121 protein-coding genes, 3 pseudogenes and 1 other annotated feature (2 of these 125 running past the window's edge) are annotated in these 115,343 nt (G+C 42.0%); of the genes and pseudogenes, 71 read left to right on the forward strand and 53 right to left on the reverse strand.

The window, feature by feature from the left end; genetic code table 11:
* Positions 1-140 carry the 5' portion of a hypothetical protein gene (locus H0913_RS06005; protein WP_165906914.1) on the reverse strand. Its footprint begins 22 nt before the window's first position, so only the first 140 of its 162 coding nucleotides appear in the window; the start codon lies at positions 138-140; its stop codon lies off the left edge, out of view.
* Positions 141-380: 240 nt separating this feature from the next.
* On the opposite strand from H0913_RS06005, the gene dinG reads away from it, so the two are divergent.
* Positions 381-2,492 carry an ATP-dependent DNA helicase DinG gene (gene dinG, locus H0913_RS06010; RefSeq protein WP_181478158.1) on the forward strand — a complete coding sequence of 704 codons (2,112 nt, stop codon included), beginning with the start codon at positions 381-383 and terminating at the stop codon, positions 2,490-2,492.
* Between the two features lie 66 nt (positions 2,493-2,558).
* Here dinG and dps read toward each other — a convergent pair whose 3' ends face one another.
* Both dps and rhtA read right to left on the reverse strand, forming a co-directional pair.
* A complete protein-coding gene (gene dps, locus H0913_RS06015) occupies positions 2,559-3,062 on the reverse strand; it encodes a DNA starvation/stationary phase protection protein Dps (RefSeq protein WP_154604366.1) in 504 nt (167 codons plus the stop codon).
* Positions 3,063-3,355: 293 nt separating this feature from the next.
* On the reverse strand, positions 3,356-4,243 hold the full coding sequence (gene rhtA, locus H0913_RS06020) for a threonine/homoserine exporter RhtA (RefSeq protein ID WP_154604365.1): 888 nt from the start codon (positions 4,241-4,243) through the stop codon (positions 3,356-3,358).
* A gap of 301 nt (positions 4,244-4,544) precedes the next feature.
* On the opposite strand from rhtA, the gene H0913_RS06025 reads away from it, so the two are divergent.
* Both H0913_RS06025 and H0913_RS06030 read left to right on the forward strand, forming a co-directional pair.
* Positions 4,545-5,123 (forward strand): TIGR00730 family Rossman fold protein, encoded by a 579-nt coding sequence (locus tag H0913_RS06025; RefSeq protein ID WP_154604364.1) that lies wholly within the window; start codon positions 4,545-4,547, stop codon positions 5,121-5,123.
* A 180-nt stretch (positions 5,124-5,303) separates the two neighbouring features.
* Positions 5,304-6,902: an ABC-F family ATPase gene (locus H0913_RS06030; protein ID WP_108479408.1), complete on the forward strand. Its 1,599-nt coding sequence runs from the start codon at positions 5,304-5,306 to the stop codon at positions 6,900-6,902.
* A gap of 90 nt (positions 6,903-6,992) precedes the next feature.
* On the opposite strand, the gene H0913_RS06035 is transcribed toward H0913_RS06030, so the two are convergent.
* From H0913_RS06035 to moeA, 3 genes are all read right to left on the reverse strand, one after another.
* Entirely contained in the window at positions 6,993-7,328 is a 336-nt protein-coding gene (locus H0913_RS06035) for a zinc ribbon domain-containing protein YjdM (RefSeq protein ID WP_006662278.1), read from the reverse strand.
* 204 nt (positions 7,329-7,532) lie between these two features.
* Positions 7,533-8,255: a molybdopterin-synthase adenylyltransferase MoeB gene (moeB, locus tag H0913_RS06040; RefSeq protein ID WP_154639013.1), complete on the reverse strand. Its 723-nt coding sequence runs from the start codon at positions 8,253-8,255 to the stop codon at positions 7,533-7,535.
* Positions 8,256-8,283: 28 nt separating this feature from the next.
* Positions 8,284-9,525 carry a molybdopterin molybdotransferase MoeA gene (gene moeA, locus H0913_RS06045; RefSeq protein ID WP_181478162.1) on the reverse strand — a complete coding sequence of 414 codons (1,242 nt, stop codon included), beginning with the start codon at positions 9,523-9,525 and terminating at the stop codon, positions 8,284-8,286.
* A 426-nt stretch (positions 9,526-9,951) separates the two neighbouring features.
* Here moeA and folE point away from each other — a divergent pair, with 426 nt between their 5' ends.
* Both folE and yeiB read left to right on the forward strand, forming a co-directional pair.
* Positions 9,952-10,611: a GTP cyclohydrolase I FolE gene (gene folE, locus H0913_RS06050; protein WP_036949713.1), complete on the forward strand. Its 660-nt coding sequence runs from the start codon at positions 9,952-9,954 to the stop codon at positions 10,609-10,611.
* Between the two features lie 3 nt (positions 10,612-10,614).
* Complete coding sequence (gene yeiB, locus H0913_RS06055) at positions 10,615-11,796, forward strand: DUF418 domain-containing protein YeiB (RefSeq protein ID WP_181478164.1); 1,182 nt, start codon at positions 10,615-10,617, stop codon at positions 11,794-11,796.
* Here yeiB and sanA read toward each other — a convergent pair.
* From sanA to H0913_RS06070, 4 genes and pseudogenes are all read right to left on the reverse strand, one after another.
* The gene (sanA, locus tag H0913_RS06060) at positions 11,793-12,497 is read right to left on the reverse strand and encodes an outer membrane permeability protein SanA (RefSeq protein ID WP_036949704.1); all 705 of its coding nucleotides are present in this window, start codon (positions 12,495-12,497) and stop codon (positions 11,793-11,795) included. The genes yeiB and sanA overlap by 4 nt on opposite strands.
* A 202-nt stretch (positions 12,498-12,699) precedes the next feature.
* Positions 12,700-13,818: a hypothetical protein gene (locus H0913_RS18975; RefSeq protein ID WP_420720242.1), complete on the reverse strand. Its 1,119-nt coding sequence runs from the start codon at positions 13,816-13,818 to the stop codon at positions 12,700-12,702.
* Positions 13,819-13,842: 24 nt separating this feature from the next.
* Positions 13,843-14,733 (reverse strand): annotated as a pseudogene (locus H0913_RS18635) (rhomboid family intramembrane serine protease); the annotation flags it as partial.
* A 168-nt stretch (positions 14,734-14,901) separates the two neighbouring features.
* Complete coding sequence (locus H0913_RS06070; RefSeq protein ID WP_154604360.1) at positions 14,902-16,599, reverse strand: NAD-dependent malic enzyme; 1,698 nt, start codon at positions 16,597-16,599, stop codon at positions 14,902-14,904.
* A gap of 429 nt (positions 16,600-17,028) precedes the next feature.
* Here H0913_RS06070 and H0913_RS06075 point away from each other — a divergent pair, with 429 nt between their 5' ends.
* Positions 17,029-17,625, forward strand: coding sequence for a hypothetical protein (locus tag H0913_RS06075; protein ID WP_154604359.1), 597 nt, complete (start codon positions 17,029-17,031; stop codon positions 17,623-17,625).
* Positions 17,626-17,652: 27 nt separating this feature from the next.
* Entirely contained in the window at positions 17,653-18,345 is a 693-nt protein-coding gene (locus tag H0913_RS06080) for a hypothetical protein (protein ID WP_181478173.1), read from the forward strand.
* A gap of 308 nt (positions 18,346-18,653) precedes the next feature.
* On the opposite strand, the gene cdd is transcribed toward H0913_RS06080, so the two are convergent.
* The 4 genes from cdd to metG form a co-directional block, all read right to left on the reverse strand.
* On the reverse strand, positions 18,654-19,550 hold the full coding sequence (gene cdd, locus H0913_RS06085; protein ID WP_154638984.1) for a cytidine deaminase: 897 nt from the start codon (positions 19,548-19,550) through the stop codon (positions 18,654-18,656).
* Between the two features lie 179 nt (positions 19,551-19,729).
* Positions 19,730-20,425, reverse strand: a complete 696-nt coding sequence (locus H0913_RS06090; protein ID WP_036949690.1) for a CidB/LrgB family autolysis modulator — start codon at positions 20,423-20,425, stop codon at positions 19,730-19,732.
* The gene (locus tag H0913_RS06095; protein WP_154638983.1) at positions 20,425-20,892 is read right to left on the reverse strand and encodes a CidA/LrgA family protein; all 468 of its coding nucleotides are present in this window, start codon (positions 20,890-20,892) and stop codon (positions 20,425-20,427) included. The genes H0913_RS06090 and H0913_RS06095 overlap by 1 nt, the downstream gene beginning before the upstream one ends.
* Positions 20,893-21,060: 168 nt before the next feature.
* Positions 21,061-23,088 (reverse strand): methionine--tRNA ligase, encoded by a 2,028-nt coding sequence (gene metG / locus H0913_RS06100; RefSeq protein WP_181478174.1) that lies wholly within the window; start codon positions 23,086-23,088, stop codon positions 21,061-21,063.
* A gap of 238 nt (positions 23,089-23,326) precedes the next feature.
* Here metG and apbC point away from each other — a divergent pair, with 238 nt between their 5' ends.
* From apbC to asmA, 6 genes are all read left to right on the forward strand, one after another.
* A complete protein-coding gene (gene apbC / locus H0913_RS06105; RefSeq protein WP_006662269.1) occupies positions 23,327-24,439 on the forward strand; it encodes an iron-sulfur cluster carrier protein ApbC in 1,113 nt (370 codons plus the stop codon).
* Between the two features lie 218 nt (positions 24,440-24,657).
* Positions 24,658-25,218 (forward strand): LemA family protein, encoded by a 561-nt coding sequence (locus H0913_RS06110; RefSeq protein WP_006660137.1) that lies wholly within the window; start codon positions 24,658-24,660, stop codon positions 25,216-25,218.
* Positions 25,219-25,247: 29 nt separating this feature from the next.
* A complete protein-coding gene (htpX, locus tag H0913_RS06115) occupies positions 25,248-26,204 on the forward strand; it encodes a zinc metalloprotease HtpX (protein ID WP_154604354.1) in 957 nt (318 codons plus the stop codon).
* 171 nt (positions 26,205-26,375) lie between these two features.
* The gene (gene udk, locus H0913_RS06120; protein WP_154604353.1) at positions 26,376-27,020 is read left to right on the forward strand and encodes a uridine kinase; all 645 of its coding nucleotides are present in this window, start codon (positions 26,376-26,378) and stop codon (positions 27,018-27,020) included.
* A 66-nt stretch (positions 27,021-27,086) separates the two neighbouring features.
* Positions 27,087-27,668, forward strand: coding sequence for a dCTP deaminase (gene dcd, locus H0913_RS06125; RefSeq protein ID WP_036949679.1), 582 nt, complete (start codon positions 27,087-27,089; stop codon positions 27,666-27,668).
* Between the two features lie 112 nt (positions 27,669-27,780).
* Complete coding sequence (gene asmA, locus H0913_RS06130; protein WP_181478176.1) at positions 27,781-29,643, forward strand: outer membrane assembly protein AsmA; 1,863 nt, start codon at positions 27,781-27,783, stop codon at positions 29,641-29,643.
* Positions 29,644-29,713: 70 nt separating this feature from the next.
* On the opposite strand, the gene H0913_RS06135 is transcribed toward asmA, so the two are convergent.
* Together H0913_RS06135 and H0913_RS06140 are read right to left on the reverse strand one after the other, a co-directional pair.
* Positions 29,714-30,340 carry a hypothetical protein gene (locus tag H0913_RS06135; RefSeq protein WP_154604350.1) on the reverse strand — a complete coding sequence of 209 codons (627 nt, stop codon included), beginning with the start codon at positions 30,338-30,340 and terminating at the stop codon, positions 29,714-29,716.
* 244 nt (positions 30,341-30,584) lie between these two features.
* Positions 30,585-32,168, reverse strand: coding sequence for a TerC family protein (locus H0913_RS06140; RefSeq protein WP_154604349.1), 1,584 nt, complete (start codon positions 32,166-32,168; stop codon positions 30,585-30,587).
* 242 nt (positions 32,169-32,410) lie between these two features.
* Between H0913_RS06140 and gndA the strand changes: the two genes are divergently transcribed.
* The 5 genes from gndA (at position 32,411) to H0913_RS06165 (ending at position 38,034) form a co-directional block, all read left to right on the forward strand.
* Positions 32,411-33,817, forward strand: coding sequence for an NADP-dependent phosphogluconate dehydrogenase (gene gndA / locus H0913_RS06145; RefSeq protein ID WP_108478980.1), 1,407 nt, complete (start codon positions 32,411-32,413; stop codon positions 33,815-33,817).
* Between the two features lie 173 nt (positions 33,818-33,990).
* Positions 33,991-35,367, forward strand: a complete 1,377-nt coding sequence (locus H0913_RS06150; protein WP_181478179.1) for a DKNYY domain-containing protein — start codon at positions 33,991-33,993, stop codon at positions 35,365-35,367.
* An 87-nt stretch (positions 35,368-35,454) separates the two neighbouring features.
* Positions 35,455-36,648: a multidrug effflux MFS transporter gene (locus tag H0913_RS06155; protein ID WP_181478181.1), complete on the forward strand. Its 1,194-nt coding sequence runs from the start codon at positions 35,455-35,457 to the stop codon at positions 36,646-36,648.
* A gap of 128 nt (positions 36,649-36,776) precedes the next feature.
* Positions 36,777-37,412 (forward strand): CatB-related O-acetyltransferase, encoded by a 636-nt coding sequence (locus tag H0913_RS06160; protein WP_154638978.1) that lies wholly within the window; start codon positions 36,777-36,779, stop codon positions 37,410-37,412.
* A gap of 199 nt (positions 37,413-37,611) precedes the next feature.
* Entirely contained in the window at positions 37,612-38,034 is a 423-nt protein-coding gene (locus H0913_RS06165; protein ID WP_154604345.1) for an FxLYD domain-containing protein, read from the forward strand.
* Positions 38,035-38,089: 55 nt separating this feature from the next.
* On the opposite strand, the gene H0913_RS06170 is transcribed toward H0913_RS06165, so the two are convergent.
* From H0913_RS06170 to hisG, 9 genes are all read right to left on the reverse strand, one after another.
* Complete coding sequence (locus H0913_RS06170; protein WP_232368848.1) at positions 38,090-38,518, reverse strand: YbaK/prolyl-tRNA synthetase associated domain-containing protein; 429 nt, start codon at positions 38,516-38,518, stop codon at positions 38,090-38,092.
* Positions 38,519-38,706: 188 nt separating this feature from the next.
* A complete protein-coding gene (gene hisIE, locus H0913_RS06175; RefSeq protein ID WP_154604343.1) occupies positions 38,707-39,318 on the reverse strand; it encodes a bifunctional phosphoribosyl-AMP cyclohydrolase/phosphoribosyl-ATP diphosphatase HisIE in 612 nt (203 codons plus the stop codon).
* Positions 39,312-40,088, reverse strand: coding sequence for an imidazole glycerol phosphate synthase subunit HisF (gene hisF / locus H0913_RS06180; protein WP_154604342.1), 777 nt, complete (start codon positions 40,086-40,088; stop codon positions 39,312-39,314). The genes hisIE and hisF overlap by 7 nt, the downstream gene beginning before the upstream one ends.
* Positions 40,070-40,807 carry a 1-(5-phosphoribosyl)-5-[(5-phosphoribosylamino)methylideneamino]imidazole-4-carboxamide isomerase gene (gene hisA, locus H0913_RS06185; RefSeq protein WP_181478184.1) on the reverse strand — a complete coding sequence of 246 codons (738 nt, stop codon included), beginning with the start codon at positions 40,805-40,807 and terminating at the stop codon, positions 40,070-40,072. Before hisA ends, hisF begins: the two co-directional genes overlap by 19 nt.
* Before the next feature lie 5 nt (positions 40,808-40,812).
* The gene (hisH, locus tag H0913_RS06190; RefSeq protein ID WP_154604340.1) at positions 40,813-41,406 is read right to left on the reverse strand and encodes an imidazole glycerol phosphate synthase subunit HisH; all 594 of its coding nucleotides are present in this window, start codon (positions 41,404-41,406) and stop codon (positions 40,813-40,815) included.
* Entirely contained in the window at positions 41,406-42,473 is a 1,068-nt protein-coding gene (gene hisB, locus H0913_RS06195) for a bifunctional histidinol-phosphatase/imidazoleglycerol-phosphate dehydratase HisB (protein ID WP_181478185.1), read from the reverse strand. The genes hisH and hisB overlap by 1 nt, the downstream gene beginning before the upstream one ends.
* A 13-nt stretch (positions 42,474-42,486) precedes the next feature.
* Positions 42,487-43,557 carry a histidinol-phosphate transaminase gene (gene hisC, locus H0913_RS06200; protein ID WP_181478186.1) on the reverse strand — a complete coding sequence of 357 codons (1,071 nt, stop codon included), beginning with the start codon at positions 43,555-43,557 and terminating at the stop codon, positions 42,487-42,489.
* Positions 43,558-43,560: 3 nt separating this feature from the next.
* Positions 43,561-44,877, reverse strand: coding sequence for a histidinol dehydrogenase (hisD, locus tag H0913_RS06205; RefSeq protein ID WP_154638975.1), 1,317 nt, complete (start codon positions 44,875-44,877; stop codon positions 43,561-43,563).
* 6 nt (positions 44,878-44,883) lie between these two features.
* Positions 44,884-45,783 (reverse strand): ATP phosphoribosyltransferase, encoded by a 900-nt coding sequence (hisG, locus tag H0913_RS06210; protein WP_036952018.1) that lies wholly within the window; start codon positions 45,781-45,783, stop codon positions 44,884-44,886.
* A gap of 40 nt (positions 45,784-45,823) precedes the next feature.
* Positions 45,824-45,951: a sequence feature (His leader region), on the reverse strand.
* Positions 45,952-46,203: 252 nt separating this feature from the next.
* On the opposite strand from hisG, the gene H0913_RS06215 reads away from it, so the two are divergent.
* A complete protein-coding gene (locus H0913_RS06215; protein WP_154638974.1) occupies positions 46,204-47,028 on the forward strand; it encodes an SDR family oxidoreductase in 825 nt (274 codons plus the stop codon).
* Between the two features lie 41 nt (positions 47,029-47,069).
* Here H0913_RS06215 and H0913_RS06220 read toward each other — a convergent pair whose 3' ends face one another.
* Entirely contained in the window at positions 47,070-47,693 is a 624-nt protein-coding gene (locus H0913_RS06220; protein WP_154604335.1) for a glutathione S-transferase family protein, read from the reverse strand.
* Between the two features lie 277 nt (positions 47,694-47,970).
* Between H0913_RS06220 and H0913_RS06225 the strand changes: the two genes are divergently transcribed.
* Both H0913_RS06225 and H0913_RS06230 read left to right on the forward strand, forming a co-directional pair.
* Positions 47,971-49,176, forward strand: a complete 1,206-nt coding sequence (locus tag H0913_RS06225; protein WP_181478187.1) for a serine hydrolase — start codon at positions 47,971-47,973, stop codon at positions 49,174-49,176.
* Between the two features lie 245 nt (positions 49,177-49,421).
* A complete protein-coding gene (locus H0913_RS06230) occupies positions 49,422-51,020 on the forward strand; it encodes a hypothetical protein (protein WP_181478189.1) in 1,599 nt (532 codons plus the stop codon).
* 107 nt (positions 51,021-51,127) lie between these two features.
* Here H0913_RS06230 and H0913_RS06235 read toward each other — a convergent pair whose 3' ends face one another.
* The 4 genes from H0913_RS06235 to H0913_RS06250 form a co-directional block, all read right to left on the reverse strand.
* Positions 51,128-52,495: an L-serine ammonia-lyase gene (locus H0913_RS06235; protein WP_154604332.1), complete on the reverse strand. Its 1,368-nt coding sequence runs from the start codon at positions 52,493-52,495 to the stop codon at positions 51,128-51,130.
* A 154-nt stretch (positions 52,496-52,649) separates the two neighbouring features.
* Positions 52,650-53,966 (reverse strand): serine/threonine transporter, encoded by a 1,317-nt coding sequence (locus H0913_RS06240; RefSeq protein WP_154604331.1) that lies wholly within the window; start codon positions 53,964-53,966, stop codon positions 52,650-52,652.
* A gap of 904 nt (positions 53,967-54,870) precedes the next feature.
* Positions 54,871-55,479, reverse strand: coding sequence for an undecaprenyl-diphosphate phosphatase (ybjG, locus tag H0913_RS06245; protein WP_181478191.1), 609 nt, complete (start codon positions 55,477-55,479; stop codon positions 54,871-54,873).
* A gap of 418 nt (positions 55,480-55,897) precedes the next feature.
* A complete protein-coding gene (locus H0913_RS06250) occupies positions 55,898-56,161 on the reverse strand; it encodes a GrxA family glutaredoxin (RefSeq protein ID WP_006657693.1) in 264 nt (87 codons plus the stop codon).
* A 192-nt stretch (positions 56,162-56,353) separates the two neighbouring features.
* On the opposite strand from H0913_RS06250, the gene H0913_RS06255 reads away from it, so the two are divergent.
* The 3 genes from H0913_RS06255 to rlmC all read left to right on the forward strand — a co-directional run bounded on the left by H0913_RS06255 (position 56,354) and on the right by rlmC (position 58,519).
* Entirely contained in the window at positions 56,354-56,710 is a 357-nt protein-coding gene (locus H0913_RS06255; RefSeq protein WP_154604330.1) for a YbjC family protein, read from the forward strand.
* A 155-nt stretch (positions 56,711-56,865) separates the two neighbouring features.
* Positions 56,866-57,384: a YbjN domain-containing protein gene (locus tag H0913_RS06260; protein WP_181478193.1), complete on the forward strand. Its 519-nt coding sequence runs from the start codon at positions 56,866-56,868 to the stop codon at positions 57,382-57,384.
* Positions 57,385-57,391: 7 nt separating this feature from the next.
* A complete protein-coding gene (gene rlmC / locus H0913_RS06265; RefSeq protein ID WP_181478195.1) occupies positions 57,392-58,519 on the forward strand; it encodes a 23S rRNA (uracil(747)-C(5))-methyltransferase RlmC in 1,128 nt (375 codons plus the stop codon).
* A 24-nt stretch (positions 58,520-58,543) separates the two neighbouring features.
* Here the strand turns inward: rlmC and H0913_RS06270 are convergent, their stop codons facing one another.
* From H0913_RS06270 to H0913_RS06300, 7 genes are all read right to left on the reverse strand, one after another.
* Positions 58,544-59,944: a hypothetical protein gene (locus H0913_RS06270; protein WP_181478197.1), complete on the reverse strand. Its 1,401-nt coding sequence runs from the start codon at positions 59,942-59,944 to the stop codon at positions 58,544-58,546.
* 195 nt (positions 59,945-60,139) lie between these two features.
* Entirely contained in the window at positions 60,140-60,808 is a 669-nt protein-coding gene (gene artM / locus H0913_RS06275; RefSeq protein WP_036951879.1) for an arginine ABC transporter permease ArtM, read from the reverse strand.
* Positions 60,805-61,545, reverse strand: coding sequence for an arginine ABC transporter permease ArtQ (gene artQ / locus H0913_RS06280; RefSeq protein ID WP_036951876.1), 741 nt, complete (start codon positions 61,543-61,545; stop codon positions 60,805-60,807). Before artQ ends, artM begins: the two co-directional genes overlap by 4 nt.
* Positions 61,546-61,557: 12 nt before the next feature.
* Positions 61,558-62,301, reverse strand: coding sequence for an arginine ABC transporter substrate-binding protein (gene artJ / locus H0913_RS06285; protein ID WP_132494435.1), 744 nt, complete (start codon positions 62,299-62,301; stop codon positions 61,558-61,560).
* A 36-nt stretch (positions 62,302-62,337) separates the two neighbouring features.
* On the reverse strand, positions 62,338-63,066 hold the full coding sequence (gene artP, locus H0913_RS06290) for an arginine ABC transporter ATP-binding protein ArtP (protein WP_154604327.1): 729 nt from the start codon (positions 63,064-63,066) through the stop codon (positions 62,338-62,340).
* A gap of 99 nt (positions 63,067-63,165) precedes the next feature.
* The gene (locus H0913_RS06295; protein WP_154604326.1) at positions 63,166-64,647 is read right to left on the reverse strand and encodes a DUF2867 domain-containing protein; all 1,482 of its coding nucleotides are present in this window, start codon (positions 64,645-64,647) and stop codon (positions 63,166-63,168) included.
* A 51-nt stretch (positions 64,648-64,698) separates the two neighbouring features.
* Complete coding sequence (locus tag H0913_RS06300; RefSeq protein ID WP_036951864.1) at positions 64,699-65,598, reverse strand: lysine exporter LysO family protein; 900 nt, start codon at positions 65,596-65,598, stop codon at positions 64,699-64,701.
* Positions 65,599-66,026: 428 nt separating this feature from the next.
* Between H0913_RS06300 and H0913_RS06305 the strand changes: the two genes are divergently transcribed.
* From H0913_RS06305 to H0913_RS06335, 7 genes are all read left to right on the forward strand, one after another.
* The gene (locus H0913_RS06305) at positions 66,027-67,691 is read left to right on the forward strand and encodes an ATP-dependent nuclease (RefSeq protein ID WP_154604325.1); all 1,665 of its coding nucleotides are present in this window, start codon (positions 66,027-66,029) and stop codon (positions 67,689-67,691) included.
* Positions 67,692-67,799: 108 nt separating this feature from the next.
* Positions 67,800-68,909, forward strand: a complete 1,110-nt coding sequence (gene macA, locus H0913_RS06310) for a macrolide transporter subunit MacA (protein WP_154604324.1) — start codon at positions 67,800-67,802, stop codon at positions 68,907-68,909.
* Between the two features lie 2 nt (positions 68,910-68,911).
* Positions 68,912-70,855: a macrolide ABC transporter ATP-binding protein/permease MacB gene (macB, locus tag H0913_RS06315; RefSeq protein WP_154604453.1), complete on the forward strand. Its 1,944-nt coding sequence runs from the start codon at positions 68,912-68,914 to the stop codon at positions 70,853-70,855.
* Between the two features lie 462 nt (positions 70,856-71,317).
* Positions 71,318-72,664 (forward strand): purine-cytosine permease family protein, encoded by a 1,347-nt coding sequence (locus tag H0913_RS06320; protein ID WP_181478198.1) that lies wholly within the window; start codon positions 71,318-71,320, stop codon positions 72,662-72,664.
* A gap of 10 nt (positions 72,665-72,674) precedes the next feature.
* Complete coding sequence (locus tag H0913_RS06325; protein ID WP_154604322.1) at positions 72,675-73,508, forward strand: nitrilase-related carbon-nitrogen hydrolase; 834 nt, start codon at positions 72,675-72,677, stop codon at positions 73,506-73,508.
* Complete coding sequence (locus H0913_RS06330; protein ID WP_181478199.1) at positions 73,505-74,251, forward strand: IclR family transcriptional regulator; 747 nt, start codon at positions 73,505-73,507, stop codon at positions 74,249-74,251. The genes H0913_RS06325 and H0913_RS06330 overlap by 4 nt, the downstream gene beginning before the upstream one ends.
* A gap of 222 nt (positions 74,252-74,473) precedes the next feature.
* Entirely contained in the window at positions 74,474-75,406 is a 933-nt protein-coding gene (locus H0913_RS06335) for a DUF1177 domain-containing protein (RefSeq protein ID WP_154604320.1), read from the forward strand.
* 122 nt (positions 75,407-75,528) lie between these two features.
* Here H0913_RS06335 and cspD read toward each other — a convergent pair whose 3' ends face one another.
* The 12 genes from cspD to H0913_RS06395 form a co-directional block, all read right to left on the reverse strand.
* Entirely contained in the window at positions 75,529-75,762 is a 234-nt protein-coding gene (gene cspD / locus H0913_RS06340; protein ID WP_154604319.1) for a cold shock domain-containing protein CspD, read from the reverse strand.
* A 290-nt stretch (positions 75,763-76,052) separates the two neighbouring features.
* Positions 76,053-77,186 (reverse strand): phage integrase Arm DNA-binding domain-containing protein, encoded by a 1,134-nt coding sequence (locus H0913_RS06345; protein WP_181478200.1) that lies wholly within the window; start codon positions 77,184-77,186, stop codon positions 76,053-76,055.
* Positions 77,176-77,412 (reverse strand): hypothetical protein, encoded by a 237-nt coding sequence (locus tag H0913_RS06350; protein ID WP_006662242.1) that lies wholly within the window; start codon positions 77,410-77,412, stop codon positions 77,176-77,178. The genes H0913_RS06345 and H0913_RS06350 overlap by 11 nt, the downstream gene beginning before the upstream one ends.
* A 35-nt stretch (positions 77,413-77,447) precedes the next feature.
* A complete protein-coding gene (locus H0913_RS06355) occupies positions 77,448-78,017 on the reverse strand; it encodes a 3'-5' exonuclease (protein WP_181478201.1) in 570 nt (189 codons plus the stop codon).
* Positions 78,007-78,573 (reverse strand): hypothetical protein, encoded by a 567-nt coding sequence (locus H0913_RS06360; protein WP_181478202.1) that lies wholly within the window; start codon positions 78,571-78,573, stop codon positions 78,007-78,009. Before H0913_RS06360 ends, H0913_RS06355 begins: the two co-directional genes overlap by 11 nt.
* Before the next feature lie 2 nt (positions 78,574-78,575).
* Positions 78,576-79,229, reverse strand: coding sequence for a hypothetical protein (locus H0913_RS06365; protein ID WP_181478203.1), 654 nt, complete (start codon positions 79,227-79,229; stop codon positions 78,576-78,578).
* Between the two features lie 9 nt (positions 79,230-79,238).
* Positions 79,239-79,955, reverse strand: a complete 717-nt coding sequence (locus H0913_RS06370; protein ID WP_181478205.1) for a hypothetical protein — start codon at positions 79,953-79,955, stop codon at positions 79,239-79,241.
* A 2-nt stretch (positions 79,956-79,957) separates the two neighbouring features.
* A complete protein-coding gene (locus tag H0913_RS06375) occupies positions 79,958-80,440 on the reverse strand; it encodes a hypothetical protein (protein WP_051420213.1) in 483 nt (160 codons plus the stop codon).
* A gap of 82 nt (positions 80,441-80,522) precedes the next feature.
* A complete protein-coding gene (rdgC, locus tag H0913_RS06380) occupies positions 80,523-81,425 on the reverse strand; it encodes a recombination-associated protein RdgC (protein ID WP_181478207.1) in 903 nt (300 codons plus the stop codon).
* Between the two features lie 154 nt (positions 81,426-81,579).
* Positions 81,580-81,765 (reverse strand): carbon storage regulator CsrA, encoded by a 186-nt coding sequence (gene csrA / locus H0913_RS06385; RefSeq protein WP_006657722.1) that lies wholly within the window; start codon positions 81,763-81,765, stop codon positions 81,580-81,582.
* 25 nt (positions 81,766-81,790) lie between these two features.
* Positions 81,791-82,012 (reverse strand): hypothetical protein, encoded by a 222-nt coding sequence (locus tag H0913_RS06390; protein WP_181478209.1) that lies wholly within the window; start codon positions 82,010-82,012, stop codon positions 81,791-81,793.
* Positions 82,013-82,115: 103 nt separating this feature from the next.
* Positions 82,116-82,778, reverse strand: a complete 663-nt coding sequence (locus H0913_RS06395; protein WP_230084989.1) for a LexA family protein — start codon at positions 82,776-82,778, stop codon at positions 82,116-82,118.
* A gap of 95 nt (positions 82,779-82,873) precedes the next feature.
* On the opposite strand from H0913_RS06395, the gene H0913_RS06400 reads away from it, so the two are divergent.
* The 14 genes and pseudogenes from H0913_RS06400 (at position 82,874) to H0913_RS06465 (ending at position 89,693) form a co-directional block, all read left to right on the forward strand.
* Positions 82,874-83,068 carry a Cro/CI family transcriptional regulator gene (locus H0913_RS06400; protein ID WP_154630807.1) on the forward strand — a complete coding sequence of 65 codons (195 nt, stop codon included), beginning with the start codon at positions 82,874-82,876 and terminating at the stop codon, positions 83,066-83,068.
* A 37-nt stretch (positions 83,069-83,105) separates the two neighbouring features.
* On the forward strand, positions 83,106-83,564 hold the full coding sequence (locus H0913_RS06405; RefSeq protein WP_108478958.1) for a YmfL family putative regulatory protein: 459 nt from the start codon (positions 83,106-83,108) through the stop codon (positions 83,562-83,564).
* Positions 83,565-83,646: 82 nt separating this feature from the next.
* Positions 83,647-83,814 (forward strand): hypothetical protein, encoded by a 168-nt coding sequence (locus H0913_RS18865; protein WP_179897968.1) that lies wholly within the window; start codon positions 83,647-83,649, stop codon positions 83,812-83,814.
* A complete protein-coding gene (locus H0913_RS06415; protein ID WP_154604312.1) occupies positions 83,811-84,950 on the forward strand; it encodes a replication protein 15 in 1,140 nt (379 codons plus the stop codon). The genes H0913_RS18865 and H0913_RS06415 overlap by 4 nt, the downstream gene beginning before the upstream one ends.
* Positions 84,937-85,185 carry a hypothetical protein gene (locus H0913_RS18870; protein WP_232368832.1) on the forward strand — a complete coding sequence of 83 codons (249 nt, stop codon included), beginning with the start codon at positions 84,937-84,939 and terminating at the stop codon, positions 85,183-85,185. The genes H0913_RS06415 and H0913_RS18870 overlap by 14 nt, the downstream gene beginning before the upstream one ends.
* A complete protein-coding gene (locus tag H0913_RS06425; protein WP_181478211.1) occupies positions 85,185-85,829 on the forward strand; it encodes a phage N-6-adenine-methyltransferase in 645 nt (214 codons plus the stop codon). The genes H0913_RS18870 and H0913_RS06425 overlap by 1 nt, the downstream gene beginning before the upstream one ends.
* The gene (locus tag H0913_RS06430) at positions 85,826-86,230 is read left to right on the forward strand and encodes a hypothetical protein (RefSeq protein ID WP_181478213.1); all 405 of its coding nucleotides are present in this window, start codon (positions 85,826-85,828) and stop codon (positions 86,228-86,230) included. The genes H0913_RS06425 and H0913_RS06430 overlap by 4 nt, the downstream gene beginning before the upstream one ends.
* The gene (locus H0913_RS06435; protein ID WP_181478214.1) at positions 86,227-86,946 is read left to right on the forward strand and encodes a DNA-methyltransferase; all 720 of its coding nucleotides are present in this window, start codon (positions 86,227-86,229) and stop codon (positions 86,944-86,946) included. Before H0913_RS06430 ends, H0913_RS06435 begins: the two co-directional genes overlap by 4 nt.
* A complete protein-coding gene (locus H0913_RS06440; protein WP_181478216.1) occupies positions 86,943-87,125 on the forward strand; it encodes a Lar family restriction alleviation protein in 183 nt (60 codons plus the stop codon). Before H0913_RS06435 ends, H0913_RS06440 begins: the two co-directional genes overlap by 4 nt.
* Positions 87,118-87,522, forward strand: a complete 405-nt coding sequence (locus tag H0913_RS06445; RefSeq protein ID WP_181478218.1) for a hypothetical protein — start codon at positions 87,118-87,120, stop codon at positions 87,520-87,522. The genes H0913_RS06440 and H0913_RS06445 overlap by 8 nt, the downstream gene beginning before the upstream one ends.
* Positions 87,507-87,890 (forward strand): RusA family crossover junction endodeoxyribonuclease, encoded by a 384-nt coding sequence (locus tag H0913_RS06450; protein ID WP_181478220.1) that lies wholly within the window; start codon positions 87,507-87,509, stop codon positions 87,888-87,890. Before H0913_RS06445 ends, H0913_RS06450 begins: the two co-directional genes overlap by 16 nt.
* Positions 87,891-87,906: 16 nt before the next feature.
* Entirely contained in the window at positions 87,907-88,575 is a 669-nt protein-coding gene (locus tag H0913_RS06455) for a phage antirepressor KilAC domain-containing protein (protein ID WP_154633796.1), read from the forward strand.
* 184 nt (positions 88,576-88,759) lie between these two features.
* Positions 88,760-89,110: pseudogene (locus tag H0913_RS18640) on the forward strand (DUF968 domain-containing protein); the annotation flags it as partial.
* Between the two features lie 31 nt (positions 89,111-89,141).
* Complete coding sequence (locus H0913_RS06465) at positions 89,142-89,693, forward strand: DUF1133 family protein (protein WP_181478224.1); 552 nt, start codon at positions 89,142-89,144, stop codon at positions 89,691-89,693.
* A gap of 109 nt (positions 89,694-89,802) precedes the next feature.
* Here the strand turns inward: H0913_RS06465 and H0913_RS06470 are convergent, their stop codons facing one another.
* Positions 89,803-90,720, reverse strand: a complete 918-nt coding sequence (locus H0913_RS06470) for a hypothetical protein (protein WP_181478226.1) — start codon at positions 90,718-90,720, stop codon at positions 89,803-89,805.
* A gap of 101 nt (positions 90,721-90,821) precedes the next feature.
* Positions 90,822-91,241 (reverse strand): hypothetical protein, encoded by a 420-nt coding sequence (locus tag H0913_RS06475; protein WP_181478228.1) that lies wholly within the window; start codon positions 91,239-91,241, stop codon positions 90,822-90,824.
* Positions 91,242-91,402: 161 nt separating this feature from the next.
* Here H0913_RS06475 and H0913_RS06480 point away from each other — a divergent pair, with 161 nt between their 5' ends.
* The 4 genes from H0913_RS06480 to H0913_RS18980 are packed head-to-tail and all read left to right on the forward strand — an operon-like array spanning position 91,403 to position 92,773.
* Positions 91,403-91,627 (forward strand): class II holin family protein, encoded by a 225-nt coding sequence (locus H0913_RS06480; protein ID WP_006814760.1) that lies wholly within the window; start codon positions 91,403-91,405, stop codon positions 91,625-91,627.
* Positions 91,608-92,180 (forward strand): lysozyme, encoded by a 573-nt coding sequence (locus H0913_RS06485; protein ID WP_181478230.1) that lies wholly within the window; start codon positions 91,608-91,610, stop codon positions 92,178-92,180. The genes H0913_RS06480 and H0913_RS06485 overlap by 20 nt, the downstream gene beginning before the upstream one ends.
* Positions 92,181-92,238: 58 nt before the next feature.
* Entirely contained in the window at positions 92,239-92,616 is a 378-nt protein-coding gene (locus H0913_RS06490) for a hypothetical protein (RefSeq protein ID WP_181478232.1), read from the forward strand.
* The gene (locus H0913_RS18980) at positions 92,546-92,773 is read left to right on the forward strand and encodes a hypothetical protein (protein ID WP_420720239.1); all 228 of its coding nucleotides are present in this window, start codon (positions 92,546-92,548) and stop codon (positions 92,771-92,773) included. Before H0913_RS06490 ends, H0913_RS18980 begins: the two co-directional genes overlap by 71 nt.
* 13 nt (positions 92,774-92,786) lie before the next feature.
* Here the strand turns inward: H0913_RS18980 and H0913_RS06495 are convergent, their stop codons facing one another.
* A complete protein-coding gene (locus H0913_RS06495) occupies positions 92,787-93,377 on the reverse strand; it encodes a hypothetical protein (RefSeq protein WP_181478233.1) in 591 nt (196 codons plus the stop codon).
* A gap of 120 nt (positions 93,378-93,497) precedes the next feature.
* On the opposite strand from H0913_RS06495, the gene H0913_RS06500 reads away from it, so the two are divergent.
* Entirely contained in the window at positions 93,498-93,740 is a 243-nt protein-coding gene (locus H0913_RS06500; protein WP_232368833.1) for a hypothetical protein, read from the forward strand.
* 12 nt (positions 93,741-93,752) lie between these two features.
* Here the strand turns inward: H0913_RS06500 and H0913_RS06505 are convergent, their stop codons facing one another.
* Positions 93,753-93,956: a hypothetical protein gene (locus H0913_RS06505; protein WP_181478235.1), complete on the reverse strand. Its 204-nt coding sequence runs from the start codon at positions 93,954-93,956 to the stop codon at positions 93,753-93,755.
* 333 nt (positions 93,957-94,289) lie between these two features.
* On the opposite strand from H0913_RS06505, the gene H0913_RS06510 reads away from it, so the two are divergent.
* The 21 genes and pseudogenes from H0913_RS06510 to H0913_RS06610 form a co-directional block, all read left to right on the forward strand.
* Positions 94,290-94,799 carry a DUF1441 family protein gene (locus H0913_RS06510; protein ID WP_006813640.1) on the forward strand — a complete coding sequence of 170 codons (510 nt, stop codon included), beginning with the start codon at positions 94,290-94,292 and terminating at the stop codon, positions 94,797-94,799.
* A complete protein-coding gene (locus tag H0913_RS06515) occupies positions 94,786-96,906 on the forward strand; it encodes a phage terminase large subunit family protein (protein WP_181478237.1) in 2,121 nt (706 codons plus the stop codon). The genes H0913_RS06510 and H0913_RS06515 overlap by 14 nt, the downstream gene beginning before the upstream one ends.
* Positions 96,903-97,118 carry a hypothetical protein gene (locus tag H0913_RS06520; RefSeq protein WP_006813638.1) on the forward strand — a complete coding sequence of 72 codons (216 nt, stop codon included), beginning with the start codon at positions 96,903-96,905 and terminating at the stop codon, positions 97,116-97,118. Before H0913_RS06515 ends, H0913_RS06520 begins: the two co-directional genes overlap by 4 nt.
* Entirely contained in the window at positions 97,115-98,605 is a 1,491-nt protein-coding gene (locus H0913_RS06525) for a phage portal protein (RefSeq protein WP_181478239.1), read from the forward strand. Before H0913_RS06520 ends, H0913_RS06525 begins: the two co-directional genes overlap by 4 nt.
* The gene (locus H0913_RS06530; protein WP_420720240.1) at positions 98,565-100,616 is read left to right on the forward strand and encodes a ClpP-like prohead protease/major capsid protein fusion protein; all 2,052 of its coding nucleotides are present in this window, start codon (positions 98,565-98,567) and stop codon (positions 100,614-100,616) included. The genes H0913_RS06525 and H0913_RS06530 overlap by 41 nt, the downstream gene beginning before the upstream one ends.
* A gap of 84 nt (positions 100,617-100,700) precedes the next feature.
* Complete coding sequence (locus tag H0913_RS06535) at positions 100,701-101,051, forward strand: capsid cement protein (RefSeq protein ID WP_181478241.1); 351 nt, start codon at positions 100,701-100,703, stop codon at positions 101,049-101,051.
* 3 nt (positions 101,052-101,054) lie between these two features.
* Positions 101,055-101,348, forward strand: a complete 294-nt coding sequence (locus tag H0913_RS06540) for an ATP-binding protein (RefSeq protein ID WP_181478243.1) — start codon at positions 101,055-101,057, stop codon at positions 101,346-101,348.
* A complete protein-coding gene (locus tag H0913_RS06545; protein WP_181478245.1) occupies positions 101,335-101,892 on the forward strand; it encodes a phage tail protein in 558 nt (185 codons plus the stop codon). Before H0913_RS06540 ends, H0913_RS06545 begins: the two co-directional genes overlap by 14 nt.
* Positions 101,892-102,290, forward strand: a complete 399-nt coding sequence (gene gpU, locus H0913_RS06550) for a phage tail terminator protein (protein WP_181478247.1) — start codon at positions 101,892-101,894, stop codon at positions 102,288-102,290. Before H0913_RS06545 ends, gpU begins: the two co-directional genes overlap by 1 nt.
* Before the next feature lie 11 nt (positions 102,291-102,301).
* A pseudogene (locus tag H0913_RS06555) lies at positions 102,302-102,766 on the forward strand (phage tail tube protein); the annotation flags it as partial.
* A gap of 249 nt (positions 102,767-103,015) precedes the next feature.
* Positions 103,016-103,546 carry a Rha family transcriptional regulator gene (locus H0913_RS06560; RefSeq protein ID WP_181478251.1) on the forward strand — a complete coding sequence of 177 codons (531 nt, stop codon included), beginning with the start codon at positions 103,016-103,018 and terminating at the stop codon, positions 103,544-103,546.
* A 43-nt stretch (positions 103,547-103,589) separates the two neighbouring features.
* Positions 103,590-103,973: a phage tail assembly chaperone G gene (gene gpG / locus H0913_RS06565; RefSeq protein WP_181478253.1), complete on the forward strand. Its 384-nt coding sequence runs from the start codon at positions 103,590-103,592 to the stop codon at positions 103,971-103,973.
* 65 nt (positions 103,974-104,038) lie between these two features.
* A complete protein-coding gene (locus tag H0913_RS06570; RefSeq protein ID WP_006813627.1) occupies positions 104,039-104,311 on the forward strand; it encodes a phage tail assembly protein T in 273 nt (90 codons plus the stop codon).
* Positions 104,286-107,354 carry a phage tail tape measure protein gene (locus tag H0913_RS06575; protein ID WP_181478255.1) on the forward strand — a complete coding sequence of 1,023 codons (3,069 nt, stop codon included), beginning with the start codon at positions 104,286-104,288 and terminating at the stop codon, positions 107,352-107,354. The genes H0913_RS06570 and H0913_RS06575 overlap by 26 nt, the downstream gene beginning before the upstream one ends.
* Positions 107,355-107,432: 78 nt before the next feature.
* The gene (locus tag H0913_RS06580; protein WP_232368834.1) at positions 107,433-107,762 is read left to right on the forward strand and encodes a phage tail protein; all 330 of its coding nucleotides are present in this window, start codon (positions 107,433-107,435) and stop codon (positions 107,760-107,762) included.
* A 71-nt stretch (positions 107,763-107,833) separates the two neighbouring features.
* Entirely contained in the window at positions 107,834-108,391 is a 558-nt protein-coding gene (locus H0913_RS06585; RefSeq protein ID WP_181478257.1) for a hypothetical protein, read from the forward strand.
* Between the two features lie 55 nt (positions 108,392-108,446).
* Positions 108,447-109,145 carry a phage minor tail protein L gene (locus H0913_RS06590; protein ID WP_181478259.1) on the forward strand — a complete coding sequence of 233 codons (699 nt, stop codon included), beginning with the start codon at positions 108,447-108,449 and terminating at the stop codon, positions 109,143-109,145.
* Positions 109,146-109,153: 8 nt separating this feature from the next.
* Positions 109,154-109,882 (forward strand): C40 family peptidase, encoded by a 729-nt coding sequence (locus H0913_RS06595; RefSeq protein ID WP_181478261.1) that lies wholly within the window; start codon positions 109,154-109,156, stop codon positions 109,880-109,882.
* Complete coding sequence (locus H0913_RS06600; protein WP_181478263.1) at positions 109,786-110,442, forward strand: tail assembly protein; 657 nt, start codon at positions 109,786-109,788, stop codon at positions 110,440-110,442. Before H0913_RS06595 ends, H0913_RS06600 begins: the two co-directional genes overlap by 97 nt.
* A gap of 2 nt (positions 110,443-110,444) precedes the next feature.
* Positions 110,445-114,254, forward strand: a complete 3,810-nt coding sequence (locus tag H0913_RS06605) for a host specificity protein J (RefSeq protein ID WP_232368836.1) — start codon at positions 110,445-110,447, stop codon at positions 114,252-114,254.
* 68 nt (positions 114,255-114,322) lie between these two features.
* Positions 114,323-115,343, forward strand: partial view of a hypothetical protein gene (locus H0913_RS06610; RefSeq protein ID WP_181478265.1) — the 5' portion only. The gene runs 575 nt beyond the window's last position; 1,021 of the gene's 1,596 nt are visible here — the first part of the coding sequence; its start codon is at positions 114,323-114,325; its stop codon lies off the right edge, out of view.

A 115,343-nucleotide genomic window follows, 5' to 3' on the forward strand; every position in this document is an offset into this window, starting at 1 on the left:
GGTAATATCGATGGCGATTGAGCCTGATTTTGCTCTATAGGTGTCGTGGAGCGGGTGTAAATATTCATCCCAGCAAGCACAATACCCCCAATAGAACTCAATGCGCATAATGCGCACAGTGCGATGACGACTTTTTTCATTTTTATTAGCCTGATTTGACACGAAGATGCCAAAGTATAACTGGATGGTGATAGCAAACAAGTTTTACGGGGTATTTTCTTGGCTCGATTTGGTGTTTTGCGAAAGGCTTTCCAGAATTTGTGTATAATGGAAATTAATACAGTAGTTTTGCGAAGGGTTTCGCAAAAGAGAAATAGGGGCTTTCCAGCCTCTTTTTTGATTGATTATCATCTCCTTTTTACTTGGTCTTCTGCGTATCTATGTCTCTGTCAAATAAAATCAAAGAACAAATAACTCAATGGTATAAGGGGTTATCTAATCAAATCGAGGGGTTCGTCTCTCGGGCACCTCAGCGGCAGATGATTGCTGAAGTGGCGAAAAATTTGTCGGATGCGCAGGGGCGTCATTTAGTTATTGAAGCACCCACAGGGGTGGGAAAAACCTTATCCTATTTGATACCAGGCATTGCGGTTGGGCGCGAAGAAGGCAAAACCTTGGTCGTGAGTACCGCCAACGTCGCCCTACAGGATCAAATATTTAGTAAGGATTTGCCATTACTGAGCAAAATTATTCCTGACTTAAAATATACAGGCGCATTTGGGCGAGCGCGTTATGTGTGCCCCCGAAATTTAGAAGCTATCTGCGCTGCGGAAGGGGAACAAATAGATTTAATGCTGTTGGTGGAAGACAAAACTGAAATTGCCAACAGCGAAGAGAGAGCGCAATGCCAGCAATTACGCAATGATTTTCATAGCTTTGCTTGGGATGGCTTGCGTGACCACCATAAAAAAGCATTTAGCGATAGTCTATGGCGTAAAGTTAGCACCGATAAGATGAACTGTCTTGGGCGTAATTGTCAGTTTTATCAACGATGTCCCTTTTTTATTGCCCGTCGTGAAATTGAAGATGCAGATGTGGTTGTTGCTAACCACGCTTTAGTGATGGCGGCAATGGAAACAGAATCGGTATTGCCGGATCCCAAAAAATTATTGTTAGTTCTTGATGAAGGGCATCACGTTCCCGATGTGGCGAGAGATGCCTTAGAAGTGGAGGGGGAAATTACGCTAGTTCAGCTTACCGCACAGGTGGATAATTTTATTCACCATGTGGGGCAGTATGTAGCGCAGTTCCACCCTGCAAAGCCACCTAAGTTAACTAATCCCGATAAGCTACAGCAACACGCCGAAAAATTGCGAGAATGTTTCCGTGATTTTTCATTGTTAGCGAACGGGCTATTACCGGAAACATCCAAAGAGTCAGAATATTTGTTCCCAATGGGGATCTTGCCCGAGGTCATGCAGCAATGTTGCCAAGAGCTATTTAAGCTCACAGATGCATTGCGCAGGCTATCAGAGGCGATTCTTAGTGACTTAACGGAACAAACGGCAAAGCAAGATATTGTGCGTTTACACCGTTCAATTTTAGTGACAAGCCGAGCTATGGGTTATTTTGAAAATATGACCAAATTGTGGCGCTTAGCCTCACTTGATCAAAGCTCGGGTGCACCTGTTTCGAAATGGCTTAGCCGCCGTTATGAAAAAAATCAGTCCCGGATTTTTATGCATTGCGCAGGGATCCGCGTGAGTGAGCAGCTACAACATTTATTATGGAAAAATGTGCCTCATATTGTGGTGACATCGGCAACGCTTCGCTCTTTGAACAGCTATTCACGTTTTATGGAATTAACGGGGTTATCCGAAAAGAGTGATGACCGTTTTGTGACGCTCACCTCGCCATTTAATCATGTTGAGCAGGGTAAATTGGTGATCCCAAAAATGCAGCATGAGCCAACCATGGCAACTGAAGCTGAGCATTTAAAAGAGATGGCAACTTATTTTCGCCATCAATTTACCGAAAGTGACCATCGTGGGGTATTGATCTTATTTAGTAGCCAGCGAGCGATGGACGGGTTTCTTGAGCATGTGAAGGATTTGCGCCTTCAACTCTTAGTGCAGGGGGATCAGCCACGCTACCGGTTAGTGGAGACGCACTGTGAACGTATTAAACAAGGGCAAAAAAGTGCGTTAATCGGCTTACAATCATTTGCGGAAGGGTTGGATTTAAAAGGGGAATTTTTAACCCAGGTGCATATTCACAAGATTGCATTTCCACCTGTGACAAACCCGGTGATTATTACTGAAGGGGACTGGCTGAAGTCCTTAAAGCGTTATCCATTTGAGGTACAAAGTTTACCTAGCGCTTCATTTAATTTGATCCAGCAAGCAGGGCGTTTGATTCGTAGTCATGAATGTTATGGTGAAATTATCATTTATGATAAACGTTTATTAACCAAAAACTATGGTAAACGTTTATTAAATTCGTTACCCATTTTCCCTATTGAACAACCTGAAATGCCAACATCAGAGAAGTAGGATGATAAATAAATTGAGACCACCGAAGTGGTCTCATGGTCAATATATTGACTCTATTTTACGACACTACTCAATATTGGCTTCTAATAACCACAGGAATTTATCCAGATCGCGAGAGGCGGCGGTAAACATATCTGCGGTATTTTCATCTTCAACTTCGTCGATGGCTTTACGAATATCATTCGCAACAACGGCATATCGTTCTGCCAACGCTTTTAAATGGTCTTGTACAGAATGAATATCCAAAGGATAAGCTTCTAACGACGTGAATTTATTGACTTGCTGTGATGTTCCTGTGGCGACGCCACCCAACTGAACCGCACGCTCAGCGAATTCATCCAAGTGCCCGACGATACTATCTCTAAAGCCATCTAACATCTCATGTACCGCGATAAAGTTACGACCGCGCATATTCCAATGGGCTTGTTTAGTGATTAAAGAGAGATCGGTGAAATGGATAACCATCATGTTTAAGATACCAATGGTTTCTAATTTAACGCTATCTTCAATATCATTACGGGTATATAAAAGTTCAGTTGAAGAGGTTTTAAATAATTTTGCAGTATTCATAGAATTTCCTCTCTTAAATATAAATTGATTCAATTATCTTGTCTGCGTATAAATATAGAGTGTAAAGCTAGGAATGTCATAAAGTAATAATCTATTACTTTAATAGGCAAGGTGATGATATTTTTTTTTAGATATTTGTTTATTTAGGTTTTACCAATTGAATCTATCGGTATGACATTTCAAATAAATGAATATTACCTTACAAGATAATGAAATAAAGAAATGAGTAAAAAAGCAAAAAGGCTAATAGAAATACCTATTAGCCTTTGATAAAAGTGAATATCACTAATTATTTACGATACTTTTTCAATCTTTGATTTGGGTACCGAAGTTGATGTTGAACCAATCGACGCGCATACAATACACAGCAGTGCTAACCACTGGGTCATAGTTAAATGCTCTTGCAGGAAGACAATACCTAAAAACGCCCCCATACAAGGCTCTAGGCTCATTAGGGTACCGAAGGTTTTCGCTGGCAGCTTGGTTAACGCTATCATCTCCAACGTATATGGAAATGCGGTGGATAAAATGGCTACACCTAACGCGATAGGGAGAATGGCAGGATCAAACATCGCCTCAACCCCAGTTTGCATTAACCCAATAGGGAAGAAAATGAGTGCCGAAATCAATGAACCCACTGCAACGGTAGCGGCACCGTAACCCGCACCAGCGCGTTGCCCAAAGATAATATAAATCGCCCAGCAGACACCGGCACCTAAGGCATAAGCGGCACCAACCAGGTCGAGAGAGTCAATGTTATTGCCGATAGGCAGTAAGAACAGGAGCCCAGCAATCACGAGCCCAATCCATAAAAAATCGATAGGGCGGCGAGAAGAAAACATCGCAACGGCTAATGGGCCCGTAAACTCAAGTGCGACCGCAATCCCTAAAGGGATACGCTCAAGCGCTAAATAAAACAGGTAGTTCATGGTTCCGAGAGATAAACCATAAGCAAGCAGTGGCCCCAGTGAGCTTTTTCTGAAATTTAAACGCCATGGTTTAAAGATCACGCACAAAATAATCGTGGCAAGCAACAAACGTAAACCGGTAACACCTGGTGCGCCGATAAGTGGGAACAATGTTTTAGCTAAAGAGGCCCCGCTTTGGATTGACATCATTGCCAGTAATAGCAAGCCTATCGGTAATAGCGGAAAAGCACTCTTTTTAGTATCGGCAGACATGAATAAAAAACCTCAGAAAAACGTTGGGAACGTCGATAAAACCCGCACTGTATATACAGATAAAATGGGTGAATCTAAATAATAATGGTGGTTTATTGGGATATTTACCCTAAGCCAGCAAATTGACGTGAATTATCTCACAGAATTCATGCAGATTATATTGCTTTGTTTAGAGTGGAAAATTCATCATATTATTTAATATTGGATAACGAATAAAAATAAAATAATGTGAGTTGAGCTTCTTTGTGGGTGCCGTATAATTTTGTGCTTACAAGAATGATAATAGGAATGAAAATAGAACATGAAAAAAATTAAAAGTGTTGCGGTTTATTGTGGTTCTAGCCTAGGTGTTAACGAGATTTATCAAAAACAAGCTATTGAGTTTGCAAAAGAGCTGGTAAAACGTGATATCGCTTTAGTCTACGGTGGTGCGAGTGTTGGGTTGATGGGAACGGTTGCCGATACGGTATTATCTTTAGGTGGTAAGGCTATTGGTGTGATCCCATCCCTGCTTGAAGAGCGTGAAATCTCCCATAAAAATCTGACTGAACTGTACAAAGTTGACACCATGCATCAGCGCAAAAGCAAAATGATTGAATTAGCTGACGGTTTTGTCGCCATGCCGGGCGGTTATGGGACTTTAGAAGAATACAGTGAAGTGTTTACTTGGAGCCAAATTGGCTTACATACAAAGCCTTGCGCTCTGTTCAATATTAATAATTACTGGCAGCCTCTGATTGATATGACCAATAAAATGGCGGATGAGGGATTTTTACATGAAAAATATCGTCATATGGCGATTGTGGAATCATCCCCAGCCAGTTTATTAGACCAGTTTGAAACCTATGTAGCGCCGCCAGTGAAAACCTACGAAAAATAAATAATCATCCATTTACCCCTTTTTTCTAAATAGCTGCGTGCCAAAATCAGCACAAGATCTAAACGCGGGATTATGGCATAATGCGCGGCTATTTATACTTATCAGACTTCAAGTCGGCGAGATAAGGGCACTTAAGCCAATCTCGGGGCGACTCTACAAAGATCAATTTAAGGCATCGCAGTGTTAACAACCAACAATATCACTATGCAGTTTGGCAGTAAGCCGCTGTTTGAAAACATCTCAGTTAAATTCGGTACCGGTAACCGCTATGGTCTGATCGGTGCGAATGGTGCGGGTAAATCCACATTTATGAAAATTCTGGGTGGGGATTTAACGCCAACCGCAGGGAATGTGAGCACCACGGATCCTAACGAGCGTTTAGGGAAATTACGCCAAGACCAGTTTGCATTCGAAGAGTTCACCGTTCTAGATACCGTTATCATGGGACATGCTGAGCTTTGGGATGTAAAGCAAGAACGTGACAGAATTTATGCGATGCCAGAAATGAGCGAAGAAGATGGCTATCGCGTTGCGGATCTCGAGGTGGCTTACGGTGAGATGGATGGCTATAGCGCGGAAGCGCGTGCGGGTGAGCTATTATTAGGCGTCGGTATTCCGGTTGAGCAACATTATGGCCCAATGAGCGAAGTGGCGCCGGGTTGGAAACTGCGTGTGCTATTGGCTCAGGCATTGTTTGCAGACCCAGATATTCTGTTACTTGATGAACCGACGAACAACTTGGATATCGATACCATCCGTTGGTTAGAGCAAGTGCTGAATGACCGTAACTGCACCATGGTCATCATTTCCCATGATAGACACTTCTTAAATACCGTTTGTACGCACATGGCGGACTTAGACTACGGTGAGCTGCGTTTATTCCCGGGCAACTACGATGAATACATGATCGCAGCAACTCAAGCAAGAGAGCGTCTGTTATCTGATAACGCCAAGAAGAAAGCGCAAATTGCTGAATTACAATCGTTCGTCAGCCGTTTCAGTGCGAACGCATCAAAATCAAAACAAGCAACGTCTCGTGCTCGTCAAATTGATAAAATTCAATTGGATGAAGTTAAAGCGTCTAGCCGTCAAAACCCATTCATTCGTTTTGAACAAGAGAAAAAACTGTTCCGTAACGCTTTAGAATTAGAAGCGGTCACCAACGGTTATGATCAAGGTCCTCTGTTTAAAAATGTGAACCTGTTAATGGAAGTGGGTGAAAAGATGGCCGTTATCGGTGCTAATGGTATCGGTAAAACCACATTCTTAAAAACCTTAGTCGGTGAGCAACCTGCGACAAGCGGGATCGTCAAATGGTCTGAAAACCATAACATTGGTTATTATGCGCAAGACCACGCAGAAGACTTTGATACTGACCTGAACGTATTTGACTGGATGAGCCAGTGGAAAAGTGAAGGGGATGACGAGCAGGCGGTTCGTAGTATTTTAGGTCGTTTACTGTTCTCTCAAGACGATATCAAGAAAAAAGTGTCGGTCTTATCCGGTGGTGAGCAGGGTCGTATGTTATTTGGTAAGCTGATGATGCAACAGCCAAATATCTTGATTATGGATGAACCGACCAACCACTTAGATATGGAATCCATTGAATCATTGAACTTAGCGTTAGAAATGTATCAAGGAACGCTGATTTTCGTTTCTCATGACCGTGAGTTTGTGAGTTCACTGGCCACCCGTATTCTTGAAATTAAAGAAGATAAGGTTATTGATTTTAAAGGTACTTATGATGAGTACCTGAAAAGCCAAGGCGTTGTTATCTAATCTTGCTTGAATCAAAAAATAGCCCCGCCGGAGTGATACCCGCGGGGCTATTTTTATTTAGCCGTTCAAAATGGCTGAACAGCCTCAAAATTAGTTTTTCTTCACAAACTCAGATTTCAGTTTCATTTGACCAAAACCATCGATTTTGCAATCGATATTGTGGTCGCCTTCCACTAAACGGATACCTTTAACGCGGGTTCCGATTTTCAGCATTGAAGAACTACCTTTTACTTTAAGATCTTTGATTACGGTAACAGTATCGCCATCAGCTAATAAGTTGCCGTTAGCATCTTTTACGATGAGTTCATCAATGTCAGCAACTGGCTCAGCATCATTCCATTCGTGCGCGCACTCAGGGCAGATGTACATATCGTTGTCAGTATAGGTGTATTCAGACTGACATTTTGGGCAAGGAGGTAATGACATATTTATATTCTCAGTGATGACTAACTTCTCAGTGACGATGAATGTAGTCATAGTTCAAATCAGTAGGGATAACGAGGTTCCCCGAAAGGGGGATAGTATAAGACCAAAGACAAGATAAATGAATTTTTAGGAATATTCCTAATTTTGTATCTTAAAAAATGGTGAGATAGAAAAATGGCGAGACTTAGCTCGCCATGGATAATCTTAAGAGCAAACCTCACAGTGGGGGTCTTTATTGAGTTTAAATTGGCGAAAATCCAGCGTCATCGCATCAAATAGCAGCACTTTTCCGACATTGACTTTGCCGTATTGCGCCAGCAACTTGATGGTTTCCATCGCTTCTAATGTGCCAATTGTCCCCACCAGTGGCGCCATGACGCCAGCTTCTACACATGTCAGGCTATTTTCTCCAAACAGTCGACTTAGGCAGTGATAGCAGGGCATTCCTTCTTCGTAGGTAAATACGGAAAGTTGCCCTTCCATACGAATTGCAGCACCCGAAACGAAGGGAGTTTTATGCTTAAAGCAGAGGCGATTAAGCTGCTCACGAATGGCAACATTATCCGTGCAATCTAAGATCACATGATGCTGTTGAACTAATTGCTCTAGCTCAGGATCATCCAATTGCGCATTAACCGTATCAATCTGGATATGGGGATTGATGGCCGCTAGCTGCGCTTTGGCTGAATCTACTTTAGGCTCACCGATAGTGGCATCGCGGTGCAGGGTTTGCCGCTGTAAGTTCGATAGGGAAACGGTATCAAAATCTACGAGGGTTAAATGCCCAACACCCGCTGCAGCAAGGTATTGCGTTGCAGCACAGCCAAGTCCTCCAAGCCCAACGACCAAGACTTTACCTGCCTTCAGCTTTTCCTGCCCGTCAAAATCGAAGCCGCGTAAGATAATTTGGCGGTTATAACGCAGCATTTCCTGATCAGTCAGCTCTTGCACAGTCTTACTCACTTTTTAATAAGTAATTGAACATTTCCACATCAACCATTTCGCCTGCCGCGATTTTCCCACGCTCGCGTTCTAATACGATAAAGCAGTTTGCCTGGCTAAAAGAACTGAAAACATGTGAGCCTTGGTGCCCAGTAGTCGCCACTTGTAGTTGGCCTTGTTCATCGACGCTTAAAATACCTCGTTGGAAATCAAGGCGTCCCGGAGATTTTTTCAGCGGTGTAGTGACAGGTACTTTGAAGCGGACAGGGGCTTTCCATTGGCTATGACCACAGAGACGAGCAATTAATGGCTGAACTAACTGATAGAAAGTCAGTGCGGCAGAGACAGGATTACCTGGTAAGCCACAGAACCATGCTGAACTTAGCTTGCCGAATGCAAAAGGTTTACCTGGCTTGATGGCTAATTTCCAAAAGCCAATCTCTCCCAGTTCATCCAAAATTTGTTTGGTGTAATCCGCTTCACCGACAGAGACGCCGCCGCTGCTGATAACTAAATCAGCACATTGGTTAGCTTCAATAAAGGTTTGCTTGAGTTTTTCGGGTGAATCGGGGATCACGCCGAAATCCAGCACTTCACAATTGAGTTTTTCTAACATTAAGCGAACGGCAAAACGGTTGGTGTCATAAATTTGACCTTCAGCCAGAGGTTCGCCTACCGCTTGAAGTTCATCGCCGGTTGAGAACACGGCAACTTTCAAACGGCGCTGGACAGTAACATTCGCAATTCCTAGAGACGCTATCAATGGAAGCTGTGCGGTGGACAATAAGGTTCCCGCTGGAAATACCACGCTACCTTGGGCAATATCTTCGCCAGCTTTACGGATATTGTTTCCTTGCTTGAAGCTTTCCGTAAAAATAATTCCTTGGTCAGTTTGCTCTGTTGCTTCTTGCATGACAACGGTATCAACGCCTTCTGGGATAGGCGCTCCCGTCATTATACGTACGCAACTACCTGCGGGTAACTTCCCTTCCATTGGGTTGCCGGCAAAGGACTTTCCAGCGACGGGCATCGGGGTTTTTCCATCCCAATCAGCAAAGCGAAAACCATAACCATCCATCGCGGAGTTATCGAACGGCGGGACATTTATAGGAGATATGAGGTCTTCGGCAATAATACGTTGGGCAGACTCAGTTAATGGGATGATTTCAGTGCTAGTGACCGTTGTGGTGTTTGAAAGTAATTTTTCTAATGCAAGCTCTAGTGAAATCAAACCGTTAGTATGACACTGGTCCATAAATCGTTACCCCTTAATCTTGTTATTGGCCTTCGAGGCTTAAAATAAATTGTTGGCGGTATTATGTCAGATATAGCGCATTGGGTGAATGAATAGAAATTGATTACTGATAGCTTTTGAGTGGATAGTTTGTGTCATTTGAGTCACGTATTGCGTTGTTTTAATAAACTCACTATTAAATAACACGATTTTTGCTAAAACAGGTCTATTAAAAAGGATAAAATAAAGCATGTTATTAATCGCATTTAAATAATGAAATAGTTATTTAAATTGCCAGGAGTATTCTGGATCGAGTCGCGCGATAACCTGCAAATATTTCATGCTGTTGATAGATGTATTACTGGATTATCTGCACTTGCTGCTTTAGAGTACCGCGCACACCTGCATTTTTATAAAAATAGCGTTATACCATCTGTGGAGGATCCTATGTCATCTCTGAGTAAAGAGGCCGAATTAGTTCATGCTGCTTTGGAAGCCAGAGGGCTTGAAACCCCGTTACGTATCCAGCCAAAATCCGGAGAGGATCGTAAGCAACTGATTGAAGGGCATATGACCGAAATTATGAAGTTGCTGAACTTAGATTTAACCGATGATAGCTTGGCTGATACCCCGCGCCGTATCGCAAAAATGTATGTGGATGAGATTTTTTCAGGTCTTGACTACGCAAACTTCCCAAAAATCACATTAATTGAAAATAAAATGAATGTGGATGAAATGGTCACTGTGCGTGATATTACTCTGACCAGTACGTGTGAGCATCACTTTGTGACGATCGACGGTAAAGCGATTGTGGCATATATCCCTAAAGACAAAGTGATTGGTTTATCGAAAATCAACCGTATTGTGCAGTTTTTCTCACAGCGACCACAAGTTCAAGAACGTTTAACTCAGCAAATTTTAGTGGCTTTGCAAACGTTGCTAGGCACCATGAATGTTGCGGTTTCTATTGATGCAGTTCACTACTGTGTGAAAGCCCGTGGTATACGTGATGCGACGAGTGCAACGACGACTACATCATTAGGTGGGCTGTTCAAGTCTAGCCAAAACACACGTCAAGAATTCTTACGTGCGGTTCGCCATCTCTAATTTATGACCTCTACCGTTTCAGTTGCCCCTAAAAGCCGTATCGGGCAACTTGATACAGTACGTGGCATTGCCATCCTCGGTATTTTATTGCTGAATATCTTTGGATTTGCATTGCCACAAGCGGCCTATCTTAATCCCTATTACACCCCTGAAGTATCATCCTCTGATGCGGCGGTTTGGGTGTTTTTTAATCTTTTCTTTCAAGGGAAGTTTCTGGGTATTTTTTCCCTACTTTTTGGCGCTACATTAGGCTTACTAAGTTATCGCGCAATATTGTGGCAACGTAGCCGACTGATTATTTTAGCGATTATTGGATTGATTCATGGAATTGGTTTTTGGGATGGGGATATTCTTCTCGCCTATTCCTTGACGGGGCTGATTGCGATAATGGTGCTGCCGCACTATGCAGTTTCCACCTTGTTCAAAATTGCCATTTCTATCTATTTGATTGGTTTGGTTATTCTATTTGCCATTGGCAGTAATGTGGTGGATACCAGTTTTTGGCAGATCACAGCAGACCAAGCGTTTCTTGATGCTTGGCAACATCGCATTGGCGGAATGACAGGGATAGCATATCGCGCGGGTGAAGTGGCGATGATGGTTGAGTTGCTGGTGATCCAGTATGGCTGGCAACTGGTTGCAATGATGATCCTTGGAGCGCTGTTACTGAAAAATGGTTGGCTAAAAGGGCAGTTTACCGAGCAGCATTATCGCCGAATAGCCATTATATTAATTCTCCCAGCGGTAGCGATTCAGTCCGTGGCTCTCTATGTTCAAAGTCTTTTCGGTTGGCGTTACTTTGATACCTCGATTGTTGGTTATATCATTAATGAGCTATCGGTGCCGTTTCAGTCTTTGGGCTATATTGCGTTAGTGTATGGGTTTTGGGGGGCATTGAGCCGAAGTGTGCTCGCGAAAGCATTACAAAATGTAGGGCGGATGGCACTGAGTAATTACTTACTTCAAACACTGATTTGTACCACCATTTTTTACCATTTGGGCTATTTTTATCAGTTTACCCGAGTGGAACTGTTAGCGTTCATTCCACCCATTTGGTGTGCCAATTTACTGTTTTCTTATTGCTGGTTGAGCTTCTTTAAGCAAGGGCCTGTGGAATGGTGTTGGCGACAACTGACAGACAAGCTGTTTTATCTTTTAAATCGCCATTCACCATCCGAACATTAATTGAGTTTGTTTAGCTCATCGGGGGTTACTGCAGGGTAGCCCTTTGTGCCATCAGGCATTTTTATTGGAGCAGGAATGGATTCTTGCTCCCCTAAAAATTTAGGTTCACGCTGGAGAATATAGAGATCGGCAAGTGCACCTAAACGGGCAAACACTTCACGTATCCGCACTTTAAACATACCTTCTGGCGTCGGTACCGCTAAACATTGGGCATCAATCCCTTTGTGCTTAGCAATGAATAGCGCTCTTTCACAATGAAAACGCTGGGTGATAATGGTGAAGTTATCGGTATCGAACACTTTTTTCGTACGAACCACGGAGTCTAAGGTTCTAAAACCAGCAAAGTCGAGCACAATTTTTGAAGCGGGTACGCCAGCTTTGATGAGGTCTTTACGCATGGCGATAGGCTCATTGTAATTGTGCGCGCCGTTGTCACCACTCAGGAGTAAGTACTTCACTTTGCCGCTGTGATAGGCATCCGCAGCACCTTTAATTCGATAGGTATAATAGAGGTTAGTGGCACCGGAGGCATAATATTTCGATGTGCCGAGAACCATCCCAACATCGCGGGCAGGCAGTTGCTCTACATCTTCATAGATATAGGGCGCGGTTTCCCAACTGATCCAGCGGTCGAGTAAAATAACAGTGGCGAAAGCTATCCCTGCCAGTATTAATAGACCATAAAGCAGACGTTTCCTCATGTCCTCGCCTTGAATAATTAATGCCTATAATAATTAATGGTAACAATTAATAGGCTACTTGACTTAATTTCGTGACGCAAGTCGCGTAACGTAAAATCGTGTCAATATGGCTCATAATGTTTCGGTTGACGATATCGTCTAAGACAATATCGTATAAGGTAATGGTATCGAATTGAAAAACAATAAGATGCCGTATATTGGTTTATTCGTTTGGTGTTCCACCAAAACAGAGTAATGGGCTAATAGTATTCCTATCGACGGATTTTTGTTTATCAACCACATAAAATGATTTTGGATAAGTCACCACCCAAGCGTTCTCCGTTTCAGCGATCCCTTGAATATAGTCACTGTTTGTTGGGATCGGCAGAACATTATGGATATTCAATGTTTTGAGGCTGGTGGTGACCAGCGGAACTTGGGCCTCACTAGGATATTGTGGCAAATAGTAAGCTTGGGTTAATGCCGTATTGATGCCATATCGACCATACTGTATATCGCTATTATTTCCACACCAATGATATTCCGTGATAGGTGAGGTTGGTGCTGTGACATGAGCGAAAACAAAGCGAGTATCTGTCACCATCCAGATGGATTGGCTATCTGGTGTGAAATAAAACTCTCTAACAGAGTCATAATAATTCTCTACCGTAAACCACGGTTTTGCACTAAACGTAAGTGTTTGAGTATCTAACAGATAGGCAGCTTGGGTGACATTATCATACAGCGCTAAATGTTTTTCATCGGGGGAAAGCGCGGCGGGCATTTGAATGCCGAAAGCGCCTTGATACTCTTGGCTATCAGGGAAGGTGAGTTTTTTCTCGACAGTATTATTGGCAAGGTTAATCACTGCAATACTGTTTTCTACGCCGCTTGTGACAAATGCGCGAGGGCTATTTTTCATCACATAAATTTGGCGTGGGAAAAAGTTGGTTTCAATATTGGCTTCTACTTTTTGCGTGTCGATATCAATCACACTCACACTATTTGGTTGAAGTGAAGCAACATACAGTTTCTTTCCATCGGTGCTGAGCGAAGCCCCATAGGCACCCATTCCACGGCAGCGATTAGAGCTGCAACCCGTTTCATTTTTAGGTAATGGAAGCTGGATAGTAAATAGTAGTTTCCAATCACCATTAGTAGAAGAGTAAGCACTAACCAGGTTGGCTTCTTCATCCGTGATAAAGACTCGCTGGTGGGCATCATCACTGAGAATAAAGCTTGGTTCAATTAATTGAGGGGCTTGAACTTGAATACCAGCAACTTGCTCTTCAGATTGTGCTGCGGGAAGTGATGCAAGCTCCTTTTCGGCAGTTTTTTCCATCACTCGCTTAGCTTGCTCTGCTTTGGCTGAGTTAAGCTCTTTATTCAGTTCTTGGTAGATAAATTCACGCTCAGCAACAAGACCTTCATCGGTCGAAAATGATTGCTGGTGGATAACGAGCGCTAAAATACCCCCCATGATTAACACGACGAGTAAATCTAACACGTACTTTTTGGCAGGAATGAGAACGAAAGCAAAGCCGATTACGGCACCTGCAAGCGCGCCACCAATATGAGCAGCATTATCCACCCCCGATTGCATCCCGTTAATTAAGGTTAATGCAATCATGGCAATAATATTATAGAGCGGGCGTTTAAGGGTATCGCGAGCGTCTTTAGTGAGGTCAGGGTTATTGAGCTGTTTTAAGAGTTCAATCACCGATGCAGCAGCGAGACCCATAATCGCGCCAGACGCACCCAAGCTGACAGTAATATAGACGGTATTATCATTCTGTAGCAGGCTACTCCATGACATCATGTCAAAGCGGCGCATTGCACTGTTTAAGGCTTCTTGATATTGCCAAGCTGAACTGACAAACGACCCTACAATCCCTGCAAATAGGTAGATGGCAAGGTAACGGAATTTACCAAAAGCGCGCTCACATTCAATACCAATAACCAGTAAGGCAAGGGTATTTAATCCTAAATGTAGCCATCCAGAATGTAGCACTATGCTAATAGGATAACGCCACCAATCACCTGTGAGAGAGAGTTGATAGACGCTCGCTCCGAAGAGCAACAAATTGTATTCCTGAGATTCAAGTGGGGCTGCAAAGTTAAGTTGATAAAAATAGACACCAATATTAAGAATCGCAATAAACAGTGTGAGTGCTATCGCCCATAGGGAAAATTTTCGAGTGTTTTTTTTCGGCGCAGATTCAGGCGGTGTTGATTCAGGTATGGTTGGCTCTGACATGAGCGAGTCCTAAGTAAACAGGTTATGTTTGCATCTTAAATAACTCTGGCGGCTATCTCAATCGCAAGTTATAGAAACGGGATACTTTCAGACAATGTTGAAATACAGAAAACAGAGAAAATAAAAAAAGAGCACCGAAGTGCTCTTTAATTTATTAAAAACAATTAATTAGAATGAGGTGCGTTTATAGACACGATATTCTGGTTTCCAGAAATTGTGCTCAATCGCTTCATCTAATGCGCTATCTGATGTCATGGTCGCCACGCCTTGAACTTGCGCTTCTTTAGCCACTTGTTTTGCTATTACGCGGGAGACTTCTTGGATCTCAGATAACAGTGGTAATAGAGGACCTTCACCCTTTTGTGCCAGTGGTGAGCAGCTTGCTAATGCACGGCTTGCCGCCATCAACATGCCATCAGTCACACGTTTCGCTCCGGATGCAATCACGCCTAAACCAATACCAGGGAAGATATAGGAGTTGTTGCATTGTGCGATAGCAAAGACTTTGTCTTTATAAGCCACTGGTGGGAATGGGCTACCTGTTGCCACTAATGCCTGGCCTTCAGTCCAGTTGATAATATCTTCTGGGCGCGCTTCAACACGAGATGTCGGGTTAGATAATGGCATCACGATTGGGCGAGGGCAGTGCTTGTGCATCTCTTTAATGATCTCTTCGGTGAATAGACCCGCTTGACCAGAAACACCAATCAGTACTGTTGGTTTCGCATTGCGCACAACATCTAACAGTGAAATAGAGTCACTGTTGACATCCCAATCTTGCAAGTTAGCGCTGTTTTGCGTCAATTTGCTTTGGAAATCCAGCAAGTTTGGCAGTTTGTCTGTCAGTAATCCGAAACGGTCAACCATGTAGATGCGTGCACGCGCTTCTTCATCGCTTAAACCTTCTGATTTCATCTGAGCAATAATTTGTTCTGCGATACCACAGCCTGCCGAACCTGCGCCTAAGAATGTGACGCGTTGGTCGCTCAGTTTGCTGCCTGCTGCATGGCTAGCGGCAATTAAGCTACCCAGAGTCACGGAAGCGGTACCTTGAATATCATCGTTAAAGCAGCAAAGTTCATCGCGATAGCGATTTAATAATGGCATCGCATTCTTTTGTGCAAAGTCTTCAAATTGCAGCAGCACATTTGGCCAGCGGCGTTTTACGGCTTGGATAAATTCTTCAAGGAATTCATCGTATTCTTCGCCCGTAATACGTGGATGACGCCAACCCATGTACAGAGGGTCATTCAGGCGTTGTGGGTTGTTGGTACCCACATCAATAACAACTGGTAAAGTATACGCAGGGCTAATACCACCACAGGCGGTGTACAGGGATAGTTTACCGATTGGAATACCCATACCACCGATACCTTGGTCACCTAAACCAAGAATACGTTCGCCATCTGTCACAACGATAACTTTTACGTTTTGTTTAGTGGCGTTTTGCAGCATGTCATCGATGTATTCACGGTTTGGATAAGAGATAAACAAACCACGCGCACGGCGATAGATATCAGAGAAATGTTCGCAAGCTTCACCCACAGTTGGCGTGTAAATGAGCGGCATCACTTCGGTTAAGTGTGCATCAATCAGGCGATAAAATAGGGTTTCGTTGGTGTCTTGAATATTACGCAGGTAGATATGCTTATCAATATCTGTTTTAAAATCAATTAATTGGCGATAAGCACGTTCAACTTGTTCTTCAATAGTTTCAACTTGTTCAGGCAGTAAACCATACAGGTTGAAATTAGCGCGTTCTTCTTCTGTAAAAGCGCTTCCTTTATTCAGTAAAGGAAATTCGAGTAAGATTGGACCAGCGTAAGGAATGTATAGGGGACGTTTTGTTTCGTGTTCATGTTCCATGAAATATCACTCTTCGGACGATTAGTAAGCAACAGTCAGGTTAGATCCTAAGCTAAACAAAAAATATGTACAGTAAATAATGCTACAAAACAGTTAAATTTTTTACTGAATATTATGGTTTATATGATAAGGAAATTATTCACCGAAGGGAATTTTAGGCGGGATTTGTTTTACCATTACAACGAGTGGATCACGCTTATTTAAGTTCGCCGATGCTTTTATCAGGATATCAATCTTTTCAACGTAGTATGTCATTTTGTTATAGATTAAATTTATTTAACTGTTAGGTGGGGGATTAATGCTAATGGCGTGGTTGGCCGCTAGATGCTTATCCTGCTAAATATATTTTTATATATCATATATTGCCGCATGTTTTTAATTCATTTAGGTTTTGTTTCTTACCTAAATAATTAATCAGTGGTGGTGTTTATGAAAAAATATCTTGTATTTATATTTTTAATTTTCTCCTTTCAAGCTCAAAGTATAGAGCCTAAAGATAATAATCAAAGCATGTTTAAATTAATTGTTCATGAATATATGAGAGTGACTATGGAAGAATATAATCAGCCATTATCACAAGAAAAACGAGAGAAATATAAATACGAATTGTCTTTAGCATATGCAAATTTTTTGAAAAATTGGTTCGAATTAAACGGAAATAATAATCCTAGAACGGAAGATATTAAATTCCATGAAGCTGTTGTTATTCATGAAAATGGGCATGAAGCATCAGGAATACCCTATGATGCTTGGTTTTTTGCTGATATCTATGATGTTTTAAATGAGGTGGATAGAGATAAGCTTTGGGGTGAAGTGTTAGATTTAATGTCTGGAAACCAAGGAAAGCAAGAGGCGAAAGTGTTTATTAATCTATGGCTAAAAATGAAATCAGAAGCACAAAGCAAAAATGCGGAAAAGCGTGAAAAAAGCCAACGATGGTTAAATAGAATGAGAAAAGTCCCTTTAGTTATTGAGATAGAAAAAACGCTAAAAAAGGTAGATGAAGGTTTTTATCATAAAAAATAAATATCCAGTCTAAATTGGGATTTAAATATGAAAATAAAATTTATTTTTTCTATATTTATCTTGTTAATCTCAACTCTATCAATGGCAGATAATCGCCCCGGTTTTGTTTGTGGGAGGTTTAATGGGAATATTGTTGAAGTAACTAGGAATTATGTTGATTTTATCGCTGAATATGAGGGGTACAGTTATTTTGACCGTAGATCAGTCAAAAATAAAAAAGGGTGTGATGCTAATTTTACAATATTACCTTTACGTATGACATGGCCGGAAATGCACCCCGTCGATAGAATGAAATCAGATCAAAATGAAAAGGAGATACGCATATCGGTGACACCAATGACGGATAATACAGCGTCAATGAACATGTTTAGAGATAATTCAATTAATGAAGATTTTTTTGGTAAAAGAAGTGGTGTTTATTATGATGATGAGCTTGATTTATATTTCGTTGAACAGGAAGATAAGATTTTAATGAAGGATGAAATTGAGCCTTATATAAAAAAAAGGAGGGTTTATTGGTCCGAAAATAAAAATGAAGTAACGAGTATTATTCGTTGTAGTTGGGTTCAAATAAAAAGTGAATATTACTTTTGTGATATTAATTCACGCATTCCGGAAATTGATGCTTCTATTCAAGTAAATATAAAGTGGAATCAAATGCATCAGTGGAGGAAAATCTTATTAAAATCAAAAGGTTTTGTAATAATTCATCTTAAATAGAAAAGGATTTTTAATGTCAAATAATACAAGATACAGTGCAAGTAGAGTGTTTACAAAAAAATGATCTTATTACGATTAAAAAACTATTAAGGGAAGATAAAAGCCCAAAGGAGATGTATCAGTATCTAGCGAGCAGAGGTAATAGCGATGTACCGCTATCAAATAATTTTCTCAAAAAATCTTCTAGTATATGAACATTATCTGAATAAAAAACGGCGGTTATTGAAGTTAATAAACTCACAATAACCGCCGTCTTAATTTTGAATATTTAATTTTTTCAATTAAAAATGGTTTAAATGAAATAGTATTTAAATGGATTCATCCAAATAAACACGTTCCACTTTTTGGCAACCTAATGCGTGCAAGGTATTTTCCGTAGTACACCACTGCTGCACCGTTGCATTTTGTTTTTCTACTAATACCGCTTGTTCGATGGTGTGAATATCTTTACCCGCTAAATTCACCATAATTAGCGCCGCTTGTAATGGCGGTAAGCTCGGGTTAAACGCAGCGTTTTCCGCGTAACGGCCTGTAAACAATGAGCCATCTTTTAACTGCACGGCAATACCAGAATGAGATTCACTGTAGGGTGCATGAGATTGGTTTGCCGCTTCAACCGCAGCAGATAGCAGTCTATCGCGGCTTTGATTTTGATAACCATGATCCACGCTATCAAGCAGTAATGTGGTGATATTCAGGTCTGATGGACCAAATGAATCGGGTAAATATTCATGAAGCGTAGCTGCTTGGCGTTTTGGTAAATGCACCATAATCTTACCGCCTTCACGCAGCTCATTCATAAATTGTCGGCAGTGACCGCAAGGCGTGTAGTTGACGGTAATGGAGGTTAATTGCTTTTCGCCTTTTAACCACGCATGGGTAATGGCACATTGTTCAGCATGGATAGTTTGACCAATCGAAACATGGTTAAATTCCATATTTGCGCCGAAATAGAGATTACCATTGATACCGCAAGCGATTGCGCCTACATTAAAGCGAGAAATTGGTGTGACAGCGTAAGCCGCTGCGAAAGGTAATAATGAAAAAGCGAGTTCGCTGTCCGTGCATCCACTCTCAGCTTTAATTTGCTTTACTTGCTCAGCGGTTAACATGGCTGAGAAATCAGGTTTGTCCATAATAGGCTTTAGGACAGACTGTAACTTTCCTGGAAGTTCGGCCCAAGCGGCCTTGAATCTTGAATGCATAAGTAACCCTCCCTATTTAATTGTTTTCATTCTATTCAATTAATAGGGGGCTTGGATGTGATCACGATCACTTCATGAATGCAATCAATGAAACAAATTCATTAAATGAGAGATGTATCTCAAGTTTTTACACTGAAATTTGCATAAGAGAGATACATGACCTCTCTTATTGATTCAGTTTAGCTAAATAAGTGAAGAATGACAGGGAAGATAAAAGGTGCAATCAACGAAGTGATTACCCCGCAGGTCATTAATGCTAATGAACTGTAAGCCCCTTCAATATAGTTAACTTCCGCGCAACGCGCTGTTCCCAAGGCGTGAGAAGCGGTACCCATCGCCAAACCTCGCGATGCGTGGGTGCGAATACGTAAAACATCAAATAGGCTATGACCGAACATCGCCCCTAAAATCCCGACAAAAAGGACGCAAGCTGCACTAATTGCTGGGATGCCTCCGACTGAATCGGCAACTGCCATGGCTATCGGTGTTGTCACTGATTTAGGTAATATTGAACCTGCAATATCCGGTGTTGCCCCTAGCCACAGTGCAATAGTCGCGCCCGTAAACATCGCCACAATACTGCCAGCAAAACAGATACTAAATAGGGATTTCCATTGCGCTCTAATCTGGTGCATTTGCTCGTAGAGCGGAAAGGCGAGGGCGACGACGGCCGGCTGCAATAAATCATTGAGTATTTTACTGCCCGCAAAATAGTGCTCATAAGAGGTGTTCGTCAGGATCAGTAGCGGAATAATGATCGCGATAGTGAGCAATAATGGGTTCAGAATGGGCAATTTGCACTTGATCGACAGCGCTCTTGCCAAATAGAAAACAACGATAGTTAATGGCAGTGACCACCAAATATGTTCTAACATCACTCTTTCCCCTTGGTTTTATCATTATTGATGGTTGAAGAAATGGGGTCTTCAGGAGGAAGAGGAACTTCATCAGGCTTTACACCTACGATAGGGCGTTCTTTATGGATATAGTTTGAGCTGACTGCGACAACAATCATGACGATTAATGTACTGGCAATGCAGGAGACGACAATCGGGATCATCTGTTGGCTGAGTAAATCATAATAATTCATAATCCCCACACCGATGGGAACGAATAAAATCGTCATGTTTTTCAGCAGGATACTACATCCAGGTTTTGCCCAGTGAGCAGGGACTATTTGCAATGCTAGCAAGACAAACAACAGCAACATACCGACAATACTGCCGGGAATGGAAAAAGGAAGCAGTTTGGAAATCACATTTCCGATGATCAGGCAGAGGTAAAGTATTGCGAAGGCTCGCAAATATTGCCATCCGGTATTCAATACTTGTTTTAATGACATGGGACTTGTCCTATTACTCGACAGGCATTCATCATACAATTAACTTGGAAATTGTGCCAGAGATCACAAATAAAAACCCATAAAAAAACGGAGCTCACTAAAATGGCTCCGTTTCGTACTGATATGGCCTAAGTTTGTTGCTCAATTTTTCGAGCGACAATCAATGACTTATTTAACTTGCATACCCGGCTGTGCACCATTATCTGGGCTCAGTAGGTAAATATCTTTACCACCAGGGCCTGCTGCCATCACCATACCTTCAGAGATACCAAAGCGCATTTTACGTGGGGCAAGGTTTGCCACCATCACGGTTAAACGACCTTCCAAGACTTTTGGATCTGGGTAGGCACTACGGATGCCAGAGAATACTTGGCGAGTCTCACCACCGATATCTAACTGTAATTTCAGTAGCTTATCTGAACCTTCAACAAATTCTGCTTGTTTGATCAGCGCAATGCGCATATCAATTTTCGCGAAATCATCGAATGTGATGGTCTCTTGAATCGGATCATCCGCCAGAGGGCCGGTCAGTTGTTTAACTGGCTGAGCACTTTGCTTTGACGCTTCGACCATTGCTTCCGCTTTTGCTAATTCAATACGGTTGAATAGCGCTTTAAATGGTGCTACGTCGTGGTTCAGTAATGGCGTATTGATGGAATCCCACGTTAATTCAACTTTCAGGAACTCTTCCACGCGCTTAGTTAAGCTTGGCAGAATTGGTTTCAAGTAAGTCATTAATATGCGGAATAAGTTGATGCCCATCGAGCAGATATCTTGCAGCTCTTGGTCTTTACCTTCTTGTTTCGCAACGACCCAAGGCGCTTTCTCATCCACATAGCGGTTTGCAATATCCGCTAATGCCATAATTTCACGCACAGCTTTGCCGTATTCACGGTTAGTAAAATCGTCACCGATCACTTTTGCCGCATCAACAAATTGTTGGTATAGCTCTGGCTCGGCTAAGTTTGCGGATAATTTTCCTGCAAAACGTTTAGCAATAAAGCCTGCGTTACGTGATGCTAAGTTCACCACTTTGTTTACGATATCGCTGTTCACACGCTGTACGAAATCTTCTAAATTCAAGTCGATATCGTCGATGCGTGAAGAGAGTTTCGCTGCATAGTAATAACGTAGGCAGTCAGCATCGAAATGGTCTAAGTAAGCGCGAGCGGTAATAAATGTGCCGCGAGACTTAGACATTTTAGCACCATTAACGGTGACATAACCGTGAACAAACAGGTTGGTTGGTTTACGGTAGTTGCTGCCTTCTAACATGGCTGGCCAGAATAGGCTGTGGAAATAGACGATATCTTTGCCAATAAAGTGGTAAAGATCCGCTTTAGAATCTTTATTCCAGAATTCATCAAAGTTTAAATCGCTGCGTTTGTCACACAGGTTTTTAAACGAGCCCATATAGCCGATTGGCGCATCCAGCCAAACGTAGAAATATTTACCCGGTGCATCTGGAATTTCAAAGCCGAAATACGGGGAATCACGGGTGATATCCCACTGCTGTAAGCCAGATTCAAACCATTCTTGCATTTTGTTAGCCACTTGCTCTTGCAGTGCGCCAGAGCGAGTCCATGCTTGCAGCATGTCGCTAAATGCAGGTAAATCAAAGAAAAAGTGTTCAGTTTCACGGATAACTGGCGTTGCACCTGAAACCACTGAGCGTGGGTTAATCAGGTCAGTTGGGCTATAGGTTGCGCTACAAACTTCACAGTTATCGCCGTATTGGTCTTCCGCTTTACATTTCGGGCAAGTACCTTTGACGAAACGGTCTGGCAGGAACATGCCTTTTTCTGGGTCGTAAAGCTGTGAAATGGTTTTGTTTTTAATAAAACCATTGCTTTTTAATTTGCCGTAAATCAGTTCAGATAACTGTTTGTTCTCTTCGCTATGGGTTGAGTGGTAGTTATCGTAGCTAATCTGGAAGCCTGCAAAATCGTCCTGATGCTCTTGGTTCATTGCAGCGATCATTTCTTCAGGCGTGATGCATAATTGCTGAGCTTTTAGCATGATCGGTGTTCCGTGCGCGTCGTCAGCACAGATGAAATGAACCTCTTTGCCGCGCATTCGCTGATAACGGACCCAAATATCAGCCTGAATGTGCTCCAGAATATGACCGAGATGGATTGAACCGTTAGCATATGGTAACGCACAGGTTACCAGTAATTTATTCGCGACTTGAGACATAGTAACTTTCTTACTTCCATTATTAATAAAGGGTCTTTGATGTTAACCGATCAATAAAAATGTCGCTAGGGCAATAAAATATTAATCGGCAATTATTAGGAAAAAACGCTAGGTGGAAACAAATTTTTACTGTTTGTGGTTTTTCATTCGCTAGGCGGTCACTATTTTTTTCGTTCTCTGCTATCATGCAACGTAGTCAAAAATGTGTAGTTACAAAAAAGAAAATAAAGGAGCCGGGATGAACGATAAATCCCCCGAGCAGAACAAACCAGAACTGCTGACTGAACAAGTCTCCACTGTTTTGGCTTCATTTACACACCCAACTCTCAAGCGCAATCTGATTTCAATCAAAGCATTGCATCGTTGTGCGCTGTTGGACAATGTGTTGCATGTCGAATTAGTTATGCCATTTGTCTGGAAAGGCCCATTCCAAACGCTGATCAGCGAAAAAACAGCTGAGTTAAAGCAATTGACGGGTGCTCACGCCGTAGAATGGAAATTACGCCACGATATTACCACTCTGAAGCGTGCCAATGATTTACCAGGCATCAACGGTGTACGTAATATTCTTGCGGTGAGTTCAGGTAAAGGTGGTGTGGGTAAATCCAGTACTTCCGTGAACTTAGCGTTAGCGTTAGCGCAAGAAGGCGCAAAAGTCGGTATCCTCGACGCGGATATCTACGGTCCTTCAATTCCGAATATGCTGGGAACGACACTGGAGCGCCCAACGTCTCCAGATGGTCAGCACATGGCACCGATTATGGCGTATGGCTTAGCTACTAACTCCATTGGTTACTTAGTCACTGACGACAACGCGATGGTATGGCGTGGTCCAATGGCGAGTAAAGCTTTGATGCAGATGCTGCAAGATACGCTATGGCCAGATCTGGACTATCTCGTTATCGATATGCCACCGGGAACGGGTGATATCCAACTGACTCTGTCACAAAATATTCCAGTGACAGGTGCAGTGGTTGTGACCACCCCGCAAGATATTGCCTTAGTAGATGCGATGAAAGGGATTGTCATGTTCAAAAAAGTGAACGTGCCAGTGCTGGGTGTTGTTGAAAACATGAGCGCACATATTTGTAGTAATTGTGGTCATGTGGAGCCTATTTTCGGTACCGGAGGTGCAGAAAAATTGGCTGAGAAATACAACACTAAACTGCTAGGTCAGGTTCCGCTGCATATTTCATTACGTGAAGACTTAGACCGTGGTCAGCCAACCGTAATGCGCGACCCTGAAGGCGAGTTCGCTGATATCTATCGCGAAATTGCGTCTAATATCTCTGCATTGATGTATTGGGAAGGGGATAAGATCCCGACGGAAATCTCTTTCCGCGCCGTGTAATTAAATGGCATCGATAAAGGCTATTTGGTCAGTAATGACTAAGTAGCCTTTTTTATTGCCATAAAATCCGATTCTTTGATTGTTCTGATTTATTCTCAAACTGTTCCTTTATTGTTGTAGGCTGCGTAGAATGACGCATAAGTGAATTTCCTAGCCTGAAAATTAACGATATAGAAAATTCAGTCTTTATTCCGTTGGCGAATGCCTAAAAGGTGATTATGAAATTTTTAATTTTTATTGTCGTATTGGTGCTGATTGTTATTTATTTTTATAACCGCATCGTTGCATTACGTGAAGCAGTCGTTTCTAGCGAAACTGAGATCTCTGTTCAATTAGATCGCCGCGGTAAAGTTTTTGATAGCTTACTGGCGACGGTCAAAAAATATTTAAGCCATGAAACAGAAGTCTTCACTAAAATTACAGAGCTCAGAAGCCAAGCACAAAATGCGACGGGGGATAAAGCTCGTGAGGCGGAAGATGCGCTGTCCAAAATGGTTAGTAGCGGTGCCATCAATGTGGCAGTTGAAGCGTATCCAGAGCTAAAATCTGATGCGATCATGGCAAATTTACAAGAAGAGATCGTCTCTTCTGAAAATAAACTCTCTTTTGCTAAACGTGGTTATAACCGTTCATTAGAAACTTATAATGCGTATATCGCTTCTATGCCTGCTGCATTAATTGTTGGCATTATTCCTAGCTTGAAAATTAATAAAGAATATTGGCGTTTAGACGAAGCAGACATCAAAACTGAAGAGTCTCGCCGTATTAATTTCGATTAAATGGATGTTGCCATTGGCAGGGTTTTATTATGGATTTTAGAAACGTTATACGTAAAAACAATATCCGTACTCGGTTAGTTGTGTTGAGTTATATTGTGTTGATGCTAGTGATAGGTTTGCTTGCGGATACCGCAACCCATCCAGATGAGAGAATGGATTTTACCTCGAACCTGATAGCATTTGCGACATTACAACAACTGCCTGTGGCAACCTTTATTATTCTTGGTCTGACATTTCTAGGTTTACTTTATATTCATTTCTTTGGACATAAATTGATGCTTGCAGGAATGAATGCGAAGGAAATCACCCAAGAAGGGGCTTCAACCCCGGAAGAAAGACAGCTATTCAATATTTTGGAAGAGCTGAGCTTAAGTGCGACATTAGGTTATGTACCGCGCCTGTATATTTTAGATACTGACGAACCTAATGCATTTGCGGCTGGCTGGAATTCTCGTAATGCTTTAGTCGGCGTCACGCGTGGTTTATTACAAACGCTAAATCGCCAAGAAGTTCAAGCGGTAATGGCCCATGAAGTGGGGCATATTATCCATGGTGATTCAAAATTAACGCTGTATGTGGGGATTTTAGCGAATGTTATTTTGACGGTAACGAACGTTTTTGCTCAAGTGTTTATTCGCTCAGCAGGACGCAGCCGCAATAATTCAGCGAATAAAGCACAAACCATTTTATTATTGATGAATATCGTGTTGCCAATCATTACCAAAGTACTCTATTTTTATTTATCGCGTACCCGTGAATATATGGCGGATGCGGCAGCGGTGGATTTAACTTCTGATAACCAAGCAATGATAAGTGCCTTGAAGAAAATTTCAGGGGATCATCAAAAGCATGATTATGATGATGAAAGCACCGGACAGGCATACAGACAGGCGGCATATATTTTTAACAAGGGTGATTCTGTATTTTCAACGCATCCTTCCATAGAGAACCGAATTGCGGCTTTGGAAGGGCGTAAACAGTTTTAAACTTAGCGCGAAGCTTGCGCTTTGAAGAATAAAAAATTGGGTGCGTTTTTTTATCAGTCTTTGACGAGATAGACTGGTACAGCGCACCATTACACCCTATAATTCCCGCCAACCATAACACTATGATGTTATGCACTTCATTTCTAAAATTTTTAACCAGGTTACCATTTTATGACTGACACATCGCATCACTGTACCATTGTAGGTATATCGGGCGCTTCTGCATCTGGCAAAAGCCTAATTGCAAGCACCTTATATCGGGAGTTAAGAGAAAAGGTTGGTGATCATAATATCGGTGTTATTCCAGAAGACTGTTACTATAAAGATCAAACAGATATTCCAATGGAAGAACGACTCAAAGTGAATTACGACCATCCAAATTCAATGGATCACAGTTTACTTTATGAACATCTCAAAGCACTGAAAAGTGGTCAAGCCGTCGAAATTCCTCAGTATGACTATGTCGCTCATACTCGCAAACAGCAAACCGTCAGTTTTAAACCCAAAAAGGTCATTATTATTGAAGGTATCCTATTATTAACAGATAAGCGTTTACGCGAAGAGATGGATTTCTCTATTTTTGTTGATACACCGCTGGATATCTGCTTAATGCGCCGTATCAAACGTGATGTTAATGAAAGAGGAAGAACATTAGACTCGGTTATTGAGCAGTACAATAAAACGGTTCGTCCAATGTTCTTACAATTTATTGAACCATCGAAGCAATATGCCGATATTATCGTACCTCGTGGCGGTAAAAACCGTGTGGCGATTGATATTTTGAAAGCGAAAATTGGTGAATTTTGTCAGGACTGATAGCATCAAATATCACCAGCGATAAGCTGCCATGAATATATAAAATAATGAAGGGGGAAAGTGATCATGCGTCTTTGTGACCGCGATATAATTCAGTGGATGGATGAAGGTCGACTTGTTATTAGCCCACGTCCACCGATTGAACGGATCAACGGAGCGACTGCGGATGTTCGTCTTGGGAACCAATTTCGTGTTTTTCGTGGACATACTGCAGCATTTATTGATCTCAGTGGACCAAAAGATGAAGTCAATGCGGCATTAGACCGTGTGATGAGCGATGAAATTGTTCTTAAAGATGACGAGCCTTTCTTCCTTCACCCTGGTGAATTGGCTCTGGCGGTTACGCTAGAATCCGTCACACTACCCGATAATTTAGTTGGTTGGTTAGATGGGCGTTCTTCACTGGCAAGGCTTGGACTAATGGTTCATGTCACAGCCCACCGGATTGATCCAGGCTGGCGTGGTCAAATTGTGTTAGAGTTTTATAACTCAGGTAAGTTACCTTTAGCATTACGTCCAGGCATGGTGATTGGTGCACTGAGCTTTGAACCGCTATCAGGCAGTGCAGACAGACCTTATAACAGCCGACAAGATGCAAAGTATAAAAACCAACAAGGTGCTGTTGGTAGCCGTATTAGTCAAGACTAATACAGCAAGATAGCGAACGGCCTCTTCTATGGAGTTTGAAGAGGTCTGCAATCGCTAGCGTCAAGGAATGACAGGCGAAAGATGTGACAAATAAAGTAAAAGAGAGGGATGCATGAAACGGTTTTTAACGACGCTGATTATTTTACTTGTGGTGGTAGTAGCGGGGCTAACAGCTTTAGTGATGTTAGTGAATCCGAATGATTTTAGAGGCTACCTCGTTCAACAAGTTGAGAAAAAAAGTGGTTACCAACTTGATTTCAAAGGTGATATGCGTTGGCATGTATGGCCAACACTGAGCATCATTACTGGCCCAGTCTCAGTCACAGCACCTAACGCCAGCCAGCCTGTTTTAAGTGCTGAAAATATGCGCTTAGATGTGGATTTATGGCCGTTAATCTCCCATCGATTATCTGTTGAACAAATTGTCATTGATGGCGCAGTCATTCGCAAAACACCTGAAAGTGAACCCATTGCGACGGTTAACACCCCAGTTGCCCCCGGCGGCAGCCAAGTACCTACAGACACAACAGATAAAAGCCAATGGTTACTCGATATCAGTAAAATTGATATCACGAATAGCTTAGTTATCTGGCAAACATCAAAAGATGAATACAACCTACGCAATATTAATCTGTCACTGAAAAAAAGTGATGATAAACAAGTTGCGATGAAATTCAGCGGTAATTTAAATAAAAACCAACAAGAATTTAATTTTGATATTAAATCAGATATCGATTTATCTAAATTATCTCAGCAGGTAAGTGGAAAAATTACGCAATTTGATTACCAACTCAGTGGTGTTGATTTACCAGAAAATGGTATTAGTGGAAAAATCACCTCAGATTTCCTGTATACAAAAGCTAACTCAGGGGAGATTAGTCTTGAAAATCTCGCCATTCAGGCAAATGACAGCCAATTATCAGGCACCATCAGTATCAATTTAACCGATATTCCTGATGTAACGGTGAATTTATCCTCGCCTACTTTGAATCTCGATACGTTAATTGGGCAAGCTCCCGCTCCTGGCAAATCAAATACAGTCAGTGCAGCTTCAGAAAATACCGTCAGCAATAATGAGCGTGTAGGAGTCAAACCAGTGATTTCTGGTTCCAACATGCAGAAGTATGATTTAACGGGGCTGAACGGGTTTACCGCCCAATTTAATGTCTCAATGGATACGCTGATTTACCGCGGTATGTCGATGACCGGGGTAAAAATTAAGGGTGATAACCAAACACCACGTTTAACCATTTCTCAGTTAGAGGGGAATGCGTTCGGTGGGCAATTCTCACTGCCTGTCACCATTAACTACAGCGCTATTCCTGCGCAGGTTTCGGCAAAACCTGTATTTAATAATATTAATCTTACTCCGGTATTAAAGGCATTTAGTATGCCTGAAAAACTGAGCGGGATTATCTCATTAAATGCCGCATTATCTGGTATTGGCTACGATGATTATGCGGTTAAAAATCAGTGGCAAGGGCCGGTTAATTTTGAACTACGCAGCGCTAAGTTGGCGGATTTAAATATTCCGCAATTGATCCAACAATCGGTGTCCCGTTTCACTAATAAAATCAATATGCCAACAGATACCAACAGCTTTACCGAAGTGGATTTATTCACCGTGTCGGGATATCTCAATAAAGGCAATATGAATATTTCCTCCCTTAAAGCAACGTCTTCACTGCTGAATATTACAGGGCAAGGGCGCGTGAATATTCCAAAAGAAACCATCGATGTTAATTTAGGCGTAAATATTCTCGGCGGATGGGCTGGTGACTCTCGTTTAGTTCAGCAGTTGCGTAGTATGAATATTCCACTGCGTATTTACGGTGGTTGGAATAACTTACAGTATCAATTGGATGTGGAAAAATTACTGCGTAATGAGCTACGAACTCAAGCTAAAGAAGCTATTGGTAGCTTTTTGAAAAAAGAAGAAAATAAAGGACTAAATGATTTATTGAATGCGCTTTAGTCATCATTAAAGAGCCGCCCATAGATGGATATAAACATGTGGGCGGTCTTTTAATCACTAATGGCGATAATTAGGTATAACCGTTCTCTATTCTGTCCTTCAGTGCTTGGTTTTTTTCTGTTATTTTCTCAAGATTACTTTTCACACCTTGTGTAGAGTTGGCGTCTTCCATCTTCTTATTGATGTATCCCAGTTTTCCTTCAGCTTTAACAATACTCGGTGCAGTCGCATTAATTTTGTTATTCAGTTCATTAATTGAAACTTGCTTAGATTTATGATGGTTGTAACTGGAAATATTTAACTTATCTTGATATTCAGTGACTTTATCTTGTAATTTGTAGAATTGAGAGCTTAGGTCACAGGGTGAGTTCCAGCGAGCGCTATTCGACATAATCGCCTTAATATTGGCACGGATCTCTTGTATGCCTGAATTGATCTCTTTCTTTAGGCTAGTGATATCTTTCAAATGAACGGTTTTTTGATCCGTGGTGATGATTCTTACATGTTTAGCCTTTTTAGGGGAAGAGGTATCACTGGTCGAGTTCGCCGTCTTCAAAATAGATTTAGGCATAGGGGTAGAGTCATTATTGACGCTTTTAGCCGAACGTGAAAATTCAGTGACATTGCCTTTAGGGTCGGTCGTACTCATACGGCGAAGTTGAACCGCCGGAGTATGATTAGTTGTGATCGCCTTCATGATGGATGCTCTCATTAAAAGTTAATTATTAAACTATTTAAATTATTCAATGAGCGAATGATTTTTTCTTTAAAAAAACGCGGTTACATTTGAGTAAGATTGCATTTCCCTCATTACGGGCAAAAAAATACCGGCTCAATATTAAGATAAAGGCCGGTATTTAGATTGTATTAATCGCGACTTGTCTTAGTCACGCATTGTTTTAGTCACACACTGTCTTAATCACACATTGTCTTAAGCTAGATTAGTCATCCACATAATCGTAGCCATCACCCACAGGTGCAGGTGGTGTAATCAAGACTTTATTAACGCGATGGCTATTCACCTCAAGAGGTTGGAAAATACAGCCATTGATTTCGACTTGCTCACCTACTTCAGGAACGCGTTGTAAATGTTCCATTAAAAGACCGGCAATAGTTTCATACTCACGCTTATCATCCAGCTCCATTGGGATATACATAATTAAATCTTCCAGTGGCATAAAGCCATTGGCAATCCATGTACCATCGTCCAATTTTTGAATGTCATGGCGGGAGTCATTTTCTTCGTCGCCAACCGGTAAATTACCTGCGATAGTTTCCATCACGTCGGTTAATGTCACGATACCTTCGACTGAACCAAATTCGTCCACAACGAAAGCAAAGTGTGTATGAGCTTTTCGGAACTGTTCTAACGCTTTTAACAGTGATAAACCTTCTGGGAAAATAAGTGGCTGAGTAACCAGCGCACGTAAATTCAGTTGTTCACCACTAAGTTGCTGTTTGACGAGATCTAAGACATACACCACACCGATTGGGTCATCGCCGATACTTTCATCAACCACAACAAAACGAGAATGTGGATTTTTCTCCATCAACTCAATCAATTCAGATGAGGATTTATTAATATCCAGATAATCTACGTCATGGCGGGACGTCATAATACTTTCGACGTTGCGTTGCGCCATACCCAATACACGAGCAATCATTAAGCGCTCTTGTGGGTCAAATACAGATTGATTATCGGAGATTAAATCAGAGGTTCTTGCGTCTAATTCACCACGCTCAGTTTTGCCACTTAAAATACGTAAGACAGCCTCTGCGGTACGTTCACGTAGAGGACGGCTACCTTTTAAGAATTTACGGCGGTTAAACTGCGCAAACTGGTTGAGCATCTCTATCATGATAGAGAAACCAATTGCCGCATACAGATAACCTTTTGGAATGGCGTAACCAAAACCTTCAGCCACAAGGCTGAAACCAATCATCAGCAAGAAGCTTAAACATAAAATGACGATGGTTGGGTGCGCATTAACGAAGCTAGTCAGTGGTTTACTTGCCCAGATCATTAACATCATGGCGATAGTCACCGCTGCAACCATAACGCCGATATGGTCAACCATACCGACCGCAGTGATCACGGAGTCCAATGAGAACACCGCATCTAATACGATAATTTGCGCGACAACCGCCCAGAAATTGGAGGTTTTACGTTGATTGTTGGTATGCTCGTCCTTTCCTTCTAACCGCTCATTTAGCTCCATAGTGGCTTTAAACAAGAGGAATATCCCCCCGATAAGCATTATCAGGTCTCTGGCGCTAAATGGATGCTCAAATAGAGTTAGGATAGGTTGGGTCAGCGTGATCAACCATGAAAGGCTGAATAATAGAATGATACGCATTACCAGGGCACACGTTAACCCTGTGATACGAGCTCTATCACGCAGTTTAGCTGGGAGTTTATCGGCCAGAATGGCGATAAAAACGAGGTTATCAATACCAAGAACGATTTCAAGAACGATTAGGGTAGCTAAACCCGCCCAAATCGAAGGATCTGCGATCCATTCCATACAGTTTGTTTTACCTTCTGATATGACGGCTTATACCGACTGGTGAATAATGAGGTTTGTTGACCTAAATATCAATAAAAATTCATTCAAGTAGCGTGATATTTGGCAAAAAATGATTCGATTAGTTTATCGATTGCATCAATAACTACCATGGAGCAGCATCCTGAGTTAACATGTGATCCCGTTAACAGAATGTCAGCACAATCGAGGCTGACTTGGTCCTAATCAGACAGGAGTTTTTCATGTCAAAGCAGCAGATTGGTGTTGTCGGAATGGCGGTCATGGGTCGCAACTTAGCCCTGAACATCGAAAGTCGCGGTTATTCAGTCTCTATTTTTAACCGTTCAAAAGATAAAACTGATGAAGTCATTGCCGAAAATCCAGGGAAAAAATTAGTTCCCAACTACACGATTGAAGAGTTTGTCGACTCTCTGGAAAAACCACGCCGCATCCTGTTGATGGTTAAAGCGGGTGAAGCAACGGACAAAACCATTGCTGCATTAACGCCACATTTAGACAAGGGCGACATTTTAATCGACGGTGGTAATACCCTGTATAAAGACACAATCCGTCGTAATCGCGAACTGTCAGAACAAGGATTCAACTTCATCGGTACAGGTGTTTCCGGTGGTGAAGAAGGCGCACTGAAAGGCCCTTCAATCATGCCTGGTGGACAAAAAGAAGCATACGAATTAGTTGCCCCAATCTTAAAAGAGATTGCAGCGAAAGCGGAAGGCGAACCGTGTGTGACTTACATTGGTCCAGACGGAGCTGGTCATTATGTGAAAATGGTTCACAACGGTATCGAATACGGTGACATGCAATTAATCGCTGAAGCTTACTCTTTATTAAAAGGTTCTCTGAACCTGAGCAATGAAGAGCTGGCGGAAACGTTCTCTGAGTGGAACCAAGGCGAACTGAGCAGCTACCTGATTGAAATTACAGCGGATATCTTCAAGAAAAAAGATGAAGAAGGTAAATACCTGGTAGATGTGATTTTAGATGAAGCGGCTAACAAAGGTACTGGTAAATGGACTAGCCAAAGTGCTTTAGATCTTGGCATCCCACTGACTTTGATCACTGAATCTGTCTTTGCGCGTTATATCTCTTTCCTGAAAGACCAACGTGTTGCTGCATCTAAAGTTTTAACGGGTCCAGTACTGAAAACCGTTGAAGGTGATAAAAAAGTCTTTATCGAGAAAGTACGCCGTGCACTTTACTTAGGTAAAATCGTTTCTTACGCTCAAGGCTTCCAACAATTGAAAGCAGCGTCAGATGAATACAACTGGGATCTGAACTACGGCGAAATCGCGAAAATCTTCCGTGCTGGCTGTATCATCCGTGCGCAGTTCCTGCAAAAAATCACTGATGCATACAATGATAACGCGCAGATCGCAAACTTACTGTTAGCACCTTACTTCAAGCAAATCGCAGATGAGTACCAACAAGCTCTGCGTGATGTTGTCTGCTATGGCGTGCAAAACGGTATCCCAACACCAACATTCTCAGCGGCTATTTCTTACTACGATAGCTACCGCTCAGCGGTACTGCCTGCGAACTTAATTCAAGCGCAGCGTGACTACTTTGGTGCTCATACTTATAAACGTACTGATAAAGAAGGCGTTTTCCACACTGAGTGGATGGAATAAAGATAAACCGTTAGGTTATCTTCCATAAGTGAAAAAAGGTGCTCAATTGAGCGCCTTTTTTATTTCTAGCTTTTTATACACTTTCAGACTTCGAGTATTTCTTTCCTCACGCTTTTCCCGTTGAATACTCTGACAAAAAATAGACTAAAAAAACAAAGTAGGTATTCCACAGCATGAAAGCCAAAATAATTATTCTTACAGTATTCGGCATTATTTTTATTTTATCTTGTGCATTTATATCCGGCATCGTGCTTTCTATGAACAAAGAGCCTAGTTCTGAGCTCCGCCATAATGGTGAGAAGCTCGGCTACAGTATTTACACCATTTATAATGATAAAGTGTATGCGAGTGTTCCAAGTAATGGCGATTATCTGATAGAGAATGCAGACCCTTCTAGCTTTACGTTATTACCTGAAAGTTCGCGTTATGAGCAGCAAGTGGCATTAGATAAAAATCATGTTTATTGTGGAAATTTAGCAATCCCTGCATTTAATCCTAACAGCGTGATAATCGTGGGGAATGACTATTTTACCGATGGAAATCAGACCGTATATTGCTCAATGGGCTCAGTAAGAAATTATGACCTTTCAACAATGGATGAATTATTTCAGTCTTGGTTATATGGTTGGGATTTAGGGAGTAAACCGCAAACCTATATTTATCCGATGAAGCCACTTCCCGCATCATCGACGCCATATCAAGCATTATTATCACGTTATTTGGCAACTGACGGGCAGCGTGTTTTTTATAAAGGCGAATATATGCCGGATGCTGATCCTGCGACCTTACAGGATATTGGTACGGTACAAGATGATAACTCTGTACGAGATAGCCTTCATTTTTATCGTGATAATCGGAACGTCTATTACGACCAATATAAATTGCCAATAAAGAGTCATTCTGGTTTATACAGCTTGATATTGGATGGGTTATTTCAAGAAGGTTATTTGATTGATCCGCAATCTGGCAATGTGGCGATGAATGATATTTTATTTCCTGAGCAACATGCTCCTTACCAGCTAATAAGCCGTAATGGCCAGCATGTGAATCAAGCGTTATTTCTCTCTAAGGATGGCGTATTTTTCTATCATAGAGAAAAAGAAACTATTGTTCGCGCGGGAGCGAATCCCTTTATTGACGGTGAATTAAAGGAAATAGCGCCTTTAGTGTTCACTCATAATAACCAAACGTATTATCTACAGGATTCCGAGATTTGGGGAACCAATAAAAATCCGGGGTTAATTTCACGGAGTACAAAAATTTATCGTTTCAATGAGACGAATAGCGCACCATGGGAAAAGGTGGGTGATTTAGATAATCGCAGATTTGGTCAGGTATGGAAAAAAGGGGATGAATATTATTATTTTGATAATTTAGGCTCCACTCAATTAATTCGATATACCATTTATCGGATCGATAACCAGCGTACCGTGTACCGTTTATTGAACGAAAAGTTATTACCAAGAGATATTCGTGTCTTGATTGATAATGATGATTTACAGCCGATAAGAGGCACCGAAGTGGTTCATGCAATTACCAAGTATCGATAAGATTCGATATCTATACAGAAATTCTGATATTATCGATAGCCATTTTCGAAATCGCTATCGATAACTCACCTGCTCAGAATCGGTCATATGCATAAATTTCTCGCTTTATTATTACTTTTAGTCCTATTAGGGCCTCTTGGGATAGATCTGTATTTACCGACTATTCCAGCTATCGCTAAAGATTTAGGGAGTAGCGAGTCTATAATCCAATCGACCATCGGATTATTTATTTTAGTCTTAGGGATTGGACAGCTAATTTCTGGACCATTAGTCGATAGATTTGGTCGTAAGCCTATCGCTATCATTGGGTTAGCTATTTATCTAGTTGGCTCCATTGTGGCCGCATTTTCAACGACGGCAGGGTTATTTATTGCTTCCCGGCTGTTACAAGGAGTGGCTGTGTGCTGCACCTCTGTAGTGGCATTTAGTTGTGTCCGTGACCGTATGAATGGCACAGAAGCCGCGAGAGCATTTGGTTTTTTAAACGGAACACTTAATATTGTGCCCGCCTTGGCGCCTTTATTAGGGGGATTGCTGGCGGAAGCATGGGGATGGCGAGCGCCATTTTGGTTCTTGGCGATTTACGCTGTGGCAATTTTCTTGCTGATTCTATTTTTCCTACCAGAAACGCGCCCAGTCAGTTTACTGCAGGTTAAAAAGCTTCAATTTAAGAGCTATTTTCGAATTTTAACCAGCGAGCATTTTTTGATTTTTGCATTGGTAAATGCCGGCGCAATGGGCATGGCACTGACGTATGTCTCTCTAGCCCCTAGCGTATTAATGGGGGATGCTAAGCTATCGCCTCTCGCATTTTCGATTGTCTTTGGTGTTAATGGTTTCTGGATCATGCTGGCGAGTTATATCGCGAATTACTGCATTCGAAAAATGGGGCGTCCAGCGTGTTTATCAATCGGTAGTGTCATGATGGCACTTGGTTGCATCGGCTTATTATTCGGTTTGATGGTACTTTCACCTGAAATGCAAACCCATTGGTTAGTGTATATGTTGCCGGTTGCCTGCGCGTGTACAGGGCTTGCCTTTATGATGGGCACGGCGACAAGCTATGCGTTAGAGCCATTTGGCAATGAAGCTGGGGCGGCATCAGCCCTCGTGGGGTTTGTGCAAATGGCGGGTGGTGCTGTATTAGGGTTATGTGCAATTGCGTTACCGATAGCACCGAAATTGTCCCTTGCTCTAGTGATGCTAGCGGGATGTATTTTCGGATTAATTGCAAGAAAAACCAGTATAAAACGCGCAGCCATAATAGAGAAAATAGAGTAATCGTTATGGTTAATAATCCATTATTAAAGCAGCCGAGGATCGGTTAGCGGTGATGTAGTGTGAACGCAATTACATCACCATAGAATGCGTTCTATGGTAATTAAATACTGATTTAAAGGTTATTTACCATGAAAAATAAACATTGGTCGAAAACGCAGTTATTACATGAAGTTGTTAAAAATCCCAATATCCATCTTAAAGGACGCCACAGTTATTATAGTGATTGTTGGGATGGCGGTTTTGAACAGTCTGTCGTGCGTTATTTACAAGGCGATGAACAGAGCCGAGATTGGCAATTAGCTTGGGATATCGACCAACTTTATATTGGCAATTATGTGTGTATTGGGGCGGAAGCCGTTATTTTGATGGGGGGAAATCATACCCATCGATTAGATTGGTTCTGTTTGTACCCTTTTCTTGAATATATTGAAGAGGCCTATATTGGTAAAGGCGATACCATTATTGGCGATGGCGTTTGGATTGGAATGCGGGCATTTATTATGCCGGGCGTTCAAATAGGGGAAGGTGCGGTGATTGCGGCAAACAGTGTCGTGGTTAAAGATGTGGCGCCTTACACCATTGTTGGTGGTAACCCTGCAAAGCCAATTAATACGCGCTTTTCCCCTGATGTAATCGAGCAATTATTAGCGTTGAAGATCTATGAATGGCATGAAGATAAATTCGAAGCATTGAAAGTGTTTATTTGCAATTCGGATTTTCAGGCCTTAAGAGAGGCTAGCGAGCAGTATGACGAAACTCATTAATAGGGAATAGTGCTTAAAATCTTTTTTTTCAATTTGAAGGGTTATCGCTCGATAGCCCTTTTTAGGATTAATTACCCATCATTTTGTGACTACCTTGGCTTATTTATTACCATAATACGAGTACGTTAATTAGGCAGTAAAGTGTTAGGTTTGCTCATGCAGTATCAAACTCATGCAGTTTTAATTTGAGTCAACGCCTATGAAAAAATTAACTTGTCGTATTTTTCATTTATTGGCTTCTCATCGTTGTATTTTGTTGTTTCCCATTATTAGTAGCTGTTTTTCCTCTTTTCTTTATGCTTCCTCGGAAAAAGCGGTCGCATATCCTGCACCGATTAATATTAGTCAGATTGAAATCAAATATAATGATCAACTGGATTACCCAGAGATAATTGGCAACATCACGAATGTTTCAAATGTTGTTTTATATCAGACCTATATTAGATTTGAGCTACTGAAGGATGGCGTGTTTATTGGGGAAACAAACCATAGAGTGACGAGTTCAATTAAACCAAAACAAACGGTAAATTTTATTGTTACTATTCCAGATTATGATGTTATACCCAATGAGCAGATTGTTGTTGAAACCATCGCTGCCTATTATTTGGATAAACCGCGTTGAGTGTCATTTAGGAGCCAGCTGATGATGGTGGCTCCTAATCAATCAGTGTGATGAGTTATTCATCATTTGTGCGAATAAACTCGACTAAAGAGGGTGAAGCGATACGCTGGTAATCTTGGGTATTGAGAATAATTGAGCGTTCTAGGCTTCCCGCATTAAACGCGAGTTCATCAAAGCGGGTGAACAGGTAGGGATCAGCGATAAGCTTCAACGATGGATGAAAGCTAAATGGCGGGATAGCGCCGAAAACACAATGGGTGAGTTCATCGACTTCCTTTGGGCTAGCTAATGAGGCTCGAGTACCGCCAATGGCTTTGGCAATCTTAACTAAATCCGCTTGTTGATCAGCAGGTAAGATGGCTAAAACATGCTGGCGAATGCCATTTCCTTTCACATGACAGACTAATCCTTTGGCGCCTTGACCTAGCTGTGTGCCGCGGATTTTTGCCACTTCTTCAGATTTCCCCGCCGTTGGATGTTCCATCACGCGATATTTTGCATTTTGGCTATTCAGTAATTGGGTTAATTGTGTAAAAACGTCATTGTCAGACACAATGAGCTCCTTCAAAAGTCCATATCAAATGAAGGGAATGATAGCAAGTTCAGAGAGAGAAACAATGACGAGAGAAGAAAGTAAGGGCAGCTATCATAAAATAGTTACCCTTAAGCAAGTTACTGATGACGCTCTTTCAAACGTTTGATAATAGCAGTTAAATCAAGGTCTTGATCTTGAAGTAAAACCATTAAGTGGTACATCAAATCGGCGGCTTCGTTGGTTAATTCTTCACGGTCATTAACCGTGGCAGCGAGTGCGGTTTCAACGCCTTCTTCACCCACTTTTTGTGCAATACGCTTGGTGCCGCTAGCATACAAACGGGCAGTATATGAACTTTCTGGCGAGGCATTTTTACGCTCTTTCAGTAAGGTTTCTAATTCATATAAAAAACCCCATTCGCTTTGAGCCGGCGCAAAGCAGCTGGTGGTACCGTTATGGCAGGTTGGGCCATCAGGCAGAGCCATGGCAAGCAGCGTATCGTTATCGCAGTCAGCAACAATATCCACCAAATTCAGAAAATTGTTGGAGGTTTCCCCTTTAGTCCACAAACGTTGTTTGGTGCGAGAGAAAAAGGTGACTTTACGGCTCTCTAAAGTCACTTTCAGCGCTTCTTGGTTCATATAACCCAACATGAGAACATCACCAGAAATAGCGTGCTGAACGATGACGGGCATCAGGTTATCGACTTTTTGCCATGCAAGCTGATTACATTGTTCTGTGGTTAACATACTCTTATTTGAACTCCATTTTCTGCTAAGTACTGCTTTAAGTCACCGATGTTAATAATCTGCTTGTGGAACACCGAAGCGGCTAAAGCGCCATCGACGCCAGCGTCAGTAAAGGCGTCTAGGAAGTGGATTTTTTCCCCTGCGCCGCCGGAGGCGATCAGTGGGACTTGGCACACTTCACGAACTTTTTTCAGTTGTACCAGATCGTAACCTTGGCGTACACCGTCTTGGTTCATCATATTGAGCACAATTTCTCCGGCGCCACGCTGCTGAACTTCTTTCACCCAATCAAGGGTTTTCCAGCGAGTTTGGGTGGTGCGTTTTTCATCGCCAGTGAATTGATAAACCAAATATTCATTGGTTTGGGCATCAAACCACGTGTCAATACCGACCACAATACACTGAACGCCAAAGCGATCAGCCAAGCGGCTAATCAGTGTAGGGTCGGACAGTGCAGGGGAGTTGATAGAAATTTTATCCGCCCCAAAAGAGAGGATTTGCGCGGCGTCCTCGACACTTTTGATCCCACCCGCAACGCAGAATGGAATATCAATCACTTCCGCCACTTTGGCGACCCAGCTTTTATCAACAACACGACCGTCAGACGAGGCGGTAATATCATAGAAAACTAATTCGTCAGCCCCTTCTTGGGCATAGCGTTGAGCCAGTGGGACTATATCACCGATGATTTCATGATTGCGAAATTGAACCCCTTTAACCACTTGTCCGTCACGGACATCCAAACAAGGAATTATGCGTTTTGCCAGCATTGGATTGCCTCCGTTACGGTAAATTTGCCTTCTAATAGCGCGCGACCCACAATTACGCCTGCTGCGCCAGAAGTTGGTAGTGCGGCGATATCGTTTAAATTACCAATTCCACCAGAAGCTTGTACCTCTATATCAGGGAATTTTTGGCTGATTTCGCGGTATAAATCCACATTGGAGCCCGCCAGCGTGCCATCTTTGGAAATATCGGTACACAGCACATGCTTTAAGCCATAAGGGCGATACATTTCAATGGCTTGCTCAAGGGATAAGTTTGAATTTTCTTGCCAACCACTAATGGCAATTTCTTTGATGCCTTGAGCATTAATACGCACATCCAGTGCTAGTACGATAGCGTCGCCACCATAACGTTGAAACCACGTTTTGACTAACTCTGGTTGGGTCACTGCCGTCGATCCAATTACCACGCGAGTCGCACCTGCATCTAGCAGCGCTTTGACATCTTCTTCAGTACGAATTCCCCCCCCAACTTGCACGGGAACAGTAACGCCTGCCAACAGTTTTTTCAGCAGAGGAATTTGGCGTTTCTGTGGGTCTTTAGCGCCAGTTAAATCCACTAAGTGCAGCAGTTTTGCCCCTTGCTTTTCATAATCTTGTAAGCGAGGAAGTGGGTCGGTGCCATAGTCCGTTTGTTTGGCGTAGTCCCCTTGATGTAAACGCACCACGGTGCCATCAATTAAATCTAATGCTGGTATGATCATGGTTTTTACATCTCCAAGAAATTTTGGATCAAGCGAGCACCCGCAGCACCCGAACGTTCTGGGTGGAACTGCACACCATAGTAATTATCTTTATTCACTGCACTACTAAACAGGTTGCCATATTGTGTTTGCGCGATGGTGTTGGCGGAAATAGGCATTGAATAGCTGTGGACGAAATAAAAATAGGCATCGTCGCTGATCCCCTTAAACAGGGGATTGCCCGCGAGTGCTTTCACTTGATTCCAGCCGCTGTGAGGGACAGGTAAGCCGTTTGCATCCATTTTGCGTACGGGGCTGTCGATTAACCCCAACAGTGGAATTTCTGTTTGACCTTCTTCACTGATACTGCCGAGTAATTGCATCCCCAAGCAGATACCTAAAACGGGTTGAGTTAGCGCTTTAATTAAAGGGATAAGTTCACGCTCAGCCAGTTTTTCCATAGCGGCGCTGGCAGTGCCAACTCCCGGCAGAAAAACTTTGTCTGCTTGTAAAATGGTGTTGGTGTCGCGGCTCACAGTCGGCTCATAACCTAGGCGTTTAACGGCATAGGCGACGGACGCTAAGTTTGCGCAGCCAGTATCGAGGATCACAACCTTCATTACAGAACTCCTTTAGAACTTGGCAAGGTATCCCCTTCAACACGGATAGCTTGGCGTAAGGTACGACCAAAAACTTTGAACAGGCTTTCCGCTTTGTGGTGATCGTTTTTCCCTTTCGTTTTCAGGTGTAGCGTGCAGCCCATCGCGTAGGATAACGAACTGAAGAAGTGCTCGATCATTTCAGTGCTTAGGTCACCTACGCGCTGATATTTAAATTCTGCTTTATATTCAAGGTGTAGACGCCCCGAAATATCCAGCGCACAGCGTGCTTGGCATTCGTCCATCGGTAATACGAAACCGAAACGGGCAATGCCGCGTTTATCACCAAGTGCGACGCGCAGCGCTTCGCCGAGTGCTAGGCCTGTATCTTCCACAGTGTGGTGATCATCAATGAACAGGTCGCCATTAACTTCAATGCGTAAGCGGAAGCCGCCGTGAGTCGCGATTTGGTCTAGCATGTGGTCAAAGAAGCCAACGCCTGTATTGATTTTGCTGCCGCCTTCTTGGTCAAGCCACACTTCTACTTGGATGTTGGTCTCTTTGGTTACGCGTTCGACTAAGGCATAGCGGTTACGTTTAGTGAGTTGGTTGGTGATGGTATTCCAATCCAGTTCTTTGGCGCTGTAGCGTAGCCCTTTGATGCCCATATTTTGAGCGAGCTGAATATCTGTCTCGCGGTCGCCGATGACATAGCTGTTTTCGATATCGAGAACACCGTCGTTGAGGTAGCTTTCCACCAGCTTGGTTTTTGGCTTGCGACAGTTGCAATTGTCTGCAGGCATGTGTGGACAAATCAACACGTCATCAAAACGGATGCCTTGAGATTCAAACACCTGCATCATTAAATTGTGAGGCGGGTCAAAATCTTCTGTCGGGAAGCTCTTGGTGCCTAAACCGTCTTGGTTGGTGATCATCACTAAGCGATAATTGGCTTTTTGCAGTGCTAATAGGCTTGGAATGACATCATTTTCAAAGGCGAGCTTACTGAGGCTATCCACTTGATAATCTGTCGGTGGTTCGGTAATTAATGTTCCATCACGGTCGATAAAAAGAATTTTCTGGCTCATGACTATTTCCTAATTAGCAAAGTGCTTTAATCGCTTCAATAACACGGACGTTTTCAATTTCGGTACCAATGGTGATACGCAGGCAGTTGATCAGCCCCGGCTGCTTGCTTTGATCGCGTAAAATAATGCCTTGATCCCACAGAGCTTTAAACACTTTAGCGCTGTCGGTAAAACGCACCAAAATATAGTTGGTTTCACTTGGGTAGACGGTTTCGACAACCGATAAGTCACGCAAAGCTTCTGAAAGCGCAATACGATTTTCGCGAATTTCTAACACGCGTTTTTTCATGGTGGCGATGCCATCAGCATTCAGGGCTTTTTCTGCTATCAACGCCACAGGGGTAGAGAGCGGATAAGGGGCGATGACTTTTAGTAAGACTTCAATCACTTCAGGGGATGCCAAGGTAAATCCACAGCGTAACCCTGCTAGCGCAAATGCCTTTGATAAGGTTCTTAAAATCACTAGGTTCGGGTATTTGGCAAGCCAGCTCGCGACGCTGAATTCTGGGCAAAATTCAATATAAGCTTCATCGACCACCACCAGCGCGCGGCCTGCAGCCATTTCTAATACTTCCAGCAGCGCTTGGTTATCGATGATGTTGCCCGTTGGGTTATTTGGGCTACAGATGTAAATCAGTTTGGTATTCGATAAGTTTTCGCGGATAGCGGTGACATTCAGTGACCAGTCGGGTAACGACAGAATTTTTTTTTGTTCTACACCAAAGGTTTCTGCACTGACGCTATACATGCCATAGGTTGGCGGGCAGAACATCACTGCGTCTTTACCGGGTTCGCAAAATGCACGGATCAGTAATTCGATAGATTCATCAGCGCCACGGCACACTAAGACTTGCTCAGGAGATAACCCAGCGTAAGCCGCATAATTGTTAATCACGCCAGCAGGTTGTGCCTCTGGGTAACGATTAAGATTACGTTCAATAAACTGATAATCCGGTGCTGTTGGGTATTCGTTGGCATTGAGCCATACATCCCCATTTCCCCCAAGACGACGGGCGGACATATACGGGGTCATTACTTTTACATTTTCGCGTGCAAGGCTGGCTGCGTTAAACGTCTGGCTCATGGTTCACTCCTGATTTTGTTTTTTTAGTTCGGTGACTCGTAAGGTAACGGCGTTTTTGTGGGCAGTTAGCTGTTCTGCTTGCGCCAAGGTTTCTATGGTGTTGGCTAATCCTAATAACCCTTGAGCCGACAGTTTTTGTACCGTCATTCTTTTCATAAAATCGGCTAAGCCAAGGCTTGAATAGGTTGATGTGTAACCATAAGTTGGTAATACGTGGTTGGTGCCGGAAGCGTAATCCCCCGCGGATTCTGGCGACCAATCCCCAACAAACACCGATCCTGCACTGGTGATAGATTCCACCAAATCATCGGCATTGCGAGTTTGCAGAATTAAGTGTTCAGGCCCATAGCGGTTGCTGATTTCAACACATTGGTTGATAGAGTCCGCGATGATTACACGGCTTGCTCTGAGGGCTTCACGCGCAATAGATGCACGAGATAATACCGCAAGCTGCTTTTCAGTCTCTTCAATGACGCGCTGAGCAAACTCTGCGTTATCGGTGAGCAAAATCACTTGAGAATCTGGCCCGTGTTCCGCTTGAGATAATAAATCCGATGCCGTAAACGCAGGGTTTGCTTGGCTATCGGCAATCACCAACACTTCAGATGGCCCTGCTGGCATATCAATGGCCGCACCTTGGTAGCTTTGGCTAACTTGGCGTTTGGCTTCCGTGACATAGGCATTGCCAGGTCCAAAAATTTTATCAACGCTCGGAATGCTTTGGGTACCAAATGCCATCGCAGCAATGGCTTGGGCGCCACCGACTTGGAAAATGTCAGTGATACCGCACAGTTTGGCTGCATATAAAATTTCGTCTGCAATCGGTGGCGGTGAGCAGAGAATAATGTTGCGGCATCCGGCGATATTCGCAGGCGTTCCCAACATCATGACCGTAGAGAGCAACGGTGCGGAGCCACCGGGAATATACAGCCCGACAGAATCAATCGGGCGGGTCACTTGTTGGCACACCACGCCTGCTTGAGTTTCAACGGTGATCGGCGCAGGTTTTTGGGCTTCATGGAAGCGGCGAATATTGCCAATCGCTGTGTTCATTGCCGCTTTAATGTCATCGCCAAGGCGAGCTTGGGCTTCATCAACGGCTTCTTGTGAAACACGAACAGAGGTAATGTCTGTTTTATCAAAACGTTGGCTCAGGGCGATGAGGGCCGCATCTCCCTCTGTACGCACTTGGTCAATAATTTGACTGACTGCGGCGCTAATGTTGCCAGAGGCGGCAATAGCAGGGCGCATCAGTAAAGCTTCTTGCTGCTCTTCAAGGCAGTCTGACCAGCGAATTGGTTGATTGAATCCCAGTACCATGGCGAATTACTCCATCATTTTTTCAATTGGTAAAACAAGAATTGAACTTGCGCCCAAGGATTTCAGTTTTTCCATGGTTTCCCAGAATAGAGTTTCTGAGCTGACCATGTGCATTGCAACACGGCTTTGGTCACCTGCTAATGGCAGAATAGTTGGGCGCTCGGCTCCCGGCAGCAGTGCGATGATCTCTTCGAGTTTTTCACCTGGAGCATGCAACATAATGTATTTTGATTCGCGCGCTTGGATAACCCCTTGAATACGGGTCATCATACGGTCAATTAACTGTTGTTTATCGGCGGACATTTCACCGTCACGCTGGATTAAGCATGCTTTTGAGCGGTAGATGACTTCCACTTCTTTTAAGCCGTTTGCTTCAAGGGTTGCGCCTGTAGAAACGAGGTCACAAATGGCATCGGCTAAACCAGCGCGTGGCGCGACTTCTACAGAACCGTTCAGTAAGCAAGATTTAAATGTCACGCCTTTTTCATCAAAATAGCGTTTTAGTAGGTACGGGTAAGAGGTGGCGACACGGGAACCATTCAAGCATTCTGCCCCGGTATAATTGAAGTCTAATGGCGCAGCTAGAGAGAGGCGGCAGCCACCAAAATCAAGGCGACGTAATGTTGTAAATTGTGGATTTTCACCGCGAGCTTGGCGGCTTAATACTTCTTCTTCCAGTACGTTTTCACCAATAATACCGAGGTCAACAACACCGTCCATTACCAGCCCCGGGATATCGTCATCACGTACACGAAGTAAATCAATAGGCATATTTTCTGCATAAGCAATCAGTCGCTGCTGTTGTAAATTGATTTTAATGCCGCAGCGAGCGAGTAGCTCTCTTGACTCTTCGCTTAGACGTCCTGATTTCTGTATTGCGATACGTAAACGTGATTTGTCCAACATAATTTTGCTCCACATCCCTAAAATATCTTTTTGATTAATAATAAAAAAACCCTCGGAAGATTATCTTCCGAGGGTTTTCTCAATTCGCATTTCAGCCACCGGAAGAGTCGTTGATCGTCTTCCAGCACACATCGCCCGAAAGACTAATCAGGATGATGGTGATGATGATGGTTGCGTGAAATACGAGTCATAATAGCTTCCGTTTAGTTATTTGGATAATTGCTTAAACATTCAATACTAATCAAGCTATCCGATTTCATACTATGAATGCAACCCTTTTTTTCAAAATAACTCATAATAATTAGTTCCCGGTTTTTTATAGTGATTAATCCCTTGGAAAATAGCTTCGGAAGTTGAATGATTTTCAGCTAATCTATGAGGCAATGAAGTCATCACTTTCTCAGTATGCGGGACAGTAATATGAAAAAAATAGCCATTATTGGTTTAGGTTGGTTAGGCGTTCCTTTAGCGAGTCGTTTGATGGCGCAGGGAATGACGGTCGCGGGAACGAAAACGAGTTTGGATGGTGTTGAAGCTGCCAAAAGGGTTGGTATTGACTGTTATCAATTGCAACTGACGCCAGAATTACAATGCGATACTGATGATTTGAGCGAATTAATGGAGGGGGCGGATGTGATGGTAATTTTATTACCACCATCGAAAGTCAGTCTCTCAGAGTATATTGTCGCTATTGAGCAGTTAGTTGATAGCGCAATTAGTTATCAAATTCCTCGGGTTATCTTTACATCATCCACTTCTGTCTATGGTGATGTGGATGGTGTTATTGATGAAGGTGCGCCATTACTTGGCGAAACCGCCTCAGCACAAGCGTTAATTGCAGTTGAACAATGGCTTCATGACTTACCTAATATTCAAGTGGACGTCCTGCGATTAGCTGGTTTAGTGGGTGAAAAGCGTCATGCAGGACGATTCTTAGCCGGGAAACAGCAAGTCAAAGGGGCTAATCAGCCAGTTAATATGGTGCACCAAGATGATGTGATCGCCGCAATTCTGTTGTTGATCCAGCAATCCAATGGTGGGCATACCTATAATTTATGTGCACCTGACCACCCGACTCGTCTGCAGTTTTATACCCAATCTGCAACGACTTTAGGCTTAACTCCACCTGAATTTGCGGTTGAAGAGAATGAAGCTGAAGGGAAAACAATCGATGGAAATCGTATTTGCCAAGAAATGGGTTTTGAGTATGAGTTTACCCACCCACTTTATATGCCGATGAGTTAAATAAAAGCCGTGGCGCTCAATACGAACGCCACGCTAAATGCTTATTTGATAGGTAACATCACAATTTCTTGGAATGCAGGGCGTTTGGCCAATGTTTGATACCAGCGCTCTAAATGAGGAAATTCGGGGCGCTCTGTCACAATTTCATGCCATGGGTAGAACAGTGGCGCGATGGCGATATCCGCAATACCAAATTTATCTCCGCTAAAATAGGCCTGAGTCGCCAGAGCATCATCCGCAATTTTCAGCAGTTTTTCGATATTTTGATAAATGATTTTGGCTTGAGCTGGATCTCTATCCGCTTCAGGAACGCGAACGATTTTGTTCATCATCTGCTTGATATGGTCAAATAAATTAGCGCTACTCCAATCCATCCATTTATCTGCCGCCGCTTTTTCCTGTAAATCACGGGCTAACAATAGGTGAGAGTGATCATATTTTTCCGTAAGGTAACGTAAAATTGCATTGGATTCCCACAGGGTAAAGCCTTCATCCTGTAAAGTTGGAATTGTGCTGTTTGGATTCATTTTCTTATATTCAGGTGTATCAACACCACCGAATGGGCCACCAACATCTTTTTGATTATAAGGAATATTCAGCTCTTTCAAGCACCACAGTACTTTTTTTACGTTTGAAGAGTTAGTACGTCCCCAGACAGTTAACATTGGAATCTCCCATGACTATGTTTTAACTTAAAGACGGTATTTTTGACCTAAACAAGATAGATGAAATTAATGAATTGAGAAACTTTATTATTTATTAATTGCGGTGGTCATCATCACTTATTTTGTTTAGGGTATGGGGGGATTTTGATAAACGTAATATTTTGCAGTATCTCAATGAATTTGACTGCATTTTTGGTTTCTAGTGAATATTTTATTAAAAATGGTTTGATTGTGATGAACGCTTTGAATAGCAATACTAATAGTAAAGGAGTAACCAATGAATAAAACAACATTGTCCTCAGCAATTCGAGGAACAGGTATCGGGTTTAGTCTATTCGTTGTGATGAGCACCAGTAGTTATGCCGCTCAGACACCGGTTGCTCCACAAGTTGACGCAAAAGCGTTTGTATTAATGGATTATAACAGTGGTAAAATTTTGGCTTCAGGTAACCCTGATGAGCGTTTGGATCCTGCAAGTCTAACCAAGATCATGACTAGCTATGTGGTTGGGCAAGCGGTCAAAGCGGGAAAAATTACGCCGCAAGATATGGTGACAGTCAGTGAAGCTGCCTGGGCGACAGGCAATCCAATTTTAAAGGGTTCTTCCTTGATGTTCTTGAAACCGAAAGACCGCGTTTCGGTGTTGGACTTAAATAAAGGCGTGGTAATTCAATCGGGGAATGATGCCAGTATTGCCTTGGCTGAACACGTTGCTGGCAGCCAAGAATCTTTTGTTGACCTGATGAATGGCTACGTCCAAAAAATTGGTTTAACTAATACGCATTTTAAAACCGTACATGGTTTAGATTCTGAAGGACAGTACAGTACTGCTCGGGATATGGCTGTGTTAGCCCAAGCGCTGATCCGTGATGTGCCTGATGAATATGTATTGCACAAAGAGAAAGAGTTTACCTTCAATAATATCCGCCAACCTAACCGTAACCGTCTATTGTGGAGCCAAAACCTCCATGTCGATGGCGTGAAAACAGGGCATACCAGTGGGGCTGGTCATAACCTAGTGGCATCAGCAACTGATGGTCCTATGCGCTTGATTTCAGTCGTTTTGGGGGCGCCGAGTGACCGCGTTCGTTTTTCCGAAAGCGAAAAGTTACTCACTTGGGGCTTTCGTTTCTTCGAAACAGTGACTCCGATTAAAGGGGATGCAGTTTTACAGAAACAACGTGTTTGGTTTGGTGACATTTCAGAAGTGCCTTTAGGGGTCGAAAAAGATGTGGCAGTGACCATTCCAAAAGGTCAGTTACAGAATCTGAAAGTGGATATCAAATTGGATAATGACTCTCTTGAAGCGCCTTTAGCATTGAACCAAAAGGTGGGCACGATTAACTTTATTCTTAATGGTGAAGTGATTGAGCAGCACCCATTAGTCGCCAAGCAAGCGGTTGAAGAAGCAGGATTCATTGGCCGAATTTGGGATTTCATTATGAAAACCATCACTGGCTGTTGGAATGCCATTTTTGGATGATTAAAACTTAAATATAAAATTAATATATGGAGACCTCTTTATGAGGTCTCTTTTTTTGTAATGAATAACATTAAATAAATTTACAGATAAACTTCAATTGAAATATTTCTAATTCAATTTAATAATCATTTTAATTGTTTGAGAGCTAACTATTTTACTGTTATTTAAATATCAATGACTGAAATTATCTCATTCAATTTCATAATGTATTTATTAATTTAATTAATTGAAATGGAGAATTATCAATGGGCATTTCCATGGAAGAAAGAATGCAACAGCTACAAAATCGACAAAATACTAAAGGAATTGGTGATAACAGCGTTCATGGGGGGAGTGCGGATAACCGAGGTGATAATAAAGGTGTCATCAAGTCAGGGGATGCGACTGACTCGGGTAGCGGAGGTGGTTCAGTTGTTGGAGGAAAAACTGTAAACCTACACACCAATAACAATATTATGCAAGGTGGTACTGCGCGCAATGATGGCATTAATAATGGGGGAATGGAAGGGGGACATAGTACCAACTTTGGGTTAAATAACAACGACCTCCATGGTGGTGCGGCAACTAACGAATTTGGTGCTGTCAACCATGAGCATTCGTTTCTTAAAGGGGGTAATGCAATTCGTGAATTACAAAGTGGTATTGAAAAATATCAAGGAATGCAAAAACAATTGGTGGACGCAAATAAAGAAATTATTCGTAAAAATAATGAGTTGTCAGCGCTGCAAAAAGAAATCGCATCACAAAAAGTAGAATTGCAAAAACAGCAGCAAGTATTAGCAGATCAAGCTTTTCAATCGAAAGATATGCAAGATAAGCTGAATGCGGTGCAACAGCATCTTGCACAAAGTGAAAAAGAAAAACAGTCATTAAATAATGAACTGATGAAGGCTAAAGGGGATGTGAGCCAACTTCGCTCCGATATGAAAGCGCAACGTGGTGAAATAGACAAGCTCAAAGCTCAGGTGGATAAGGGCAAGCAAGAGATCCAAGAGCTGGAAATTAAATTAGATCAGACGAATGGTGACAAAGAAAAGCTCGAAGAACGCTTAAAAAATCAGCAAGTTCGTAATAAAAAACAAGAGGAAAAAATTAATGAAACTAAAGACAAGATTGAGGGCAAGCAAAAAGAAATTGATGTTTTAAATAACAAGCTTGCAGATGAAGGAAAAAATAAAGAGGATTTAAATACCAAAATCCAGCGTTTAGAAAATGACATCAAAAAACTAAACAATATTTTAAACGAAAAAGTTGAAAAAGAGTCTAAGAGCAGCTCTAAAGTCTCTGAACTGCAAGAAAAAATTGGCGTCTTAGAAATGGAGAAAAAAGCGCTAGATTCCCTGTTACAAAACGAACTTCAATCTTATACCAAACTGGCTGAAGAATATCATCTCTATAAGCTGTCCGTTAAAACAGACATGGAAACATTTAAACAGCTGAAACCGATGCTCACTAAAATAGGTGATTTAGCAAACCAAGGTGAAGATATCTTAAACGATCAATCTAAAGCGTCGACAGTGACATTTGAAGCAACCGTAAGCTCGCGTAAAACTGAACGCTCAGCAGGAAGCACATTAGGTGGTTCTGCACAAAATTCAGGGACTAATTTAGGTACAATTAATGGTGGAAATAGCACGAGCAACACTCAGATCACTGGCTTGGTTGTTGACGATAGTGCGGTTGAAGTTGCTGCAGATAAATTAATTGAAAATATGAGTAGTTTGATGGAAACCACCGAAGCCGTTATTAAAGATACGGGAGAGTCAGTAAAAGGAATGGTTGGAACGGCAGGGATGTTTGTTCAGACTCAAACGGCTCAACACATTAGCGGTATTGGTTTTTAAAATTTTGTATTAATTGATTCTTGATTTTATTAGGAATAATAAAAGGCCTACATAATATGTAGGCCTTTCTGGATAATGCTCACCAACGTTGCAATGTAAGCGATAAATTATTCGCAATGACCTAACTTAATCGCCAAACCGCCTTGAGAGGTTTCACGGTATTTTGCGTTGATATCTTTACCTGTTTCATACATGGTTTCGATCACTTTATCGAGACATACGCTTGGCGCACTCACACGGCGTAATGCCATACGAGCGGCGTTTACAGCCTTAACAGATGCAATCGCGTTACGTTCGATACAAGGTACTTGGACTTGTCCGCCAACAGGGTCACAGGTTAAGCCTAAGTTGTGCTCCATGGCGATTTCTGCCGCGACACACACTTGCTCTGGGCTACCACCCATTAATTCTGCCAAACCAGCAGCAGCCATTGAACAGGCTACACCGACTTCACCTTGGCAACCGACTTCTGCACCCGAGATAGACGCATTCATTTTGTACAGCGTACCAATCACGCCTGAAACTAAGAAATAGCGGGTATAAGAGTTTTCGTTGACTGGGCGAATAAACTTATCGTAGTAAGCCAATACCGCAGGAATAATTCCGCAAGCACCGTTAGTTGGTGCAGTGACAACACGACCACCCGCGGCGTTCTCTTCATTGACGGCAAGGGCGTACATGTTGATCCAGTCAATTACCGCCATTGGGTCAATGTTGTTATTGTCAGAAGTAACTAATTGGCGACGCAGTGCCGCTGCACGGCGAGGAACACGCAGTGGACCAGGTAATAAACCTTCGGTGCTGACACCGCGTTCAATGCCCGCTTTCATGACATCCCACACCGCCGCAAGATATTCAGAAATTTCTTCTTTGCTGTGGAGGGCTAATTCGTTTTGCATCACTAATGCAGATAAAGATAGTCCCGTTTCTTTACAGTGTTTTTGTAAATCAGCCGCATATTTGTATGGGTAAGGGACTTGAACCGCATTTTCAGTCTCTTGACCGAAATGCTCTTCATCAACGATAAAGCCACCGCCAATGGAGTAATAATTTTTGGTATACAGAATGTTATCGCCATCAAATGCGGTAATTGTCATTCCATTTTCATGTAATGGTAAGTTGGTTGAATGGAAATTCATCCCACCTTCAGTTGGGAAATCAACTTCATGTTGGCCATTTGCCAGCATCAGCTTGCCTGTTTGCTCAACATTGCGCATAAATGCTGGGATAGCATCAATATCAATCGTATCGGGCAGATTACCCGCTAAACCCATAATAATCGCCATATCAGTGGCGTGGCCTTTACCTGTCAACGATAAAGAACCATAAACATCGACGGAAATACGTGTGGTTTTAGTGAGAAGATTTTGCTGGATGAGGTCATCGACAAACTGCTTACCGGCTTTCATAGGGCCGACAGTGTGTGAGCTGGATGGTCCGATACCGATTTTAAAAATGTCGAATACGCTAATCATATTCTGTCTTCCTATATTGAAGGATCCCCATCAAACTGCCAATTACAGGGTATTTGTTGTCAGTAAGATGATTATAGAAGATCCCTCAATTAACCAGATTGATATAGGTTAATTGAGGGCTTAGATTTACTTAATTATTTGCTAATTTTTTTAATTAGAAGAATAACTTGTAAGTTGCGGCGGAGATAGCGACCAGACCCATGATGACAACGAAGATATTGCTGAGTTTACCGGAGTATTTACGCATTGCTGGGACTTTGCTGATTGCATACATTGGCATTAAGAACAGCAGGATTGCGATAACTGGGCCACCCAGACTTTCAATAATATCCAGTACACCAGGGTTCAGTGTTGCGACAATCCAAGTCGTCACTAACATGAACAGTGCAGTACCACGGTTTAATTTTTTAACATCAACAGTTTTGCCTTTTGCACGATATGCTCGTTCAACTAAACCATTGAAACCTTCACGAGCACCTAAGTAGTGACCTAAGAATGATTTGATGATAGCGATAAAGGCGATGATTGCGGCAGCATACTTGATGAACGGCTGATCAAAGTAACCAGACAGGTAGTCAAGGATACTGATGTTTTGCGCTTTAGCAGCAGCAAGGTCCGCTGAAGACAGCGTGAATACACAGCTGATGACGAAGAACATGACAGTCAGAACCATCAGGATGTGCGCAGAAGCCAGAATGCGTGAACATTTTTTCTCAGCCGCTTCATCATACTCTTCACGTTTTGCAACAGAGAATGCAGAGATGATTGGTGAGTGGTTAAACGCGAACACCATCACTGGGATTGTTAGCCAGATAGTGATCCAAATGCTTTGTCCACCGGATGCTTTAGCTGCTTCAGTTACGCTGTCTAAAGATAATGTGCTCAGAACATCGGTGCTCCAATGTGGAACCATGTACAGAGAGAAAGCGACCAGTACGGCGATGAATGGGAACACCAGCATACTCATGACTTTAACAATGTATTTTTCACCGAATGCCACGATTGCCATGACGCCACCGACTAAAATCAGCGCCAGCAACCAACGTGGTGGAGCGCCAACGCCTAAAAGTTCAGTCAGGAATTTGTTGACGTTGTTAGTGATAGAAACACCATAAACTAACAGAATAGGATAAATAGCAAAGAAATAGAGCAGGGTGATCCAGTTACCTGCTGTACGACCAAAGTGTTCTTCTACAACTTCAGTGATGTCACCGTCTTTCTTTGAACCGGAAAGTACAAAGCGTGTTAAACCACGGTGAGCAAAAAATGTCATTGGGAAAGCAAGTACTAACATCAGTAATACTGGCAGTAATCCACTCATACCCGCATTGATAGGTAAGAATAAAACACCCGCGCCGATGGCGGTACCATAAAGGCCGAGCATCCACACGGTGTCTGTTTTACGCCAAGCGGTAGCATTCCCTGTTTGCGAGGCTGTTTTGTTGATGGAACCAACTTTTGTTGTATCCATAATAGTCTCCAAAAATAAAAGTCAAAAATAAAAATTGGGTGCCTATTTCACTAGGCTCTTAATCTTTTTGTACGATTAATCGACGGTTTAATCAGTGGTTAGTAAATAAACAATCGGTTAATACACTGTCTAGCCATTAATAATGGTTTTATACGTAACAATCTGATTGGAAATAAAACTAAGATGAATATGAAATTCATTTTCAATCAGTTTTGTAATTTTATAAGTAATTTTTAAAAGTGGATTTTGAGTGTGAGAATCTACATTTTAGCAGAACAAAATGCCGTGATCATTATCTCAAAAGAGAAATATCCCCCATGTTTATCAGGTCACAGTGAATTTTGTAAAATTGTTAATGGAATTTAACTTAGTGCTAGTTTTCATAGATTTTCGGCAATGTTCATAAAATGATTATTCGACAAATTTATTTATATAAAAATACAAAACATTAAAACCGTTATCATGTTAATAAAAAAATTAACGTCAATCAGATGATCAATGACTTGAAAATACGGATGAAAAAACCGCTTTATTCTTTAGAGAAATACCCAGCTGAGTTTTATTTTAACATGTTGATATTAAAGGGATTTATATCTTTACGTTAATTGATTAATAACGTGATTAATTTTTTTGGTTAATTAATGTTCTTGCGGAATATGTTAATTGTTTTAGGGGATTTAAGATTAGAAATAGAATACTTATTTTTTGTCGCAAAAAATAATAAGAAATAGTTACAAAATATTTGTTAATTAATTGTTTTAATATTTATTTGATAAATTCAAATAAAGTTATTACTGCTAAAAATAAATGAAAACAAACTTTGATTTAGCTCAATATTTAATGATGAGGAAAATGAAGGGGAAAGTACTGACACTGATAATAGGTCAGTACTTTAAATCACCAATTAAGGTTGCATCCATCCTTTACGAATGAGAGAACCAAATACGAGGTGGTAAAGACGAGTGATTGGTTGTTGAATAACACTGCCGCCCACAGCCCAAATCAGCTGAGATAAACCGCAAGAAATAGCACCTAAGATAAATGCACCGACCATGTCTAACGGCCAGTGAACACCAAGATAAATTCGAGACCATGCAATAACGATGGCAGGAACCATAAACACGAAGCCAACCCATGTTCTTAGCCAGAATAAGAAAGCAAAAACGAAAGTGAAGACAATAGTTCCATGGTTACTCGGGAAAGACGGAGTTGCGTCGTGATCTAAGAAATTAGAGCCAATGCCCATCACGAAAGGACGCTCATGGGGTGCAAAATAACCAATCAACCAAGAAATTACTAAGCCAATGACAATGGCGTAAGCCGTTTTGCAGGCAAAGGTGCGTTGGCGAGTCATATTTGACTGCGCACCCCAAAACCAACACGCAACAGTAAATAGCGGGAAAATAAGGATCAAGCGTTTGGCGATCACCGTGGCTAACGCAATAGTACCACTTGCGGACTCAGGCGTTGCGTTGATCAGATTAAAAAGATCCAGATTTAGTTGTTCCAGCACGATCAGAGTACCTCGGACATTAGTTCTCAAGAAGACGGGACATAGCAATGGGAAGGGGTGAATTAAGACACGCTCTAGACCTTGCTACTCAAGCTGACAAATTTACTTTTTGTTAAACATTAACTCAATCAATATTTGCTCAATAACAGTGATTTATCAGGGCAATGCAAAAGTTCTAGACACAAAAAACCCGATAGCATGAAAGAATCAAATGGCTATCGGGCTCCTCAATATGGGGACATCAAAGAAAAGCAGTGGCACTAATTAAGACTACAGCAAAGGAGGAAAGTTCTCTCGGTGATCAGAAAAAGTGCAATTTTTGATGAAAACATTTTTGCATAGCACAAAAAGAAAAAATAAAGCCCCAAATGAGAGGCTCATCTGGGGCTTTATAAAAGAAAATGTCTTGTAAGATTGATTACTTATACAGACTCAGATTTTCTTTAGCGTATGCTTCAAAATCGGTGCAACCACCGATGTGTTTTTCATCGATAAAGATTTGAGGAACGGTTTCTACAGTTTTACCAACGGTTTTGGATAAGTCTTCTTTAGAGATACCTTCCGCTTGGATATCAACATAGCGATAATCGAAGTCGTCACGTTCATTCTTCAGTTTTTCTGCAAGTTCTTTAGCACGAACACAGTATGGGCAACCAGGGCGACCAAAAATAACAGTGTACATAATATCTCCTTAAATTTAGAACTCAGATTCTAATGACTATTCAGATACAAAATAATAATGCCCAATACTATGCCAACATCAGCTTCTAAATAAAAGTTGAATTTTCCTTTCATAGCTATAGGCAGTCTATATAATTTGCTAGTGGTGGTGACGATACTGTCAATATAAGGTAATAAAACGAAGGAAAACATCATGGAACAACAGCAAAAACCCATAAAAGAGACTAAAGGGACGATGCGCTCACTAGCGGATATGCCAAAACCCGTTCTATTTCTTGAGGGTATCGGAATATTATTACTAATCACCGTATTACTTGCCACTAATGACTATATTACGCTGCCGGAATGGCTAGCCAGCTCTGGCGCGATTGTCTCTATGGTGCTGGTTGGAATGGGGTGTTTAATCCCAGCGATGATCAATATTATCTGGCGAGCCGTTCATGGCCTTACTTTTTTGGGCATTGATAATAAATCGGGTGGCGCAAGTCGTGATCGTCGTAATCAACCAAAAGAGGCGACACGAGATGATGATAAACCAGACGAAAAGTAGAGCAGGGCATGGTTTTACTGGTGTTTAGACTGGCTATGTGTGAAAATTGTCCGCTTTCTATTTGTTAGAATGAATTATTAGTATGAGTGCTTGGTTGGCATGAATATGGTTATTTTTGGTATATCGCTATTTTGAGTTGAAGAAGGTTATTGCTCATGGATTCTATTTGTTACCCAGATATCTCACAGCTGCGAGAGTGGCTCGACCAACTCAAAACCTCTTATTTCGAGTGTGATTCTTGTGCTGCTTTGCATCTCCCTCATATGCAAAATATTGATGGGATCTTTGATGCTAAATTAGACATTATTAATAATGTGTTAGTACTCTCAGCATTGGCAGAACTTAAACCTACCGCGATTATTACGCTGGTGGCAAATATTAGCCAAATTAACGCCAGTTCATTAACGGCAAAAGTTTTTCTCGAAATTAATAATGAAAATCTACCTAAGTTGGTGGTTAGCCAATCATTTTCGTTAGAAGCCGGAATTACTTATCGCCAATTTAGCCATTTCTTACAGCAGGCCGAAGAGCAAATTTCCGGTATTGTGTTTGAAATTTTCAGTAATAATCTACTGTATGCAAACCAAGATGAGTATGAAGAGTTAGAGTCGGATGATAATGATGACGACACTGAATCCGACGTTGATGATAAACCTTCTGTAATTATTCACTAAATACCCTATGCATTGTGAAAAATATTTGGCAGGAGAATGTCGCTCCTGTCAGTGGCTAGAATTATCGCCAGAACAGCAAATTTCCCGTAAACAAGATAATCTGCAATCTTTATTGCCTTCTTTGGCGTCATCTTTATTTTTGACGCCAGTGACGGGGCCATTTGAAGGATTTCGCAATAAAGCCAAAATGGTTGTCAGTGGTAGTGTTGAAAAACCGATTTTGGGTATTGTTAACCGTGATGGAGATGCTGTTAGTTTAACGGAGTGCCCGTTATATCCCACTGAATTTTCAGAAATCTTCGCGCAGCTTATGCCTTTTATCGCGAGAGCTGGGTTAACCCCTTATAACATTGAACGTAAGCGCGGTGAGCTAAAATATATTTTGCTGACTCAAAGCTGGCATACCAAACAATTTATGTTGCGTTTTGTCTTGCGCTCCGATAAAAAAATTGATCAATTACAAAAAGCATTACCTTGGTTACAAGAAAAATTGCCGCAATTGGCCGTGATCACTGCCAATATTCAGCCCGTACATATGGCTATTTTAGAAGGTGAGCAGGAAATTATGTTCACTGAGCAACATGTGCTGAGGGATGAGTTTAACCAAGTTCCTCTGTTTATTCGCCCGCAAAGTTTTTTCCAAACCAACCCTATTGTGGCTGCACAGCTATATCAAACAGCCAGAGAATGGGTCAAAGCGCTGAATATATCCAGCTTGTGGGATCTGTTTTGCGGTGTGGGTGGCTTTGGTTTGCATTGCGCGGATAAGACGACCAGGCTAACGGGTATTGAAATTAGTGCGCCCGCTATTGAGTGCGCTCGCCAGTCTGCCCAAGAGCTGGGTTTGCAGCATGTGGAATTCCAAGCATTAGATTCAACCAATTTTGCCACCAGTCGCCAAGATATTCCTGATTTAGTATTGGTGAATCCACCACGCCGCGGTATCGGTAAGAATTTATGCAACTATTTATCCGATATGCATCCGGAATATATTCTCTATTCCAGCTGCAATGCCCAAACCATGGCGCAAGACTTTGAGTTATTATCAGGATACGAAGTTTGCAAAGTTCAACTGTTTGATATGTTCCCGCATACCGCACACTATGAAGTATTGAGCTTATTGAAGCGAAAATAGTGATTAGAATAGATAGGCTTGCGCCTATCTATTATGAATTTCTCCATATTCATCAATAGACAAATTACCTTTTTTGTTTTTTATTAATGGGAGCTTTTCAGCAACGGTTAATATCATCTTTTCAACATCCGTTTCAGTTGTGTAGATGTTCCATTTCCTCTTCAACCCCACAATCGACAATTGGGTTTCACTGTTTATTGAGTCATGGTGTTTTAGCTTCATTTTGAAATTTTCTGATAATGTAATTTCTATTTTGTTTTTTATTAGAGATTTTTTTATATTGTCTTGGATTTCATTATTGGTCAGTGAGAATAATTTTATTCTATTGTGACTATCAGTTTTTTTCTGAATAAGTCTGACATTAAGCAGAGTGTGACCAGCATAAGAACGCTCAGTTTTCCCATTGATATTAAACTCATTGAAAATTTGGAACAATTGATTGAAAAATTCGTAGCTATCTTCTGAAATTAAAATTCCTTCATTAGGATCAAAAAATTTATATATTACTTTTTGATGGCAACGCTGCGCGGATATGGCCATACAGTGATTTAGGCTAGCGAGAAGGCAGTAATAGTAGGCATTGTTTTTTATCGATTCATCGATATCAAGTTCAATTTGAGAGAGTGTTTTTAACTCGCCATCATGGTTCGTATTGTGTCTATCTTTTAGTGTATAGCTATTGTCATTGATTAATCCGGAATACACTTTCCTAGCCGCTGATATAAGGGTGATTCTGTCTACTTCATGTAGAAAAAACGAGGTTAGAATTAGCTTGGCGTCATTTATGGTTAATGGTTTTTTGTTCGATAATTTCTCGTTGATTTTTTCTACATTTTCACTGGATAAATATAAATGGTCAGTATTATCTTTATTCAATATTTTATTTATGTAACGTTCTATATTGGCAGGAAAATTATAGTCAGTGAGAAACGTATCGGGTTCATTTAATTTTTGAGTGATTTCGGGTATTTGAAGTAAGTTAACCAAATATTCAATATTTTCTTCCTGAGCACCTATCTCTCTAAGTGTGAAATTATTTATATCGAGTGATAGATTATTTAATTCAGTGGCATTCCCATAATCTATTTGCTCATTGATGGCTTGATGAATTAGAACGTTAAACTCTGCGAGTTTAATTTTTTTAGTTAAATTTAAAAGATACTCATCGAGTGTATCTTGAGGCTCTTCAGAATGGGTTAGAGTGTCCAAGGACTCATTTATCTTCTCTATATATTGCGTGCCACGGTTATTGTTCTCATGCATCAGAAAACAAGTGGAAAGACCACGGCAAATACCCGCTTGAATAGGGCTAATATTTGAGACTTTGACAAGTTTATTTTCAAATAGACTGGGGATATTCGTTGCGATGTAATCAACAATAGGCGCTTGTTGAAAAGGAATGGAAAATTTAACTTTTGTAATCATATAGATAACCTTATTTAATCAGTATTATTTTGCAATAATTCATGCTACCAATACAAAAAGGTTCTATCTTTCAAAAATCAATATATACAAAAGTAATTGGCTATGTATATTTTTCATATAAAAAAAGCTTGGTGTTGAACCAAGCTTTTTTATGTGTAAAAACAATGAGCTTATGGACGAAATGGCAAGCTAAATTTAGCTACGATGTTCAAATGCCAATGCTTTACGCTCAATCAGACGCATAATTAACGTCAGAATCGCGTTTACCACAAGATAGATAATCCCTGCCGCGACGAACGCCATAACATCCCATGTTTGCCCAAATACTTGGCTACTGTAGCCCATAATATCCAGCATCGTAATGGTGCTGGCGAGAGAGGTACTTTTGAAAATCAGTACCACTTCGTTGGAATAGGATGAAAGTGAACGTTTAAACGCATAAGGGAGAATAATCCGCATGGTTTGCAGCTTATTCATACCCAACGCTTGGCAAGATTGCCACTGACCCGACGGAATGGCTTTTACCGCTCCATGGAATAACAGCGTGGAATAGGCTGCGCTGTTTAATGCTAATGCCACCATCGCACAAACCCATGGCGTCGAAATAAACTCCCATAGCATTGGGTAATCTTGCAGTGACTTAAATTGGCTAGGCCCATTATAAATCAAGAAAAACTGCACCAATAAGGGCGTACCGGTGAATAGGGTGATATACACCTTAACTGCTTGTGAAATGACGGGAGTTTTAAGGGATAAGATCAGCGTAAAGAAGATGGCTAAGATAAAAGCCACCAATAACGCACTGAAGGTCAGTGACAAGCTGGTCGGTAATCCCGGTAATATTTGTAGAATTAAATCGATCATTTCGCATCACTCCGTTCAAAACGTGTGGTGCGCAGTTCAATACGTTTTAGCACCAATTGGCTTAATAGGGTGATAGCAAGGTAAATCAGTCCCACAATGGCGTACCAAGTAAACGGTTCATGGGTACGGTTCACAATGGTTTTGGTCTGTAGCATTAAGTCGTTGACGCTAATTAAGGAGACTAACGCGGTATCTTTGAGTAACACTAGCCATTGGTTACCTAAGCCCGGCAGGGCATGACGCCACATTTGCGGCATGATATAGCGAAAGAAAATGGTACGTTTGCTTAATCCAAGAGCCAATCCCGCTTCCCATTGACCATAAGGCACCGCTTTCAAGGCACCACGCAAGGTCTGTGAGGCGTAAGAAGCATATAACAGTGCAAGCGCAACCACACCACAGAAGAATGGCGTGTAGTCAAATTCGCCGCTGTCAGCAAAGAAAATGCTCGGATCAATTTGGAATGTACCTTGCCAGAAACCTAAGTTAATGGCGATACCATCACCTAACAGGTTAATGAGCTGGAGCGTTCCAAAATAGACAAACAGCACCACCAGTAGTTCAGGTAAACCACGGATCAGCGTGACCCAGCAGGTTCCTAAAAAGGCGAGAGGTTTGAACCGAACAGATTCCCATGCGGTAAATAGCATTGCGAGAACCAATCCAAGGACTAGCGCTAAAACGGCAAGGCCGACGGTAATACCGGCGGCACTTGCTAAAAAGAATAAATCATTCATTAATTATATCGACTACTGTTGAAACCATTTTTTATGGATAGCATCGTAGGTGCCATCGGCTTTAACTTCAGATAAGGCTTTGTTCATCTTATCAAGCAACTCTTTGTTGCCTTTACGAACCGCGATACCTAAACCAATACCAAAGTATTGTGGATCGGTCACTTTGTCGCCCACAGCCGCTAAGTTTTCATTACCTTTCGCTTTTAACCACTCATCAGCAACGGCAGTGTCACCGAAGACCGCATTAATACGACCGTTTTGCAGATCTAAAATGGCAGATTGGTAGTTATCATATGGGACAACCGTCATATCTTTATGTTGTTCCAGAATGTATTTCTGGTGTGTGGTACCGTTTTGTACCCCGATTTTTTTACCTTTTAACTGGTCAACAGCAGTAACTTTATCTTTTACTGCAATAAATTCAGCGGAGTTCGGATAGTAAGTTTCGGTGAAATCCACTTGTTGTTGACGCTCAGGGGTAATATCGATACCCGCCATTAACGCTTCAAAGCGACGGAATTTCAGGCTTGGGATTAAGCTATCAAAAGATTGGTGCGTGAATGTGCAGGTTGCATTCATTTTTTCACACATTGCATTTGCCAGATCCACGTCAAAACCTACGATTTGGTTGTTTTTATCAAACATTTCAAATGGGGCATAAGTGGCTTCAGTTGCAAAACGGATAGTCTCTTTTTCCGCCGCCGCCGCAGATAGGGTTACAGCGCCTAATAATGTAGCTAATAATAATTTTTTCATTGCTTAATCCTATATCTATTAGTGGGACAGAATCTATTAATGGGATAGATAATTTGCAAATGCTTCGGTTTGAGGTGCAGCGAAGTGGCTAGCATCTCCTTGCTCTACAATATGACCGTTTTCCATATAGACCACACGGCTTGCGGTTTTACGGGCAATTTCAACTTCATGGGTCACGATAACCTGGGTGATCCCCGTTGCTGAAAGTTCACGAATAATGTCCACCACTTGCGCTGTGATTTCAGGGTCAAGTGCGGCTGTTGGCTCATCAAATAACAGAACTTGTGGTTCCATCATTAAGGCGCGAGCAATCGCGACACGCTGTTGTTGGCCGCCGGATAAATGCAGGGGATAGCGGTCAGCAAATTGCGATAAACGTAAACGCTCTAATAGCTTAGCGGCTTTTTCTTGGGCTTGCTGTTTGGATAACTTCAAAACGCGGCATGGCGCTTCAATTAGGTTATCCATCACACTTAAGTGAGGCCAAAGATTATATTGCTGGAAAACCATGCCTACGTTTTGGCGCAGATCGCGAATAGCTTTCGCATCTGGTGCTTTGGCAAAATCAAAAGTATGGTTGGCAACATTGAGTTGACCTGAACGTGGCATTTCTAGCAGGTTCAGTACGCGCAGTAAGGAGCTTTTCCCTGCGCCGCTTGGCCCGAGTAATACCATGGTTTCACCAGCAGAGCACTCTAAGTTGATATCAAAGAGTGCCTGATGGTTACCGTAGAAACAGTTTATGTTTTTTAATTGAATGCTCATGCTTACCAATAATATCTAAATTAACTACCCGCGATATTAATCCTGTAAGCATATTTATGCAATGTTTTATGCATAAAAATTTGGTTTTTTACGCTAAATTTATTCTGGCTTATTGGAGCTATCTTCCGCTATCGGCGCTGTCACAAGCTTTTTGTCCCGTTGAATCGCCAATTCACTAATACGCTTAGCCATTCCTTTAAAGATGAACAAATGAGCTGGCATCATCGCAAACCAATAGAGTAATCCGCTGAAACCCGCTGGGTGCCACCATGCACGAACATCAATTGAACGTAGATTTCCACTATCATGAATAGTGAAAGTCAATCGACCTAAACCGGGTGCTTTCATACCAAAAAGCAAGCTAAGTTGCTTATTTGGCTCCATATTAATGACTCGCCAGCCATCAACTTCATCACCAACCTGTAAGGTGTCACGATCAGGTCTGCCATATTTGACTTTATTCAACATCATATCGTCCATAATGGCGCGTGTTTTCCAAAGGATATTGGCGTAAAAATAACCTTCTTTTCCACCAATTTGCTGGACGGTATGCCAGAGCGATTCTGTGGTTGCAGTGGTACTAAAAGTAAAGCCCGCTTGTTTAGGGTAGTAGCCGTAACCCGGTCTCCAGCGTTTTCTTACCTCAGGATCGTAACCCCAATCTGAGTTATCAATGGCGCTGGCTTCTTCCGCTAATGTGGTTCTGACCGCGTCATCAAATGAAATCAGCGTTTGCGGGATAAGTTCGCGAATGAGTTTATCGTCCGCAGGCAGGTCGTGTTGTAAGCCTTGGATCAACTCTTTGGCAATCGTGGGCGGCACAGAAGTTATCAAACTAATAAAGTGCACGGAGATCATACTGACAGGGATCGGAATTGGAATTAACAAACGGCGCTTTCCAGAGACTTTAATAAAGCGTTTGAAGAGCTCTTGGTAGCTTATGTATTCAGGGCCACCCGCATCTAATACTCGGCTTTCTGTAACGGGGAGTTGGGCTAATTGCGTGAGGTAATACAGGATATTTTCAAGGGCAATTGGGGATGACTTTGAACGAACCCAACGCGGCGGCGTCAAAATGGCGAGGTTATACACCATATCCCGCATAATTTCGAAGGCCGCAGAGCCTGAACCAACGATAATGGATGCGCGGATCTCAGTCACAGGAATACCACTTTCGCGCAGAATTTCCCCTGTTAAGCGTCTGGCAATTAAATGCGGGGAATAAGTATGCCCGTGTTGCAGTGCGCTGAGATAAATCACCTGCTTGACGTTAGAGCCTTGCAGTGCATTTTGTACATTGCGCGCCGCTTCACGTTCACGTTCAATAAGGTTGGCTTGATCCGCCATGCTATGAACGAGGAAGTAAACAATATCCACCTCATCCATGATATTTTTCAGGGTTTCAGGCTGGTGTAAATCCACATAGATACAGCGAGTATCTGACCAACCTTGAGACAGCATCCAGTCTACACGTCGGGCAGCAGCAGTGACTTCATGACCTTCTTCCAATAATTTAGGAATTAAATTTTGCCCAATATAGCCACTGGCGCCTAGTACTAAAACTCGTTGTTTACCCGTCATGTTAATTTCCTGTGATACCTAAATTAACGGCTATTGTGACTGAAATTCTACTTATGTAAAGAAGGCCATAAGGATTGGCGTAATTAGACTTAAAACGAAGCCATGAACGATAGCGGCGGGGACAATCGACACGCCACCACTGCGCTGCAATACCGGTAAAGTAAAGTCCATAGACGTAGAGCCACAAATGCCCAATGCAGTAGAGCGATAGCGATTAATAATTAACGGAATCAACATGATGGCAGTCAATTCGCGCAATAGGTCATTAAAAAATGCAGCGCTGCCCATCACGGGGCCATAGGCATCGGTAATTAAGATACCGGTAAGTGAATACCAACCGAATCCAGAGGCGATAGCTAACCCCATTTTGATAGGAAGGCCAAGGAAAAAGGCTGCGGCTGCCCCACCGATAAGGGCGCTCACTCCCATGACTAAGGCAATAGTGGTTCCTCGGCGGTTAATTAAAATTTGTCGAATATGCATTCCACTATTACGCAGTTGTACCCCAACCAGTAACAGCAGCAACATTAGCGCCACTTGGCTGCCTTTATCCGCATAATGTAAGAATTTAAATCCAGTTAATCCCACCAAAAAGCCAATGAGCAAGACACCACACAGTTGCAAGGATTCAAACACCATTTTGATACGTGAAGGGGGCTTTTCTTGCTTGTGCTGTGGGACTTTCCACGGATCAAGTTTATCCAGGAGAATTAAAGAAAGCGCATTGAGGCCAAAAATGCAGGCGAAGAAGGTCAGGGCATAAATTAAGATGGACACTAAATGTGCGCTGAGGTTTTCAAGCAAAGCAAGGGTAATACCCATTAAAAATAAAATGACGTACACCATCGAATTTAAAGACTGATGAACTCGATGAAGCACATTTTTATTTTTTATGGGTATCAAGTAACCCAGAAACAGAGGTAAAAGAATAATCAGCAAGCCAGAATACATGTTAGTGCCCTTTTATTTCATTTTGTTTTACTGCATTAACTACACTAATTTATGCAAATATAAACTTATGCCAATATAAACAACAGATTATATTTAAATATTCATGAACATTGCTATCGAAACATGAATAAATTTAGCCTGTGATGCTAAATATCACGCAGGTGATAAATATTTTTCAATGGCTGATTAACTAAAAATAGGAGAAAAATGCTGGAAAATAAAGCATAAACATCCTATATCACCAAATAAATAAGCTCAATACAGGGACATGTATCGTAACGTGTTTTTTTTGTACTATGTTGACTCGTATAGTAATTAATCGGCTTAATGAGTAAGCTTTTATTTGCGATAGTTCAGGTTGTTTCACGGATCCTTGAGCGGTCAGGATGTTACAATCAAACTCAGTTTTCGATAGCAAGGAGAGAGATATGTATCTGGAACGTGTGGAAATATACGGATTTAGAGGGATCAACCGACTTTCTTTAGAACTCAATAATAATACCGTTCTGATCGGAGAAAACTCATGGGGTAAATCCAGTTTACTCGATGCTTTAGATATTTTGCTCTCTCCCGAACATCGCGAATACCAATTCACAGCTAATGATTTTCACCATCCAACAGGGGATGATGAAACACGTTTTCGTACTTTGCAGATTGTCTTAAAGTTCTGTGAGAGTCGCCCGGGTCGCCATCATTCATATCGTTTCCAAAATCTTGCTTCTGTTTGGGTTGATAATGGAGATGACTTAAAACATATTTTATTCCGAGTGAGTGCGGAACTAAAAGACGATAACAGTGTTGCGGTAGATAAATGCTTCTTAAATTCTGGGGGAAATAAGTTATCCCTCGATAATGTGGGTAAGTATATTAAAGAAATTGTCCGTTTATATCCCGTAATCCGCTTACGAGATGCGCGTTTCTTAAATAGTATAAACCCCGAGACGATAGTCAGCGGAAGTAACAATTTCCGTGAAAACTTTAATCATCAGATTAAAGAATTGACCATGGCGCTGGTGAATAATCCGGAACGCTTAAGTGATAATGATCTTGAAGATGGGGTGGACGCGATGCAGCAATTGCTGAGCCACTACTTTTCAGGGAAAAGTGGTCATATGGTGAAAACGGATAATCCAATGATTAGTATCGAGCCTCGTAAGCGAGGTTGGCAGGCATTGGATAATATTAACCGATTAATTGCGAAGCCGAACCAGCGTAATATTCGTCTGATTATCCTAGGGATGTTTTCGTCATTACTGCAATCTAAAGGGAATATTGAGCTGGATAAACATGCTCGCCCAATTATTATTGTGGAAGACCCTGAAACACGGTTACATCCTATTATGTTGTCTATTGCGTGGGGGCTGTTTAGCTTGTTCTCCTTGCAGCGGATCACCACAACCAATTCTGGCGATTTACTTTCCCAAGCGCCAATTGATAGCTTATGCCGACTCGTTCGTGATACGAATAAAGTATCTGCGTATCGTTTGAACCCGCAGGATTTAAGTGCTGAAGAGCTACGTAAAATCTCTTTCCATATTCGTTTTAATCGACCTTCCGCATTATTTGCCCGTTGTTGGCTACTGGTTGAGGGAGAAACGGAAATTTGGCTAATGAGTGAATTTGCGAGGCAGTGTAATTATTTCTTCGAAACAGAAGGAATTAAGGTAATTGCCTTTGCACAAAGTGGCTTAAAACCGTTATTAAAATTTGCCAATAAAATGGGCATTGAATGGCATGTATTAACTGATGGGGATGAAGCAGGGCGAAAATATGCCGCAACAGCGACGCATTATGCCAACAAAATTAATTCGCCAGATAGAGATCGGTTAACCATGTTACCAGCACCGGATATGGAACATTTTCTGTATCGCGAAGGGTTTCAAGGTTTGTATCATGAAATTGCAGAAATTCCTGAAAATGCCCGAGTATCCACTCGCCGTGTGATTTTAAAAGCGATTGCACGGACGTCAAAACCAGACTTAGCACTGGCGACCGTAAACCGTGCCGCTGAATTAGGCCCTGAAGCAGTACCATCGGCTCTGAGAAATATGTTCTCAAGAGTCGCATGGTTGGCGCGCGGTAAGGCGTATTGATATAAATTGCAGTTAATCTTAAATCTGTTTAGTGAAGAGTGATAATTATTCAGCTATCTTATTTTCAAGAGAGGGGCGGCCCTCTGATTGAAAATAGGAATAGAGTTAATGAAGGCAGTATCAAGAAAAAAATGGATTTATGGCATATTTGTCCTACTCGCGGCGCTGGTGACCGCATGGTTTTTTCTTGGTAACCAGCAGCCAGAGAGCTACCAAACAGTTGATGTGACTCGTGGTGACCTCGATAAGCGGGTTATGGCGACGGGTAAATTAGATGCTGTGCGTAAAGTGGATGTGGGGGCGCAGGTTAGCGGCCAGCTACAAACACTGTATGTCAAAGAAGGTGATACCGTTAAAAAAGGCGATCTGCTCGCCGTTATTGATCCGCAAAAAGCGCAAAACGAAGTCACTGAATCTCAAGAAACTATTCATGAGTTAGAATCCAATTTGGCATTGGCTCAGGCTGAACTAAAGCTTTCGCAAGTGACTTACCAACGTCATTTAAGCCTATCAAAAGTGCAAGCGGTGGCTCAGCAAGAGCTGGATAAAGCCAGAACTGATGTGGAAGTGAATAAAGCGAAAGTGGCTACGTATCAGTCGCAGATTAAACGTAATCGTGCCTCTTTAGATACCGCAAAAACGAATCTGAAATACACCCAAATTACAGCACCAATGGATGGTATTGTGACGTTTATCAAGACATTACAAGGGCAAACGGTGATTGCCGCTCAAGAGGCACCAACGATTTTGACGCTAGCTGATTTGGATACGATGTTGGTTAAAGCGGAAGTTTCCGAAGCGGATGTTATCTACCTCGAACCGGGACAAAGTGCGTCTTTTACCGTGTTAGGTGCCCCAGATAAAAAATTCGCGGGAAAACTGAAAGATATCCTCCCGACCCCTGAAAAAATTAACGATGCAATTTTCTACTATGCACGTTTTGAAGTGCCAAACCCTCAACATCTTTTAAAGCTACAAATGACCGCACAGGTGGTGATTGAGCTTGAATCCCATAAAAATGTGCTGCTCCTTCCATTATTGGCGTTAGGAAACGAAGTCACTCCACAAGTCTATGAAGTGGAAGTCTTGAATGACGGGATCCCGCAAAAGAGAAACGTTGAAATTGGCAGCCGCAATGATGTCTCTGTGGAAGTGATTAGCGGGCTCAAGGAAGGGGATAAGGTCATCGTCGGTCGCAGCAGTGAGACGGAATCGTAATGATGACGACTTTACTTGAGCTGCATAACATTACGCGGCGCTATCCTGCGGGTGAACAGGAGATCACGGTACTCAAAGATGTTTCGCTGAAAATAAATGCCGGTGAAATGGTGGCGATTATTGGGGCATCGGGGTCGGGAAAATCGACGCTGATGAATATTTTGGGATGCTTGGATAAACCCTCATCAGGGGAATATTTCGTTGCAGGGCAAAATATTGCGACCTTAGATAATGACCAGTTGGCACAATTACGACGTGAACATTTTGGTTTTATCTTTCAGCGTTACCATTTACTGAGCCATTTGAGTGCTGAGCAAAATGTCGAAATCCCCGCTATTTATGCGGGAGCAGGCAAGTCTCAGCGCCAGGAACGAGCGGAACAATTACTTCAGCGTTTAGGCTTAGGTGAGCGAGTCAATTATCGCCCAAGCCAATTATCGGGTGGACAGCAACAAAGAGTCAGTATTGCTCGCGCTCTGATGAATGGTGGACAGGTTATTTTGGCGGATGAGCCGACGGGTGCGCTGGATAGCCATTCGGGGGAAGAGGTCATGAAGATCTTAAAAGATCTTTGTGCCCAAGGGCATACGGTGATCATCGTTACCCATGACCCGAAAGTCGCGCAACAAGCAGAGCGGATCGTTGAAATCAAAGATGGCGAAATCATCAATGATTCTGGTGTGCTAGCAATGAAGAAAGTGGAGTTTCCGGCAAAAGTTGCGATGAAGAAAAATCCATTAGGGCAATGGATTAGTCGATTCAGTGAAGCCTTACTAATGGCGTGGCGCGCGATGGTGGTGAATAAAATGCGCACCTTGCTGACCATGCTGGGAATTGTGATTGGGATTGCCTCAGTGGTATCCATCATGGTGATTGGTGATGCGGCCAAAGGGATGGTATTGAATGATATTAAATCGATTGGTACCAATACAATTTCGGTGTATCCCGGAAAAGATTTTGGTAGTGATGACCCAGAAAATCGACAAGCGTTGAAAGCCTCTGATATTTCTGCCATTGCTCAGCAGCCTTATGTTCAGTCGGTGACGGGTTCCATTGATACCTCTGCTCGATTACGTAAAGGTAATTTAGATGCGGTGGCTAGAGTCGCAGGAGTGGGGGTAGGTTATTTCCAAGTTTATGGTAATAAATTCGCTGAAGGGATGGGATTTACTCAGGATATGCTTGATCGGCGTGCGCCTGTGGTGGTGATTGACGGTAATACGAAACGACGCTTTTTTCCGAACAAACAGAATGTCGTGGGTGAGATATTGCTTATCGGAAATATGCCCGCGACAGTAATTGGTGTCTTGGGGGAGCAAAAATCAATTTTTGGTTCCAGCAAAAGCCTAGAAGTGTTTTTACCCGATACAACCATTAACAGTAAGCTGATTAATCGTTCTTACTATGACAGTATTGTGGTGAGAGTGAAGGATGGTATTGATGCGAAAGTCGCTGAGCAGCAACTGACCCGCTTGCTGACATTGCGTCACGGTAAGAAGGATATTTTTACCTATAACATTGATACGTTGGTCAAAACAGCGGAAAAAACCACCCAAACTATGCAGCTCTTTTTGACTTTAGTCGCTGTCATTTCGCTTGTGGTTGGGGGGATTGGTGTGATGAATATTATGTTGGTGTCTGTCACGGAAAGAACTCGTGAAATTGGTATTCGTATGGCGGTAGGCGCCCGTACGATGGATGTGATGCAGCAATTTCTTATTGAAGCCGTGTTAGTGTGCCTTATTGGTGGCTTAATGGGAATTGGCTTATCTTATGGCGTCAGTTTGATTGCTCAAATGGCGCTGCCGGGTTGGACATTTGCTTTTGATCCTATTGCACTCGTCAGTGCATTTGCGTGTTCAACGGCGATTGGGATTATTTTTGGTTTCCTACCAGCAAGAAATGCGGCGAGATTAAACCCAATTGATGCATTAGCAAGAGAGTAATTTATCAATTCGTGATTATTTGAAAAGTTGTAGAGGGGATCTCTACAACTTTTTTCTCACCAAATACGCAATTTATTAAATAAAATAATCGGTGAATGGCTGTTTAGGTCGAATATTTTGTGCGATTAACTGCAATGAAAAGATAATTTACTCCATATTGGTGTGTCTAAATCAGAATTATCTATAGCTGATAACTCATTTTATGAAGTTTCTCTAATCAAATGCGGAATTTTTAACCTATTAATTTACAGCTTATTTTGTTTTTACTCCCTCCTATTTCTCCTCCTATTTAAATAACCGATAATAAAAAAGCTATCAAAAAGGTAAATTCTACTTGCGATTTGGTACCGATCGTGGATATTATTCGTCTTGTAGAATAAATGAAACCTAGTTCCATTAAATGGAGCTTTAGCGAAAAGCCAAAAATCACAAGTAAAGACTCATACACAGCAGGCATAAAAAATGGCAAATAAAGCAGGTGAAGATTATTCTCTGGCGCGGGTACCGCAAAGTGCTCGTCGACCGTTTTATGAAGTGTTGATCCTCCGTATCGGTTCACTCGCTTGCGTTTCGCAAGTGATGCTAGGTGCAGCGCTTGGTTATGGATTAACGTTTTGGCAGGCGTTTTGGGCCACAATGCTCGGTTCTGTAATTTTACAGGTCGTCAGTTGGGGGCTCGGAGCGGCAGCTTGCCGTGAAGGAATGTCAATCAGTCTACTGTCTCGGTGGTCTTGTTTTGGAAAACTAGGATCCGCATTAATTGGAGGAGCCATTGCTATCTCCTTAATGGGTTGGTTCGGTGTCCAAAATGGTTTCTTCGCGGATGGTATGTATAAAGCGACTAACGTGCTAACACCAGGGACCTGGTCGCTTATTACAGGCATTGCGGTGACAATTATTACGGTATATGGGTATCGCTTTTTATCTATTACCGCGAATATTTCAACACCGCTATTTTTATTCGCACTAGGTTGGGCAACTTATAATTTATTATCGGGACAGGACATTAGTTTATTAATTAATGCCACTGAACCTGCCGGGCCTTTAATGACAATGCCAGCTGCAATTACGATGGTTGCGGGTGGTTTTATCATCTCTGCTGTAACAACACCAGACATCAGCCGCTTTATGCATAAGCCGAAAGATGTGTTCTGGATGACATTGATTGGAACATTCTGTGGCGAGCTTTTCGTCAACATGATTGCGGTATTAATGGCTTTAGCATTACGTACAAGCCAAGTTTTTGATTTGATGATGGCGTTAACTGGGTTGCTAGGTGCATCGATTGTTATCTTCTCAACAATTAAAATGAATGATATCAATCTCTACTCTTCATCACTCGGCTTCTCCACACTGTTGAACGCTATTTTTAATAAGCGTTTTGACCGCCGTTATTTAACATGGATTATTGGTATTTTTGGTACCGTGGCTTCCATGTTAGGCATCTTAGATAACTTTATTAGTTTCTTAATTTATCTTGGTATTTCGATTCCGCCTGTCGCGGGTATTATGGTTGTTGATTATTACTTGTTAAAACGTGACAGAAAAGAGCTGGATATCACCCGAGAACAAGGCATTTTACCAACTCGCTGTGAAGCGTATAACCCTGTGACTTTAGTTGCATGGTGTTGTGCGGTTGTCGTCGGTTGGGGCACCTCTGCTCTGGGGCCTTTTGGTGCAGATATTGGCGTTCCAGCGTTGAACTCTTTACTGGTTGGTGCAGTGGCTTACTGGGTTGGTATGCGCTTATTAGCGGCATTCCGTGGCGAGAAAGGCACTCACTTCCGCCAAGTTTCTCATTTAGATTGAGGACAGATAGATGACCGATAACCAAGTGAAAGTAGCTCTGGCTCAGTTTGATTCTGAACTAGGGAATAAAATAGGTAACTTGCAGCGTATGGCGCAACTGTGCGAGCAGGCGGCATCTCAAGGCGCTAAGTTAATCTGTTTCCCAGAGCTGTCGACAACGGGCTATCGGGGTGATCTACTCTCCACTCAGTTATGGGATCTTAGTGATTTTGATGGCAGTGAAACATACTGCCTATTTAGCCAATTAGCTTCCCGTCTAGATATCACAATTGTGGCGGGATTTGCTGAGCGCGGTGAACGTCTTGGTGAAGTATATAACTCTGTAGGCGTTTGGAATCCGGGTTGTGAGAATATCAGCGGCGTATTTCGTAAAGTACATGCGTTTGGTATTGAAAAGCAGTGGTTCAAAAGCGGGGATACTTTCCCCGTGTTTGATACGCCAATCGGCAAAATTGGTGTGATGATTTGCTACGACATGGGCTTCCCTGAAGTGGCGCGGATCCTCACTCTGCAAGGCGCTGAATTGCTAATTGCACCTTCTGCGTGGTGTATTCAAGACCGAGATATGTGGAATATCAATACGGCGTGTCGTGCTTTAGAGAATGGCACGCATCTTCTAGCGGTGAATCGCTGGGGGCATGAAGAAGATTTACACCTATTTGGTGGCAGTAAAATTATGGGCCCGCGTGGGCAAGTTTTGTGTGAGGCATCTTGCGAACAAGAACAGTTGTTAGTTGGTGAGATTGATTTTCGTCTTCAGGCGCATACGCGTTTAAATGTGCCTTATTTAAGGGATAGAAAGCCTCTGGATTATGGCTTGCTGGTGCAGGAAACTCAGGTATGAGTATTTTAACAAGTGTTGTCGACGTGTATCGCTTATTTTTACGCTCAGGTAATGAGTTAACGGTAACCACGTTGGTCAATGAATTATCGATGCCGAAAAGCTCTGCTTCACGTCTGTTAAAGCAGATGGCAGAACTTGGGTTGCTCGAAAAGAAAAATAACGCGCCGATTTATCGTCCAGGTTTGTTGATTATGGAGATTGCCCACCGAGCTCGTGGCATGAACCATTTAATTGATATGGCGTTAGAAGCGTTAGACAGTTTGACGAAAGATACTGGGTTTACCAGTTATGTCTCTGCGTTAGATGAAGACAAAGTCCGTGTTGTTCATGCCAGAATTGGTAACAGTATGCTGCAAGTGATTACGCAGCCTGGAACGCGTTTACCTATTGGCGGTACATCAACGGGGCGCGCATTATTAGCACGATTGCCGATAAGTGAGCGCATAAACTTAATTAATTTAGAGCCTGAAGAGTCTCGAGCCAGTTTAAATGCGCGCATTAGCGTGATCAATGAACGCGGTTGGGAGTTTTCAGTCAATGAGTCAGTTGCCGGTGTCGCCTCTGTATCCAGTACAGTATATGACCCTTCACAAAATACATTATATGCGTTGTGTTTGAGTCTCCCAGAGTCACAAATGACCGATGAGATTATCGTGCAGCTGTCCCAAGATCTTTACCGTAAGGCTTCTTACCTAGGATGTATGGTTGGGGACCCTTACTGGTTAGAGCGTAGTACCAAGTAGTCAAAAAAACTTGTGATATAAAGCAGTATCAGCAGTAAAAGTTCAGTAATGAGTAGTTGCAGTAAATAATAATTAAATACCATTCAAAGTGCGTGAATACGCCTTCATCAGGAAATATACCCTTTGTCTTTAGTTAAGGGGTATTCAGAGTAAGCGGGTGCTCCTTTGGTGCCCGTTTACTCTAAAACTCTAAAAAAAATAATTAGAATTAAAGGAAGTACAATGACTCTAAAGCAAACTTTGTGCGTTTATGAGCTGCTCGATTGTGCGAATGTTAGTGGGCATGATGTTGTTCAGTTGTTCCAGGATTTCCCCGCAGTTCAAGTCATTTCAACGACTGTAGTCGATCAAAAAGGCCAAAGCGATTTCGTCAGAATCACCATTCCAGGCATACAAGGCAAGTCCCAAGGTAAGAATGCACCAACGCTAGGGATCATCGGGCGTTTAGGTGGTTTGGGTGCAAGACCTTCGCGCATTGGGGTTGTTTCTGATGCGGATGGCGCAATTGCTGCCATCACAACGGGATTAAAGTTGGCTCAAATGCAGCAAAGAGGGGACGCATTACAAGGGGATGTGATCATTACAACGCATATCTGCCCAAACGCGCCAACTCGTCCGCATACGCCAGTCGATTTTATGGATTCACCCCTTGAAGACGCTACGATGAATCTTCATGAAGGGATCCCAGAAGCGGATGCCATTTTATCGGTGGATACCACCAAAGGAAATCGCTTAATTAACCATAAAGGTTATGCGCTATCACCGACGGTTAAATCGGGATATATCCTACCTGTTTCTGAGGATCTATTGCGTTTAATGGAGTGGAGTAGCGGACAAAATGCGGTGACTTTCCCGTTATCTATCCAAGATATCACGCCTTATGGCAATGGGCTTCATCACCTCAATAGTATTATGCAGCCAGCGGTTTCAACAACAGTTCCGGTCGTTGGTGTCGCAATTTGCACTGAAACTGTTGTGCCGGGTTGCTCAACGGGAGCTAGCCATGAAGTGGACATTGCCGCGACTGTGAAATTCATGATTGAAGTCGCAAAAGCTTTCGGCGAAGGCCAATGCGCGTTCTATGATGAAGAGCAATATCAGCTATTAACTGAATTGTATGGTGATATGCATCATTTGCAGGCAACGGATGAGTAATAATATTTGTTGCAGACTGTCTTAATTTAGAGTGTTATTAACCTAAAATATCGCTAATTTGAAATAGCCACAGTTAATTATTTACCCCTTAAAAATAATTAACTGTGCTCTATTACCCTAACTTATTCTGCTTTTGCTTCACTACTTTCGATAATTGGAATAATGGCGGTAGCATGAGCGCCTTTAGGTCCATCAATCATAAGCGTGTAGTTGACCTTTTGACCCGCTTTGAGAGTCCGGTAACCATCCATTTGGATTGTGGAATAATGTGCAAATACATCATCTCCGCCATCTTCTGGACAAATAAAACCAAAACCTTTGGCATTATTGAACCACTTAACCGTACCTGTATTCATATTTCCGTCCTTCAAGTTTGCTACTGACTGTTTATATACATGCATAAAATGCATATGTATACCAGAAGAGTTTTTTCATTACACGTAAATTAAATTAATGTTTTATTTCGATAATATTTTTTATCTGTTTTTAACTTATTGTATATATTGATTTATTAAAATATCGATTTTCTTATTATGATTAAACGCATAAGGAGTGTTATGGTGTTTCTGTTTGTTTTATAAGCAATTATTTTCTTCCCCAAAACCCCACCAAAAATACTCCCCAAAACATTTAAAAATTTGAGTCTTTAAATTACGACAATTTTCCACTCTTTACCGCGATCATCGTTGTAATTATCAGTCATTACTTTCGACCTGTGACCTAACAATCTTTGAGTATCCAATCCTTGTTCTCGATATATCCTTTCAGAAAGAGAACGCTGTTCATGAAAGGTTGGTTCAGCACCTTTCGACCAAGTAATTCCACATTTATTACGTGCATTTTTAAACGCGGCCGTTAATGAGGTATTTGATATTGCCCCGCCTTTTTTACCCCTAGCAATAGAATGGCGATGGTGAAGTAGGTAAGGGCTAACAACAAGATCCCTACACATGGAGATCACATCACCAAGCGTCATTTCTATAGCATCACACTTCAGCGTTAATGGGATGGCAATTTTCGTCCCTGTTTTTTCTTGCTCAATGTGCAACATTCCATCCCAAACATCCGAGAATTTCATTTTTGTGATATCACCAAGGCGCTGCCCTGTAATTAGAGCTAATAGCATCCCATGCTGTAAGTAATGAGGGTGCATAGCTGCTTGCTGATAGATAGCCTTCCATTCATCCAGCGATAAGCGCTCTCGCTTCACTTTGCTTCTAGGTTTCTTGGTTGCAAGAGCAGGGTTATATCCTGGTGGAACATGGCCAACATGCTGAGCCTCTTTAAACACATCAACAATCACGGATCTGACTACTTGAGCCATTCGGTTATGCCCGAGCGCCTTTACTTCGTCTGTTATTTTAACGACTTCAAGCGCAGTTATATCTTTTAAGGACATCATCCCACAATGCTGCTTAAATAAATTTAGCGGCTTAATTTTTTGCTTATATGAGTTTAGCTTTAACTCTCCTTGGTCCATTCGTTCTTGCTGTATTTCTAAATATTTATCAATCCAATTGGATACGCTAATGCCGATCTTCTTATTTTTAATATTCGAAAGCCGGTCATTGATACTGAGTATTTGCTTTGTTTGCTGTTCAGCTATGATCACATTTGCTTGAGTAGCTACTTGTTCTGCTTCCTCGGCGTCCGTGCCAAGGCTATGAAACTTACCAGTTAACGGGTGTTTATATTGCCAATAAACCTTTCCGTTTCGTTTATCTAATTTCCGATACAAATTTGGAATAGTGATTTTATGAGCGCGGGGTCTAGCTGCCATCAGATAATATCCTTTGAAGTTTATCGTTTGAGCAATTCGGTAATTGAGGTTTTGAAACAATACCAACCCAGCGGGAATCACGATCGACCATCCATTTCTTACCAACTTTTAATGCTGGTGGTACCATCATGTTCGCTTTCGCATACTTCAACAACACTTGCTTGCTGGGCGCATCATCACCGAATTCCAGTTTTGCCCATGCTTCTAGAGATACCATTCTAGACATAATTACCTCCACAAATCTGCCGCATACAGATAGGTTTAAATATCGTCGTTAACTGGCTTAATCAAATGCTGGTGGATGATCGATACATACTTGGCTTGATGAATTGCATCATCTAAAGAGTTATGAAGTACGCCCACAAAAGGGAGTGTTGTCTTTGGATCAATGCCAGTATTACGCCCTAGCTCAACAATGGTTCTCACGCAGCGATTATTCCAATGCTTCCAGAATGGTTCTAAGCCAACGGAATTATAGGCATTACGCAAAATAACATTGTCAAAATCAACGCCATTACCCCACACTTGAACATCATCAGTTAGATTTTTTCGGGAGAATTTGCACAAGTTAGAAAGAGCTAATGATAAATCAGAGCCATCAGCAATAATTTCTGCTCTTGCTTCACTACCTTTGCGCATCCACCAAAGCACTGTGTCGGCATCAATATGAAGCCCTGCACGTTCGCAACTTCTTAAATCGACAACTTGATAAAAAGTAGGACCAATCTCACCCGTTGATGGCTCAAAAGCCACGGCACCAATGGACACAATAGCCGCATTACCTTTATTGCTCATTGTTTCCAGATCTACCATTAAGTGTTTAAATTTCATTTTTTTGCTCCAGTGCAGATTTAATCCATTCTTCAGCCTGTTCATTACAAGCAAGAACATCGCCCATCATCAATTCAATATCGATTGATTCATTTGCTACGTGAGTTAGTAGGCCCATGAACTTAGCAAACTGCTTTAAATCACAATCAATAAAATTAGCTCTATACGCACTAATTAAATGATTACGTGCAAATAGAACACCAAGCTTCATTTGCTCTTTATTGAATAGTGGTTCTTTCCGTAGCTGTTCAATTTCAGGGCATAGTTTACGAATAAATTCTACTGTCCATTCAGCGCTTACTGAGTTCTCCATTTGCTTATTAAACCAAGAATTTAAATCATTAGAATGCGCCTTCATATCATCGTGAAATTCAGGCTCAATCCATTGATAAATACTCTGGATCCATGAACGAGCTTCCTTGTCATTACCAATAGATAGGTAGTGATCAGCAATCATCAGGACCATACTCCATCGGTGAATATCCCAAGATAGCTTGAGTTCCATTCCAGCATTACGCTGAAGGATTTCAATTTCTTCTGTAAGTTTATTATTCATAATCACACTCGCTTAAACTCAATAACCCACACCCACGGATTACTTTCAAAGCTCCAGTCAGGTTTGCTTACTTCATCCCATAAATCAGCAAAGGCTTCTTTGTGGTCACGATATGCAAGCCCAAAATATTGAGCACCTTCAAATCGAACGTAACGACCACTTGCAGGTAGCTGTATTAAACCCTCAGAAACAACGTCACGAGGACTAATGTTATTGAGGCGTTCAACTCTAACATCGGTAATTTCTAAAGTTATACGTGAAGCAAAGCGGGGCATATGGATAGATGGCCTCCACTTAATTATCTCATCCCAACCTTCCTCTAAGTCAGAGGGTTTATGAGTTGCCTTGTATGCAAAGGTAGACTCTGTGCATAAGCCAGCCTGAAATGTTTCACGAACCCAAAGGCGATCACCAATTCCACCAAATGGACAGCAAACACTGTAAAATTCATGCATATCTACAACTTTACTATTTCCGGGAATGAAATCTGACACATGCACCATTGATTGAGTTTTATTACATGGGAACCAATAGTCTCCATCTTTGGTTTTGCTTGGTTCAGGTTGTGACTTCATAACTCTGCGAGTTTGAGTTTTACGGCCATCAAGGATGGCGCGTACCATTTCTGAGTTAAAAATAATTCCGCGCTCTTTCATATCAGCCACCTAAACAATAATTCTGTAAACTGAGTTAACTGTCTGGATATATCCATCAGCAAGATAAGTATCGATATTGATTACTCGTGATGTTTGAATAGAAGCACCATCGTAGAATCGATTTTTCTTATCGTTGAAGATTTTCCCGTAAGCGCCATAGCCGTAGATTTCTTCAATTTGCAAATCAGCATCGAATTTAGGAACAATCCCCGTCAGCTGGTTATAGCGATGAATAAACATAGCTCGAGCTTGAATGGGTAGCATTGGATTCACAGTAATTAGGTCACTTGATGGGATTCCTTCAAGAATTGGCCATACGTTTTCACCATCCACCTCTAAATCGCGGCGTTCTGTTGCCAGCATGGTCAGATCCGCATAGTGAACAACATCACTAATCATTGCCGGTAAATTCCATTTGTCTGTAATTACTTTCTGAATAGCCGATTCGATAGCTTTGTATTCTGGAAGTAGCGCTTTTAATGGTGTAGGCAGGTCACGGCAATAAGCTTCAGCGGCATCATGCAGTAATGCTTCAAGCGCATATTCAGGAGGTACAATCTGGCTAACATGAACCGAGTGCTGTGCAACAGAATAGAAAGAGTCAATTTGACCCGCGAAACGACATTCGTTAGATAATCCCTGTGCAATATCTTCGATAGAAATATCTTCCGCACAGATATTAATGAAATCGAAATGCTTGCCAGTGAACGTTGAGATATAAGACATAATTAAATACCTTTGTTTGCTTCAATCGAGTTATAGGCAGACTTCATTTCTTGATAAAGTTTATTGCTATTGCGAGCCTTATAGAGCTCGATCCATTTATCCCAGTTGTCCACTACAGCAGCCCATTGTGGTGAACATGCTTTCATTTTGTGCAACTCACTTTCTAGTTCAGGCACCGCTTCCAGTAGTCGAATACAGCGACCAAAATCAGACGGATCCCAAGGATAGTTATGAGAAACACTAAACTGACCTGAAAGAATAGAAGCCATGTATTTTGAACTGGCTCCAGTATCATCACTCGCCAACCAAGCAGTAAGACCCATACCACTGGATGCTTTGACAATAGGCTTTTTGAATTCATCACAAATCAAATTAGCAGCATTAATAATGGCATTCATATAACGAGGTTCAGCAGGGATGCCGGATATTTGGTTTTCCAGCTCAGTTGAAATAGCGGAAATTAATCCAATTTGGTTAATTTGCATAATTTATTACTCCACAAAATTTAGATAATAAGAGTCCGTCTCTTAATAAAGAGAATTAAATTCCTAGGTGTTGGCTAAATAGTTATTCTGTTTTTTCTTTATATTTTAATAATTCAATTAATAGCTCAATGGTATTAACCATATGAAACATAAATACTGCATTGGTATGTCTGTATCGATATGCCTTATCACCATCACATTCGATTTTTGCTAGTGGCTTAATATTCTTAAAATCAAAGTTATCTGTAAGTTTGAAAATTAAATCAAAGGTGCTTAATTCAATTAGACTGACTTTGAAATGATTGTCTAATGAATCTTTAACTTGTTCACGAATTAGATTAAGTTCAGCATCGTATTTTACAGTTTCAAGCTTTTTATCAACTTTACGTTGTAGCAAAATAAAATTACCAGGATGAAGGTTATGACCAAAACACTCTTCAGGTGGTAAATTATCAATGTGGTTTGATAGTCGTGTTGTAATACCGTTTTTTGCATCATCGATGTTAAATGTTTCAGTTTTTACGGTGCCACAAACTTTAACTAAGCTACCCACCAGTGCTTGATAATCTGGCTTTCTTGTTGTTGATATGAAGAGGAAGCCTTTGGAAACATGGTATAGCGCTGTAATAACTTTTGTCTTTGTTAATGCGATTTTTAGAAGTTCATCTATAGCCATACGCTTTATTTCAGGCACAAGATAATCGGTAATGCCTTGTTCTTTCAGTTTTTCAATGCGTTTGTTTATTTCGAACGCGATAGCCGCTTTAGGTAGTATCTTTTCATCAATACGGAAATTGATGATATAGCCACCTTCAATTGGCGTAACTAACTCACCAGTTACTTTATTTGGAATAAAGCCATAACTAAAAGAGTGCGACTCAAGAATATCAACAAAAGGTAATTCTTTTAAATGATTTTCTAGTGCTTCAGCATTTGGTAATTCAGCCTTAAATACAACTGCGCTGCTAATTGGAAAACGTTTCATTTGCTAATCTCCGCATAATAATTAACTCCACAAATATAAATAAGACCACTGACAGTAATTAAGTACATATTTACCCGTATGGACTGACGCCAATGGTCTTATTTATATTTAAAAAAAGAGGCGGCATGGCACCGCCAAAAATTATCAATAATTACTAACTAGCAACGGCATTATTATTTTCAGCTTGGATCCGAAGATAAATTTCTTCGCGGTGAATACTTGTATCTTTTGGTGCTTCAATACCAATCCGCACTTGGCATCCCTTGATTCCCAAAACAGTGACTTTGACATCATCACCAATAACAACGGTTTCACCGGCACGACGGGTTAAAATAAGCATTCCACTAATTACTCCACATAGTTGATTAGTTGGTTGCTGGTAGGCCTAGACCCGCATTGCAGATCTCAGTTTGCTCGTAAATATCATCTTCGATTCTTACCAGCTTTTCTTTGAGTTCTGCGTAGGCAGCGTTAAGGCTTTCAAGTTTTTTAAGTGCAGCAGCTTTCTCCAAAATCCACGCATGAATTTCATCGGTGGACATTGGGTTGTTAAAAGTAACGATTGGTGTGCTTGGATTGACTTGCATAATCTTATTCCCATTGATTTCATTCTATGTAACAAAAGGTACATTAGGTTGCATGGAGTGTCAATATTTAAATGTGAAATAAGTTACATTGAGTTTTTGGAGGCTATAAATTCTGTACGACTTGGACTACTTTCCCAATAATTCGACAGTTGCCATTTATAAGAATGGGATTAAATGATGGATTTAATGGCATTAGATAACTATACGGTGAATCCCATACCAGTTTCTTTATTGTTGCTTCAGACGTGCCATCTAAAATGGCGACAACTATTTTCCCGTATAAGTCGTCCATATTTCCGTAGTCTGTTTCTACTATCACTGTGGAGCCTTCGGGTATTGTCGGTGCACCATTCGGATTTGTCATTGAATCACCGCGAACATCTAAACCGAATGCGCTATTCGATACTCTAACAGTTGTCCCAATCCATCGAATAACATCATCTAGTGTTGCTGATTCGCATGTTGCGTTCCACATCCCTGCTTGAACTGAAGATATAACTGGTACCTCTGTTATTGATAGTGGCTTTCTTGAAGGGGATAATTCTTTATCAGTAGGCGCATTTTTCCCATATAGTATCCATTCTGCAGACGTTTCTAGTGCATGGGCTAAATTTTGTAAATTTTCCCCATCAGGTTTAGCCATTCCCGTTTCCCATTTAGTCACAGAAACACGACTAACTCCCAGCTTTTTAGCTAAGACTTCCTGAGTAAGATTTAATTGAAGGCGCCTAGCCTTGATTCTGAAATTCATATCTTCTTTTTTCATGTAACCAATGTTACATCATTTCGATGTGAAAAGTGTTTGCTTGTTAATGTACCTTTTGTTACATTTCAATCTAAACTCAGACACGAGGTAACCAAATGTACAAGCAAAATGTTATTAATTTTTTTGGTGGTGTTCAAAAAACAGCCATTGCGCTAGGGGTTTCTCACCCAGCAGTGAGCCGATGGAAATCAGTTATACCAGAAAAACAGGCTTTGATTATTGAGCGACTGACAAATGGTCAGCTTAAGTATGAGCCAGAGCTCTACCAAAACAGTACCAAAACCAACTAACAGAGTTAACTACAAACAAAACAACGGAATTGTAGATATGTGCAAACAAACACTAAAAGAAGTCGTGAAAGAGATGTGTAAGGCATTCCCCGGTGGTCGTTCAGCGATGGCGGGTGCTTTGGGTATTTCTGAAACAACGTTCAACAACAAGCTGTATGAGAAAAACGGCTGTCGCTTTTTTGAAATTGATGAGCTGGAAGCGATTGAAGAGTTATCCGGTACTGATCTGCTGGTGGCTTATCACATGGAACGCCACGGGATTACCCCGTCAGTAAAAATTGAAGCTGAAAGTTTAGACAAGGTTGAATTGTTCGATATTCAAATGCGCTTGGGTGCAATGCAGGGGGCGTTAAGCGTTTTAATCAAAGACTGTATTTCTGACGGCGTTTTAACACCAGATGAAATTACAGCCATCTATCGAAAAATGGAGAAAGTCTTTGCTTATGCGTTGGGCTTCGTGGGTTCTTTAGAAAGCGTTTATGGGATTAAACAATGATGAGCATAGCTAGAAAGGTTGACGCCCCAGATATGCGGTCCGAGGCGTCGGGGTCGCTAAAAACATTTGTGGAGTAATTAGCATGAGTAGCTTAGCAAATTTAACGAGTCGTCCGCAAGTACGAGCATCAATGCGCGGTAACCGTTTCGTCTATGAGATTAAATTATCAAATGGTTACCAAGAAACCAACTACAAGTTTGTTGAGTGGTTGGTAGGTGATTTTAACGCAAGCAAGCAGGTGAAGGCATGACAAATACATTTGACATCGTTCAGGCTATGTCAGGACATAAAAACGTAATTGTTATTCCTGTGCCTTATCTTGAGTTCTTCAAAGGGGATCAGCAGGCTCACGCGTTAGCGGCTGTGCTTAATCAACTTGTGTTTTGGTCTGGAATCTCATCCAGTGCAGGCGACGGTTGGTTTTATAAGAGTCATGAGGAACTGGCTGATGAGATTAAAGGCTTATCGGGTGAAGAGCAATCACGCCGATTGGTGGATAAACTGCGTAAAAAATACTTCCCCGGCATCATTGAAACGAAAACCAAAAAGGTTAATGGCACTCCGGTGACGCATTATAAATTAGATGGAAATGCGCTTATCTCAATGATTTTCCCATCAATTTCTGAAACGTCGAAAGTGCGGAATGAAAACGTCGAAAGTGACGATTCCAATCGTCGAAAATGCGGAATGGAAACCGCAGAAATGCAGAATCATGGAAACGTCGAAAATGCGGATTCCTATCTTTATACAGATCTTAACTCAGATAAAAACTTACAGATCAATAAAACCCCTTCGTCGCAGAATTCTAACGAATCCAGCGACACGGCTGAGAATGATATTTCTAATAAAAATTTAAGTTCAGCGGTATCGAGTGCGAATGGCCAGTTGTGGGGAACGCTTGAAGATTTAGAGACAGCCCAGTGGATGTTTAAGCGGGTTCAAGTGATTAACCCAACTCAGAAAGCCCCTAAGTGGTTTGACTGGGCTAACGATATTCGCTTGATGCGTGAAATTGATGGTCGCACACATGAGCAAATCTGTGCGTTGTTTGACTGGGCTAGCCGAGATTCCTTTTGGCACAAAAATATTTTAAGCACGAAAAGCCTGCGCAAGCATTTTGACACCCTTACAGTTAAGAGCCAAGAAAGCCCACACACTGCGAAACAGCAAGCCGCAGCCCACAATCCGGAATGCGACAAAGCTTACAAGCGTTTTTTAAGTCAGTCGTTGCCAATCAGAAACCCATCGGAACTGGAAATATTGGTTTGCAGAGAGGCAAGCAATGCGGGTGTTAAGCGTATGCAACCGGATTGGGCGCAAAAGAAATGGGTAAGTATTTGGAATGAATGTGAACAGCGTTTAGGGGGACAGCATGATGCGCAGTGAAGCTAAAAAAATCTACGGCACTAACGTTTTTGGCATTGTCGCCATGTTGCATCAGCTGCGCCGTTGGTGGGCTATTCGTGACTTACGTAGTCGTTGGAATGATTCTCGTGATGGCTTAGTTATTTGCAGAAAATTCAGCCATCTAAGCCACCTCGCTGATTATTTTCAAGTTCAGCAGCGTTATACCCGCATTCGTATGTTTGCGAAAGCCCACCAGCAGCGAGGTGCTATCTGATGAGCGAATACGTTGCAAAACTCAATGAACTCAAAGCAAAACCAGCCCATAAACTTAATGAGATTGGTGATCAGTGGCAATCTCCAGAAAACCTGGTGTATGGCGCAAACGCAATCTATGGCCCATTCACGCTGGATTTATTTACTGATGGTGAAAATAACAAAGCCCCTCATTTTTACACTGCAGAGGACAATGCGCTAACTCAAGACTGGTCGGAAAAGCTAAAAGAAATCGGCGGTGTAGCTTTTGGTAATCCTCCATATTCAAGACCTTCATATCACGATAAACAGGCCATCACAGGTGTTATTCACATTATGAATTACGCTTCAGCGATGCGTGAAAAGGGTGGTCGTTATGTCTTTTTATTGAAAGCAGCAACAAGTGAAAGCTGGTGGCCAGAAGATGCGGATCACATCTGCTTTATTCGTGGGCGTATCGGTTTCGACGTTCCTAAGTGGTTTAACCCTGCTGATGAAAAACAAAAACCTACCGGGGCATTTTTCGCCGGGGCAATTGTTGTTTTCGATAAAACTTGGACTGGCAAAGCATTTGATTACATCAATCGTGAAGAGTTAGAGCAGCGCGGCAAAGCATTCATAGAGCAAGCGCAGTGGTTAGCTAAAAAGATGGGAGTGGCAGCGTGAGAGACAATGTTTATTTAAGAAGCATCGATGTCATAAAAGCTGTTAGGCACTTAGATGCATTCACTCAGCGTCATGTAGAAAGACTTCTTTGCTTCACATACTCGGAAGCTAATCACGCGATAAAGATGTTGGTAGATCTCGGGTGCGTTAATGCGATTGGAAAACGAAAAGCGTCCCATAAAAACATTGAAGTTTATCACTATGAAGTAGATCCGATGGCGATAACGAAGTTAAAGGTTGCTAGAGGAAAGGACACTGAGCCAGTGTTCAAGGAAAAGAAGGAAAGGGATAAAGAGGATATTTTCTGCGGAATAACTGTTGTTGAAAAAGCCTATGTAGGCGATATGGGAAGTCATTTACTTAAACAGCTAGATAAATTGCTGGCGGGAGTTAGGGCATGAATGACATTTGCTTGCACAACGCTGACTGTTTTGATGTTTTCCCATTAATTCCTGATAACTCAGTGGATCTTGTTTGTGCTGATATTCCCTACGGTACCACTCAATGCAAATGGGATTCAGTATTGGATCTACAGCAAATGTGGAAAGAGCTTTACAGAGTGGCTAAGCCTGATGCGGCGATAGTCTTATTTTCCGCACAGCCGTTCTCGAGTGTATTAGTTGGTAGCAATTTAAAAGACTGGAAGACGGAGTGGATCTGGGAAAAGGGTTCCGCAACTGGTTTTTTAAACGCCAAGAAGCAGCCTCTGAGAGCCCATGAAAATATTCAAGTTTTTTATCGCAAGCTACCAACCTACAACCCGCAAATGACACATGGACATGAACGAAAGGTATCAAAACGCAAGGATGTTAATTCTGAATGTTATGGGAAAGCCTTGTCGTTAACTGAATATGACAGTACGTCACGGTACCCACGAACAGTTCAGTTTTTTTCTAGTGATAAACAAAAAGCTAATTATCATCCAACTCAGAAGCCTGTTTCTTTAGTTAAGTATCTTATTGAAACTTATTCAAATGTTGGTGATACAGTTCTCGATTTTACGATGGGAAGCGGTACCGCAGCAGTTGCTTGCAAAGAGAGTAACAGGGCATTTATTGGTATTGAGCGAGAACAAAAGTATTACGAAATAGCGAAACAAAGGCTGGTGGAAGCATGAATAGCGAGATAATTGAAATCCATCAATGCAAATGCGGCAGTGAAGATCTACACATTGAAACGCTTGAGTATCGAACTTGGTTTTATGTTTATTGCCACAGCTGCGGCGCCAAAGGCCCAGCGATAAATGACAAGCCTGAAGCTGTAAAAATCTGGAATAAGGTGGTATCAAATGGCTAGCAACAAATGCATGTTCTGTGGCGGTAAAGCAACCTTACTATGTGATTTTCTTTTGGGCTTTGATGCAGAGGAAGATGAAAATGGGAACATCATCACGCTAAGAAAAAATCACACCTGTGATGCCCCAATGTGCCGAGAGTGCGCGACATGGCAAAGCAATATCTTTTTCTGCGGTTCAGCAGGGTTTATGGATACTGTCGACTATTGCCCTATTTGCCAACCTCTATACGCGAAAGGCTTTATGGTTCGGCGCCATAAAGGTGGCTTGCGTGAGGCGAGTTTTACTGTCGAACAAGCTGAAATTATCCGTAAAGCGCACTGGGGCAAGCATTTAAATGCAAGCGGCAGGTCATTCTCCATAGTTTCTGGGGGAGGTCAAATATGTCTGGATCTATAACTCTAACATTACCATTTCCTCCGAGTGTTAACGCTTGCTGGCGGAATATCAACGGTAAAACTCTGATCAGTGCAAAAGGTCGCGCGTTCCGGGTAAATGCAGCGGCAGCCATCTATCAACAATTACGCAAAAAACCAAAGGCAATCACTGAGCATGTATCTGTCACTGTGAAGATGTATCCGCCATCAAAACGCCGAATGGATATCGATAATTACTTGAAAGCACCTTTTGATGCATTAACTCATGCGGGTATTTGGAGTGATGACGTTCAGGTTAGACGCGCAGTCATTGAATGGTGTGAGGTAGTAAAGGGTGGTCGGTTTGAAATCACGATCAGCTTACATGAAAGCGCAAATGCGGTTGCGTAAAACGTGGAGAAATAGCATGAATCAATTAGCGATAAAAACTTTAACAATGTCCAGCGTAGAGATATCAGAGTTAGTTGAGTCTCGTCATGACAAGGTGAAGCAATCAATTGAAAGGCTTGCTACACGAGGAGTCATTCAACTTCCCCCAATGGGGGAGGTTAAAAATCATCAAAATCAGACAGTGCAGGTTTATCAATTAAATAAGCGCGATAGTTACGTTGTTGTGGCTCAACTATCACCAGAGTTCACTGCGAGGCTGGTGGATAGATGGCAAGAGTTAGAAAACCAAAAGTTGGTACCGACAACATTTTCAGAAGCACTACGCTTAGCTGCGGATCTGGAAGAAGAAAAACAGCAGCTTGAGAATAAATTAATCGAAGCGGCACCAAAGGTTGAATTTGTTGATAGATACGTCAAAGCCACTGGCGCAATGACATTTAGACAAGTGTGTAAATTGCTTGATGTGAAAGAACCCGAGTTCAGGGGTTTTTTGCTCGATAAAAAAATTATGTATCGCCTCAATAATATATTGACCCCATATCAGCAACATTTAGAAGCTGGACGATTTGAAATGAAAACTGGTGTTACGCAAGGCACTGAGTATGCGTTTGCACAAGCCAGATTCACTGCCAAGGGTGTTAAATGGATAGCTGGTCAATGGATGGAGCACAAAGCATATGCGTGAAGCTTCAATTCTTACAGCAAGTACGGTACCGGAACTTGGATTAGTAATTTTTAAGCCTGGTGTTAGCGAATTGCATAAATTCACTGGTCGCATGTTAATTATCCCGGTACCGGAGTCATTAGGCGATAAATCCGTAGGGCCTATCTCTCTTTCTCCATCATTCCTCAGCGACGAGTTGAATGGTATTGAAGAGATAAAGCAGGTATTAGATTTAGCTGTAAATCCTGAGCCACCAGCAAGTTTTATGAAGTTTCCAAAGCTTCAGCGCTGGCAAAATGTGAAATATCTGCAATGGGTAAAATCGCAGCCTTGCTGTGTATGCGGGGCTACTGCTGACGATGCCCATCATATTATCGGCTACGGACAGGGTGGCATAGGCACAAAGGCCCATGACTTATTCACTATCCCATTATGTCGAGTTCACCACAGCGAGTTACACAAAGATCCAAAGCAGTGGGAACAAGAAAACGGTAGTCAGTTAGTTTTGTTATTTAAATTTCTAGATCGCTCCATCGGTCTAGGCGTATTTGGTTAATGCAGAGTGCGGTCTGCTAAAGAGGTATTAAGTGATTTATCCATTAACAACAGGTAAAGGCGAAGAACATTTAAAATTACGTACACTGGAAAGCGTGTGGATCCGTGGTCGTTTAAAAATGTGGGGAAGATGGGCAGCATTTAGCAAGGTTCCTAATGCAGCAGGAATGTTTAATCAGTTATTAGAAGAACCAACAATCACCAAAAAAGCGTTAAGAGACGCAATGAAAAGAATGCGTACTTCAGGGTTATCCAAAGAAACCTTATTGATGTTTCTTGAAGAGTTTAAGGACAAAAAAACACTAAGTAGCATGTGGTTCTGCTCGGATGCTGAAGGTGGACAAATGGATAAAGTCATTTGCGAGGTTATGAATGCTGATGCTGGTTTATTGAATATTCTAAAAGAGCATTATGTTTATAAAAAATCTCAACATGAGATTGCGCTGGAACTTTGTGATAAGGATGGGCGTTACTGTCTGCGTACATATCAGGACAGAGTTAAGGCGTGGTTAAGTGTTGCTGAGTTTATGCTCTATCGCCCAATGTGTGATGAATTTGACCATAAATATCATTACGGTGAATAAGTCTTGACTATTTTGCCGATAAAGTTATAGTTTTCGTATATGCTGCGCGAAGCTGTACACGCAAGGCAGGAAACGAATTTAAAGCCTCGCATTAGCGGGGCTTTTTTATTTAAATTGAATTAATGAAAGATAAATAAGAATCTCTGTCTTCTGAGCTGACATTTTCCATTTTCTTAAGTTTTTCATTAATTAAATTAAGATTCTTTCTTTGTAAAAATTGCTTTGAATCTTTAAATAATTGAGAAAGCTCATCAATTCTAGTTTTAATGGTGTTGGTTCGTATCGAAACATCTAAAAGCAAAGGGCTTGAAGCTTCATGAATTTCAATAGAATCTAGCAACTTAAGGTCTTCATAAATAGAAGTGTATCGATTTTTTAGGTTGTTTTCTGGTAATAGAACGTGGATATATTGCATTTTCCCCACCGATACTGAATCAAAAGCTTCTCCACTTTCTCTAAACTTTTTATTAAACTCAAAAAGTAATGATTTCAGTTTCTTGTCTATATTCGTTGTGTCATAGGTAATGTCTGGGTTTTGATTCTTAGCAATATTTCTGAATTCATTGGCGGCGGTTCTCCCAACATACTGAGAGTTACATAAGCGCTCTATATTCATTGTTGACCATAAAATATCTCGCCCCTTAAATCTAAGGGCCTCAAGGGACTCTCTCCATGCAGGCAAGTTAAGCTTACCTTGAGATATGATTGACTTTCGTTCTTCATGCTCTCTGAATTTATCAAAATCAGATGCTAACCCCTCAAATTCAACTCCGAATATATTTTTACCACAACTATTGCCAATAATAGTTTCGATATTTTCAGTTGTGACAACGATATACCCTTTATTGTGAGGTTGATTGCAGGTTGATAGAGAACAATGAACTTTTTCTTTAACTTCATAATATCCAATAATTTTTTCTAGCTGATGTTCTCCTTTTGGAATTTTGCTCATAAATAATGGATTAGAGATGATATCGTCCCATTTATCTAATTTAATCGGTCCATTCTCAGTATTTAGAAATATCATTAACTCACCTTTTGCTGAATACAAAGACTTATAACGCTCACATTATAACCACACTTTGAGTTACACGTCAGGATGCAAAAGATTGAATTGTTAAATAGTAATTAACCAAAATACAAAGTCATTCCGGAGTGTGCTTTAAATATACCCAATATAAAGAAAATAGCTGAAGAAAATCCGGATACGCTCATACCTATAAGCAATATTATGGATAATTTCACACTTGAAAAAACGCCTTGTAATATATTGTTAAAATAGGCAAATGCAGTGGTAAGGATGGTTAATGTTAGACCAATGCAAAAATCAAGCATGGAATCAGAAAAAATCATAAGCACATCGCCTGGAATTCCTTTACCCCAAACGTTACCGAAAAGAGCAAGTAAAGCGATAACTGCACTACCATTAGATAAAAACAGCATCTTTGCCACCTGCAAGCCTGATTCATATCCAATCCTATAAATCTCAACAGCCAGTTCATTTGATATATAAGGGCTGTTTTTTTCAGTGCTTTGTTCTTTTTCCATAAAAGTACCTATTTAAGAAAGTGATGAGCATAAATAGCTTCTCATATTTATTGATACTTTATCTAAGTAAAACATTAAGTTCTATCACTAAAACTCATTTATGAGCCACATCTGTGGCTTTTTTATTAACTAAATATCGGGCACTCCGTAGGGGGTGGTATATGCGTATGGATAAATTAACGACTGGCGCCTCCTATGCTGCTTCGACAGGTTCAACGTTTTACTGGTTAAAGCAATTATTAGATGGTTTTTCATCGGAACAATGGGCAGCGATTGGTGTGCTGGGAAGCCTGCTTTTAGGTCTGGCCACATTCCTAACAAACCTATATTTCAAACGAAAAGAAGATAAACGCAGAGAGGCGGTACATGGCAAAGATACCAAATAAAATAAAAATGGCCGCTGCAGCTGGTGGATTGATGACATTAACTGTTGCAATGGTTACTGAGTTTGAAGGGTACAAGCCTAAGCCATACTTGGATCCGGTAGGAATATTAACCGTGTGCTATGGACACACTGGCTCTGACATTATTCCCACAAAGACTTATACCGAAGCTGAGTGTAAAGCGCTACTAGAAAAAGACTTAGCTATCGTCGCTAAAGCGGTAAATCCACTAATTAAAGTCAATATTCCTGATTACACCAGGGCGGCACTTTATTCATTTACTTATAACGTCGGAACCGGTGCTTTCTCGCGTTCTACGTTACTCAAAAAACTCAATGCAGGTGACCACACTGGTGCTTGCAACGAACTTAAACGTTGGATTTATGCCGGGGGCGTGAAATGGAAAGGGTTAATGACAAGGCGCGAAGTGGAAGAAGCTGTATGTCTTGGCGAGTTTGCTTATGCTTATCCGCTTTCATTATCGGGATCCCCGTCTGTTTGGCAGCTGGCGTATACGTACTCAGAGACAATACCTGCGGTGGTACTGACAAGGTAAGTTTAGAAAAACGCTGTCAAAGTGCGGTCAATTACAATAAAGCCAAGCAGGTTAACTTATGAAGATAGATAACTCGTTTTGGCTTTTTTTAATGTTAGTTGCTGTTAGCTGGTTAGCATTAACGCTTTATGATAATAACACTGCAGTTAAGAGCGACAACGACAAGTTAAAGCAAGATAACATCAAACAAAGTGCAGTCATTGCCCATCAATCATTTCAATTCAATCGCTTCAATCAGATAGCAACAACAGCATACCGGAACGGCATTCAAGCTGATGCGAAAGCGCAGGAGAAAGTCATTGAATATAAAACGATACTCAAAGCAGAGTCTTCTTGTGATTCTCTTGTGCCTCAGCCTGTTACTGATGGCTTGTTCGAGTACACAAACGAGTTACGAGAGCGCGCAATGCGTTCCAATTCCATCGACGTTAACTAATTCAGTGGTACCGCCTTTGCCACCAGACAGTGATGGCAAGACTCTATCATTCCAAGCGTCTGTATTGTGGAACAGATTACTGCTTGCGGCGATAGAGAAGGCGAATGAGCAGCTTGAAGCTATCCAAGACATAGAGACGAACAGAAATAATAAATAATAAGGTGTAGTGGCTATTTTAACTCCTGAATCACATCTAGTATCCATTTAGATATATCCGTTGACTGCTCATGGTACCACTGCCCATTGAGCGCTACAGGTAACTCATACTGTTTTTTTGATGGGAAATATTCGGCAGACGAATCATGGAAGATAGTAATGTTTTGTTTTTTAATGGAAAAAGAAAATACTTCAGTGCTAAGTTCTTGAATGATGTTATCTAAAATATGATAAATCTTTATCTTCAAAATGACAGTATCAGTATTACAGGTATATGAGCTTTGGTTGGAATCTAACAAATTCTCTTTTTGGTATAAGAATATAGCGCCATAAAACACAGCATGAGGAATATCAACACTTCTTTTGATGGGGTGAGCCCAAAAACCATATACTGATTTGTTACGGTAATCTTCATAATCTGAATGGATGTCACTATATAGCTTAAGCTCGAAATACTCCGATAGACTACGAGCCACTAAACTTGCTAGTGCTGTAATTTTTATTTTAGGATGTTTTTTATTATATATTTCTTCTGTAATTTTAAAGTATTTTGCTTCTTCATAACCACGGTATATTTCTACTTCATCGGTATATAAGCGTGCCATTTTCACTCCTTGTAGTGTTATAGAATGATAGATTTAGTGAAATCAATAGGATGCTACATTATTCAGTCATATATAGCCACCAGCTAATTATTGGTGGCTTTTTCATCTGTGGAGAAAGTCATGATAGATAAAAAAGAAATTGCTGAGTTAAGTGTCAAGGTATCAGTCGATACTACTGATCTGGATAAGCTAGAGGCGCAACTTAAGCGCATTGCAGGGTTAATGGTTGATGTAGGCCTAAAGAATAAGGCAGAGTTTAAGATTGATGTTGCCAGTGGCAACGCCGAATTCACAGGCATAACAACTGCAATAGCCAAAATAGTTGATGGGCATGAATGTATAAAAATAGCCTACTTGGGGTAGGCTATGGAAGATTTAGATAGCCGTGTAAGTGCTGATTATTCTATGAGGCGCCCAGTCTTTAACTTCTATTTTGCCTTCGCGAAGTAAGATGAGTAGTACATTATTTACTAGCTCAGGGTCAAAATCTAATAACTCTTTGCAAGCAGTGTCGACTGCCTTCGGGAATTTAATCTTAGTTAAATCTAGTAAAAACGACTTCATTTCGGGTATTTCCATTTTAACTCCTTACTAGCTTGATTATTTATACAGCATGTTTATTTTTCAGGGTGTAAATAAATACAGTTATAAGTGCAAGGAATCAAGTAATTATGTGAATAATTCAAAAGGTACTCCCGAGGGGATACCCCTACCACGAGGCGGCGACCACGCGGGAAACGGCTCGTTTTCAAATTTCCATGCTGTCAGCAGCAGATCATTTAACTATTTGATTTAATTTGTGAATATCGATATTGAGGTGACAACTTTAATAATGAGTTGTCACCTCAATGCGTTATATCTCTATGATAATAAATGAAAATATCAATTTTCACCTGACAGAGTGAGGTGTCAATGTCCAACATCAGCAATCTGGGGGACGCCTACAACTGGAGCGTGGCTAAGATTGCTGAAGCATTCGGCTTAAATCGCGGAACAGTTAAAAAGCGATTGCTCGATGCGAATACCCCAATAGCCAGTAATGTAAGAGGTAATCCCGTTTATGCACTTCGGGAAGTCGGCCCCGTTTTATTTGGTGCCGATAAAGATTCAGAGCCGAGTGGCATTCAAGATCCCGCACTCATGTTTCCAAAGGACAGAAAAGATTGGTACCAATCTGAAAATGAACGAATAAAGCTGGAAACAACACTGAAGCAACTAGTGCCGGTTGCGGATGTTCATCGGGAAATGGCGGTGATGATCAAAGCCATTTCTCAGGTACTTGATACATGGCCAGATAAACTTGAGCGAGATAATGGCTGGAAAGCAGATCAAATCACTGAGGCTCAAAAGCTCGTCGATGAGTTGAGGAACGTGCTTTCATCTGAGGTTATGAATGCAGAGGATTTTGATGATGAAAACTAATTACGCCTCAGCATCTTCAGTGAGAAAGGACGTTTCCGCATTACTCAAAGCGCCAAGGCGAATGCCAATTGCTCAAGCCGTAAAAAAATATATGCGAGTACCCATGGGCGAGGGGACGTCAATACCGTGGGATGATTCATTAACGCCGTACATCATTGAACCGATGAATTGCTTAGCGGACAGACGGTATGATTCAGTCATTTTCGTTGGTCCAGCGCGGACAGGAAAGTCTCTAGGGTTGATTGATGGTTGGATAGTGTATGTGATTGTTTGTGATCCCGCTGATTTTTTGCTGATTCAAATGACAAAAGAAAAAGCGCGGGAGCACTCCAAGAAGCGATTAGATAGAACATTTAGATCGAGCCGTGAAGTTGCCAAAAGGCTTAGCCCGCATCGTAACGATAATAACGTTCATGATAAAACCTTTAAGGCTGGGAATTACCTAAAAATAGGCTGGCCGTCGGTGAACATCATGTCTTCATCTGACTACCGATTTGTCGCATTGACAGATTATGACCGATTTCCAGAGGATGTGGACGGCGAAGGCGATGCTTATACACTAGCCTCAAAACGTACTACGACGTTTATGTCTGCGGGAAAAACATTAGTTGAAAGTTCTCCTGGTCGAGAAATTACAAACAGCAAATGGCGGCGAAACACACCACATGAAGCCCCACCAACCACGGGGATTTTATCGCTCTATAATCGAGGTGATCGCCGGCGCTGGTATTGGCCATGTCCACACTGTTCAGAATATTTTCTTCCCATTCGTGAAAATATGGTGGGTTTTGGTGAGGGTGATGATCCAACAACAGGAAGCAAAGCGGCCAGACTGCAGTGTCCACATTGCATGAATTTGATTGAGCCTGAGCAAAAAAGAACGTTAAACAATCGCGGCGTCTGGCTCAGAGAAGGTCAATCCATTGATAAACACGGCAAGATCACAGGAAATGCACGAGACTCCCGCATTGCATCATTTTGGATGGAAGGTCCAGCAGCCGCATATCAGACGTGGGAAAAGTTAGTTTATAACTTACTCAATGCCGAGCAGGAATATGAACGAACCGGGAGTGAAGAAACCCTTAAATCCGTCATTAACACGGACTGGGGGCAGCCTTACTTACCGAAAATCAACCAAGAGCAGCGAAGCGGTGATGATCTTAAATTGCGTGCTGAATATTGGGATTATAGCTCAGTGCCTTCTGGTGTGAGATTTTTGGTTGCTACAGTCGACGTACAAGGTGGTAAAAAACGCCGCTTTGTCGTTCAAGTTACAGGTTATGGCGCCAGAGGTGAGCGATGGATAATTGATCGGTTTGATATCACGCATTCCCTGCGTTCTAACGCGGATGGTGAAGCCTTAAAAATTGACCCTTCCTCTTATGCCGAGGACTGGGATATTTTAATTACGGATGTTTTAGATAAAACATATCCACTTCAAGGTCATGAAGATATTGAAATGGGTGTTCATAGCATGGCGGTAGATACCGGTGGGGAAGAAGGCGTAACAGATAACGCTTATCAGTTTTGGCGCAAGTGCAAAAAAGAAGGACTTTCTCGTCGCGTATACCTTTTTAAAGGGGATGGTAAGGCTAAAAGCAAACTGATTACCAAATCTTACCCTGACAATACAGAGCGCTCAGATCGCCGTGCAAGGGCTCGCGGTGACGTGCCTATTTACTTGCTACAAACCAATGAATTAAAAGACCGCATTTCATCGCACTTAGGAAGAGAAACGGTGGGAAATAACTATATCCACTTTCCTGATTGGCTGGAGGATTCTTTTTACGATGAACTCACGTATGAAGAGCGCGACAGTAATGGTAAATGGTCGAAGCCGGGTAAAGGGGCTAACGAAGCGTTTGACTTAACGGTTTATGCGCATGCTTTAGTCATATTACTCGGTTACGAAAAAATCAAATGGGAGAACCCACCTAAGTGGGCAAGGTTGCCGGATGTGAACAATGTTCAATCACCACAGCCAGCAAATCGCCAACCCTCCTCAAGCTCAACATCAATTCAATCTCAAACTGAAACACAAGAGACCAAACCTAGCGTAAGTTCGGCATGGTCCCCTGTGTCTGCAAATTCTGGAGGGTGGGTATGACCCGAGAACAAATTAAGGAAATGCTGGATGCTTACCTAAAAGCAGAAATGGAAATACTGCAGGGTAAAAACGTCACGTTTAATGGCCAGTCAATGACCATGGAAAATTTGAGTGAAATCCGTAAGGGGCGCGAGCAGTGGGAGGCTAGATATATGGCAACCAGCGCTTCACGCCGTCATTCTCCCGGTTATAAAGTGGCGAGGTTTTCATGAATATGTTGGATAAGGTTATCGCGGCACTCTCACCGTCATGGGCGAGTCAGCGAGCCAAATCTCGTTATGCCATTCAAGCTTATGAGGCTGCGACGCCATCTCGTATTCATAAGGCCCGAAGAGAGAGCCGAAATGCCAACCAGTTAACTCAAATGGGCGGTAAGTCATTACGTGAGCAAGCAAGATGGTTGGACAGTAATCACGACCTTGTCATTGGCATTCTTGACAAAATTGAAGAGCGAGTTGTTGGGAGTAAAGGGATTATTGTTGAGCCTCAGCCATTATCTCTTACCGGGCAAATTCATGATGATCTCGCGAAGCAGATCCGAACTGCGTGGTCTGAATGGTCAATTCGACCGGAAGTTACAGGGCAATTTACGCGGCCCATGCTTGAGCGCCTTTTAGTCAGGACGTGGATCCGAGACGGCGAAGTCTTTGCTCAATTAGTGAGGGGCAATCAAAAGGGGCTTGATAACCAGGCGGGTATCCCATTTTGGCTGGAAGCCTTGGAACCAGACTTTGTGCCAATTCACCTTGATGATACAAGCAAAAATATTCGGCAGGGCATTCAACTTAATCACTGGGGACGGCCGCAGTCTTACTTTGTGTACAAAAGCTTACTCACCACAGGGCAGCAAATGGGCGATCTTAAGTCCATCCTGACCGAAAACATGCTGCATTTAAAATATGTGCGTCGCTTGCATCAAATCCGAGGTAATAGTTTATTTTCTGGCATTTTGACGCGTTTGAGTGCTTTGAAAGACTATGAGGATGCAGAACTGACCGCCGCACGTATTGCCGCCTCTTTGGGGATGTATATCAAAAAAGGGGATGCGGGTATTTATGATGATGGCAGTGATGAAGATGATCGTAGTCTCGATATTGTGCCGGGCATTATCTTTGATGGGCTAAAACCCGGTGAAGATGTTGGCATGATCAAGTCAGACAGACCTAACCAAAACCTTGAAAATTTCCGTAACGGTCAGCTTAGAGCAGTTGCTGCAGGAAGTCGCGGAAGCTATTCCAGTATTGCGCGTGATTATAACGGGACATACAGCGCACAGCGGCAAGAGCTGGTGGAGTCATTTGAGGGTTACTACATCTTGCAAGACACCTTTTGTGGCTCTGTAAGCCGTCCTGTTTATCGTCAGTGGTTAAACATGGCGATTACTTCAGGGGTGATTGTCGTCCCACCGGATGTTGATCCCGATTCACTCTATAACGCTACTTACAGTGGTCCGGTTATGCCGTGGATTGACCCACTTAAAGAATCTAATGCATGGAAAACACAAATTCGTGGTGGGGCTGCATCGGAGAGTGACTGGGTTCGAGCTCGAGGCGGGAACCCTGCGGAAGTTAAACGTCGTCGTAAAGCAGAAATCGATGAAAATAAACGGCTGGGGCTGGTTTTTGATACCGATCCGGCAAATGACAAAGGTAGCGAAAATGCAAATGAAACAAACACATCAAGTGCCACCAAAAAATAGCACAGAGATGAATAAGCCATTGATGTCATCACCGGATAAAAACTGGTTTCAAATGAAAGCAACCAGTGAAACGACGGCAGATATCTACATCTATGACGAAATTGGTGGCTGGGGTATTAGCGCAAGACGATTTACTGAAGATCTTATTGCGCTGGGAAATCTTAGCCACATTAATCTTCATATTCATTCACCGGGCGGTGAAGTCTTTGAAGGTATCGCCATTTACAACCAGTTAAAAAACCACAATGCCAGCATTACGGTATATATCGATGGCTTAGCAGCATCCATGGCCTCGGTCATTGCGATGGTTGGGGATGAAGTCATTATGCCAACCAATGCCATGATGATGATCCATAAGCCATGGGGGGTATCGTGGGGTGATGCCGATGATATGCGTGACTACGCCGATTTGTTGGATAAGGTCGAAAATGTCTTAATTCCCGCGTACATGGAGAAAACAGGGAAAACCAAAGAGGAACTTGAAGCCATGCTCAGTGAAGAAACATGGCTCACAGCAGAAGAGTGCGTTGAGCACGGTTTTGCTAACACCACTATTGAGCCAGTTAAAGCAATGGCGAGTCTTTCATCTAAACGCATCGAGGAATTTAAATCCATGCCAAATTCATTAAAAAATACACTGAAAAACAGTTTAGCAAATCCACGTAACACAACTAATCCCGTCAATGAGCCGGCGCCACAGTCTCAGAATACAGTGAATGCTCCACAACCGGATACTGAAGGTATTCAGGCTCAAGCGCGCCAGAATCAGCAAGCTCGTATGAACGGTATCAAAGACCTTTTTGCGATGTTTGGTGGCAAGCACAATGACACGATGATGGAATGCTTGCTTGATGTGAACTGCTCCGTTGAGAATGCAAGGGAGAAGCTGCTTAACAAACTAGGTCAGGAAGCTACACCGACCAATAAAAACGATTACGGCGCTCACATTTTTGCAAATAACGGGAACATCGTCGGTGACAGTGTCCGGGCGTCATTAATGGCACGTGCTGGCTATGATGAAGTTCATGCTGACAACCCATATAACTGCATGACACTCCGCGAATTAGCCCGTATGTCACTGGCTGATCGCGGCGTGGGTGTTGCAAGCTATAACCCAATGCAGATGATCGCAATGGCGTTTACTCACACCACCTCTGATTTTGGTAATATTTTACTGGATGTTGCCAACAAATCTATTTTACAGGGCTGGGATGAGGCTGAGGAAACGTTTGATCTATGGACGAAGAAAGGGCAACTCAGCGATTTTAAAACTGCAACTCGTGTCGGCATGGGGGGCTTTAATTCGATTCGTGAAGTTCGTGAAGGGGCAGAGTATAAATATGTCACCACGAGCGACAAAAAAGAGACGATTGCACTTGCTACCTACGGGGAGCTTTTTAGTATTTCGCGACAAGCCATCATCAACGATGACATGTCAATGCTAACCGATATCCCAATGAAGTTAGGGCGTGCTGCTAAAGCCACCATTGGCGATTTGGTTTACGTTATTCTGACGAAAAATGGAAAAATGCAATCTGACAGTAAGCCACTCTTTGGTGCAGATCATGGCAACAGTATTAAAGGCGGTATGGACGTTGACACTATTGCCAATGGTCGAACAGCCATGCGCAAGCAAAAAGAAGGCGAGCGAGCGTTAAATATTCGCCCTGCATTTATGCTTGTGCCAACAGCATTAGAAATCGCAGCGATTCAGGTTGTTGGCTCTGGTAGCGTAAAAGGCGCAGACGTGAATGCCAACATCATCAACCCTATTCGTAATATTGCCGAAATCATTACTGAACCACGCTTAGATGCTAATAGCGATACCACATGGTATATGACCTCAGCAAAAGGCACTGACACTATTGAAGTCGCTTATTTAAATGGTGTTGATGTTCCTTATATTGACCAACAAGAAGGGTTTACTTCTGATGGCGTAACCACAAAAGTTCGCATTGATGCGGGTGTTGCGCCTATTGATTACCGCGGCTTGCTTCGTGTTGAAGCTTAATTCTAATTGTTAAATTAATCATATTGCCCTGACGGGCTTTTTTTATACCTAAAATCCGGCTTTTCGGAGCCGGTAGGAGACATTATGGCTAAGAATTACCAGCAACAGGGTTTGACTGTTGAGATTATTAATACCTCAGCGAAAGATAGCATTCTAAGTGGATCTCTTGTGATGGTTGGCGTTTTGGCTTGCGTCGCGGCGACAAACATTGCTCCTGGTGAAATCGGTGATGGTTTTGCCGAGGGGGTTTATTTACTTCCTAAAAAAGCGGGTGTGGCATTGACGACTGGTCAAGCTGTAACCGCTGAAAAAGGCATTGTTGCGGATAAGGGTGGTGCTGCGGTAGGCGTAACATGGTCAGCTGCGGAAGCGGGTGATGAAATGGTCGCGGTGAAGCTTAACATTTTCCCAGCAGCAGCTGCCGCTGGTGGTTAATCCATGAGTGCGTTTGAGCGATTAACGGATCGAATGGACGCACTCACAGCAAAGCGGATGGGGAAGCCTATTTCTATTAACGGCACGGAACATATTGGGGTGGATTCTCATTTTCTACCTGAATTTGGTCCGGTTACGGGTGATGGGATTTCCTATGTCATTTTTTCTGATTCATTTAAGCCCGGAAAGAATGACCGCGTTATTGCTGATGGGATCCATTACACAGCCACTCGCCGACAGCGATTTAATGGCAAGTGGATGCTTTTTCTGGAGGTTGTTGACGATGAAGGGGATTGATGACGCAATTCGTAATCTAAATGTCATTGTTGATAAGGTCACGCCCATTGCGACCGCACAAGCGATTAACCGGGTTGCTGCAAGAGCGATAAGCCGTAGCGTCAAGCAGGTTTCTAAAGAAGTGCGAATCCAGCAAAAAATTATCCGTAAGCGCGTTAAGTTCAGTAAGGCGAGTTCAAAACATGGAACCCCAAAAGCCCGCGTTACTGTTAACCGAGGGAATCTCCCTGCTATCGTACTCGGTACCGCACGAGTTCAATTATCGAGAAGCAGGAATTCAGGTCATCGAATGGGTAGCACTTTAAAAGTGGGGAAATTCACGTTTCATAATGCGTTTATTCAGCAACTCAACAATGGCCGCTGGCATGTAATGCAGCGTGTTGGTAAGAGTCGATATCCTATTGAAGTGGTGAAAATCCCTGTCTCAAAACCACTGACTGAGGCTTTTGAGGAACACGCTATTAATGTTCGAGAATCGGATATCGATAAAGAAGTGCGCTATGCATTAAATAATCAGTTAAGGCTGTACTTTAAGGAGGGATAGTGATTGTTCACACTCGAATTCGCAATACAGTCATACAGCACTTAAATGAGCGCTTTCCGAATATCAAAACGTATGATGGTCGGCCAACTCATTTTGATGAATCAGAACTGCCTGTCATTGCTGTTTATCTTACAGAGCCAAGACCGGATCCTTATTATCTGGATTCCAATCAATGGACAGCCATTCTCCACCTCGAACTTTTCCTTAAATCATCCGTACCCGATGCCACGTTAGATAAGTGGGTCGAGGAAAAATTATATCCAGCGGTTGCTGATATGACTGATTTAGGGGAAGTGATTACTGATATGACACCGAAAGGCTATGACTATGACCGCGATGATGAAATGTCGTTGTGGGCCTCTGTCGACCTTTCTTATCAAATTAAATATGAAATGTAAGGAACAGAACTATGCCAACGGTACCTAATCCACTGGCGCCAGTTAAAGGCGCAGGGACTACCTTGTGGATTTACACAGGGGAAGAAGAACAAATTACGGATCCATTAAGTGAGACTGGCTTTACTCGCCTCGGTAAAGTCAAGGAACTACAACCGGGGGAGATCACTGCGGCCAGTGAGGATGATAGCTACCTTGATGACCCTAATGGTGATTGGGAAAATACGACTCAGGGGGAGAAATCCTCCGGTGAGGCGAGCATTACGCTAGCGTGGAAGCCCGGAGAAGAGGGACAAAAAGACCTTGTAAAATGGTTTGACAGCGGTGCTTCACGTTTCTACAAAATCGCTTATCCAAACGGAACGGTTGATTTGTTCAAAGGGTGGGTGAGTGGACTCGGTAAAACCATTCCGATCAAAGAAACAATTACGCGAACGGTAAAAATTAAAAATACGGGACGCCCAACATTGGCGGAAGAAATACCACCAAAGCCAGAAGGTAAAATAGTCGCTCAGCCTAAAGGCTAACTCGCCAGATCAATCATATGGCCACACTTGATGTGGCTTTTTTTTATTTTCTCTCCCGTGCACCGAAAGCACATTCGTACGTAATACATCGAGCCAATATTTAGGTAATGAGCCTTTGAGGGGATCAGTTATAGCTGGTGTCGCTTCGATGGGCTGGTTTCCTATTTCGGCAAGGGTTCATTACTAAATAAGGTAAGCACCATGAATAATACGGTAGTTATTCCCGAATTTAATTTCCAAAAGATGGTTATGGCATCCGATGGGCAAATATTCACAACTAGTAAAAAGATTGCTGATTATTTTGGCAAGCGACATGACAACGTTTTGCGGAAAATTAGACAGGTCAGAGATGAGTGCCCTGATGATTTCGCCCACCTCAATTTTGAGGAGATTGATTTTATTGATAAAAATGGCGACGTTCAGCCAATGTTTAAATTAACAAAAGATGGTTACATTTTGGTTGTCATGGGATTCACGGGGAAAATGGCTACCTTAATTAAGGTTAAATACATCGAAGCATTTAACTGGATGGCAGAGCAAATTAGTCGCTGGAAAGATTTAGGTGAAGAGGCTCAACATCGTCACGCGTTAAAAGTGGCTAAGTCAGAATTAAAAGGTCGACTTGGCAGCCAGTTAATGAATGGGCGAAAGAAAGAGAAGAAGGTATTGCAATTGGAGTACGAACAAATCCTTTCACTCACACAACCAAAATTATTATTTGTAGATGAATAGGTCGCTTAGCGACCTTTTTTATTTTCAACCAAAGGGTATCAATATGTTTTTAAAGAAAAAAGAAGTACAAATTAGCGGTGAATCAGTTGTTTTGCACGAACTGTCAGCATTACAACGTGCAGATTATTTTGATTTTTTAGCATTAAAGGAAAAAGAGTCTAGCAATCTGGAAGGCATTGAATTTGCAGCAAAATCAATGCGCCAAATTGCAGAAAGTAATGTTTGGTTAGTTTCCCGTTCCCTGTGGCATAGCGACCGAGATCGAGAGGTTGAAGAGGTATATGAAGAGGTTGCCTTAACGTGGAGTTCATCGGCACTGGAAGAGGCAGTTTCTGTTATTTCTGAAATCAGTGGAATGAAAGGCGATGCCCAAGAATCTTCCGCCGAAGGTGAAGAGACTAATGAACAAGATTCAATGGGAAAATAGCCAGCCGTGAGCGCACGTTTGCCTTGCGCCTTGCGCGTGAGTTTGGTCGACCTGATTGGCGCAGAATGCTCAGTGAAATGAGTGCAACTGAATATAACGATTGGGTTGATCATTTTAGTCGAACGCCATTTATGCCGCAATTGATTGATGTTGAGTTTGCTGCTTTGCATGGTTCCGTTTATTCAGCCATGTGCGGTGCAAAAACTGAAATAACCGATTTCATGCTGCTAACTGACATAGAACCTAATGATGAGGATATGCCAGATGACGTTATTCAATCAGTCAGCGAGGGAATTACGGGAGGGGTAAGATATGAGCAGCCAAATCGCGGATCTTGAGATTAAAATTGGCGCTAATACGACGGAGTTTCTTGAAAAAGCAGGTCGAGTCGAAAGGCAATTGACTGAACAAGAGCGTCGCGAGCAAGCATCAATTAAGCGCCAGCAAGATTTCATTGAAAGACAATCAGCTAAGGCAGAAGCCGCCCTTCAGCGCTCGCGGTCCCAGTTAAAACAGTTTGAAAAAGAGTCTATTTCTGCGGAACAAAAAGAGTCAGCCATGCGACGCTTGGCTCAAAAGGAAATGGACGAAACACATCAGAAAATTCAACAAATTATGCAGGCAGAGACCAAAAGAGCGGGGTCTGCACGTAACCAAGAAATTCTGGCTGAGCAATACTATACCCAACTTGATGCTGTTCAAAAATACGGGAAGGGGCTTGAGGGTCTTAATGAAGTGCGCCGTCGCATGAACCAAGACATGCAACAAGGACTATTACACGTCAAAGATTACCAAGCATTAACCTCTCAAGCTGTCGGTGCGGCAAAATCGCTTGAGCGCGCAGAGATATCAGCAACGCAGCAAAAGCAGCGATTCATTAACAAACTTAAAGAGCAAGTTACTCAGCAAAATCTATCTCGTACTGAAATGCTGCGCATTCAAGCGGCTCAACTTGGTGTGTCGAGCGCAGCAGATGTTTATATTCGCAAGTTAGAAACTCAAAATCGCGTCATGAAGGGGGTTACTTTAACCTCTGGGCAGTACCGCCAAGCAATGCGACAGCTGCCGATGCAAATGACTGATATTGTGACGTCGCTCGCCTCGGGTATGCCGCCATGGCTAGTGGCAGTTCAGCAAGGTGGACAAATAAAGGACTCGTTTGGTGGATTCGGTAATTCTTTAAAAGCAATTACCTCTTTGATCACCCCGTGGAAATTGGCAATGGTAGGGGGTGCTGGAGCTATTGCTGCGCTTGGTGTTGCTGCTTATCAGGGCTCGAAAGAGCTTAGTGAATACAATAAACAGTTGATTTTAACTGGCAACTACGCAGCAAAAACCAAGGGGCAGTTAAACGATCTGGCTAAATCGTTATCTGGTGAGGGAATTACTCAGTACAAAATGGCTGATGCTTTGGCTCAAGTTGTTGGTTCTGGTTCATTTACTGGCGCTCAAGTTGATATGGTGGCCAGCGTTGCAGCCAAGATGGAAAAAGCTACTGGACAATCAGTCGATGAGACAATTAAGCAGTTTCAGCGACTTAAAGATCAGCCAGTTCAGGCGGTGATGGAACTCGATAAATCTATGCATTTTCTGACGGCAACACAGCTGGAGCAAATAGCAACTCTTGAAGAGCAGGGTAGGAAAACAGAGTCAACCAAGCTGGCGTGGGAGCTTTTTTCTACTGCAATGAATGAACGAAGCAAGCAAATAAGTGAAAATTTAGGTACGCTTGAAACTGCATGGAAATGGGTGGGGGAAGCTGCTCAAAATGCTTGGAATCAGATGCTTAATGTAGGTCGTTCTGTTTCTGTACAAGAGAAATTAGATGCAAAAGTTAAGCAATTGATTGCTCTTAAAAAAGAACTAGAACTAGCTGAAAAAGGTAGCGTACCTGATTCAACTGGTTATGGTATTGGAAGAACCACTGAGTCTTTTTTAAATCAGAATGCCACGAGAAATTTAGAGTCGAACAAGACTTTAGTTAAAAATCTAACTTCAGAAATTAAAACGTTGCAAAATCAAGTTGCTAATGAGGAGTCATTTAAATCAGGGACAAATGCTATTACTGAATTTAATGAGAAAATGAAAAAGCAACTTGAGGCAGACTTAGCATTAAAAAAGAAATATGAGACAACAGAAGAAAAGCACCAAAGTGAGTTGAGAAGAATCAGGAATGATGAATACGCCTCTCAATCTGCAAAAGATGAAGCCATTAAGCGAGAAAAGGAGCGGTACCAAAAGGAATTAGACCGTAAAACACCCAAAGGCAAAGCCTATAAGCCTGATCTTGGTATAAGGAAAGATGAGTCCTCACAGGCTGAACTAACATCACTTCAAGCTCAGCTGAAACTTCTCCAGCAACATGCTAGTGCAACGGATTTTATCAGCCAACAACGGAAAAACTTTCAACTAGAGCAGGCTAAATTTAGTGTTCTAGAGGAAGCGAGTAAAAAAAGGAAATTATCTCTTGATGAGCAATCTTTGCTAAAAAACAAAGGAAGTATCCTTGCAAATAAAAAGGCACTCGCAGAAGTTGGCGACCAGGTATCACGCCAAGAGCATCTTAATAAACTTAGCGACCAAGCTGATAAATATGCCAAGCAGCAGGAAGCAAGGCAAAGGGCCATTACTGAGTCATTGGGCTTATCATCACGTGAGCTTCAAAGAGCTTTGGAGATTGAGCAACTAAGATCTACCTATGGCGGAGAACCTCAGTGGGCACAAGTTCAGGCTTCAAAAATGGAAACATTCAAGCAAGAAGATGCAGCCCGTCAAGACTGGTTTGCTGGCATGAAAACAGCGTGGGGCGACTATAGGGACTCAGCGCTCGATGCAAATGCTCAAATTCAAAGTGTTACTTCAGCGACATTAAATGGCTTTAGCTCACAATTGGCTGAAACGTTAACTGGCGGAGAGGCTAGTTTTAGAGATTTTACTAGATCAATATTAAAAATGTTGACTGAGATCGCGTTGAAAATGTCTATTGTTAAGGGGTTTGAGGCGTTTGGTTTTGGTGGCGGATCAGTTGTTGCTAATGCTAATGGTGGGGTCTATAACACTCCTGGGCTAAGTGCATACAGTGGGCAAATTGTATCAAAACCAACACTTTTCCCATTTGCTCGTGGTGCTGGACTAATGGGCGAAGCAGGGCCAGAGGCGATTTTACCACTTAGGCGTGGTATTGACGGAAAACTAGGTGTTGTAGCTGCAAATTCCAATAAAAATGCTGGTGGCTTTTACCAAACTAATCATATCACTATTCAAAATGATGGTAGTAATGGAGAGATTGGACCGCAAGCTCTTAAAATGGTCTATGACGTTGCTAAAAAAGGTGCCGAGGATTACATGAGAACTCAGCGTCGTGACGGTGGATCGTTTTAATAATCAATCCTAGCAATTAGATAATGCCTCCAAATTGGAGGCGTTATTATATTTAATTTTTATAAAATTACTGAGGGGATGATGGAAATATTCAATTGGCCAATAAAGCCGGGGATGAAAACAGATTTCACCCCAAGGATAAAAGCAGTCCGCTTTGGTGATGGGTATGAACAGCGTCAACCAGACGGAATGAATCACCAGCTAAAAAAATTCAATATCACACTATCGTTGAAACCTAACGTTGCAGATCAGGTGTTGGATTTTTTAGCTAAACATGGTGGAGTTACTTCCTTTTTATTTCAATCAGAAAAATCAAAGCAAGCCATTAAAGTCGTTTGTAAAAAATGGTCATCAGACTCAGGCAACTTACGAACGTCAGTAAGTGCTGAATTTGAGGAGGTTGTATAATTCAGCGGAATAGCTTTTCATTTATCTTTATTTAGCTAAGATAATAACAACTATATTTGTCAGGGGTTGTTATGAAAGCACTAGGTATTGCCCTACTAATTATTGGTTCTATTGCTGCTATAGCGTCATTTTCAATGGATGTATCTGTTGCAACTGGATATGGGAATAGTGTTAATAATATTGGACTAATGTCTGATAGGCAGAATTTTATATTAATAAGTTGCTTTATTATTATGTGCGGCTTACTGGTTGTAATTTTTAGTAAAAACTCTCAAGAATTAGCAAAGTGTCCGTATTGCGCCGAGGATATTAGACCTGACGCTATAAAATGTAAGCACTGCAAGAGTTATTTAGAAAAAAGAAAAATACAACCGTCAGTGATTGATTATTCATTTACACTCTCCAACTATGACCCGAAAGAATTAGTTGGCATAAAAAATGGAATTAAAGTTATCAATGAATACGCGATTAAAAAATTAATATTTGAATTAAAAAAGAACAACCCTAAAACTAGTGGCACAATGCTGAAGCTAAAGTATAACGATGAGATATATCAGTTGTCATCTAAGCTTCCAGAAAATATCAGAGATGAATTTATTCGTAAAATATTTGACTCAATAGCGAATTAACTCTTAAAAACAATTCGGGAAACCAGCTTCGGCTGGTTTTTTTATGGGAGCAATAATGCAAAACATTCCTCCTGAGCTGCTGATCTCTATTACCGAACTTGAAAGTGATGCAGAGATCGAACTCTATGAAATTGACCTAACCAACATTGGCGGAGCGCGGTACCGCTTTCACAATGGCGCCAATGAATTACTAAAACCCATTGTTTGGCAAGGGCTTGAATATGATCCTTACCCAATTTTTGGTGAAGGTTTCTCATTTAACGGGAAAGGGCCATCAAGTCGGCCAAGCATTACTATTTCCAATTTGTTTGGGCTAGTGACGGGTATTGCTAGCCGATTGAATTCTGGGGCTGGTGGCAATGTTATCCGCAGAAAAGTTCGCGCACGATTTTTAGATGAAATCAATTTCTCTGGTGGCAACGAGAATGCCGACCCATCTCAAGAGGTTGTTTCTCGCTGGGTCATTGAACAACTGACGAGTTTAAATTCTGAAACAGCAACGTTTGAACTTGCCGCTCCCAGTGAGACGGATGGCGCCACTGTTCCAGCTCGCGTGATTTTATCCGATGTTTGCCCGTGGAGTTATCGCTCTAAAGAGTGCGGTTACGCAGGTGAGCCGGTTGCCGACGAGTTAGGAAATCCAACCAAGGATCCTAGCAAAGATAAATGTGGTAAACGGCTATCAGATTGCAAACTTAGAAACAACACTGACAGAATTGGCTGCTTCTTGTCTTCATCCCGCCTAAGCCAGTAAGGAATACCATGATAGAACATGACATTCTGGAGCATGCAAAAAGCATGGCGCCACAGGAATCGTGCGGTTTGATTATTCGTATCGATGAAATGGAAATGTATCTTCCTTGTGTAAATCAACACGCGGATCCTGAAAATTATTTCTCAATCTCTGCTGAAGACTATATTCAAGCTAGCCAGCGTGGTGAGGTTGTAGCCATTGTTCATAGTCATCCAAATGGCAAGCCATTCCTTAGCGCTTCTGACAGAGCGCATCAATTAAAAACAGCATTGAGTTGGTGGTTAGTTTGTGATGAAAAAATCATTAAGTTTGACGCTGTTCCATTATTACTAGGACGTGATTTTAAGCATGGAATCACTGACTGTTATGGGTTGTTTCGTGATGCTTATCTTTTAGCGGGTCATTTACTTCCTGATTTTGTTAGAGAGGATAATTGGTGGCGACAAGGTAAAGATTTGTACCTTGATAACCTAACAAATAATGGCTTCAAACAAGTGAAAAGGGATATTCAATCAGGAGATATTATTCTGTGTTGCTATGCCAGTTCACGAGCAAATCACGCCGCCATTTATCTTGGTGATCAAACTATTTTGCATCATGTCCCTAATCAACTTAGTAAGCGAGAGGTCTATAACGAAAGATGGCAAAAAATGACGCATTCGATTTGGCGTTACCGCAAATGGTCACCGTCCGATTTTACGGGGATCTCCAACGATTTGGACGCCGCTTCGATTTAAATATTCATACTGCAGTACAAGGTTTACACGCCTTATTTCTACAAATTCCCAATCTAAAAAAACACTTCAGTGAAGGTTGGTACCACATCCGTATCAGTGGATCTGATGTTTCACCAGATGAACTCCATCAACGTATTCATGAGCCATTAATGCCAAATGCCGTTATTCACATCGTTCCTCGCATTGAGGGAGCAAAAGATGGTGGTGTTTTTCAGTTTATTGCCGGCGCCGCTGTTCTTGCGGTGGGATGGTGGAACCCTGCGGGTTGGAGCTTTGGTGCATCGATGATGCTGGCTGGTGCCGCGATGATGATTGGTGGAGTAGCTCAAATGCTAACGCCGATGCCCAAGTCGCCTAATTTATCCCGATCGGAAGAAGAAAAAGGAAACACCTATTTCAGCAACTTAGAAAACTCAGTAGCACAAGGGATGCCTGTTCCGGTGGCATACGGTGAGATTATGTGCGGCTCTCGGGTTATCTCTCAGGCTGTTGAAATTATGGATGACGGCGATGCAAAAGATATTGATGTAGGTAAACACGGTGGTAGTGGGGAGACGTAATCATGGGTAAAAATGGTGGTAAGCAACATACGCCGTATGAAGCACCAAATGACTTAACATCAAGACAAAAACTGTCCATTATTGATTTAGTTAGCGAAGGGCCAATTGAAGGGCCTATAGGTGATCTCAAAGGGGTTTACTTAAACAACACCCCTGTCATTGATTCATCGGGTAACAGTAATGTCAACGGCATGACGGCTCAATGGGTTTCTGGAACGCTGGAACAGCCTGCGTTAGATGGTTTTTCATCTTCATCCAGTGAAACGCCTGTTAGCGTTGAAGTGAAGAAAAGCACCCCGGTAACACGAACAATTACCTCACGTAACATTGATCGCCTTCGCTTGACCTTCGGAACACAAGCTTTAGTTGAAGTTAAAGATAATGGTGACCGCGTTGGGACATCGGTTGATCTGCAAATTCAAATCCAACGTAGTGGCTCTTGGGTAACAGAGAAGAATGTGACTATCCGCGGTAAGCGGAGCAATTCGCCGTACTTGATGGCTGTGGTGCTTGATAATCTACCGCCACCACCATTTAGTATCCGAATGGTTCGTTTAACAGCGGATAGCACTAGCGATAAGCTACAAAACAATACTATTTGGTCAAGTTATACTGAAATCACTGATATCACCCAAACGTATCCGGGGTCGGCTGTTGCTGGACTAACATTTGAAAGTGAGCAATTTGGCAACCAATATCCTAGCCGAAATTATCTTGTAAAAGGGTTAATCATTCAGGTTCCAGATAACTACGATCCTGAAACACGTACTTACAAGGGAATTTGGAGTGGCTCGTTTAAACCTGCGTACACGAATAACCCTGCATGGGTATTGTATAGCCTACTTACCAACGAACGTTTTGGTCTTGGGAAGCGCCTGAAAATTTCGGAAGTTGATAAGTTTGCGCTCTATATGATTGGGCAGTATTGCGATCAATTAGTACCGAATGGGTTTGGTGACAAAGAGCCACGAATGACGTGCAATGCCTATCTTACTGATATTCGTAAAGCCTATGACTATATGAGCGACTTATGCTCAATGATGCGTATTATGCCTGTGTGGAATGGTCAGCAGCTTACTTTTGTTCAAGATAGACCTAGTGATATTGTCTGGCCATACACGAATGCTAACGTTGTGAATGGGCGATTTAACTATAGTTTTAGTCCATTAAAAGCTAGGCATACTATCATTGAGGTGCGATTCATTGACCCTGAAAATGGTTGGAAAACGAGTATTGAACAAGTTTCCGATGACGGTTTGGTCGCTCAATTTGGTCCCAATGTACTAAGAGTTGATGCCTTTGGCTGCACTAGTCGAGGGCAAGCTAGACGTCATGGGTTGTGGATCCTGCTCACTGAAAAATTAGAAACTCAAACGGTTGAATTCGATGTAGGCGCTGAAGGTTTAAGGCATACACCCGGTGACATTATTGAAGTCATGGACAATGACTGGGTTGGTGAGCAGATTGGTGGCCGCTTATTGCAGGTCGATACTGTGCAAAAAATATTAACCCTTGACCGTGATATTGAACCGCCAAAAACGGGGATCACTATGATCTCGGTAATCAACGGAGCCGGAAAGCCAGAGCGAGTAAAGGCAGTCAGCTATCCATCAAGTAATCAGATTAAGGTTGAATCTCTTCCAAATGGAGTAAGACATGGGACTGTCTGGTCGTTAGGGCAATCCGTGCTAGCAAGACGGCTGTTTAGAGCAATAACAATCACGGATAAAGGCGATGGAAGCTATGGAGTTATTGCTGTTCAGCATGTACCAGAAAAAGAGTCCATCGTTGATCTGGGCGTCACGTTCGAGCCGTTACCCGACACCCCGCTAGGCGGTTATATTCCACCGGTAGAAAACTTATCTGTTGAAGTGAGTCCTGATAATGATAGTTGGCAAGTGGAAGCAAACTGGACGACAACAACGGCAGTTCGTGGTGTTGATTTCATTCTAAAACTAACTCAAGCCGGTCGCATTGTCGGTACCGCTAAAACACAAGAAAATCGATATAGAATTGGCAATTTACCGCAAGGTAACTATTTATTGTCAGTATCTCCACAAAATAAAGATGGGCAAAAGGGTGACCAGTCAACGGTATCATTTGACATTAACCCACCGCCACCACCGTCACATATTGAAGTAAATCCGGGGTTCTTTAGTTTAGGGGTGATCCCGTATGTTGGTGGGCAGAATGCTTTACGTCTGCAGTATGAATTCTGGTTCTCGGTTAAGCGTATAGCCAATATTAATGATGTTGAGCAACTGGCTGAATACTTGGGTAATGGCACCATGTGGGTTATTCAGGGACGTAATCTGAAAGCGGGCCAAATTTATTACGTGTATGTCAGAAGCGTTAACCCTGTTGGTAAATCGCAATTCGTTGAGGCGAGCGGTGCACCGGAAACCAAAACAGATGAAATCATTGAGATGCTAGATAATGAATTCATGACAACTGAGGCAGGAAAACAATTAGATAAAAAGCTCGAATGGCTAAATGAAGCTGTATTAATTAGTAGTGCAGCGACCTATGAACTTCAAGAGAGTTTGCTTGTTCTTCACGGAGAGTCTAGAGCCGAAGTTAAAGAATTGAAGCGTGTGTACGCAGACAGTGAGAAAGCGTGGGCAGAGAAGTACACGACTGTCACCGCTTCAATTAACGGGGTTCAATCTGAAATCAAGAGATTAGACCAAGCGATTTCTACGTTAGATAGTGCATTTTCTCAATCTGTGACAGAGATAAGCGCATCGATTAATGACGTTAAGGCGGGGGTTGTTGAACAAGGCAAGGCGATTGCAAAACTGGACTCGGCATTTGCAGAATCTCAAACTCAACTGCAAGTTAAATTTGATGAGCAGGAAGCGTTAATCAATACCAAAATGAAAGCTGAGTTCGAACAGGGAGCAGGCTATGCAATGCACAGTACGAATATCACGATTGTTGTTGATGATAAGAAGTACAACGCAGCAGGTATGGTGATTAGCGCTGAACTGAAAAACGGTAAAATTGAGTCATTTATCGGTTTCAATGCGAATAACTTTGCTTTCTACAATCCTACGAGTGGAAATATGGAGATGTTCATGTATATGAAAAATGGACAACTCTTTGTTAAAGAAGCTTTTATCGCCGACGCATCAATAGACACTGCAAAAATCAAGGACGGTGCCATCACAAACGCAAAAATCGGCAACATTATTCAGTCCAATGATTACGAAGCTGGCAAGAAAGGCTGGAAAATATCTAAAGGCGGTGACACTGAGTTCAATAATGCCATTTTCAGAGGGAAAATTGACGGTGCAGATGGGGACTTTAAAGGTACTGTGTACGTCGAGAACTTGAAAGGAAACATTGTATCTGTGACAAAGGATATCTATATCAATAAGAGCTGGCAAGGCTCAGGTGTTGTCGAGTTGTTTAAAGTTAAACGTCGTACTAAATCGTGTTATGTGTGGGTGCAGGGGGCGTTAAATCCGACAGAGAAAATCCCGTCATACAGGGGGATGGAGACCCCAAATAGGGCTGCGATAGCTTATCGTGCTCCGGGTTTTTTAACTACTGCAGCTGGTGCGAAAGGTTTTTGCACAATCTATGTTGATGGTGAAAACCCAACCAATGCATTCTCTTATGGGCTTTCAAATGGAGAAAACCCAAGTGATTTTTATGCTACAAATGAGTTTGTTGTTGAAATACCTGCCGGAGAAGGAACATCGAGTATAGGAATAAGCATTCCGCACCAAGGCGGAGAAGTGACTCGTTTTATTATGCGAGCCCGAGTAATTGTATTCCCTTATACAGATGAAGTTATTGTGCAGTGATACGTAGTAAGACTAATACAACAAGCCGCTTAATTGCGGTTTTTTTGCGTCCAAATTTTGGAGTTAATATGATTTATCAAACAGGCACAATCACAACCACAGCGGGACAAACAAAAATAAAAGGTACCGGAACGCGCTGGAAAGATAATTTGGCGGGTATCTCCGAAGGCTGTCCAATCTCCTATCTCATCAATAACACTGTATTCATGAACACCGTGTTGTCTGTGAATTCAGATACAGAGATTAACCTCACTTACCCGGTACCGGTTGCAGCTTCAGCAGCAAAGTATCAGATTGCGACATTCGTTCTGGACAGCATGAGCGATGGCGTTCGTAAAATAGCAGCCAATCAATTGTATATTGAATACTTTCTCCGCAACATGGACACATGGCTAACACAGGACGGCATTGTTGAAGTCAAAACCCCAACGGGGGAAACAGTAAAACTCGAAAGCATCATTGCACTGAAAAAGATGATTGATGGGAAATTTGATAAGACTGGTGGAGCGGTAAAAGGAAGGATAGATGCAGATTCAGTCATTACTGCATCTCAATTAACAGCTAAAACGCCGCAAGATAGCGCATTACAGTTGAACCCCATAAATAGCGGACCACGTATAGAACACCGTATTAACGGAGGTACTTGGTATATACATACACTACCAAACGCCACAGGAACAGTGCTGCAATCAAACGACTTAGACGCCAGCGTATCCAAATACGCCTTTTTTGCTGGCAACGGCGGCATCCCTGTATATGGAAATTATGAAGCAAGAAAAGATAAAATGTCAGCGGGTGGTTTAGACCTTGACTATGCTGATCAATTCCCGATAGGCGTTACCGCGTCAATAACAACCTCGGCGGATGCAAATCTGCCAAACGGAAATAACTGGAGATTTGCATCCGTTTTGACTGTTAACGGGTGGTTTGATGCATCGGGATCAGATGCTAGAACACAGCTGATAATCCACGACACAGGGGTTAAAGGTCGTGCAGGAGTAGATTTGGGGCCTTCTAGCCCTACAAATAAGAGAATAAAGTACACTAAAGAATGGAACGCATTAACAGATAAAAATACTACCAAAGATA

The organism is Providencia rettgeri, from assembly GCF_013702265.1.
Classification (GTDB): domain Bacteria; phylum Pseudomonadota; class Gammaproteobacteria; order Enterobacterales; family Enterobacteriaceae; genus Providencia; species Providencia zhijiangensis.

Bases quoted from the DNA above. Each gene is read 5' to 3' on its own strand.
- H0913_RS06255 (WP_154604330.1), top strand. From the start codon at position 56,354: ATGGAACAACAGCAAAAACCCATAAAAGAGACTAAAGGGACGATGCGC.
- H0913_RS06320 (WP_181478198.1), top strand. From the start codon at position 71,318: ATGGCAAATAAAGCAGGTGAAGATTATTCTCTGGCGCGGGTACCGCAA.
- H0913_RS06235 (WP_154604332.1), bottom strand. From the start codon at position 52,495: ATGATTAGCGTATTCGACATTTTTAAAATCGGTATCGGACCATCCAGC.
- H0913_RS06425 (WP_181478211.1), top strand. From the start codon at position 85,185: ATGAGCGAATACGTTGCAAAACTCAATGAACTCAAAGCAAAACCAGCC.
- H0913_RS06095 (WP_154638983.1), bottom strand. From the start codon at position 20,892: ATGTCATTAAAACAAGTATTGAATACCGGATGGCAATATTTGCGAGCC.
- hisF (WP_154604342.1), bottom strand. From the start codon at position 40,088: ATGCTGGCAAAACGCATAATTCCTTGTTTGGATGTCCGTGACGGACAA.
- H0913_RS06470 (WP_181478226.1), bottom strand. From the start codon at position 90,720: ATGATATTTCTAAATACTGAGAATGGACCGATTAAATTAGATAAATGG.
- sanA (WP_036949704.1), bottom strand. From the start codon at position 12,497: ATGAGGAAACGTCTGCTTTATGGTCTATTAATACTGGCAGGGATAGCT.
- H0913_RS06160 (WP_154638978.1), top strand. From the start codon at position 36,777: ATGAAAAATAAACATTGGTCGAAAACGCAGTTATTACATGAAGTTGTT.
- H0913_RS06540 (WP_181478243.1), top strand. From the start codon at position 101,055: ATGAGTGCGTTTGAGCGATTAACGGATCGAATGGACGCACTCACAGCA.
- H0913_RS06300 (WP_036951864.1), bottom strand. From the start codon at position 65,598: ATGTATTCTGGCTTGCTGATTATTCTTTTACCTCTGTTTCTGGGTTAC.
- rdgC (WP_181478207.1), bottom strand. From the start codon at position 81,425: ATGAAACGTTTTCCAATTAGCAGCGCAGTTGTATTTAAGGCTGAATTA.
- H0913_RS06150 (WP_181478179.1), top strand. From the start codon at position 33,991: ATGAAAGCCAAAATAATTATTCTTACAGTATTCGGCATTATTTTTATT.
- H0913_RS06165 (WP_154604345.1), top strand. From the start codon at position 37,612: ATGAAAAAATTAACTTGTCGTATTTTTCATTTATTGGCTTCTCATCGT.
- gpG (WP_181478253.1), top strand. From the start codon at position 103,590: ATGTTTTTAAAGAAAAAAGAAGTACAAATTAGCGGTGAATCAGTTGTT.
- moeA (WP_181478162.1), bottom strand. From the start codon at position 9,525: ATGGACCAGTGTCATACTAACGGTTTGATTTCACTAGAGCTTGCATTA.
- csrA (WP_006657722.1), bottom strand. From the start codon at position 81,765: ATGCTTATTTTAACCCGTCGTGCCGGTGAAACCGTTGTTATTGGTGAT.
- hisA (WP_181478184.1), bottom strand. From the start codon at position 40,807: ATGATCATACCAGCATTAGATTTAATTGATGGCACCGTGGTGCGTTTA.
- asmA (WP_181478176.1), top strand. From the start codon at position 27,781: ATGAAACGGTTTTTAACGACGCTGATTATTTTACTTGTGGTGGTAGTA.
- H0913_RS06355 (WP_181478201.1), bottom strand. From the start codon at position 78,017: ATGAAATTTAAACACTTAATGGTAGATCTGGAAACAATGAGCAATAAA.
- H0913_RS06520 (WP_006813638.1), top strand. From the start codon at position 96,903: ATGACCCGAGAACAAATTAAGGAAATGCTGGATGCTTACCTAAAAGCA.
- H0913_RS06240 (WP_154604331.1), bottom strand. From the start codon at position 53,966: ATGGATACAACAAAAGTTGGTTCCATCAACAAAACAGCCTCGCAAACA.
- H0913_RS06585 (WP_181478257.1), top strand. From the start codon at position 107,834: ATGAAAGCACTAGGTATTGCCCTACTAATTATTGGTTCTATTGCTGCT.
- moeB (WP_154639013.1), bottom strand. From the start codon at position 8,255: ATGCTGCGTTATAACCGCCAAATTATCTTACGCGGCTTCGATTTTGAC.
- artM (WP_036951879.1), bottom strand. From the start codon at position 60,808: ATGATCGATTTAATTCTACAAATATTACCGGGATTACCGACCAGCTTG.
- H0913_RS06530 (WP_420720240.1), top strand. From the start codon at position 98,565: ATGCAAATGAAACAAACACATCAAGTGCCACCAAAAAATAGCACAGAG.
- artP (WP_154604327.1), bottom strand. From the start codon at position 63,066: ATGAGCATTCAATTAAAAAACATAAACTGTTTCTACGGTAACCATCAG.
- dinG (WP_181478158.1), top strand. From the start codon at position 381: ATGTCTCTGTCAAATAAAATCAAAGAACAAATAACTCAATGGTATAAG.
- H0913_RS06220 (WP_154604335.1), bottom strand. From the start codon at position 47,693: ATGTTAACTGTCTGGGGACGTACTAACTCTTCAAACGTAAAAAAAGTA.
- H0913_RS06330 (WP_181478199.1), top strand. From the start codon at position 73,505: ATGAGTATTTTAACAAGTGTTGTCGACGTGTATCGCTTATTTTTACGC.
- folE (WP_036949713.1), top strand. From the start codon at position 9,952: ATGTCATCTCTGAGTAAAGAGGCCGAATTAGTTCATGCTGCTTTGGAA.
- H0913_RS06110 (WP_006660137.1), top strand. From the start codon at position 24,658: ATGAAATTTTTAATTTTTATTGTCGTATTGGTGCTGATTGTTATTTAT.
- artJ (WP_132494435.1), bottom strand. From the start codon at position 62,301: ATGAAAAAATTATTATTAGCTACATTATTAGGCGCTGTAACCCTATCT.
- H0913_RS06295 (WP_154604326.1), bottom strand. From the start codon at position 64,647: ATGACGGGTAAACAACGAGTTTTAGTACTAGGCGCCAGTGGCTATATT.
- H0913_RS06360 (WP_181478202.1), bottom strand. From the start codon at position 78,573: ATGAATAATAAACTTACAGAAGAAATTGAAATCCTTCAGCGTAATGCT.
- H0913_RS06140 (WP_154604349.1), bottom strand. From the start codon at position 32,168: ATGGAATGGATCGCAGATCCTTCGATTTGGGCGGGTTTAGCTACCCTA.
- H0913_RS06595 (WP_181478261.1), top strand. From the start codon at position 109,154: ATGATAGAACATGACATTCTGGAGCATGCAAAAAGCATGGCGCCACAG.
- H0913_RS06590 (WP_181478259.1), top strand. From the start codon at position 108,447: ATGCAAAACATTCCTCCTGAGCTGCTGATCTCTATTACCGAACTTGAA.
- H0913_RS06485 (WP_181478230.1), top strand. From the start codon at position 91,608: ATGGCAAAGATACCAAATAAAATAAAAATGGCCGCTGCAGCTGGTGGA.
- H0913_RS06525 (WP_181478239.1), top strand. From the start codon at position 97,115: ATGAATATGTTGGATAAGGTTATCGCGGCACTCTCACCGTCATGGGCG.
- hisH (WP_154604340.1), bottom strand. From the start codon at position 41,406: ATGAAGGTTGTGATCCTCGATACTGGCTGCGCAAACTTAGCGTCCGTC.
- H0913_RS06400 (WP_154630807.1), top strand. From the start codon at position 82,874: ATGTACAAGCAAAATGTTATTAATTTTTTTGGTGGTGTTCAAAAAACA.
- hisD (WP_154638975.1), bottom strand. From the start codon at position 44,877: ATGGTACTGGGATTCAATCAACCAATTCGCTGGTCAGACTGCCTTGAA.
- cspD (WP_154604319.1), bottom strand. From the start codon at position 75,762: ATGAATACAGGTACGGTTAAGTGGTTCAATAATGCCAAAGGTTTTGGT.
- cdd (WP_154638984.1), bottom strand. From the start codon at position 19,550: ATGCATTCAAGATTCAAGGCCGCTTGGGCCGAACTTCCAGGAAAGTTA.
- H0913_RS06435 (WP_181478214.1), top strand. From the start codon at position 86,227: ATGAATGACATTTGCTTGCACAACGCTGACTGTTTTGATGTTTTCCCA.
- H0913_RS06415 (WP_154604312.1), top strand. From the start codon at position 83,811: ATGACAAATACATTTGACATCGTTCAGGCTATGTCAGGACATAAAAAC.
- H0913_RS06270 (WP_181478197.1), bottom strand. From the start codon at position 59,944: ATGATTACAAAAGTTAAATTTTCCATTCCTTTTCAACAAGCGCCTATT.
- H0913_RS06325 (WP_154604322.1), top strand. From the start codon at position 72,675: ATGACCGATAACCAAGTGAAAGTAGCTCTGGCTCAGTTTGATTCTGAA.
- H0913_RS18975 (WP_420720242.1), bottom strand. From the start codon at position 13,818: ATGGAAAAAACTGCCGAAAAGGAGCTTGCATCACTTCCCGCAGCACAA.
- H0913_RS06225 (WP_181478187.1), top strand. From the start codon at position 47,971: ATGAATAAAACAACATTGTCCTCAGCAATTCGAGGAACAGGTATCGGG.
- H0913_RS06505 (WP_181478235.1), bottom strand. From the start codon at position 93,956: ATGGAAATACCCGAAATGAAGTCGTTTTTACTAGATTTAACTAAGATT.
- H0913_RS06025 (WP_154604364.1), top strand. From the start codon at position 4,545: ATGAAAAAAATTAAAAGTGTTGCGGTTTATTGTGGTTCTAGCCTAGGT.
- H0913_RS06230 (WP_181478189.1), top strand. From the start codon at position 49,422: ATGGGCATTTCCATGGAAGAAAGAATGCAACAGCTACAAAATCGACAA.
- H0913_RS06500 (WP_232368833.1), top strand. From the start codon at position 93,498: ATGATAGATAAAAAAGAAATTGCTGAGTTAAGTGTCAAGGTATCAGTC.
- H0913_RS06440 (WP_181478216.1), top strand. From the start codon at position 86,943: ATGAATAGCGAGATAATTGAAATCCATCAATGCAAATGCGGCAGTGAA.
- metG (WP_181478174.1), bottom strand. From the start codon at position 23,088: ATGTCTCAAGTCGCGAATAAATTACTGGTAACCTGTGCGTTACCATAT.
- H0913_RS06370 (WP_181478205.1), bottom strand. From the start codon at position 79,955: ATGTCTTATATCTCAACGTTCACTGGCAAGCATTTCGATTTCATTAAT.
- hisIE (WP_154604343.1), bottom strand. From the start codon at position 39,318: ATGTTAACCACAGAACAATGTAATCAGCTTGCATGGCAAAAAGTCGAT.
- dcd (WP_036949679.1), top strand. From the start codon at position 27,087: ATGCGTCTTTGTGACCGCGATATAATTCAGTGGATGGATGAAGGTCGA.
- H0913_RS06455 (WP_154633796.1), top strand. From the start codon at position 87,907: ATGAATCAATTAGCGATAAAAACTTTAACAATGTCCAGCGTAGAGATA.
- H0913_RS06575 (WP_181478255.1), top strand. From the start codon at position 104,286: ATGAGCAGCCAAATCGCGGATCTTGAGATTAAAATTGGCGCTAATACG.
- H0913_RS06475 (WP_181478228.1), bottom strand. From the start codon at position 91,241: ATGGAAAAAGAACAAAGCACTGAAAAAAACAGCCCTTATATATCAAAT.
- H0913_RS06405 (WP_108478958.1), top strand. From the start codon at position 83,106: ATGTGCAAACAAACACTAAAAGAAGTCGTGAAAGAGATGTGTAAGGCA.
- H0913_RS06510 (WP_006813640.1), top strand. From the start codon at position 94,290: ATGTCCAACATCAGCAATCTGGGGGACGCCTACAACTGGAGCGTGGCT.
- H0913_RS06215 (WP_154638974.1), top strand. From the start codon at position 46,204: ATGAAAAAAATAGCCATTATTGGTTTAGGTTGGTTAGGCGTTCCTTTA.
- htpX (WP_154604354.1), top strand. From the start codon at position 25,248: ATGGATTTTAGAAACGTTATACGTAAAAACAATATCCGTACTCGGTTA.
- H0913_RS06390 (WP_181478209.1), bottom strand. From the start codon at position 82,012: ATGCAAGTCAATCCAAGCACACCAATCGTTACTTTTAACAACCCAATG.
- rlmC (WP_181478195.1), top strand. From the start codon at position 57,392: ATGCATTGTGAAAAATATTTGGCAGGAGAATGTCGCTCCTGTCAGTGG.
- apbC (WP_006662269.1), top strand. From the start codon at position 23,327: ATGAACGATAAATCCCCCGAGCAGAACAAACCAGAACTGCTGACTGAA.
- H0913_RS18865 (WP_179897968.1), top strand. From the start codon at position 83,647: ATGAGTAGCTTAGCAAATTTAACGAGTCGTCCGCAAGTACGAGCATCA.
- macA (WP_154604324.1), top strand. From the start codon at position 67,800: ATGAAGGCAGTATCAAGAAAAAAATGGATTTATGGCATATTTGTCCTA.
- H0913_RS06090 (WP_036949690.1), bottom strand. From the start codon at position 20,425: ATGTTAGAACATATTTGGTGGTCACTGCCATTAACTATCGTTGTTTTC.
- H0913_RS06075 (WP_154604359.1), top strand. From the start codon at position 17,029: ATGAAAAAATATCTTGTATTTATATTTTTAATTTTCTCCTTTCAAGCT.
- yeiB (WP_181478164.1), top strand. From the start codon at position 10,615: ATGACCTCTACCGTTTCAGTTGCCCCTAAAAGCCGTATCGGGCAACTT.
- H0913_RS06535 (WP_181478241.1), top strand. From the start codon at position 100,701: ATGGCTAAGAATTACCAGCAACAGGGTTTGACTGTTGAGATTATTAAT.
- H0913_RS06560 (WP_181478251.1), top strand. From the start codon at position 103,016: ATGAATAATACGGTAGTTATTCCCGAATTTAATTTCCAAAAGATGGTT.
- H0913_RS06335 (WP_154604320.1), top strand. From the start codon at position 74,474: ATGACTCTAAAGCAAACTTTGTGCGTTTATGAGCTGCTCGATTGTGCG.
- H0913_RS06450 (WP_181478220.1), top strand. From the start codon at position 87,507: ATGTCTGGATCTATAACTCTAACATTACCATTTCCTCCGAGTGTTAAC.
- H0913_RS06395 (WP_230084989.1), bottom strand. From the start codon at position 82,778: ATGAAAAAAGAAGATATGAATTTCAGAATCAAGGCTAGGCGCCTTCAA.
- H0913_RS06155 (WP_181478181.1), top strand. From the start codon at position 35,455: ATGCATAAATTTCTCGCTTTATTATTACTTTTAGTCCTATTAGGGCCT.
- hisC (WP_181478186.1), bottom strand. From the start codon at position 43,557: ATGAGCCAGACGTTTAACGCAGCCAGCCTTGCACGCGAAAATGTAAAA.
- hisG (WP_036952018.1), bottom strand. From the start codon at position 45,783: ATGTTGGACAAATCACGTTTACGTATCGCAATACAGAAATCAGGACGT.
- H0913_RS06350 (WP_006662242.1), bottom strand. From the start codon at position 77,412: ATGTCTAGAATGGTATCTCTAGAAGCATGGGCAAAACTGGAATTCGGT.
- hisB (WP_181478185.1), bottom strand. From the start codon at position 42,473: ATGAGCCAGAAAATTCTTTTTATCGACCGTGATGGAACATTAATTACC.
- H0913_RS06375 (WP_051420213.1), bottom strand. From the start codon at position 80,440: ATGCAAATTAACCAAATTGGATTAATTTCCGCTATTTCAACTGAGCTG.
- gndA (WP_108478980.1), top strand. From the start codon at position 32,411: ATGTCAAAGCAGCAGATTGGTGTTGTCGGAATGGCGGTCATGGGTCGC.
- H0913_RS06480 (WP_006814760.1), top strand. From the start codon at position 91,403: ATGCGTATGGATAAATTAACGACTGGCGCCTCCTATGCTGCTTCGACA.
- H0913_RS06260 (WP_181478193.1), top strand. From the start codon at position 56,866: ATGGATTCTATTTGTTACCCAGATATCTCACAGCTGCGAGAGTGGCTC.
- H0913_RS06365 (WP_181478203.1), bottom strand. From the start codon at position 79,229: ATGAAAGAGCGCGGAATTATTTTTAACTCAGAAATGGTACGCGCCATC.
- H0913_RS06600 (WP_181478263.1), top strand. From the start codon at position 109,786: ATGGCAAAAAATGACGCATTCGATTTGGCGTTACCGCAAATGGTCACC.
- H0913_RS06250 (WP_006657693.1), bottom strand. From the start codon at position 56,161: ATGTACACTGTTATTTTTGGTCGCCCTGGTTGCCCATACTGTGTTCGT.
- dps (WP_154604366.1), bottom strand. From the start codon at position 3,062: ATGAATACTGCAAAATTATTTAAAACCTCTTCAACTGAACTTTTATAT.
- H0913_RS18870 (WP_232368832.1), top strand. From the start codon at position 84,937: ATGATGCGCAGTGAAGCTAAAAAAATCTACGGCACTAACGTTTTTGGC.
- H0913_RS06495 (WP_181478233.1), bottom strand. From the start codon at position 93,377: ATGGCACGCTTATATACCGATGAAGTAGAAATATACCGTGGTTATGAA.
- H0913_RS06135 (WP_154604350.1), bottom strand. From the start codon at position 30,340: ATGAAGGCGATCACAACTAATCATACTCCGGCGGTTCAACTTCGCCGT.
- H0913_RS06580 (WP_232368834.1), top strand. From the start codon at position 107,433: ATGATGGAAATATTCAATTGGCCAATAAAGCCGGGGATGAAAACAGAT.
- H0913_RS06305 (WP_154604325.1), top strand. From the start codon at position 66,027: ATGTATCTGGAACGTGTGGAAATATACGGATTTAGAGGGATCAACCGA.
- rhtA (WP_154604365.1), bottom strand. From the start codon at position 4,243: ATGTCTGCCGATACTAAAAAGAGTGCTTTTCCGCTATTACCGATAGGC.
- H0913_RS06035 (WP_006662278.1), bottom strand. From the start codon at position 7,328: ATGTCATTACCTCCTTGCCCAAAATGTCAGTCTGAATACACCTATACT.
- macB (WP_154604453.1), top strand. From the start codon at position 68,912: ATGACGACTTTACTTGAGCTGCATAACATTACGCGGCGCTATCCTGCG.
- H0913_RS06605 (WP_232368836.1), top strand. From the start codon at position 110,445: ATGGGTAAAAATGGTGGTAAGCAACATACGCCGTATGAAGCACCAAAT.
- H0913_RS06445 (WP_181478218.1), top strand. From the start codon at position 87,118: ATGGCTAGCAACAAATGCATGTTCTGTGGCGGTAAAGCAACCTTACTA.
- H0913_RS06345 (WP_181478200.1), bottom strand. From the start codon at position 77,186: ATGGCAGCTAGACCCCGCGCTCATAAAATCACTATTCCAAATTTGTAT.
- H0913_RS06070 (WP_154604360.1), bottom strand. From the start codon at position 16,599: ATGGAACATGAACACGAAACAAAACGTCCCCTATACATTCCTTACGCT.
- H0913_RS06545 (WP_181478245.1), top strand. From the start codon at position 101,335: ATGAAGGGGATTGATGACGCAATTCGTAATCTAAATGTCATTGTTGAT.
- H0913_RS06170 (WP_232368848.1), bottom strand. From the start codon at position 38,518: ATGGAACATCCAACGGCGGGGAAATCTGAAGAAGTGGCAAAAATCCGC.
- H0913_RS18980 (WP_420720239.1), top strand. From the start codon at position 92,546: ATGGCTTGTTCGAGTACACAAACGAGTTACGAGAGCGCGCAATGCGTT.
- artQ (WP_036951876.1), bottom strand. From the start codon at position 61,545: ATGAATGATTTATTCTTTTTAGCAAGTGCCGCCGGTATTACCGTCGGC.
- udk (WP_154604353.1), top strand. From the start codon at position 26,376: ATGACTGACACATCGCATCACTGTACCATTGTAGGTATATCGGGCGCT.
- H0913_RS06080 (WP_181478173.1), top strand. From the start codon at position 17,653: ATGAAAATAAAATTTATTTTTTCTATATTTATCTTGTTAATCTCAACT.
- H0913_RS06490 (WP_181478232.1), top strand. From the start codon at position 92,239: ATGAAGATAGATAACTCGTTTTGGCTTTTTTTAATGTTAGTTGCTGTT.
- H0913_RS06515 (WP_181478237.1), top strand. From the start codon at position 94,786: ATGATGAAAACTAATTACGCCTCAGCATCTTCAGTGAGAAAGGACGTT.
- H0913_RS06570 (WP_006813627.1), top strand. From the start codon at position 104,039: ATGCTCAGTGAAATGAGTGCAACTGAATATAACGATTGGGTTGATCAT.